We start from the raw sequence: 112833 nt of genomic DNA on the forward strand, positions 1-112833 counted from the left end.
CCGCACCACTTGCGTGCTGTTTGGCGACGGCGCCGGAGCCGTGGTGCTGGAGGCCAGCGACACACCTGGCATTCTCGCCACCGACATCCATGCCGATGGCAAACACGCCGGTATCCTCTGCGTGCCCGGGCATGTGTCGGGTGGCAACATCCTGGGCGACCCCCTGCTCAAAATGGATGGGCAGGCCGTCTTCAAGCTCGCCGTCGGCGTGCTGGAGGACACCGCACTGGCCTCGCTGGCCAAAGCGGGTCGCACAGCGGCCGATATCGATTGGTTGATCCCGCATCAGGCCAACATCCGCATCATGCAAAGCACCGCGAAGAAGCTCAAGCTGTCGATGGACAAGGTGGTGGTGACGGTGCATGAGCATGGCAACACCTCGGCGGCATCGATCCCGCTTGCGCTCGACCATGCGGTGCGCGCGGGACAGATCCAGCGCGGCCAGACGCTGCTGCTCGAAGGCGTGGGCGGCGGCTTCACCTGGGGCTCGGTGCTGCTCGACTTCTAAGTGTCCCGGCTGGCGCCATCTGGGGCCGAACCGCGCGCTAGCTCCACCTTTTCAAAGAACACATCCATGAGCCCATTTGCATTGGTTTTTCCCGGACAAGGCTCCCAGTCGGTCGGCATGCTGGACGCCTGGGGCGATCACCCGGCCGTCGCCAGCACTGTGAAGGAGGCGTCTGATGCGCTGGGTGAAGACATGGGGCGACTGATTCGCGAGGGTCCCAAGGAGGCGCTGGCGCTGACCACCAACACCCAGCCCGTGATGCTGGTGGCCGGTGTGGCCGCGTGGCGGGTCTGGCAGGCCGAGGGAGGCGCTGCGCCTGCTGTGATGGCAGGGCATTCGCTGGGCGAATACGCGGCGCTGGTGGCCGCGGGCGCGCTGACGCTCACCCAGGCGGCGCCGCTGGTGCGATTTCGGGCGGCGGCCATGCAGGCTGCGGTGCCGGTTGGCACCGGGGCGATGGCCGCCATCCTGGGCATGGACGCCGAGCGTGTCGTGGCCGGATGCGCCGAGGCCCAGGCGAGCTTTGGCGCGGGCAGCGCCGAGGTGGTCGAGGCGGTGAATTTCAATGACCCTGCGCAGACGGTGATCGCCGGCAGCAAGGCTGCGGTGGACAAAGCCTGCGAACTGCTCAAGGCCCAAGGGGCTAAAAGGGCGCTGCCGCTGCCGGTATCGGCGCCCTTTCACTCCAGCCTGATGAAGCCCGCCGCTGAGGCACTGAAAGAGAAGCTGGCGGACACTTCTTTTGCAGCGCCCCAGATCCCGGTGGTCAACAACATCGACGTGGCAGTCGAGACCGATGCCGACCGCATTCGCGATGCCCTCTACCGTCAGGCATTTGGACCGGTGCGCTGGGTGTCTTGCGTGCAGGCCATGCAGGCGCGCGGGGTGGCCACGCTGGTGGAGTGCGGCCCGGGCAAGGTGCTAGCCGGCATGGCCAAACGCATTGATGCGAGCCTGACCGGCGCCCCTCTGTTCGACCCGGCCAGCCTGGCCGAGGTCAAGAATCTGTTGGGCTGAGCCCAGGAGCACAAACATGTCTGAACCCACTTTCGCTGGCCAGGTGGCCCTGGTCACAGGCGCTTCACGCGGCATCGGCGCGGCAATCGCGCACGAACTGGTCGCACGAGGTCTGATCGTTGTCGGCACGGCCACGAGCGAGACTGGCGCGGCCAAGATTTCAACCGCCTTGAAGGCTGTGGCTGGGGCCGCCGAGGGTTGCCGCGGTGCGGTGCTGGATGTCAACCAGGGCGCTGCTTGCGAGGCCCTGATCGACGAAATCACCAAGGCACACGGTGGACTGCACGTGCTGGTCAACAACGCGGGCATCACGCGCGACATGCTGGCCATGCGCCTGAAGGACGAGGACTGGGACGCCGTGCTCGACACGAACCTGAAGGCGGTGTTTCGCATGAGCCGGGCCGTGATCCGCCCGATGATGAAACAGCGCTATGGCCGCATCATCAGTATCACCAGCGTGGTCGGTGCGTCCGGCAACGCAGGGCAGGCCAACTACGCGGCGGCCAAGGCCGGTGTGGCCGGCATGACGCGCGCTCTGGCCCGTGAGCTCGGCAGCCGCAACATCACGGTCAACTGTGTGGCGCCGGGTTTCATCGAAACCGACATGACGGCCGCGCTGCCCGAAGAGCAGCAGAGGGCGCTGCTGGGGCAGATTCCCCTCGGCCACCTCGGCAAACCGGCGGACATTGCTCACGCGGTGACTTACCTCGCGAGCCCGCAGGCAGCTTATGTCACGGGCCAGGAGCTGCATGTGAATGGCGGCATGTTCATGGCCTGAACCCGCGCCTTGGCACCGATCTGTACCAGCCGATAAAGCCGCCCGGCGGGCCGTCTAGGGTCAGCTCCCTAGCCCGGCTAAAATGGCGGCCTGTATTTCAACCACCCTCAGAGGGACTTATGAGCGATATCGAAGCACGTGTAAAGAAAATCATTGCCGAGCAACTTGGCGTGGAAGAGGGCCAGGTCACCCCGGAGAAGGCCTTTGTGGCTGATCTCGGCGCCGATTCGCTGGACACGGTCGAGCTGGTGATGGCTCTGGAAGACGAATTCGGTATCGAGATTCCTGACGAAGACGCCGAGAAAATCACCACGGTGAAAAACGCCATCGATTACGCGATGGCCCATCAGAAGGCCTGAACGGGTCGGTGAGCGGCCAGCGAGCCGGCGCTCCGCAGAGGGTCTGCTGGGGTGCCGCGCGCGGCCAAACCAAGACTAGCTTCGCCGAGATGTCATCGGCGGGGACCTGAGAGGATATTGATGAGTCGACGTCGTGTCGTGGTGACCGGCCTAGGGTGCGTGAGCCCCGTGGGCAATACCGTCAACGATGCCTGGGCCAACCTGTTGGCCGGGCGTTCCGGTATCGATCGCATCACCAAGTTTGATGCGTCTGCGTTCGCCTGCCAGATCGCTGGCGAGGTCAAGGGTTTCGACCTGGAGTCCTACATCAGCGCCAAGGAAGCGCGCTCGATGGACACCTTCATTCACTATGGCATTGCCGCGGCGCATCAGGCCGTGGTGGATGCGGGCTTGCCCATGGGCGATGCATTGGATGAGGAGGCTGCGCACCGCATCGGCTGCATCATCGGTTCGGGTATCGGCGGCCTGCCGCTGATCGAGGCCACGCACGCCGAGTACGTCAGTCGCGGCCCGCGCCGCATTTCGCCGTTTTTCGTGCCGGCCTCGATCATCAACATGATCGCCGGCCATGTGTCGATGCGCTTCGGCTTCAAAGGCCCCAACCTTGCCGTGGTGACGGCATGCACCACTGGTCTTCATTGCATCGGTGAGGCGGCTCGCAAGATTGAATACGGCGACGCCGACGTGGTGATCGCCGGTGGATCTGAGGCCACCGTGTCGCCTCTGGGTGTGGGCGGATTCGCCGCCATGCGCGCCCTGTCGACCCGCAACGATGACCCTGCGACCGCTTCGCGCCCCTGGGACAAAGATCGCGATGGCTTTGTGCTCGGCGAAGGCGCAGGAGTGATGGTGCTGGAGTCCTATGAACACGCCACGGCCCGAGGCGCTCGCATTTATGCCGAGGTGGCGGGTTATGGCATGAGCGCCGATGCTGGGCACATGACTGCGCCCAACATGGATGGCCCGCGACGCGCCATGCAAAACGCGCTGCGCAACGCCGGTGTGAATGCCGATGAGGTGCACTACCTCAACGCTCATGGCACCTCAACCCCGCTGGGCGACGTGAACGAATCCAACGCCATCAAGGCTGCGCTGGGCGACCACGCGAAGAAAACGGTGGTGAACTCCACCAAGTCCATGACGGGGCATCTGCTGGGTGGCGCAGGGGGTATCGAGAGCGTGTTCACCGTGCTGGCGGTACACCACCAGAAGAGCCCGCCCACCATCAATATCTTCAACCAGGATCCTGAGTGCGACCTGGACTACTGCGCCAACACCGCCCGCGACATGAAGATCGATGTGGCGCTGAAGAACAACTTCGGTTTTGGCGGGACCAACGGCTCGCTGGTTTTCCGACGCATTTGAATTCAGCGCGGGTGACTGGCTCCTGCTCACCCCTGACCCATGCAGCGCGCCCCATCGGTGATGTACCCGGTGGGGCGTTGCGCTTTGTGCGGACGCCTGCTGTTGGGGCTGGCGGGTGCGTTGACCCTGGTCTGGGCCGTCTGGTAGTGGCCCAGCGCGCCGTCGGGCTGGTTGCTGCCTTCGGTCGGCGGCGCGGCTTGCCTGATCTGGAGTGTGATGGCCTGGCGCAGTTGGCGCGAACCCGCGGTCGGCCGGCTGTACAGGGATGTCCAGGTGCCGGGGCCGGTCGACGGCGGGACCGGCCGTTGCTATTGGCACGCCGGACCAGCGACCGAGGGCACGCCGTTACGGGGTGTCGAAGCGGCTTTCGATGCTTAGACCATGGCCTGGTTGCGGCTGCATGGCCCGTAGGAGGTGCCGGCCTGGATCTGCGTGCAGCAGGTGAGCGATCCGGCGCGGTGGCACGACTTGCGGCGCGCGTGGGTGCAGGCCACGCGTTGATTGAGGCGGGGCTTGTGGAGCGCTCGACGGCACTGCCAGGGTCGTGCGGTATATTTTGCCGCGCATGACCCAAGAAGACCACACCGCCCCACCACCACCCGACAGCGACGTCATGCTAGTCCAGCGCACGCTGGCAGGGGAGCAGCGGGCCTTCGAGTTGCTGGTCATCAAATATCAGCGGCGGGTGGAGCGCCTGATCGGGCGCATGGTGCGCGATGTTGATCTCGTGCCCGACATCGCCCAGGAGACATTCATCCGCGCCTACCGCGCCCTGGGCCAGTTTCGCGGTGACGCACAGTTCTACACCTGGCTCTACCGCATCGCTGTCAACACAGCCAAGAAGCAACTGATGGAACTCAAGCGCGACCCGCTGATCTTCCAGTCGCAGATGAAATCTGCCGATGACGATGAAACTTCCGGCTCGGATCGCGAACTAAATCCCAATGTGGCGGATACCGAGACGCCTGAGGCGATCTTCGCCAGCAAGGAAATCGCCGAGGCGGTCAACGCAGCGATGGATGCGCTGCCTGAAGAATTGCGCATGGCGATCACCTTGCGCGAGATCGAAGGCTTGAGCTACGAAGAGATCGCGCAGGCACTGGAATGCCCCATCGGCACCGTGCGATCCCGGATATTCCGGGCTCGTGAGGCCATCTCCAGCCGCATCAAGCCGATGCTGGATCGCCAGACGGGCAAGCGCTGGTGAATGCGCAGGACATTGGGAATTCAGGGGCCAGCGAGCCGGAAACAGGAAATCAGGACATGAACGCCAAGCAGAACAAAAATTCGACCTCGGCCCCCGTATCGGGTGCTGGTGAAGACCTGGACCAGGGCAGCACACTATCGGCCATGCTGGATGGTGAATTGCCCGCGCACGAGCTCGACGGCTGGCTTGACGGTGCTGCCTCGCCGGCATCGACCGCCACCCGCTGGCACGCCTACCAGCTCATCGGCGAGTCGCTGCGGGGTCAAGCTCCGGTACTGCCTGCACAATCCCCGGCTCAGTTCCTTGCGGCGGTGCAGCTGCGACTGGCGCAGGAGCCGCTCGCAACCCCTGGCGCGCCTGAAGGGGCAGCGGCAATCCACCATGTCCGTGGGCAGGCCGCGAACGATGCGGTATTCCGCTGGAAACTGCTCGCGGGCGTGGCCTCGCTGGCCGCTGTGATGGCGGTGAGCTGGACCGTGCTGGGCACCACGACGGGCAGCCCGACCAACACCACTAGCCCCCAGCTGGCGCTGATCGGTCCAGCTGCGGCACCGGCGTCGCCTTTGTCCCAGGTTGGCGCTGAGCCGGTGGCGGTCAACACCCGTCAGGGTGTGCTCATCCGCGACGCGCAGCTCGAATCCCTGATGGCTGAGCACCGGCAGTTTGGCGGCGTGTCCGCACTGCAAATGCCTGCTGGCTTTCTGCGCAATGCCACCTACGACGCCAACGGGCGCTGAATCCCATGACCGTTGACTTGCAAGTGACGCAGCCACTGGCCGCTGAAGGGACTGGGCGGGGCGATGCAGGCCTGTTCTTGGCGTGGCGAAAAGCCTTGGTGATGCCATCTCTTCGGCGTTGGGGGGTGGCGGTGGCCGCGGCAATGTTGACGGGTCTGGGGATGCCGGTGGTGGCCCAGACCACGGTGCCTGCGGCGACCGAAACCCGCAGCATCAACGACTGGCTCACCCGCATGCACGAGGCCTCGCGGCAGCGCGCTTACCAGGGCACTCTGGTGGTCTCAGCTGGATCGGCCATGTCGGCTTCGCGCATCTGGCATGTGTGCGATGGCGTTCAGCAGATGGAGAGGGTGGAAACGCTCACCGGCGCGCCGCGCACCACGCTGCGGCGCAACAACGACGTCATCACCTTCGCTCCCGAAACCAAGACGGCCTGGGTGGAAAAGCGCGAGTCGCTGGGTCTCTTTCCCGAGTTGCTGCGCACCCCTCGCAATGGCATCCCGGCGTTCTACGACGTGCGGGAAACCGGCGTGGACCGCGTGGCTGGGCACAAGGCCGATCGCATCGAGATCGTGCCGCGCGACGAATTGCGTTTTGGCTACCGCATCTGGGCTGAGAAAAAGTCGGGCCTCGTGGTGAAGATGCAGACGCTGGATGAGCAGGGCGCCGTGCTGGAACAGGTGGCGTTTTCCGAGCTGCAGCTGGACGCACCGGTGCGCATGGACAAGCTCAGCCAGCAGATGAACGACACCAGGGGCTACGATGTGCAGCGCTCGGTGCAGAAGAAGACCACGCCTGACGCTGAGGGCTGGCGCCTGAAGGAGCCGGTGCCCGGTTTTGCCTCGATGAGCTGCTACACCCGCGGTGATGTGGCCGGGTCGACCGATATCCCCGGCATGCAGTGGGTGTTCTCCGATGGCCTGGCCTCGGTGTCCCTGTTTGTTGAGGCATTTGATGCCAAGCGCCACGGCGAGGAAAAGGTGGCTTCCGTGGGCGCCACCCATTCCGTAACGCGGCGACTGGACAACCACTGGCTCACCGTGCTGGGCGAAGTGCCGACAGCCACGCTGCGCCGGTTTGCCGACGCGCTGGAGCGAACGCGCTGAATTGCTTCGCGCCCGCGTGTGTCGCTGTGATGCCCGGGGTTTGCGCTTTCCGGATACACCATTGCTTTGTTGTTCGATCCGATCTTGTCTGAGTAGAGGTTTTTCATGATGCTTCGCCGTTGGCTCCGTCTCCCTCAAATGGCCCTGCTGGCCGGCGCCGCGCTCGCGGGTGCTGGTGGTGCAGCCCTTCTGGTTCATGCGCCGCTGGGCGCACAGACGCCTGCGGTCGTTGCGCCCAGTGTGCGGGGCCTGCCCGATTTCACCGACCTGGTCGACCTGGTCGGTCCTTCGGTAGTCAACATCCGCACGCTGGAGAAAGCCAAGGCGGAGTCCGGCTCGGGCCCGGACGAGCAGATGCTGGAGTTTTTCCGCCGCTTTGGCATCCCGATTCCTCCTGGCGCGATCCCTCGTGGCCCGCGGTCTGACCGGGGACCTTCCGAGGAGGCGCAGCCCCGCGGCGTGGGTTCGGGCTTTATCCTGAGTGCCGACGGCCTCATCATGACCAACGCCCATGTGGTCGACGGGGCCGACGAACTCATCGTGACCCTGACGGACAAGCGCGAATTCAAAGCCAAGATCGTCGGCACCGACAAGCGCTCAGACGTGGCCGTGGTCAAGATCGAGGCCAGCGGGCTGAGCGCGGTGAAGATCGGTGACATTGACCGCCTGCGGGTCGGCGAGTGGGTGATGGCCATCGGCTCGCCGTTTGGTCTGGAGAACACGGTGACCGCAGGCATCGTCAGTGCCAAGAAGCGCGACACCGGCGACTTCCTCCCTTTCATCCAGACCGACGTGGCGATCAACCCGGGCAATTCCGGCGGGCCCTTGATCAACATGCGCGGCGAGGTGGTGGGCATCAACAGCCAGATTTACTCTCGCTCGGGCGGTTTTCAAGGTATCTCGTTTGCCATCCCGATCGATGAAGCCGTTCGCGTGTCCGATCAACTCAGAACCACCGGCCGCGTGACCCGAGGGCGCATCGGCGTGCAGATTGATCAGGTCAGCAAGGATGTGGCCGAGTCGATTGGTCTGGGTGCACCCAAAGGTGCGCTGGTGCGCGGCGTGGAGCCGAATTCGCCGGCCGCCAAAGCCGGCGTGGAGCCGGGTGACATCATCGTGAAGTTCGATGGCAAGCCGATCGACAAGTCCGTCGACCTGCCTCGGCTGGTGGGCAACACCAAGCCGGGCAACAAGAGCAGCATGACGGTGTTCCGGCGTGGAGCCGAGCGCAACCTGAGCATCGTCGTGGCGGAGCTGGAGCCTGAGCGAACCGAGCAGCGCGCGGAGGCGCCCGAGGCACCCAAGACACCGGCCACGGGCGCGGCGAAGTCGCTGGGCCTCTCGCTCGCCGAGCTCACGGCCGCGCAGATGAAGGAGCTCAACCTCAAGGGCGGTGTGCTCGTGGTAGCTGCCGAAGGCATTGCTGCCCGTGCCGGTCTTCGGGAGGGCGATGTGATCGTGCAGCTGGCCAACACCGAGACCCCGGGCATCAAGGAATTCGACGCAGCGTTGGCCAAGCTGGACAAGAGCAAGCCCATCAACGTGCTGTTCCGCCGCGGTGAGTGGGCTCAGTACGCCGTGATCCGCCCGGCACGCTGATCCCTTGCGTGGCCTCACGTGCCCCCAGTCCCGTGTCGGGTGTGGGGGCATTTTTGCGATTTGGTCGTTTTGCGACACATGAGCAGGAGGCACTCAAGTCAATCCGCTGACCCGAAAAGTCAGTGGTTGCTTACAAACTTGCAGATGCCCATGAGCGAATTCGATAAAATCTGCGTATCTGGAGCCCGATTTGTGCGCTGGGCACGCTGGCTGAACCACGATGTGAAAATGCCAAGTGACTGTGCACGGGTCATCCACAGCGGTCGCGCTGAAAGTGTGGATCGCCTGTGATCAATCTGTGGATAAGTTGCTTGTTGCTGCGCTGCGACAACCTGGAAAAGCGGTGTGGGTGGTGTGTCTTTCGGGCTTTTTGCCTACAATGAAACCCCAACTATCGCAGTTGCCATTGATTGTTGGTTCTGGGCGCGTCAACACCTGACGCGCCCTTTTTTATGCTCGTGTGCTGCGCTAAGTCAGCCCACCTATGTCTTTGAGTTGAGCCGTTTTTTTCGATGAATCACATCCGCAATTTTTCCATCATCGCGCACATCGATCACGGCAAGTCCACGCTGGCCGATCGCATCATCTCGCGCTGTGGAGGCCTCGCCGATCGCGAGATGAGCGAGCAGGTGCTCGACTCCATGGACATCGAAAAAGAACGTGGCATCACCATCAAGGCGCAGACCGCGGCGCTGCACTACAAAGCGCGCGATGGGCAGGTTTACAACCTCAACCTGATCGACACGCCTGGCCATGTGGACTTCTCTTACGAGGTGAGCCGTTCGCTCTCGGCGTGTGAAGGTGCGCTGCTGGTGGTGGACGCCAGCCAGGGCGTGGAAGCGCAGACCGTGGCCAACTGCTACACCGCGCTGGACCTCGGCGTGGAAGTGGTGCCCGTGCTCAACAAGATGGATCTGCCCAACGCCGATCCGGACAACGCCAAGGCCGAGATCGAAGACGTGATCGGCATCGATGCCACCGATGCCATTCCGTGCTCGGCCAAGACTGGCATGGGCGTGGAAGACATCCTGGAAGCGGTTGTGGCTCGTATTCCGCCGCCGCGCGGTCAGCCCGAAGCACCGCTGCGCGCCATGATCGTCGACAGCTGGTATGACGCCTACGTGGGTGTGGTGATGCTGGTGCGCGTGGTCGATGGCCGCTTGCTCAAGGGCGAACGCTTCAAGATGATGGCGACCAACACCGTCTACAACGCCGACAACCTGGGTGTCTTCACGCCGGCCACAGAGCCGCGCGAGTCGCTGCAAGCCGGCGAGGTGGGCTACATCATCGCGGGCATCAAGGAGCTGCAGGCGGCCAAGGTGGGTGACACCATCACGCTGGAGAAGAAGCTGCCCAACAACGCAGGCCCTGCGGCCCAGGCCTTGCCCGGTTTTAAAGAGGTGCAGCCACAGGTCTTCGCCGGCCTTTACCCGACCGAGGCCAACCAATACGACGGCCTGCGCGATGCGCTGGAAAAACTCAAGCTCAACGACGCCGCGCTGATGTACGAGCCCGAGGTGTCCCAGGCGCTGGGTTTTGGCTTTCGCTGCGGCTTTCTCGGCCTGCTGCACATGGAGATCGTGCAGGAGCGGCTGGAGCGCGAGTTCGACCAGGACCTGATCACGACCGCTCCCAGCGTGGTCTACCAGGTGGTCAAGCCCGATGGCGAAGTGATCATGGTGGAGAACCCCTCCAAGATGCCCGACCAGGGGCGCCTGGAAGAGATCCGTGAACCGATCGTGACCGTGCATCTGTACATGCCGCAGGAGTATGTGGGCGCGGTCATGACGCTGGCCAACCAGAAGCGCGGGATGCAGCTCAACATGGCTTACCACGGCAAGCAGGTCATGCTGACCTACGACATGCCGCTGGGCGAGATCGTGCTGGACTTCTTCGACAAGCTCAAATCGGTGAGCCGCGGCTACGCTTCGATGGATTACGAATTCAAAGAGTACCGGGCGGCCGATGTGGTCAAGGTCGACATCCTGCTCAACGGGGAAAAGGTCGATGCGCTGTCCATCATCGTGCACCGCAGCCAGTCCCAGTACCGTGGTCGCGCGGTGGTGGCCAAGATGCGCGAGATCATCAGCCGGCAGATGTTTGACGTGGCGATCCAGGCCGCCATCGGAGGCAACGTCATCGCGCGCGAGACCATCAAGGCGCTTCGCAAGAACGTGCTGGCAAAATGCTATGGGGGTGACATTTCCCGCAAACGCAAACTCCTCGAAAAACAGAAGGCTGGCAAGAAGCGCATGAAACAGATCGGTTCGGTGGAAGTTCCCCAGGAAGCCTTCTTGGCCATATTGCAGGTGCAAGACTGATGCAGGCCGCAATGAGCATGATCACGGGCTTGATCCTGGCGGCCTTTGTGGGTTACGCCTTTGCCTGGTACACCGGCTCGGTCGAAGGCAACTTCGCCTTGCTGCTGATGCTGGCGGTGGCGGTCACCGGGGTCTACTGGGTGGCAGAAAAGCTGGTGTTTTTGCCGCAACGCCGGCGCGCTGCCGATCACCTGTTGCAAGAGCACCAGAGTCGCAAGGAGGCGCTGCGCAAGCAAGGCTTCAGCGACGTCGAGGGCGATGTGGAGCCGGCCCGCCAGCAGCTGCTGGCGCAACCCTGGTGGCTGGACTGGACAGCGGGCCTGTTCCCCGTGATCCTGGCGGTGTTTGTGTTGCGTTCATTTCTGTTCGAACCGTTCAAGATTCCGTCGGGCTCCATGATCCCGACGCTGCGGGTAGGTGACCTGATTCTGGTCAACAAATTTCACTACGGGCTGCGTATGCCGGTGTTCAACACCAAGCTGCTGGCCAACCACGAGCCCCAGCGGGGCGATGTGATGGTGTTTCGCTATCCGCCGCAGCCCAGCCTGGACTACATCAAGCGCGTGGTGGGCGTGCCCGGTGACGAGGTGGCCTATCTGAACAAGCGCCTGACCATCAACGGGCAGCCAGTGCCCCAGGAAGCCCTGCCAGACTTCTTCGATGGCGACAGCATGCGCTACGCCAAGCAGTTTCGCGAGACGGTAGGGGACAAGCAATACGGCACCCTCAACGACGAGGATCGCCCCGCCTTCATTCCAGGCGCCAGCGATTTTCCCAACAAGTCCAATTGCAGCTACACCGTCGAGGGCGTGGTGTGCAAAGTGCCACAGGGCCAATACTTCATGATGGGTGACAATCGGGACAATTCGCTTGACTCACGCTACTGGGGTTTTGTGCCCGAGGCCAACATCGTGGGCAAGGCGTTTTTTGTCTGGATGAATTTTGGCGATCTGGGACGCATCGGTTCGTTTGAATGACGGTGGTGCGAGGGCTTTGAGGCACAGCAGGAGTACAAACACATGACGCAGCGCAAATCACAACGCGGCCTGACCTTTCTAGGCCTTCTCTTTGTCGGCATCTTGCTGGCCTTCGCTGGCGTGGTGTTCGCGCAGGTCGTGCCCACCTACATCGAGTACATGGCGGTCCAGAAAGCCGTGGACAAGGCTTCGGCTGGCGAGACGGTGGGCGAGGTGCGGTCCATTTTTGATAAGGCAGCCACCATCGACGACATCACCACCATTTCGGGCAAGGACCTGGAAGTCGGCAAGGAGGGTAACAAGGTTGTGGTGTCTTTCGCCTACGAGCGCGATGTGCACCTGGCCGGCCCTGCCTTCCTGGTCATGAGGTACCAGGGCCGCTCCAAGTGAGCCTGGTGCGGGGTAACTGGGGCCTTGGCGGCCGACGTTTCGCTTGAGACCGGAACTGCAGGCGCTGCAGAAGCGACTTGAGCTGGCGTTCGCCAATCCGCGACTGCTGGAGCGCGCTCTCACCCACCGCAGTTTTTCGGCCGATCACAACGAGCGGCTGGAGTTCTTGGGCGACTCGGTGCTGAGTCTGGCGGTCTCGGGCCTGCTTTTTGAAAAACTGAGCGATCTGCCTGAAGGCGATCTCTCCCGCGTGCGTGCCAATCTGGTCAAGCAGGACACCTTGTTCCAGCTGGCCTCCAGGCTCGATCTGGCGGCAGCCTTGCGGCTGGGCGATGGCGAAAAGCGCTCGGGTGGCCACAAGCGGCCGTCCATCCTCGCCGATGCGCTGGAGGCTGTGATCGGCGCGGTGTACCTGGACGCTGGCTTCGAGGCCGCATCCAGCCTGGTGCGCCGTCTTTTCAGCGGTGTCGAACTCAACGCCCAGATGAGTGCCATGGGCAAGGACCCCAAAACCGAGTTGCAAGAGTGGCTGCAGGGGCGCAAGATGAAGTTGCCGGTCTACCGTGTGGTGGCTACGCTGGGCGAGGCCCACAAACAGACCTTTGACGTGGAGTGCACCGTGACCGACACGGGCCACAGCGAGCGCGGCATTGGCGCTTCTCGTCGCGCCGGCGAGCAGGCTGCTGCGGCAGCGATGCTGCAGCACCTGCACCGAGCCCGACCCGCAGCAGCGCCTGTGCCGCCCAACCCCGCCGCTTGAGTGCGGCGTGAACCGACCCGACATGCCACGATCCAAACCCGACCCCACCGCCGACCAAGCCCCAGTCCCCTCCAACCCCGAGCTCGATGCCATGCTGGCGCGAGCGCTAGGTCGTGACGCAGGGGCTGATACGGGCTTGCCTCCCACCGACGAAGAGCCCGCGGCTCCTGAGGTCATCGATCCGGATAGCCAACACTGCGGCCTGGTCGCGATTGTCGGCAAGCCCAACGTGGGCAAGTCCACCCTGCTCAATGCGCTGGTGGGTCAGAAAATCAGCATCACCTCGCGCAAGGCCCAGACCACGCGCCACCGCATCACGGGCTACCGCACGGTGGGCGCCAGCCAGTTTGTGTTCGTGGATACGCCGGGCTTTCAGACCCGGCACGGCAATGCGCTCAACCGCTCGCTCAACAAGACGGTGCTGGGTGCGGTGGCTGATGTGGATCTGATCCTGTTTGTGGTGGAGGCTGGCAGCTTCAACCAGGCCGATGCCAAGGTGCTGGATCTGCTGCCTGACGACATCCCTGTCGTCTTGCTGGCCAACAAATTTGACCTGGTGCATCGCCGGGGTGACCTGGCGCCCTGGTTGCAGTCCATGCAGGAGCGCCGTGCGTTTGCCGAGTTCGTGCCCATGTCGGCCAAGACGGCGCGCGACGTGCAGCGGCTGTTTGGCATCTGCGAAAAGTACCTGCCCCGCCAGCCTTGGATGCACGCGCCGGAAGAGCTCACCGACCGCAGCGAGCGTTTCATGGCGAGTGAAATGGTGCGCGAGAAGCTGTTCCGGCTGACGGGCGACGAATTGCCTTATACCTCCACCGTCATCATCGACAAGTTCGAGCAGGACGGTGCGCTCAAGCGCATCGCAGCGACCATCGTCGTGGAGAGGGAAGGGCACAAGGGCATGGTGATCGGCGACAAGGGCGAAAAACTCAAGCGCATCGGCACCGAGGCCCGCCAGGAACTGGAAAAGCTCTGGGACTGCAAAGTCTTTCTGGAGCTGTGGGTCAAGGTGCGGTCGGGCTGGGCCGATGATGCGGCGCGGGTCCGGTCTTTCGGGTATGAGTGAAGGTGGCCCCCACGCTGCGCCGCTGCGCGGGTCGCAGCCAGGGATCTTGGTGTTGAGCACATTCGACGATGGTCACGCGTCGCTCGGCTGAAGAGCCTGCTTTTGTCCTGCACCGCTATGACTGGAGCGAGTCCAGTCTGATCCTGGAGGTGTTCAGTCGGCGCGAGGGCCGCATTGCGCTGGTGGCCAAGGGGGTGAAGCGGCCGACCTCGCAGTTTCGCCCGGTGCTGCTTCCCCTGCAGCCGCTGTTGCTGAGCTGGGGAGGCGACGCCGAGGTGCGCTCGCTGAAGTCGGCGCAGTGGCAGGGCGGCCACGTCATGCCCACGGGCGAAGCACTGCTATCGGGCACTTACCTCAACGAACTGCTGATGCGGCTGCTCGCGCGCGACGATCCGCATCCGGGCCTGTTCGACCACTACGCGATGGCGGTTCAGTTGCTGGCCGAGCGGGGTGATGCGCAGCAGCTGATCTTGCGCGCCTTCGAGCTGCTGCTGCTGCGCGAGGTGGGCTTTCTTTCGGACTTGGGGCAGGAGGGCAGCTCGCTGGCGGCGCTCGACCCGCAGGCGAACTACTTGCTGGCGCCCGAGAGCGGTCTGCGACTTGCACAGCCCGACGAGGTGCACAGCCTGACCGGTGTGCAATGGCTGGCGCTGCAGCGAGCGATGCGGTCCGACGATGCGTTTATCGCCACCCTGCGCGCCTGCGCGCCCGCTCTGCCAGCCCTGCGCACGCAGCTTCGCACCCTCCTGCACTACCATTGCGGCGTGCGCGTGTTCAAGACCCGCCAGCTGATGCTCGATGTACAGGCCATGCGTCGCCTGCCCGAGCTCGATGCCTTGCCCAACCCACCTCTGTGACCATGAGTTCCGTTCCCAACCCGCAGCACACCGCCCTCTCGGTCAACCTCAACAAGGTGGCGCTGGTGCGCAACACGCGCCACCTGGGCATCCCGTCGGTGACCCGTGCGGCCACTCTGTGCTTGCAGGCGGGTGCGCGCGGCATCACCGTGCACCCTCGGCCCGACGAACGCCACATCCGTCGCCACGATGTGTTCGACCTCGCCGAGCTGATGCGGAACTGGCCCGATCGCGAATTCAATATCGAAGGCAACCCGTTTCACAACCTCATGTCCATTGCTGCCGATGTGCGCTCGCGCGGGCTACCCCTGCACCAGGTCACCTTCGTGCCCGACAGCGAAGGCCAATTCACAAGCGACCACGGCTGGCGCTTTCCCGAAGACGCGCAGCGGCTGGCACCGCTGGTGGCGCAGGCCCAGGCGCTGGGCGCTCGGGTCAGCCTGTTCATGGACGCGGATGTCGCAGCCATGCCGGCGGCCAAGGCGGTTGGCGCCGACCGCGTGGAGCTTTACACCGAGCCTTACGCCGCGGCCTGGGGTACACCCGATCAGGCGGTGCAACTGGCGCGTTTTCGCGCAGCGGCACAGGCCGCGCTGGACAATGGTCTGGGCGTGAACGCCGGCCACGATCTCAACCGCGACAACCTCATCGCGTTTCTGTGCATGGTGCCCGGTGTCAGCGAGGTCTCGATCGGTCACGCGCTGATCGCCGATGCGCTGGAGCAGGGCTACGCAGCCACCGTGGCCGCGTACAACCGCTGCATCGACGAAGCGTTCGCCTCAAGGCCGGCATGATCTACGGTATCGGCACCGACGTCTGCGACATCCGCCGGATCGAAACCACGGTTCAGCGGCAGGGTGAGCGATTTGTTCACAAGGTGCTGGGCGAGTCCGAGTGGCTGGTGTGGCAACAGCGCAGTGCGCGCTGGCCACAGCGCGGCCTGCGTTACCTGGCCACCCGCTTTTCGGCCAAGGAAGCCTTCTCCAAAGCCATTGGCCTGGGCATGCGCATGCCGATGAGCTGGCGGCGCTGCGAAATCCTGAATGAGCCCAGTGGCCGGCCGGTGATCGTGTTGCACGGCGAGCTCAAGCGCTGGTTCGACGCCCAGGGTCTCAGCGCGCAGGTGACTGTGACCGACGAAACCGATTACGCCGCCAGCTTTGTGGTGGTGGAGCGCCTGAGCGCCGAGCACAAAAAAAACCCTGCCGAATCGAAAAACCCATGACCGTGCACGCTCCCCTCATCATCGATGTCGCTGGTCTGAGCCTGACGCGAGCCGACTGCCAGCGCCTGGCGCATCCGCTGGTGGGTGGTGTGATCCTCTTCGGCCGCAACTGGCAAAACCGAGACCAGCTCACCACCCTGTGTCGTCAGATCAAATCGGTGAGGCCAGACCTCTTGATCGCAGTCGATCACGAAGGTGGTCGGGTGCAGCGCTTTCGTACCGACGGTTTCACCCATCTGCCTCCGATGGCTGCGCTGGGCGCTCTGTGGATGAGGCCGGAGAAGGCCGGTGAAATGACGGGAACCTCGGCTCTGCGCGCCTGCGCCGCGGCGACCGCTGCCGGCTACGTGCTCGGCGCCGAACTGCGCGCCTGTGGCGTAGATCTGAGCTTCAGCCCGGTGTTGGACCTTGACCACGGCGGCAGCTCGGTGATTGGTGACCGGGCGCTGGGTCGGGATGCGCGCGTGGTCACGCTGCTCGCGCAAGCGCTGATGCTGGGACTCAAGCAGAGCGGCATGGGCAACTGCGGCAAACACTTCCCGGGCCATGGTTTCGTCAAGGCCGACTCGCACCTGGAGATCCCGGTCGATAGCCGCAGCCTGAAGGCCATCCTGGCGGAGGATGCTGCCCCCTACGGCTGGTTGTCGAGCAGTCTGGAGGCAGTGATGCCGGCTCACGTGATCTACCCGAAGGTCGATCGCCGCCCGGCAGGCTTTTCTGCTCGCTGGCTGCAGGACATCCTGCGTCACCGGCTGGGCTTCACCGGCGCCATCTTCAGCGACGATCTGAGCATGGAAGCGGCGCGCTTTATCGATGGCCAGCGGGTGAGCTTCACCGAGGCGGCGCTGGCAGCGCTGGCTGCGGGCGCGGACATGGTGCTGCTGTGCAACCAGTCCATCGTGGAGGACGGCACGCCCATCGACGCGGCCATCGACGACCTGTCGCGCGCGGTGCTCCAGGGCGACTGGGCACTCAGCGCAGCGAGTGAGGCCAGACGTCAAGCTCTGTTGCCCGTAGGCGCTCCATTGGCATGGGACGAGCTGATGGTGAGTGAGCGATACATGCACGCCTTGTCAATGCTGCCCTGAGGCAAGGCTTGAGCAGCTGCGCAGCCGCGAGTGGCATCAGCAGGATGCGGCTCGCAAGGGGGCTCTATGCCTCCTACCGTTCCACACCCATCTTGTCGAGCAGGTCCGACACCAGCTCCAGCCTCAGCAATGGGTTGTCGAGCATCATCAGCCGCTGCTTGAGCTCAGGCGGCGCGGGCAGCAGCTCGACCCAACGGTTGGCCACCCAGCCGCTATCGTCCCAGCGGTATGGCGGTTGCAGGGGCAGTTCGCTCAGGCTGTCGGGCTCGCGCTCCCGCAGGTTATCCAGCAGGCGCAGCAAGGCGTCGCGGGTGGCAATCAGGTCTTCAGGCACGGGCACCACGGTTTCAGGGGGCTGCAGCGTGACATCTGCCACCCACAGACCGTGCGGCAACTGGTGGCTGGCGTCGATCTGGAAGCGTTGCAGACCGCGGCAGTGGATCATGAGCAGGCCTGGTTGCGGCTTTTCCAGCCGCTCGATCCGCGCCAGTGTGCCCACCGGAAAAAATACCTCACGCGCAAAGGCATCGCCGGTGGGGGGCGCTTTGGGATCGATGCGACGCACCTCGCTGCCCTCCGACAGGCAGACCACACCGAATGGTGCCCCCGCCTTTTGGCAGCGGTTGATCATGTCGAGGTAGCGCACCTCGAAGATGCGCAGTGGCATCCAGCCGTCGGGGAACAGCACGGTCTGCAGCGGAAACAGCGGCAGCTGTTGGAGGGTGAGCGGCGCCGCCGCGTCGGTATTGCTCAATCAGCGACCACCGCGTCAGCGCTCTGGCGTTGCAGCATCGCGAGCACATTGGCCACCGTGGCGCGCAGCTCGCGCCGGTCGCAGATGAAGTCCAGCGCACCCTTGGTCTGAAGAAACTCGGCGCGCTGGAAGCCTTCGGGCAGCTTCACGCGCACCGTGTTCTCGATCACGCGCGGACCAGCAAAACCGATCAAAGCCTTGGGCTCTGCAATGACCACATCGCCCACAAATGCAAAGCCGGCACTCACGCCACCCATGGTGGGGTCGGTCAATACGCTGATGTAGGGCAAGCCCTTCTTCGCCAGACGGGTCAGGGCCGCGTTGGTCTTGGCCATCTGCATCAGCGACAGCAGACCCTCCTGCATGCGGGCACCCCCGGTGGCGGTGAAGCACACAAACGGCACCTTCTGCGCAATCGCTTCTTCCACGCCACGCACAAAGCGCTCGCCCACCACCGAGCCCATCGAGCCACCCATGAAGTCAAATTCAAAGCACACGGCCACCAGGCTCATGCCTTGCACCGCACCGCCCATCACGACCAGAGCGTCGGTCTCACCGGTGGTCTCCAGCGCTTCCTTCAGGCGCTCAGGGTACTTGCGGCTGTCCTTGAACTTCAGCGCGTCGACCGGCAACACCTCCTGCGCGAGCTCGTAACGGCCTTCGGCATCCAGGAATGCATTGAGCCGGGCGCGGGCGCCGATTCGGTGGTGGTGACTGCAGTGTGGGCAGACGTTCTGGTTCTTTTCAAGGTCGGACTTGTACAGCACGGCTTCGCAGCTCGGGCACTTGATCCACAGCCCTTCGGGCACGCTGCGGCGCTCGGTCGGATTGGTGGGCGTGATCTTGGGGGGCAGCAGTTTTTCTAGCCAAGACATGCGGTTCTCCTAAAGCAAATCAAATTAGACCATGCAGGCAGGCGATGGGCCGTGAGCCAGCTGCCGGGTCGCCTCCTGAGCCGGCCCAGCCCCTCGGGGGGCAGCGACCCGCGCAACGGCGCAGCGTGGGTGTCCTCATCACTCAAGCGTCCAACGCTTTTCGGATGGTCCGCATGAAATGCGATGCCACTGCGATCACCTTCTCATGCGGCTCGTTCTCGATCAGCTGGATCAAGCGGCTGCCGATGACCACGGCGTCGGCAGACTTGCCGATGGCTTTGGCGGTCTCGGCATCGCGAATGCCGAACCCTACGCCCACCGGCACCGTCACATGCTGGCGGATGCGCGGCAGCATCGCCTCGACCTGACCGACATCCAGCGTGCCGGCACCGGTCACGCCTTTGAGCGACACGTAGTACACGTAGCCGCTGGCCACCCGGGCCACTTGCGCCATGCGCTCGTCGGTCGAGGTGGGCGCCAGCAGGAAGATCAGGTCCATTTGGTGGGCGCGCAGGGTGGCAGCGAAGTCTTCGCATTCTTCCGGCGGGTAATCGACCACCAGCACGCCGTCAACACCGGCAGCAGAAGCGTCGCGCACGAAGCTGCCCTCGCCGTGTTTCTGGTCGTAGCGCTCGATCGGATTCGCATAGCCCATCAGCACCACAGGGGTCTGGCTGTTGCGCTCGCGAAAGCTCTTGACCATGGCGATCACCTGCACCAGGCCAATGCCCAGCGCCAGTGCGCGGTCACCCGCCTTCTGGATCACCGGCCCGTCTGCCGATGGATCGGAGAACGGCACACCGAGCTCGATCACATCGGCGCCACCCGCGACCAGGCCGTGCATCAGCTCGGGCGTGATGTTGGCGAACGGAAAGCCAGCCGTGACAAAGGGAATGAGCGCCTTGCGGTTCTGGGCCTTCAGGGCACTGAAGGTCGTGTCGATGCGGCTCATGGTGCTTTCGCCTCCACGCTGGCGGTGCTTCGAGCAGCATTGGCCGTTATCTTCACCACTGCGGTGTCAGCGCTACCTTTGACCGACTGGCCTTTGCAGCTGGGGCGGCAGTAGAAATCGGCTTGCGACAAATCGGCCACGGTACCGATGTCTTTGTCGCCGCGGCCGGACAGGTTGACCAGGATGGACTGGTCCGGCTTCATGGTTTTGGCCAGTTTCATGGCGTAGGCAATGGCGTGACTGGATTCGAGCGCTGGAATGATGCCCTCGGTGCGGCAAAGGTAGTGAAAAGCCTGCAGCGCTTCGGTGTCGGTGATACCCACGTACTCGGCACGCCCGATGTCTTTGAGGAACGCGTGCTCGGGGCCTACGCCAGGGTAGTCCAGGCCAGCGCTCACGCTGTGTGTCTCGGTGACCTGGCCGTTGTCATCCTGCAGCACGTAGGTGCGGTTGCCATGCAGCACGCCGGGGCTGCCCTTTTGCAGCGAGGCCGAGTGCTTGCCGCTCTCCAGGCCTTCGCCAGCGGCCTCGACGCCGATCAGGCGCGTGGCGGCGTGGTTGATGTAGGGGTAAAAAATGCCCATGGCGTTGCTGCCACCGCCCACGCAGGCGAGCACCGCGTCGGGTTGCTCGCTGTGGCATCCCGCTTCTTTCAGCATCTCCGGCATCTGCTTCAGACACTCTTCGCCAATCACGCTCTGGAAGTCGCGCACCATCATGGGGTAGGGGTGAGGGCCGGCCACGGTGCCGATGATGTAGAAGGTGTTGTCCACGTTGGCGACCCAGTCGCGCATGGCTTCGTTGAGCGCGTCTTTCAGCGTTTTGCTGCCCGACTCCACCGGTACCACCGTGGCGCCCAGCAGCTTCATGCGGTAGACATTGGGGCTCTGGCGCTTGACGTCTTCGCTGCCCATGTAAACCACACACTCCAGCCCGTAGCGTGCGCAAATGGTGGCGGTGGCTACACCATGCTGGCCGGCGCCAGTCTCGGCGATGATGCGCGGCTTGCCCATGCGCTTGGCCAGCATGGCCTGGCCGATGGTGTTGTTGATTTTGTGAGCGCCAGTGTGGTTAAGGTCTTCGCGCTTGAGGAAAATCTGTGCGCCGCCCTGCTCGCGGCTCATGCGCGCAGCGTGGTAGACGGGACTCGGGCGGCCGACGAAGTGGGCCAGTTCGCTGTTGAACTCAGCGAGGAACTCGGGGTCGTGCTGGTACTTCGCGTACGCGGCCTTGAGCTCGTTGATCGCGTGGGTAAGCGTCTCGCTCACGAAGCTGCCGCCATAGATTCCGAAATGGCCTCGGGCGTCGGGTTGCTGGTAGGTCTGCATGGTGTGCTCTCGGTTTGGTGGCCCGAGCCAGCACTAAGGGGGCTTCAGCTCGGGCGGAATAACTGCGCATCGGCTGCGCGGACCGCAGCCACAAAGGCGCTCATTCGGGCGGCGTCTTTGCTGCCCTTGATCACCGCACCATCGGGTGCGCGGGCTTCGACGCCGGAACTCACATCAACGGCCCAGGGCCGCACTTGCGTGATGCCATCGATCACGTTTGCTGCGTCGAGTCCACCAGACAAAACGAGGCGAGAGCTGGCGTTTAGTTGAGGATGTGACCAAGGGAAAGCTGTCCAGTCAAAACATTGGCCGCTACCGCCATAACCTGTGACATGGGTGTCGAGCAGGATAGCCTGGGCAGAAGCAAAGTCCAGCGCGTATTTTAAGAGATCGAAGCCGGCACCCGTCGGGCCGGGGGCAATCCGAGCAGCCCGGATGTATGGGCGCCCGGCGGACAGGCAGTCGTCGGGCGTTTCGTCGCCATGAAATTGCAGCAAAGCCTGCGGAACGGCCTCGGTGCCTTGCGCTATGAATTCCGGGCTGGCGTTGACGAACAGCAGCACCGGCGTGACAAAGCAGGGCAGGCGGCGCGCCAACTCCCCCGCGCGCTCGGGCGAGACAGAGCGTGGGCTGTGTGGGTACAGCACAAAGCCGATCGCGTCGGCGCCGGCATGCACTGCGGCGTCGACGTCAGCTTCTTGTGTCAGTCCACAAATTTTGATGCGTGTTCGGTGCGGGCTCATCGAATGCGAGGGTGACATTTGTTCAGGGGCACGGTAGAGCTGGTTTTGCCAGGCCACTCGTGCCGTCCCCTTGAGGGGGCGAAGGGCTCACAGCGTGAGTCCGGGTCGGGGGTGGGCTAAGGCAGCCAGTCAAATGCGGGCGTGCGGTCCGGCAAACCCCACGACGCATCGTAAACCGGTCCAAGGAAGTACAAACCGTCGGGAGAAAAGGTGGGCGCGGCGGCGTCGCGGCTGCGGGCCGCCAGCACCTCCATCATCCACTGAACCGGCTGTTTGCCGGATCCGATGGCGATTAGGCAGCCCATGATGTTGCGGATCATGTGGTGCAGGAAGGCGGTGGCCTCGAACTCGAAACGCCAGTAGGCGCCCCGGCGCGTGATGGCGATGCGCAGCATGTGTTTGACCGGGCTGTGGGCTTGGCAGCTGGAGGCGCGGAACGAGCTGAAATCGTGCTCGCCGACCAGGACCTGCGCCGCACTTACCATGGCATCCATCTGCAACGGTCGAAAAACCCAGCCCACCTGGCCGTTGTCGACACTGGGCCGCACGGGTGACTCAAGCAACACATAGGCGTAGCGGCGTGCTCGGGCACTGGCGCGGGCATGAAAGCTGGAAGGGACGCGCTGCGCCCATTGCACCGCGATGGTGTCGGGCAGGAAGCGGTTGGTGCCGCGTACCCAGGCGTTGTCGATCCGGTCCAGTGGGGAGTCGAAGTGCACCACCTGCATCAGGCCGTGCACACCGGAGTCGGTACGACCGGCGCACAGGGTTTGCACGCGGGGCAGGGCACAGAAGGTCGCCAGCGCCTGCTCCAGGTGGTCCTGCACGGTGAGGCCGCTGGCCTGGCTTTGCCAGCCTTCAAACGCCCGACCGTTGTAGCTCACGCCGAGCGCCATGCGCTGTAGCGTGTGAACGTCGGGGGCCGTGGACTCGGGTACGGTAGCGCTCAAGGCACGGACGCGCGAGCCGGCCCCGGCCTCAGGCCAGATCGCTCAGGAAGGTGCTGGCCTTGGTCTTGAGCGTGCCCGAGGCTTCTGCCAAGACTTCTTCCGCCAGCGACCGCGCGCCTTCCAAGTCGCCAATGGCCCGGAACTCTTCGGCCAGCGAGAGTTTGGTTTCCAGCGGGTTTTCTTCGGACAGGTCTTTGTCCACCGCTGCGGCGGGCTCTGGCGTGTCCAGATCGAGGTTGATGTTGCTCAGGTCGAAGGACATCAGCTCGTTGTTCTCCACAGCCGTTGCAGCGGCCGCGGACTCGGGCAATCCGAGCTCGACTTCAGCCAAGGGGGCTGGCTCCGAAGGTGCGTCGAGCGCAAAGTCTGGCAGGACCTCACTGTCGTCGAACATAGGCACGTCGGGCGCTGGCGCAGGTGCGGCTTCATCAGACTTGGCCGCCTGCAGGGGCGCCGGCTCAGAAGGGAAGTCCAGATCGAAGTCCATGGGTCCTGATTCGGGTGCCAGGGCCTCGGGTGCTTTGGCTTCGGTGAGTGCCTCGGTGTTCTTCAAGTCGTCCAGCGCCGACATCACGTCGTCGGCGGCCACTGCGGGCTCGTCCGTCGAGAAGTCAAGGTCCAGATCCAGAGCGCCTTCGCCGACCCGGCCCGTGGTCTCTGACATCGTGCTGCTGCCAAACGGCACTGTCATGGCGCCACCGGCGGCCGTCATGGCCACGACCTTTTGAGCGGGCGCACCACCTGGCTGGTACAGCGGGTTGCTCGGATCCAGCTCCTTACCCAGCGCGCATGCTTGTTCCCATTCTGGGCCTTGGCCCTGTGTCAGGGCGTAGGCCTCGGTGGCCACAACCTCGAAGGCCTTGGCGTCGCGGCGCTTGGCGTAGATCTCCAGCAACTTGTTGTGGATGGCGACACGGGTGGGCGTGCTGCGCATGGCCTCTTTGAGGATTTCCTCGGCCTGCAGGTCGCGGCCATAGGCCAGGTAGACATCGGCTTCGGCGACCGGGTCCACGTCACCGGCTGCATCCAGCTGGCTGGGCGAATACACCATGGACGAACCCGAAGCGCTGGCTTCGGCGGTGTCGATGCGCTGGCCACCACTGGAGCCAAAAAACGAGTCAGGCTGCAGCCGGCTTTCGAGGAAGGAGCTGTCGACACCGGCGCCTTTCTTGCGCTGGCGCATCCGGTACAGGCCAAAGCCCGCCAGCAAGGCCAGCAGGCCACCCGCAGCGGGCAGCACCAAGGGGTTTTCCTGCAATTGCTCAAGCAGCGATGGCTCTTGAAGCATGGGTTCGGGCACAGGCAGCGGTGCAGGTGCCGCGGCGGGAGCTGGCTCGGCCACGGCCGGCGCGGCTTCGGTGGGGGCGGTCGCCGTGGCGGTATCGGCCTCTGGCGTGGAAGCCGTTGTTTCGGTTGTGGTGGGCACCGCGCCCGGCAGGGTCACCGCACTGGTTGGTGTGGCACCCGGCGAGGCGCTGGCGGCGGCGGTGGCGGCTGCCGTGGTGGTACCGAGCTTGGCCAGTTCGTCGATGTTGCGAGAGAGTTCGGCGACCCGGGTCGATGCATCTTGCGCTTGCCGATCCTGGGCGATCTTCTCTTCGGCCGCGGTCGCTGCGGGGGTGTCGCCTTTGGAAAGCGTGAGCTTGTCCTGCGCGGGGGCCGCGGGCGCTTGGTCTTGCACTTCGGCCTGCACGCGACCGGCTGCCTCGCGGCTACCAGCGTCGACGGCGGCTGCAGGAACACGGTTGGCCAGGCTGCGGCGGAATTCGTTGAAATCTCGGCTCTGGGCCGCGATGATCTGCCGGGCCTCACCGGCGGAGGTGCTGCCTGCATCGGCGGCGCCAGGGAGGTCGATGATGGACCCGGCCTTGACGCGGTTCACGTTGCCGTCGATGAAGGCGTCCGGGTTGGCGCGCAGCATGGCGACCAACATCTGGTCCAGCGACACGTTTGCCGGACGGTTGGCGTTGGCAATGCGCCCGGCAGTGTCGCCAGCGCGCACGCGGACTTGGCCGCCGGCGGCTTGGGGTGCTGCAGCGGGCTGAGCTGCGGCTGGCGCACGAACTGGCGCTTGGGCAGGCGCCCTTGCCGCTGGTGCCACCACGGGCGGAAGGGGCTGGGCAGCGACGGGCGCCGGCGCTGGGGCTGGCGTGGGCCTGGCGGGCGCAGCAGCGGCGGGAACCGGAGCCACGGGTGTCGCAGCGCGTATCTTGGGCGGATCGATCAGCAGCGTGTAGTCGCGCAGGATGCGACCAGAGGCCCAGTTGGCCTCGACGATGAGGTCGACAAAGGGCTCGTTGATTGGGCGCGGGCTGGTCAGGCGCAGAAACGCACGGCCATCCGGGCGGCGCTGCAGACTGATCTGAGCACTGCCCAACGCTGGGTTGAATTCCATGCCGGCGGCGCGAAACGCTTCGGGCGAGGCCAGACCCACGCGCAGGCTCGACGCCTCCTCCGCGCTGATGTCGGGCACGTCGATTTCGGCCCTCAGCGGCTCACCCAGGGCCGACTGCACCGCGATGCGACCCAGCGCCAGCGCGAGTGCGTCAGAGGTGTGCGCGAGCCCGGTGCAAAGCACCACCGCAGCGGCAACTGCGTGTAACCGGCTCAGACCGACTGAAGTGGGCTTTTTGAGGGACGACGAGGCCGTTTTGGATGGAATATTGCGGGTGGTGGATGGCACTTGGACCTCGACGTAAAGAACCGAGAATTGACCTTAACATCAACGCATTAGGGTGACAAGCTGAGAATCCGCTTGAGTTTCCAAGGAGCCCGTTGGTCGGGTTTGTGGTGCCTCTGCGTTGTGGAGTCACAACGCTGGCGCCGGGCTCGAAGGGAGCCAGGCGCGGTTTCCATTGCTGACATTCAGGCCGATAGCAGGATGCGCAACATGCGGCGCAGCGGCTCGGCAGCTCCCCAGAGCAGCTGGTCACCGATGGTGAAGGCGCCCACGTACTCAGGGCCCATGGCCAGCTTGCGGATGCGCCCGACCGGGATGTTCATGGTGCCGGTCACGGCCACGGGGGTCAGGTCCCGGATGGTGGCCTCGCGTGTGTTGGGCACCACCTTGGCCCAGGGATTGTCGGCCGCGATCATGGCTTCGATGTCGGCCACTGGCACCTCTTTCTTCAGCTTGAAGGTCAGCGCCTGGCTGTGGCAGCGCATGGCGCCCACGCGCACACAGAAACCGTCGACCGGAATGGGCGCCGAGCCGAAGCCTTCGCCCAGTCCTAGGATCTTGTTGGTTTCGGCCATGCCTTTCCACTCTTCCTTGGACACTCCGTTGCCCAGGTCCTTGTCGATCCACGGGATGAGCGAGCCGCCCAACGGCACGCCGAAGTTGGCGGTTTCCGCGTCCGAGAGCGCGCGCTGCTTGGCGATCACCTTGCGGTCGATTTCCAGGATGGCGCTCTTGGGGTCGTCCAGCAGCGCCTTGACTTCGGCGTTGAGCGTGCCGTACTGGGTGAGCAGCTCGCGCATGTGCTGCGCGCCGCCGCCAGAAGCCGCCTGGTAGGTCTGGGTGCTCATCCACTCCACCAGCCCAGCCTTGTACAGCGCGCCCACGCCCATGAGCATGCAGCTCACCGTGCAGTTACCGCCCACCCAGTTCTTGCCGCCCTTGGCCAACGCGTCCTTGATCACCGGCATGTTCACCGGGTCGAGGATGATGACGGCGTCTTTCTCCATGCGCAGCGTGGAGGCAGCGTCGATCCAGTGGCCTTTCCAGCCCGCGGCCCGTAACTTTGGGTACACCTCGGTCGTGTAGTCACCGCCCTGCGCAGTGATGACGATGTCGCAGCGCTTGAGCGCGTCGATGTTGTGTGCGTCTTGCAGCGTGGTTTCGTTTTTCGCCATGGCCGGGGCATTGCCGCCGGCGTTGGAGGTCGAAAAAAACAGGGGCTCGATCAGGTCGAAGTCCTGTTCCTCGACCATGCGATCCATCAACACCGAGCCGACCATGCCACGCCAGCCGACCAGACCAACCAATTTGCTCATTTTTTGCCCTCTTCAGTGAATCAACAGGTCCAGACCAGACCGGCTTACCCGGCTCGTCTGGCCGGGAGGGCGCACGACGAACCAGGCTGGATCAGCCCGTGATGGTCGTGGTTTTGGTGTTGATTGCGCGCGCAACCGCTGCTGCCCTGTCGGCACAAGCGGTGTTCAAGGTGAACGGGTAGGCGGCAATCATGGCTGGGATTGTAGCGGAGCAGGGCTTGTCGCCGGCTGACAACGTCGGGCTGTTGGGCCGAAAAACACAAAGGCAGCCGGAGCTGCCCTTGTGGTTGACCTGAGCCAAAGCTTCAGGCCAGCGCCTGCACCACCGCATCTCCCATCTGCACGGTGCTCACCTGCGTGCTGCCTTCGCTCCAGATGTCAGGCGTGCGCAGGCCCTGGGCCAGCACGGATTGCACGGCGGCTTCGACGCGCTGCGCAGCCGCTTCCTGGTTCAGGCTGAAGCGCAACATCATCGCCGCGCTCAGGATAGTCGCCAGCGGATTGGCGACCCCCTTGCCCGCGATATCCGGCGCGCTGCCATGGCTGGGTTCGTACAGGCCCTGGTTTTTCGCGTTCAGCGATGCCGAGGGAAGCATGCCGATGGAGCCGGTCAGCATCGATGCCTCGTCGGACAGGATGTCGCCAAACATGTTGCCAGTGACCACCACGTCAAAAGCCTTGGGCTTCTTGACCAGCTGCATGGCCGCGTTGTCGACATACATGTGCTCCAGCTCCACGTCGGGATACTGGGCGTGCACCTCGGTGACCACGTCTCTCCAGAACTGGAAGGTCTCGAGCACGTTGGCCTTATCGACGCTGGTCACCTTCTTGTTGCGCTTGCGCGCCGCCTGGAAGGCCACGTGGGCAATGCGTTCGATCTCGGGCCTGGAGTAGCGCATGGTGTCAAAGGCTTCCTCCGCACCGGGAAAGTGACCATCGACTGCGGTGCGACGCCCACGCGGCTGGCCAAAGTAGATGTCGCCGGTGAGCTCGCGGATGATGAGGATGTCCAGGCCCGAGATGAGCTCGGGCTTGAGGCTGGATGCGCCCACCAGCTGCTCGTAGCAAATGGCGGGGCGAAAGTTGGCGAACAGGCCGAGGTGCTTGCGCAAGCCCAGGATGGCCTGCTCAGGGCGCAGCGGGCGGTCGAGCTTGTCGTACTTCCAGTCGCCGACCGCACCGAACAGGATGGCGTCGGCCGATTGCGCCAGCTTGAGCGTGGACTCGGGCAGCGGGTGACCGTGGGCCTCATACGCAGCGCCGCCGACCAGGGCCGATTCCATTTCAAACGGAAGACCCAGCACGTCCAGCACCTTGACGGCTTCGGCCACGATTTCGGTGCCGATGCCGTCACCGGGGAGAACTGCGATTTTCATTGGGATGGATGAGAGAAAAAGTGTCTGTTCCAGGCTGCCGTGGAACCGGCTTTGCCGGGCCACTGGTAACGCCCCCCTGAGGGGGGGAGGCCGCAGGCGGCGCGGGGGTTGTTACATCGTTTGCGCCAGCCAGGGCTTGGTCGCCAGCCGCTCGGACTCAAAGGCGGCAATTTTGTCCTTATGGCGCAGCGTGAGACCGATGTCGTCCAGACCGTTGAGCAGACAGTATTTGCGAAACGCCTGCGTTTCGAACGGCAGCTCATCGCCCTGCGGCTTGATCACCACCTGGCGCTCCAGATCGATTGTCAGCTCGAAGCCTGGGAACGCCAGCACGTCGTTGAACAACTGGTCCACCTGTGCCTCGGGCAGCACGATGGGAAGGATGCCGTTCTTGAAACAGTTGTTGTAGAAGATGTCTGCGTAACTGGGCGCGATCAGGGCACGGAAACCGTACTGTTCAATCGCCCAAGGCGCATGTTCGCGGCTGGAGCCGCAACCGAAGTTCTTTCGCGCCAGCAGGACAGAGGCGCCCGCGTAGCGCGGCTGGTTGAGCACGAAATCGGGGTTGGGCTTGCGCGTCGCCGGATCCTGGCCTGGCTCACCCTTGTCGAGGTAGCGCCACTCATCAAACAGGTTGGGCCCGAAGCCAGTCTTGCGGATCGACTTCAGGAACTGCTTGGGAATGATGGCGTCCGTGTCGACGTTTTCCCGGTCGATGGGCGCCACCAACCCCTTGTGCAAGGTGAACGGCGTCATTATTTCTTCTTGGCCGCGTCTTCGAGCACCTGGCCGCCCTTCTGGATGTCCTGGCCCACGCCCTGGACGGTGTTGCAGGCGCTCAGAGCCAGCACGAAGGTGGCGGCGAGGATGGCAGCGATGGATTTCATAGCGTCTTCCTTTCAGACAAATTGACGGACGTCGACGAAGTGACCATGGATGGCCGCAGCGGCCGCCATAGCGGGGGAAACCAAGTGGGTGCGGCCGCCAGCACCCTGGCGACCTTCGAAGTTGCGGTTGCTGGTTGAGGCGCAGCGTTCGCCGGGCTCCAGCCGGTCGGCGTTCATGGCCAGGCACATGGAGCAGCCCGGCTCGCGCCACTCGAATCCGGCGGCCTTGAAGATCTCGTGAAGGCCTTCGCGCTCGGCCTGCGCTTTCACCAGGCCCGAGCCAGGCACGACCATAGCGAGCTTGACATTCTTGGCTACTTTTTGCCCCAGCTTTTTCACCAGGGCCGCCGCTTCGCGCATGTCTTCGATGCGGCTGTTGGTGCAGGAACCGATGAACACCTTGTCGACAAAAATATCGTTGAGCGGCTTGCCAGGCTGCAGTGCCATGTAGGTGAGCGCCCTCTCGATCGCGCCGCGCTTGTTCGGGTCTTTTTCTTTCTCGGGATCGGGCACGCTGCCGTCTACGCCGAGCACCATCTCGGGTGAGGTGCCCCAGGTGACCTGCGGCACGATGCGGCTCGCATCGAGTTCGACCACGGAATCGAAGTGGGCATCGGCGTCGGAGCGCAGCGTTTTCCAGTAGGCCACCGCCTGATCCCACACCACGCCAGTGGGCGCCAGCGGGCGACCCTTGACGTAGTCGATGGTCTTGTCGTCCACCGCCACCAGGCCGGCGCGCGCACCAGCTTCGATGGCCATGTTGCACACCGTCATGCGGCCTTCGATGGAGAGCGCCCGAATGGCGCTGCCGCCGAACTCGATGGTGTAACCGGTGCCGCCAGCGGTGCCGATCTTGCCGATGATGGCGAGCACGATGTCCTTCGCGGTCACGCCTTTGCCCAACTGGCCTTCGACCTTGACCAGCATGTTCTTGGCCTTCTTGGCCAGCAGCGTTTGCGTGGCCATGACATGCTCGACCTCACTGGTGCCAATGCCGTGTGCCAGCGCACCGAAGGCGCCGTGGGTCGAAGTGTGGCTGTCACCACAGACCACAGTCATACCTGGCAGGGTAGCCCCGTTTTCCGGGCCGATCACGTGCACGATGCCCTGGCGTTTGGACATGAACGGAAAAAACGCGGCCGCACCGAACTCGGCGATGTTCTTGTCGAGCGTGACGATCTGCTCTTTGCTGATCGGGTCGGTGATGCCATCGTAGCCGTGCTCCCAGCCGGTCGTGGGCGTGTTGTGGTCGGCGGTGGCAACGATGGAGCTCACCCGCCATACTTTGCGCCCAGCCTGGCGAAGGCCTTCGAAGGCCTGTGGGCTGGTGACTTCGTGCACCAGGTGCCGGTCGATGTAGAGCACCGAGGTGCCGTCGTCCTCGGTGTGAACAACGTGCTCGTCCCAGATCTTGTCGTAGAGGGTGCGTCCCATTTGGCGTGTGTGTGGTCTTGGTCAGGTCGGTGGATGTAACCGGTGATTTTAGGGCTTCACCCGAAAAAACGCCCGCCCGGCATTTCGCGGGGCGGGCGCGGGCGCTGCGGCCGGGCCGATGAAACGGCCCTGAGCGCGTCGCGCGATCAGCGGCCGACTGCTTGTGGCATGTCGCGGCGCGGCGAACCAGTGAACAGTTGGCGCGGCCGGCCGATCTTGTATTCCGGGTCACCAATCATTTCGTTGAGCTGGGCGATCCAGCCCACGGTGCGGGCCAGCGCAAACACGCCGGTGAACAGATTGACCGGGATACCGATGGCGCGCTGCACGATGCCAGAGTAGAAGTCCACGTTGGGGTAGAGCTTGCGGGATACGAAGTACTCGTCTTCCAGCGCGATCTTCTCCAGCTCCTTGGCGAGCTTGAACAGGGGGTCGTTTTCCAGGCCCAGTTCGGCCAGCACGTCGTTACAGGTCTCCTGCATCAGCTTGGCGCGTGGGTCATAGTTCTTGTAGACGCGGTGACCGAAGCCCATGAGCTTGACGCCCGAGTTCTTGTCCTTCACCTGCTCCATGAACTCGCCGACCTTGGCCACGCCACCCTGGCGCTGGATGTCTTCGAGCATGTTGAGGCAGGCCTCGTTGGCGCCACCGTGGGCTGGACCCCAGAGACAGGCCACACCAGCGGCGATGGCAGCAAACGGGTTGGTGCCCGAGGAGGCGCACAGGCGCACGGTGGAGGTAGACGCGTTCTGCTCGTGGTCGGCGTGCAGGATGAAGATGCGGTCGAGTGCCTTCTCTAGCACCGGATTGACAACGTACTCTTCACACGGAGTGCCAAACATCATGCGCATGAAGTTGCCCGCATAGGACAGACTGTTCTGCGGGTACATGTAAGGCTGGCCGAACTTGTACTTGTAGGCCAGCGCCACCAGCGTGGGCATCTTGGCGATCAGTCGGATGGCCGCGATTTCCCGGTGTTCCGGGTTATTGATGTCGGTGCTGTCGTGATAGAAGGCCGACATGCCACCCACCAGCCCGGTCAGGATGGCCATGGGATGGGCATCGCGACGGAACCCGCGCAGGAAAAACTGCATCTGCTCGTTGACCATGGTGTGGTTGGTCACGAGCTTATGGAAATCGGTGCGCTCCTTGTCGTCGGGCAGCTCGCCCTTGAGCAGAAGGTAGCAGGTGTCGAGGAAGTCGCAGTGTGTGGCCAGCTGCTCGATCGGGTAGCCGCGGTACAGCAACTCTCCCTTGTCACCGTCGATGTAGGTGATGGCCGACTGGCAGGAGGCGGTGGACAGAAAGCCCGGGTCGTAGGTGAACATGCCGGTCTGTGCATACAGCTTGCGGATGTCGACCACGTCGGGGCCAATGCTGCCGGCGTAGACCGGCAACTCAACGCTGGGGCTGCCATTAGAAAACGACAGGGTGGCTTTGTTGTCAACGAGTTTCATGCGGTTTCCTTCACGTGGCGCGGTATCGAATGGCGTTCTTAAACGGTGGTCCGGGCTGCGCGCAGCATGCCCAGCACCTGGCTGATGTCTGCGCGGGCCAATTCGCCCTCGGGGTGCTTTCGGCCCAGCAACAGATCCAGCAGATCGTTGTCGGACAGGTCCATTAAAACCCCCAGAGCTTCGGCCTGACTGACAGTCAGGTCAGATTCATGCCGGCTGAAGAAGCGCTCGATGAACAAATCGTTTTCGAGCAGTCCCCGCCGGCAGCGCCAACGCAACTTGCTCAGAGCCCGCTCATCGAGCAGCGCGTCGCTGGTGGCGTTCATGGTGATTGGAGGTGGGCGCTCAGACCGAGCGCATCACCATCATTTCCTTGATCTTGCCAATCGCCTTGGTCGGGTTCAGCCCCTTGGGGCAGACGTCGACGCAGTTCATGATGGTGTGGCAGCGGAACAGGCGGTACGGGTCTTCCAGGTTGTCCAGCCGCTCGGCCGTGCCCTGATCGCGGCTGTCGGCGATGAAGCGGTAGGCCTGCAGCAGACCGGCAGGGCCGACGAACTTGTCCGGGTTCCACCAGAAGCTCGGGCAGCTGGTGGAGCAGCTGGCGCACAGGATGCACTCGTAGAGTCCGTTGAGTTCTTCGCGCTCCTCCGGGCTTTGCAGGCGCTCTTTTTCGGGCGGCACGGTGTCGTTGATCAAGTAGGGTTTGATGCTGTTGTACTGCTTGAAAAACAGCGTCATGTCCACGATCAGGTCGCGCACCACGGGCAGGCCGGGCAGCGGCTTCAGGGTGATCACGCCGGGCAGCGTGTTCATGTTGGTCAGGCAGGCCAGACCGTTTTTGCCGTTGATGTTCATCGCGTCCGACCCGCACACGCCTTCGCGGCAGGAGCGACGGAACGAGATCGAAGGGTCGACCTTCTTGAGCTTGCCCAGTGCGTCCAGCAGCATGCGCTCGTGACCGTCGAGTTCCACTTCGATGGTCTGCATGTAGGGCTTGGCGTCCTTCTCGGGGTCGTAGCGGTAGATCTTGAATGTGCGAAGTGACATGGTGTGATCCTGAATTCGGTTAACGGCTGTGCGGTTGGCTCAGGGCGCCGCAGGTGCACTGGGTGATCAAAATGTTCTGACTTTTGGCGGAACGGATTCCACCGTCAGCGGCTTGAGGTTGACCGCCTTGTACGACAGGCTGTTGTCTGCGCTGTGCCACAACGTGTGCTTCATCCACTCGGCGTCGTTGCGGCCGAGCGGGAATTGCGCGTCGTCGGCTGGGCGCTCGTAGTCGTTGACCGTGTGCGCACCGCGGCATTCCTTGCGCGCAGCAGCCGACGTCATGGTGGCCTGGGCGCATTCGATCAGGTTTTCCACCTCCAGCGCTTCGATGCGCGCGGTGTTGAAGACCTTGGACTTGTCTTTGAGTGCGATGGCGTTGACCCGCGCACGCATGGCGTTGATCTTCTCCACGCCCTCGTCCATGCTGGCCTGGGTGCGGAACACGCCGGCGTGCTGCTGCATCGCGGCGCGCAGGTCGTTGGCCACGTCCTGTGCGTATTCGCCGTCAGTCGCATTGTCCAGGCGCGCCAGGCGCGCCAGGGTCTTGTCGGCCGCGTCGGCAGGCAACGGTTTGTGGGTCTTGGTCTTGTCGTGGTGCTGAACGATGTGGTTACCGGCCGCGCGGCCGAACACCAGCAGATCGAGCAGGGAGTTGGTGCCCAGACGGTTGGCGCCGTGCACGCTCACGCAGGAACATTCGCCGACCGCGTACAAGCCATTAACGACCTCCTGCTTGCCGCTGCCATCGGCTGCGGGCGTGACGACCTGGCCGTTGATGTTGGTCGGGATGCCGCCCATCTGGTAGTGGATGGTGGGCACGACCGGAATCGGTTCGCGGGTGATGTCGACGTTGGCAAAATTCACGCCGATCTCGTAGACCGAGGGCAGGCGTTTGTGGATGGTGTCGGCCCCCAGGTGATCGAGCTTGAGCAGCACGTAGTCCTTGTTGGGTCCGCAGCCACGGCCTTCCTTGATCTCCTGGTCCATGCAACGGCTGACGAAGTCGCGCGGTGCCAGGTCTTTCAGGGTGGGCGCGTAGCGCTCCATGAAGCGTTCGCCTTCGCTGTTGAGCAGGATCGCGCCTTCTCCACGGCAGCCTTCGGTCAGCAGCACGCCGGCACCGGCCACGCCGGTCGGGTGGAACTGCCAGAATTCCATGTCTTCCAGCGGGATGCCGGCGCGTGCCGCCATGCCCAGACCGTCACCGGTGTTGATGAAGGCATTGGTGGACGCCGCGAAGATGCGCCCGGCGCCGCCAGTTGCCAGCAGCGTGGTCTTGGCTTCTAGCACGTAGGTTTCGCCGGTTTCCATTTCCAGGGCGGTCACGCCCACGACGTCTCCGCTCTCGTCGCGGATCAGGTCCAGCGCCATCCACTCAACGAAGAAGGTGGTGCGGGCCTGCACGTTTTGCTGGTAGAGCGTGTGCAGCATGGCGTGACCGGTCCGGTCTGCCGCGGCACAGGCGCGCTGCACCGGCTTCTCACCGTAGTTGGCGGTGTGGCCACCAAATGGGCGCTGATAAATCGTGCCGTCGGGGTTGCGGTCAAACGGCATGCCGAAGTGTTCGAGCTCGTACACGACCTTGGGCGCTTCGCGGCACATGAACTCGATGGCGTCCTGGTCGCCCAACCAGTCCGAGCCTTTGATGGTGTCGTAGAAGTGGTAGTGCCAGTTGTCCTCGTTCATGTTGCCGAGGGAGGCGCCAATGCCGCCCTGGGCGGCCACGGTGTGCGAACGCGTCGGGAACACCTTGGACAGCACGGCGACCTTGAGACCAGCGCGGGCCAGTTGCAGTGAGGCGCGCATGCCAGAGCCGCCGGCACCGACGATGACCACGTCAAATTGACGCTTGGGAAGATTTGCGGTTGCGGACATGAAATCAGAGCCTCCAGAGAACTTGAACGGCCCAGCCCAGACAGGCGACCAGCCAGACCATCGTGAACACGTGCAGTAAGACGCGGACACCGGCGGGCTTCACATAGTCCATCCAGATATCGCGCATGCCGACCCACACATGGTAGGTGAGGGCCAGAAACACAACGAAGGTGAGGGCCTTCATCCATTGGGCGGCGAAGATGGCGGCCCAGGATTCGTAGCCGATCGGGCCCGAGGTGAACACCACCTGCAGCAGGACGATGAGCGTGAACACCGCCATCACGGCGGCGGTGAGGCGCTGGGCCAGCCAGTCGCGCAGACCGTAGTGGGCGCCGGTGACGACGCGTTTGGAACCGTAGTTGACAGACATGGTGGGTGATCCTTGTGGTGTTGCTCAGTACAGGCCGAAGAGCTTGGCGCCCAGCACCAGGGTGAGGCCGATGCTCAGCACCAGCGTGACAATGGCCGACGACTTGCCAAATTCCTTGGTCACTGCGTGGCGCGCATCCATGAACAGGTGGCGCAGCCCGGCGATGAGGTGGTGGAGGTAGGCCCAGATGAGGGCCAGCACCACGAGCTTGAAGAGCCAGCCGGGAATAAAGCCGATGCCGGCCGTAAATGCCGAGGTGAAGCGCGCGAACGAGATTTCGGAGGAAATCGAGGTGTCGAACAGCCAGACGATCAGGGGCAGCAGCACAAACATCAGGCCGCCGCTGGCGCGGTGCAAGATGGAGACCCAGCCTGCCGGGGGCAGGCGGTAGGTGGTGAGGTCCTTGAACGCATTGATGTTGCGGAACTCGGGCCGCTTGCGGCTCAATTCGGTCATGGTGAGGGGCTTTCTTGCGGAGGTGGGGGCGGGAGGTTGGCAGGCGATGTAACGGCTTGGTAACTCGGTCGCGCAGGACTCAAATTCTAGGGCAAGGCAACATACTGGAGGCTGACGCTGGGGCGATTGACCTGCAACGCGCTCGGTGTCGCACGTTCAGCTCAGTTCAACTCATTGCGGTAGTGCCTGCAGTCGGTGCGGTAGAGGCCGCGCCGCAGCTCCATGGGCACATCGTTGTAGGTATAGGCGATGCGCTCCACGCTCAGCAGAGGCTGGCCTTCGGCCACATTGAGCAGCGCGGCGGCCTCCGCATCGGCGCTAACCGCCTTGATTTTCTCGACTGCGCGCACCATGCGCACGCCAAACTGGGTCTCGAACAGGGCGTACATCGGGCCTTTGTCATCAGACAGGGTCTCCACCGTCAGGCCCTTAAACGGTCCGCCTGGCAACCAGATCTCTTCCAGGATCGCTGGCAACGCGTCAAAAGACAATACGCGGCGCACCTGCAGCACCGGGTCGCCGGTACGGGCACCCAGCTGGCGCGCCACTTCTGCGCTGGCGCGCTGGCGGCGGCAATCGATGATGTGGCGCTCGGCCGGCCCCTGGCTGTCGAGATCGCCGGTATCGGGCAACAGGCGCAGAAAACGGTACTGAATGTGTTGCTCGGCATGGGTCGCGACGAAGGTGCCCTTGCCTTGGCGGCGCACCAGCAGGTTGTCGGTGGCGAGTTCGTCGATCGCCTTGCGCACCGTACCCTGGCTGACTCGGTAGCGCGCGGCCAAATCGAACTCGCTGGGAATGGCGTCGCCCGGTTTCCATTCGCCAGCCTGCAGGCTACGCAGGATGAGCGTCTTGATCTGCTGGTACAGCGGGCTGAAGGCCGGCGCTGTCTGACCCGCGAACTCGCCCTCGGCGCGTGCCTCGGCTGGCAGTGCAGTTGCCGGGTTGGAGGGGGGCGTGACGGGCGAGGTGGGCATGCGAAATCTGGTAGTCGAAGGGTGTTCGGCTGGCGCAATCATATCTTATATAAGACATAAGACAAATTGACTTATCAGGGTTTGCGCGAGTACACTTGCTGGCTGACTTTGACCCCTGTTTTGCGGGTTTACCCGCAGGCTAGCGGCCCCTGTCTCCGGGAAGCATGGAATCGAATGCTTCCCCGACCGCTTGTTTCCAACCAACGTCCCTATCTGGAGTTTTTACATGAGCAAGAAGCCTGTACGTGTTGCCGTCACCGGTGCTGCCGGTCAGATCGGCTATGCCCTGTTGTTCCGCATCGCCTCGGGCGAAATGCTGGGCAAAGACCAGCCCGTCATCCTGCAGCTGCTGGAGATTCCCGACGAGAAGGCCCAGAAGGCGCTCAAGGGCGTGATGATGGAGTTGGACGACTGTGCTTTCCCGCTGCTGGTGGAAATGACCGCACACGGCGACCCGATGACCGCCTTCAAGGACGCCGACTACGCCTTGCTGGTCGGCTCGCGTCCGCGCGGCCCCGGCATGGAGCGCGCCGAACTGCTGGCCATTAACGGCGCCATCTTCACCGCCCAGGGCAAGGCGCTCAACGCCGTGGCCTCGCGCAATGTCAAGGTACTGGTAGTGGGCAACCCGGCCAACACCAACGCCTACATTGCCATGAAGAGCGCACCCGATCTGAAGCCCGGCAACTTCACCGCCATGCTGCGCCTGGACCACAACCGCGCTGCCAGCCAGCTCGCCGCCAAGACCGGCAAGGCCGTCTCCAGCATCAAGAAGCTGGCTGTGTGGGGCAACCACTCTCCTACCATGTACGCCGACTATCGCTTCGCCACCATCGACGGCGCCAGCGTGAAGGACATGATCAACGACCAGGTCTGGAACAAGGACGTGTTCCTGCCCACCGTGGGTAAGCGCGGCGCGGCCATTATCGAAGCGCGTGGCCTCTCCAGCGCGGCTTCGGCGGCCAACGCCGCCATCGACCACATGCGCGACTGGGCGCTGGGCACGAACGGCGAGTGGGTCACCATGGGTATCCCGTCACAAGGCTGGTACGGCATCCCGAAGGACGTGATGTTCGGCTTCCCGGTAACCTGCGAAAACGGCGAATACAAGGTGGTCGAAGGTCTGGATATCGATGCTTTCTCGCAAGAGTGCATCAACAAGACCCTGGCCGAGCTCGAAGGCGAGAAAGACGGCGTCAAGCATCTGCTGTGACCCCCCTGCGCCGCTTCGCGTCTTCCCCCCAGGGGAATCAAACCAGTGGCCCGGCGAAGCCGGTTCCACGGCTTGTGCTGGAAGCGCGCCACGGCGATCGCTGCTTGCTCATTGATTTGTGCACGTGAAACCGCATCCTCGCGACATCTTGCTCGGTGCCCAGGCTGGCGCGTTGGTGCTGCCGGTCTGTGACCATTACAGCGGCGTGCCGGCGCGCATGAAGAAGAGCCTGCAGCTGCAGGCCGAGATGACGGCCGAGTTCGGTACCTGCGTGTTTGACGTCACGCTGGACTGCGAAGACGGTGCGCCGGTGGGTGGCGAGGCCGAGCACGCGGCGCTGGTGGCCGAGCTGGTCACCCAGGCTGGCGCGTCTGCCCGGATCGCGGTGCGCGTTCACGCGGTCGACCACCCCGCTTTTGAAAGTGATGTGAACACCATCGTCGGCAATGTGGGGCGGCGCATGACGCACCTGATGGTGCCCAAGGTGGACACCCTGGCCGACTTGGCTGTTGCTGTGGCCGCGCTGGACCGCGCTGGCGCCCAGGCGCTGCCGATCCATGTCTTGATCGAGTCGCCGCTGGCGGTGCGAAACGCGTTTGACATCGCCGCTCATCCGCGGGTGCAGTCGCTGAGTTTCGGATTGATGGACTTTGTGTCAGCCCACGGTGGCGCCATCCCTGGCGAAGCCATGTCCTCGGCGGGCCAGTTCAACCACCCTCTGGTGGTTCGTGCGAAGCTGGAGATGGCCGAAGCTTGTCATGCAAATGGAAAAGTGCCTTCGCACTGCGTGGTCACCGAATTCGCTGACACGCAGGCGGTGCAGGCGGCGGCGCAGCGCGCGGCGCGCGAACTCGGTTACACCCGCATGTGGAGCATCCACCCCCAGCAGATTCGCCCAATACTGAGCGCCTTTGCACCCACCGAAACTGAGGTGGAGACGGCGACACGGATCGTGGGCGCGGCAGCCGATGCCGACTGGGGCCCCATCAGCTTCCAAGGCCAGCTTCACGACCGCGCCAGTGTTCGTTACCACTGGCAGGTGCTGGTGAGGGCGCACCAGACCGGTCGCGCCCTGCCGCCTGAGGCCGTGGCCTGGTTCGATCCGGGCTGTAAGCCAAGGCCGCTGGCTTCACCATTGCAGGAGACAAACCGATGAAATGGCTGCTACCCACCCTGATTCTGGCTTTCGCGACCAGCGCCGCGCAGGCGCAGGCGGCTGCCGCGCCCAAACAAAGCAGATCCCACAATGGCAAGGCCACCCAGGTCGCGCAACCGGCGCCGGAGAGGGATCTCACGCCGACGGAGCTGGCGGTGGCCGAGCGAGTTCACGTGGGCCGCTTGCCGTGTGAGCTGGGGCAGGTGGTCACGCTCACGCCCGATGCCCAGTCGCCGGGTTACTTTGACCTGCAGGTGAAAAAAGCCAAGTTCCGCATGTTCGCGGTGGAAAGCAAGTCCGGCGCTGTGCGCTTGGAGGCGCTCACCGGCGACGCCGTCTGGCTGCAGCTGTCCAATAAGTCGATGCTGGTCAACTCCAAGCTGGGACAGCGCATGGCGGATGTTTGCACCAGCCCCGAGCAGCTGCTTGTGGCCCAGGCGTTTGAAAAATCACCACCTCCCGGCCTGCTGGACGACCCCGTCGTCACCCGACCTTGACCCGCTCTGCCAGCCCGGGCGGGACCCGTTTTTTGCCAGTTGAATTTGTTTGAAACGTACGGAGAAAAAAATCATGTTGAAAGCCTACCGTGACCATGTGGCCGAACGCGCCGCCCTGGGTATTCCCCCCCTCCCATTGAGTGCGCAGCAAACCGCCGATCTGATCGAGTTGCTGAAGAACCCACCCAAGGGCGAAGAAGCCACGCTGCTTGAGCTGATCACGCACCGCGTGCCGGCCGGCGTGGACGATGCCGCCAAGGTGAAGGCCAGCTACCTCGCTGCCGTGGCCCACGGCACCGAGAAGTGCGCGCTGATCAGCCGCGAAAAAGCCACCGAGTTGCTGGGCACCATGCTGGGTGGCTTCAACCTCACGCCGCTGATCGATCTGCTGGACGACGCAGTCGTGGCGCCGGTGGCCGCCGAGGGCTTGAAGAAAACCCTGCTCATGTTCGACCAGTTCCACGATGTGAAGGACAAGGCCGACAAGGGCAACGCACTGGCCAAGGCCGTGGTTCAGAGCTGGGCCGACGCCGAGTGGTTCACCAGCCGCCCCGAAGTGCCCAAGAGCATCACGCTCACCGTGCTGAAGGTGACCGGCGAGACCAACACCGATGACCTGTCGCCCGCGCCCGATGCCTGGAGCCGCCCCGACATTCCGCTGCATGCACTGGCCATGCTGAAGAACAAGCGCGAGGGCATCACGCCCGAAGAAGACGGCAAGCGCGGCCCGATCAAGTTCATCGAAGACCTGCGCGCCAAGGGCCACCTGGTGGCCTATGTGGGCGACGTGGTCGGCACCGGATCCAGCCGCAAGTCGGCCACCAACAGCGTGCTTTGGTTCACCGGTGAAGACATTCCCTTTGTCCCCAACAAGCGCTTCGGTGGTGTTTGCCTCGGCTCCAAGATCGCGCCGATTTTCTACAACACCATGGAAGACGCTGGCGCGTTGCCGATCGAGCTGGACGTGAGCCAGATGAACATGGGCGACACCATCGAGCTGCGCCCCTACGAAGGCAAGGCGCTGAAGGACGGCAAGGTGATCGCTGAGTTCACGGTGAAAAGCGAGGTACTGTTTGATGAAGTGCGCGCCGGTGGCCGCATTCCGCTCATCATCGGCCGCGGCCTCACCGCCAAGGCGCGGGAAGCCTTGGGCCTTAAGCCTTCCACCCTGTTCCGTCTGCCGGTCGTGCCGTCTGGCAAGGTCAAGGGCTTCACCCTGGCGCAGAAGATGGTGGGGCGTGCCTGTGGCCTGCCTGAAGGCCAGGGCGTGCTGCCCGGCACCTACTGCGAACCCAAGATGACCAGCGTGGGCAGCCAGGACACCACCGGCCCGATGACACGCGACGAACTGAAAGACCTGGCCTGTTTGGGCTTCAGCTCTGACCTGGTCATGCAGTCTTTCTGCCACACCGCCGCCTATCCCAAGCCCGTGGACGTGACCATGCACCACGAGCTGCCCGATTTCATCAGCACGCGTGGCGGCATTTCGCTGCGCCCGGGCGACGGCATCATCCACAGCTGGCTCAACCGCATGCTGCTGCCCGACACCGTGGGCACTGGTGGTGACAGCCACACCCGTTTCCCCATCGGCATTAGCTTTCCGGCAGGTTCCGGCCTGGTGGCTTTTGCTGCAGCCACCGGCGTGATGCCGCTGGACATGCCCGAGTCGGTGCTGGTGCGATTCAAGGGCAAGATGCAACCCGGCGTGACGCTGCGCGACCTGGTGCACGCGATTCCGCTCTACGCCATCAAGGCCGGCTTGCTGACTGTGGAGAAGAAGGGCAAGAAAAACATCTTCTCTGGCCGCATTCTGGAGATCGAAGGTCTGCCCGACATGAAGGTGGAGCAGGCTTTTGAGCTGAGCGACGCGTCTGCTGAGCGCTCAGCCGCTGGTTGCACCGTACGCCTGAACAAGGAGCCGGTGATCGAGTACATCAACTCCAACATCGTGCTGCTCAAAAACATGATCGCCCAGGGCTACCACGACGAGCGCACCATCGCCCGCCGCATCAAGGCCATGGAAGCCTGGCTGGCCAAGCCCGAGCTGCTGGCGCCCGACGCGGGTGCAGAGTACGCCGCCGTGATCGAGATCGATCTGGCAGAGATCAGCGAGCCCATCGTCTGCTGCCCGAACGACCCGGACGACGCCAAGACCCTGTCTGACGTGGCCGGTGCCGCCATCGACGAGGTCTTCATCGGCTCGTGCATGACCAACATCGGTCACTTCCGTGCAGCGTCTAAGCTGCTGGAAGGCAAGCGCGACATCCCGGTGAAGCTGTGGATGGCACCGCCCACCAAGATGGACGCCAAGCAGCTCACCGACGAAGGCCACTACGGGGTGTTCGGTGCCGCTGGTGCCCGCATGGAAATGCCGGGCTGTTCGCTGTGCATGGGCAACCAGGCGCAGGTCAGAGAGGGCGCCACGGTGATGAGCACCAGCACGCGCAATTTCCCCAACCGCCTGGGCAAGAACTCCAACGTCTACCTCGGTTCGGCCGAACTGGCCGCGATTTGTTCCAAGCTGGGCAGGATCCCGACCAAGGCCGAGTACCTGACCGACATGGGCGTGCTCAGCACCAACGGCGACGCGGTCTACAAGTATTTGAATTTCGACCAGATCGACGAGTACGTGGACACCGCCAAGGGCGTGGCGGCCTGATCGCCGTTCCGATTGCATCACCAGCGGCCTTCGGGCCGCTTTTTTTTGGGTTGTGCGAGCGGAGCCAACGCAGCTCAGGCGGCCGAGGCGCCAATGCCAGTCAGGGCGCGCCAGCCTGGCCAGTCGCGCCTGCCAATCGCGAATTTGGCCGCTGCCGCGCTCCACGACGCGCCACTGGCCATGGCTTCGCGGAACGCTGAAGGGTCAATCACCCGCGTGCCGCCGAGCAGGGTGACGCCGCGTTCAAACAGGGCGTCGGGCCAGAGACCGGCCGAGGGTCCAATCACCGCGAAGTGCTCGGCGCGCGGTGCGGCTGTCAGCATGTCGTCCAGGGTGTCGTTGAGCAGCATGGTCGAGGTGCCGACCACGAGGTTGCAGTCTTCCAGGGTCGAGCGGTCCAGCGAAATCGACAAGCCGGGGAAGCGCTCGCGCTGGCGCGCCACCATGGCTCCGTTCATCTCCACCACACTCAGCCGCCCGCCAGCTTCGGTCACCCGCTGCACCAGCGGGGGAAAGAAGCCGATCATGCCGAGGTGGTCGTGCGGCCCCAGTTCGATGTCACCCAGCGAGTTGCCGGCGGGCGGTGGCTGGTAGCCCACCTGGCGCCAGACCGAATCGGTCAAGGCGTTGATCGCGGCCAGCGCCAGGGCACGCTCGACCGCGCTGCCATCCACCAGCCGGTGGGCCAGTACCAAAGGGTCGGCGCCAGCCAGCGGCGCGCTCGCCCTGCTGCCATGCTGGGCCACCAGCGCCTGCAGGGTGTCACCCAGCAGCACGTAAGAGAGACCAAAACCGCCATCTGCCAGTTCAATGGCGCAGAACTCGGCATCGTGCGGCTGGCCGGTGGGTGCGCGCGCCGGTACATGAAGCTGGACCACCGGTGAGGGCGTAAACACCTGCGCAATGCGCTTAATCTGCGCGAGCAGGCTGTGGGCAATCGGCGTAAGGTTGGGCATGGTCATGCACCATCGTATCGCCTGGCCACGTTCGAATCCGCCCGTTTCGGGCGACAGTAACCGCGCCGTGGTCACAGGTATGCGGGCGGTTCACAATGGGTAGGTGTCTGTTCCCCAAGAGGAGTGTTTCGTGACCCCTTTCCCGTCTTTTGCGCACCCGTTTGCATCCGTCGTCAAACCGTTCAAGACCGCCAGTGGCAAAGCCGGGCGGCTGTATTCGCTACCCGCGCTGACCAAACAATTTCCGAACATCAAGCGTCTGCCGGTGTCGCTGCGCATCGTGCTGGAGAGTGTGCTGCGCCACTGCGATGGCGAGCGGGTGACGGCCGAGCACGTGAAGCAGCTAGCGAACTGGGCGCCCAAGGCAGCACGCACCGACGAGATTCCGTTCACCGTGGCGCGGGTGGTGTTGCAGGACTTCACTGGCGTGCCGCTGCTGGCTGACCTGGCGGCCATGCGCAGCACTGCTGAGCGGCTGGGACATGACCCGAAAAAGATCGAGCCGCTGGTGCCGGTGGACCTGGTGGTCGACCACTCGGTGATGGTTGATTACTACGGCACCAAGAATGCGCTTGACCTGAACATGAAGCTGGAGTTCCAGCGCAACCACGAGCGCTATCAGTTCATGAAATGGGGCATGCAGGCGTTTGACACCTTCCGCGTGGTGCCGCCCGGCTTTGGCATCGTGCACCAGGTCAATCTGGAGTACTTGGCGCGCGGCGTGCACCTCAAGGGCGGGCTGTATTACCCCGACACCCTGGTCGGCACCGACAGCCACACCACCATGATCAACGGCATTGGCGTGGTGGGCTGGGGTGTGGGCGGCATCGAGGCCGAAGCGGCGATGCTGGGCCAGCCGGTGTACTTCCTCACGCCCGACGTGGTGGGGTTCGAGATGAGCGGCCAGCTGCGCGAGGGCGTGACCGCGACCGACCTGGTGCTCACCGTGACTGAGATCCTGCGCCAACACAAGGTGGTTGGCAAGTTCGTGGAGTTCTACGGCCCGGGCACCGCGTCGCTCACCCTGCCCGACCGCGCCACCATCGCCAACATGGCGCCCGAGTACGGCGCGACCATGGGCTTTTTCCCTGTCGACGACAAGACGCTGGACTACTTCCGCGGCACCGGCCGAAGCAAGGCCGAGATCGAAGCGTTTGAAGCCTACTTTCGCGCCCAGGGTATCTTCGGCGTGCCCGGAGCGCCGGGGGCGACGATCAAGGCTGGCGAGATCGACTATTCGCAGGTGGTCAAGCTCGACCTGGGCTCGGTCACGCCCAGCCTGGCCGGCCCCAAGCGGCCGCAGGACAGAATCGAGCTCGGGCAGGTCGCGACCCAGTTCGCATCGTTGTTCAGCAAGCCCAACGCTGAAAACGGCTTTAACCAACCGGTAGAGAGACTGGCCATGCGCGTGAAGGTGCACCCAGACGGCGGTCGGGCCGCCGGATCGGGTGTGACCGAAGCACCCGCCGGCGCGCCGCGCGATCTGGCGGAGATGGTGGGCAACCGGCCCGCGCTGGCCGCGCGGCCAGCCTCTGGTCAGAAAGACATCACGGTAGGCAACGGCGACGTGCTGATTGCCGCTATCACCAGCTGCACCAACACCAGCAACCCCAGCGTGTTGCTCGCCGCAGGCCTGCTGGCCAAGAAGGCAGTGGAGGCGGGACTGAGGGTGCAGCCGCACATCAAGACCTCGCTGGCACCCGGCTCACGAATCGTGACCGAGTACCTCACCCAGACCGGCCTGCTGCCCTACCTGGAAAAGCTTGGCTTCGCGCTGGCGGGCTACGGCTGCACCACATGTATCGGCAATGCCGGCGACCTCACACCCGAGCTGAACGAGGCGATCATCAAGAACGACCTGGTGTGCGCTGCGGTGCTGTCGGGCAACCGCAACTTTGAGGCGCGCATCCACCCCAACCTCAAGGCCAACTTCCTCGCCAGCCCACCGCTGGTGGTTGCCTATGCCATCGCCGGCAATGTCAAGACCGATTTGATGACCGAACCGGTGGGTATGGGCAAGGGCGGTAAGCCCGTCTACCTGGGCGACATCTGGCCGACCAGCGAAGAAATCCACCGCTTCATGAAGACCGCGATGAACGGCAAGGCCTACCGAGAAAACTACGAGCGCGTGAAAAGCGAGCCGGGCAAGCTGTGGGAGCGCATCCAAGGCGTGAGCGGCGAGGTCTACAACTGGCCAGAGAGCTCATATATCGCCGAGCCTCCGTTCTTTGAGGGTTTTTCGCCGGATCAACCGGAAGTCGTGGACGCAGCGGTGAAAGGCGCTCGCATCATGGCGCTGTTTGGCGACTCCATTACGACCGACCACATTTCACCCGCTGGCTCCATCAAGGAGAGCTCACCGGCTGGTCAGTGGCTGCGTGATCGAGGTGTTTTGAAGGCCGACTTCAACAGCTTTGGCGCGCGCCGTGGTCACCACGAGGTGATGATGCGCGGCACGTTTGGCAATGTGCGCATCAAAAACCTGATGCTGCCCGCCGACAAAAATGGTTCGCGCGAAGAGGGCGGTTTCACTTTGTACGAAGGCAAGGGCGCCAAGGTCTCGATTTACGATGCCGCCATGCGCTATCAGGCGGCCGGTGTGCCCACCGTGGTGCTGGCGGGTGAGGAATACGGCACCGGCTCCAGCCGCGACTGGGCGGCCAAGGGCACGCAGCTGCTGGGCATCAAGGCCGTGGTGGCGCGCAGCTTCGAGCGCATCCACCGCAGCAACCTGGTGGGCATGGGCGTGTTGCCGTTGCAGTTCAAGGCCGGTGACTCCTGGGAAACCCTGGGCCTCAAAGGGGATGAAACCATTGACGTGCTGCCCCACCCCGAGCTGCGACCCCAGAGCGAAGCCACGCTGGTGATCACCTCGCCGGGTGGCCAGCGGCGCGAGATCCAGCTGGTGCTGCGTATCGACACGCCAGTGGAGGTGGCCTACTACCGCGCTGGCGGAATCCTGCCCTACGTGCTCAGGCAATTGTTGAGCGCTTGAGCGGGGCGCCGCAACGCGGCATGATGTATCGAACCGCGTCCATCCTGGCGCGGTGACCCAGCCGCCGGACCCGGCCCTGCCGGACCCGTGGCGCCAAGGAGCTGCCATGCGAAAGCCCGCTCTCTACAGCCGGTCGGACCGAGGCTCGACTGCGCGGGTACCCCAGCCGCCGGCGACGGACACGGTGGTGCCTTCCGTACCCCGCGCTCGCTGGCGCACCGCACTGTCGGCTGCGGCGGTCAATCCACGGGTGATGTGGGCGGCCTTGGCCCTGCTGGCCACGCTTCTACTGGTCAGCGTGCTCCAGCGTGGTGCGCTGGGCCCCAAGGCGCTGACCCAGAAAGACATAGACGCCGCGGTGCTGCGCACGCTCACCACCCAGAACATGCCCTCGGCTGCGGCACGCGCGGCCGAAAAGATCCGCCCCGCAGTGGTGCGCGTCATGTCGTTCGCGAAGAACAAGCAGGGCGAAGAGGTGGAGCAAGGCGTGGGCACTGGCGTGGTCATCGTCGACAAGGGGGTCATCCTCACCAACCTGCATGTGGTGCAGTCGGCGCAGGTGATCAGGCTGGTGTTTGCCGACGGCAGCGAGTCGGAAGCGTCGGTGACGGGCGCGCAGCCGGAAAATGACCTGGCGGTGCTGCAGGCCAAGACCATTCCCGATGACCTCATCGCCGCCACGATGCGCAGCACGGCTGACCTAGTGCCAGGCGACCAGGTGGTGGCGATAGGCTTCCCGTTTGGCATCGGCCCCTCCACCTCGGCCGGCGTGATCTCCGGCCTTGGGCGCTCGTTCCGCTCGCCCGAGGGCGAGCAGGAAATTGGCAACCTGATCCAGTTCGACGCCGCGGCCAACCCGGGCAATTCGGGCGGGCCGCTGGTCACCATGAGTGGCGAAGTGGTCGGCATCGTCACCGGCATCCTCAACCCCACCAGCCACCGCACGTTTGTGGGCATTGGTTTTGCTGTGCCCATCGAGAGTGCTGCGTCTGCCGCTGGTTTGCCCCCTTTCTGAACGCCTGAAACGCTGAATCTGAACCTTACCCAGGAGACCCCATGGACCAGAATGCCACCCCCGACACCGCCCAGCTAATGGAGCAGATCCTGTACGAAGTGAAACGTGTGGTGGTCGGTCAGGACCGTTTTCTGGAGCGGGTCATGGTCGCGATGCTGGCACAGGGTCACCTGCTGGTGGAGGGTGTGCCAGGGCTGGCCAAGACCCTCACTGTGAAGACCCTGGCCAACGTGGTGCAGGGGCGTTTCAAGCGCATCCAGTTCACGCCCGATCTGGTGCCTGCCGATCTGGTGGGCACGCGCATCTACAACCAGAAAAACGGCGATTTCAGCACCGCGCTTGGCCCCGTGTTTGCCAACCTGCTGCTGGCCGACGAGATCAACCGAGCGCCGGCGAAAGTGCAGAGTGCGCTGCTGGAGGTGATGCAGGAGCGCCAGGTGACGATTGCCGGCGAGACACACAGGGTGCCCACGCCGTTTTTGGTGATGGCGACGCAAAACCCGATCGAGACCGAGGGCACCTATCCGCTGCCCGAGGCGCAGGTGGACCGTTTCATGATGAAGGTGCTGGTGGATTACCCGACCGATGAAGAAGAGTTCGTCATCGTCGAGCGGGTCACCGGGCCGGCAGTGCAGGTGCAGGCGGTAGCCACCACCGATCAGCTCGCCGCGCTGCAGGCCCAGTGCCGCGAGGTGTATGTGGACCCGGCGCTGGTGCAGTACGCGGTGAAGCTGGTCTCGGCCACGCGCACGCCCGACAAGCACGGCATCAAGGACCTCGCCCGCTTCATTACCTACGGTGCCAGTCCTCGCGCCACCATTGGCTTGGTGGAGGGCGCGCGCGCCCTGGCCATGCTGCGCGGGCGCAGCTACGCGCTGCCCGAAGACATGACCGACCTGGTGCCCGATGTGCTGCGCCACCGCGTGGTGCTGTCCTACGAAGGCCTGTCCGAAGGGCTGACCAGTGATGCGCTCATCGGCCGCATCATGGCCGGCGTCAAGCCGCCTGCGCGGCCCCTCGAACACGAAAAGAAAGCGGCTTGACGGCGCGTTGCCCCATGTTTGGCCTTTTCAAAAAAAGACGCCCTGAAGCCGAAGTGCCAGCGCCACCGGCGGCTGAGCCGTCGGAGCGCGCAGATGCCATGCTGCAGCGCCTGGAATGGACCGTGATCCGCCGGCTCGACGGCCTGCTGCAGGGCGATCACCGCACGCTCATGCGCGGCAGTGGTCTGGACCTGGCCGACTTGCGCGAGTACCAGCACCATGACGACGTGCGCCATATCGACTGGAATGTGACGGCGCGCCTGCAGCAGCCGCATGTGCGCGTGTTCACCGAAGATCGTGAAATGTCGGCCTGGTTTCTGCTGGACCTGAGTCCATCGGTCGACTTCGGTTCGGGCTCGCAACGCAAGAGCGAGCTCTTGCTGGGTTTTGTTGCGGTGCTGGCCCGCCTGATCAGCCGCCACGGCAACCGCGTGGGAGCGGTGCAATACGGCGCGCTGGGCCAGGCTCAGGTCGACGCGGTGCTGCCTGCGCGAGGAGGACGCGCCCAGGTGCTGCGCTTGATGCAGCTGGTGCGCAAAGGGGTGGCCGCATCGTCGACTCCGTCCAAGAACAATGGCGTGACGCGACTGGCCGATCTGTTGAGGAGCGCCACCCATGCAGTGCGCCAGCGCAGCACGGTGTTCGTGGTGTCGGATTTCATCAGCGAACCGGGCTGGGAAAAGCCGCTGGGGGAGCTGGCCCGGCGCCACGACGTGGTGGCGGTGCGGTTGCTCGATCCGCTGGAGCTCAACCTGCCCGACTTGGGCCTGGTGACGGTGCGCGATGCCGAGACCGGCGAGCAGATGCTGGTGGACACGCACGACAGCGGTTTTCGCCAGCGCTTCGCCCGAATCGCCGCGCAGCGCGAGGCTCTGCTGCGTGAGAGCTTGAACCGAGCTGGTGTGGACACGCTGGAGCTGGCCACCGACGACGACCTGGCCGATGCCATCCTGCGCTTCGTGGACCTGCGCCGTCGCCGCAGTGCCTTGCGCGCCGGGCAGCCACTGCCCGCCCACATGACCCGGTGATGCCTGCCATGCCGAATGATCTCTTGCTTGTTTTGCGTTCCGCCCGGCGCGGGGCACCGCACTTGGGAGCCCGACCATGAACACCAACCTCTCCAACTTGCCCGTCACCTTTCTCTGGCCGCAGTTCCTCTGGCTGTTGCTGGCGCTGCCCCTGCTGGTTCTGCTGTATTGGTGGTTGCTGCGCCGCCGGCGTCAGGCGTCGCTGCGGTTTGCCAGCCTGTCCATCGTGCGCGAAGCCATGGGCAAGAGCCCAGGCTGGCGCCGGCATGTGCCGCCGTTCCTGTTGCTGCTGGCGTTCGCCGCCATGCTGCTGGCCTCGGCTCGGCCCATGGCCACCATCGTGCTGCCCAGCACCGAGCAGACCATCATCCTGGCCATGGACGTCTCGGGCAGCATGCGCGCCGAGGATGTGGAGCCCAACCGCCTGGTGGCATCACAAAACGCAGCCAAGGCTTTTCTGGCCGACTTGCCTCGCCATGTGAAAGTGGGCATCGTCGCGTTCGCCGGCACGGCGCAGGTGGTGCAGCCGGTCACGCTCAGCCGCGAAGACCTGAATGCGGCGATCGACAAGTTCCAGCTGCAGCGCGCCACCGCCATCGGAAGCGCCCTGGTGGTCGCGCTCGGCGAGCTGTTTCCAGGCCAGGGCATCGACCTGGCCAGCCTGACCTACGGGCGCAACAACGATCCCTTCGCGCCACGAGGGCGCGCGATCGATCAGCCCAGGACCGAGCAAAAGGCTTTTCAACCGGTGCCGCCGGGCTCCTACGGATCGGCAGCCGTGATCCTGCTCACCGACGGTCAGCGCACCACCGGCGTCGAAACGGCCGAGGCGGCCAAGATGGCGGCGGACCGCGGTGTGCGGGTGTACACCGTGGGTGTGGGCACGGTGGATGGCGAAGTCATCGGCTTTGAAGGCTGGTCCATGCGGGTCCGGCTGGACGAAGATACGCTGAAAGAAGTCGCCAAGACCACGCTGGGCGAGTACTACTACGCCGGCACCGCTGAAAATCTCAAGCAGGTCTACCAGTCGCTCAGTTCCCGGCTCACGGTGCAGAAGAAGGAGACGGAGGTCTCCGGTCTGCTGGCCTTGTTCGCTGCGCTGCTGGTGATGGTGTCCGCTGGTCTGTCGCTGGCCTGGTTCAACCGCGTGCTCTGAGCCAACCCGCCTGGACGCCGGCGGCGGGCGGCGTTGCGTCGGGTCAAACCTTCCGCACGGATGGGCTGCACAATCGACAGCCATGACGCAAGACGTGATCGTGGTCGGTGGGGGTATCGGTGGCCTGGGTGCTGCCCTGGCAATGGGCCGCTCGCAGATTCGTGTGCAGCTGCTGGAGCAGGCCACCGCTTTTGGTGAGGTGGGAGCGGGCTTGCAGCTGGGGCCCAATGCGGTGCGCGTGCTGGCCGACTGGGGTCTCAGCGATGCATTGGTGGACTGCGCCGCTTTTCCCGAAGCCTTGATGGTGCGCGACGCCCACGCGGGCAGCGTGCTGGGTCGGCTGCGACTGGGTCAGGCGATGCAGAAGCGCTATGGCCATCCCTATGCCACGCTGCACCGCGCCGATCTGCACGCTCTGTTGCTGAACGCCGTGCAACAGCAGGCACCGGTGTCGCTTCAGCTCGGTGCGCGCGTGGCGGGATACGCCGAGAGCACCAACGGGATTCGGGTGACGCTGGAAGACGATACCGCGTTCAGCGCCCAGGCCTTGATTGGCAGCGACGGGCTCTGGAGCCGCGTGCGCAGCCAGATGCTGGGCGCGCAGCCGGTGCGAGCCAGCGGTCACCTGGCCTACCGTGGCATGGTGCGCAGTGCCGACCTGCCGCTGGCCTTGCGCGCGCCGGTGGTCACCGCCTGGCTCGGACCGCAGCTGCATGTGGTGCATTACCCGGTGAAGCGTGGAGATTGGTTCAACGTGGTGGCGGTGGTGCATGGCGTGCTGGGTCAGGGTCACGGCGGTGCGGTGGGCGCCGATCCCCGCAGCTGGTCGCACCAGGCCCAGGCGGCCGATTTGTTTCGCGCCCTGGGGCCGGCCCACAGCGAGCTGCTGGCCATGATCGACGCGGTGTCCGGCTGGACACTCTGGGCGCTCAACGACCGACCGCCGATGCGCGGACCCGGTGAGCATGCGCAGGGTCGCGTGGCGCTGCTGGGTGACGCCGCTCATCCGCTGCGCCCCTACCTCGCCCAGGGCGCCGCGATGGCGCTGGAAGATGCCTGGACACTGGACCGCCTGCTTGCTGAACAGGGGGCGGTGTCTGCAGACACCTGGCCTCGTTTGCTAGAACGTTTCGCGCAGGCGCGCTGGCAGCGCAACGCGCGCGTGCAGCAGCGCTCGGCGCGCAACGGCTCCATCTTCCACGCCAGCGGAGTGGTGCGCCTGGGGCGCAACGCCGCCATGGCCGCGCTGGGAGAAGCGCTGCTGGACAATCCCTGGCTCTATGCCGGCCCGCCCGAGCCTGTGTAGTCCCCCTTCGCCGCCGCGCGGCTTCCCCCGAGGGGTAGCACACCTGAGGCCCGGCGAAGCCGGTTCCTTGGGGCGTGCTGGACACGCGCCTGTGTGAGGGCTGTTAACCTGCTGTCTTTTTGACCCAACAGGATCGCAAGATGCACCGCACTCAACGCCGTTTTGTCATCGCCGCCGCTATCGCGCTGGCTTGCGCCACTTCGTCCGTGTTCGCTCAGGCCACCTGGCCCAGCCAGCCGATCAAGCTCGTGGTGGGATTCCCTGCGGGCTCCTCGCCCGACCTGATGGCCCGCACCCTGGCCGAACCGCTTGCGCAGGCGCTGGGTCAGCCGGTGGTGGTGGAGAATCGCGCCGGTGCCGGCGGCAACATCGCGGCGGCCTCGGTGGCTCGCGCAGACGATGACCACACCCTGGGTTTGATGATCAACGGCAACCTCACCATTGCCAAGATCCTCAACCCGGCCACCACCTACGACCCGCTGACCGATCTCACCCCGGTGTCGCTGATCGCGGTGGCGCCGCTTGTGCTGACTGCGCCAATGAGCGCACCGGCGGACGGCGCGGCGTTTCTGGCCGCGGCGCGCCAGGCGGGTGATCGCTGGAACTACGGCACGCCTGGTGTGGGCACCGTGGCCCATCTGGGCATGGAGCTCATCAAATCGCGCGCTGGTATCTCGCCGGTGCACGTGCCCTACACCGGCAACCCCCAGGTGATCACCGCCATGATCAGCGAGCAGGTGCAGCTGGCCTTACTGCCACCAGGTCTGGCGATGGCCCAGGTACGAGGCGGCAAATTGCGCGCCATCGGTGTGACGTCGGCCGGCCGCAGCAGCGTGGTGCCCGAGGTGCCCACGCTGACCGAAGCCGGTGTGCGCAACCTGCAGCTGGAAATCTGGAATGCGGTGGCAGCACCCAACAGCCTGCCCAAGGCCCACGTGAAGCGCTTGTCGGCGTTGCTGGTCGAGATTGTTCGCCGTCCCGACGTGCGCGAAAAAATCCTGGCACAAGGCTGGCAGGTCACCGGTACGTCACCCGAAGGCCTGGCCAACCGCATCCGCGTCGACACAGCTGCCATGTCGGACGTGATCCTGCGCAACGGCATTCAGGCCAAGTGAGCTGAGCTTCGCTCGGGACCAGGCTCAAGGAGTCACCATATGCCTTACCTGGCCCCGGGCGTCTACATCGAAGAGAACGGCTTTCTGCCGCGGAGCATTCAGCGGGCGCCGACCAGTGCGGCGGTCTTCATCGGTCCGACGCTCAAGGGACCCATCGGCGGCCACGCCGGGTCCGCTTCGCCGCTCACGTCTTACCCGGATTTTGAGCGCACCTACGGCCGGCCTGCCGACGCTGGCCTGAGCCCTGGCACGGTGTCCGCGCTGCAGGCCTTTGCCCTTTCTGTGCGGGCATTCTTCGGCGAAGGCGGATCGCGGCTGTATGTATCGCGAGTGCCAGGCCAAGACCCTTCTACCGCTGAATATGTGCAAGCGCTGGCCGCGACCGAAGCCATCGAAGACATCGCCATCGTGGCGGCGCCCGGCAGCACCGCCCTGGCTTCAGGCCCCGGCAGGGTCAACCGTCCGCTGGAGATCGCCAGGGTCTTGCTGGCGCATGTGGCGCGACCCGGTGCCCACCGCTTTGCGGTGCTGGATACACCGCCGGGGCTGACGGTGGCGCAAGCGTTGAGCTGGCGCCACCAGCTCAATGCCGTTCACGCCGCGCTCTACTACCCGTGGGTGTCATCGCCTGGCGGATCGGGCGACGTGTGGTTACCTCCATCGGGATCCGTCTGCGGCATCTATGCCCGTGTTGACGCGCGGCGCGGCGTGCACCGAGCACCTGCCAATGAAGTGGTGACGGGGGCGCTGCGTCTGGAGGTCAACCTGGATGCGACGCAGCTGGAGCAGCTCAACCCAGCCGGTGTGAATGGCTTGCGCCAGGTGCCCGCACGAGGCATTCGCGTGTGGGGTGCTCGCACGATTTCCAGCGACCCCGAGTGGCGGTACGTGTCCAGCCGGCGCCTGATGACCTGCATCGAGGCCTCGATCCAGCGGAGCCTGCGCTGGGTCGCGTTCGAGCCCAATAGCGAACGCCTGTGGACTGAGGTGCAGCTGAGTATCGAAACCTTCCTGACTCAAGAATGGCGCGCGGGAGCCTTGGTTGGCGAGCGACCTGAGCAAGCCCTTTTCGTGCGCTGCGGTCTCGGCAGCATGACACAGGACGATTTGGATCAAGGTCGCCTGGTGTGCGACATGGGCGTCGCTCTGACGCGCCCTTCAGAGTTCAGCATCCAGCGTTTCGTGATCAGGACGGCCAGCGCAACCGGGGGCCGAGTCTGATTTCAGAGGTCGGTCCGCAACGACCAGATCTCCGGAAACAACACGACGTCCAGCATCTTGCGCAGGTAGCTCACACCGCCGGTGCCACCGGTGCCGCGCTTGAAGCCGATCACACGCTCGACCGTGGTCACGTGACGAAAGCGCCAAAGGCGGAACGCGTCTTCCAGATCGGTGAGTTCTTCGCCGAGTTGGTACAGGTCCCAGTGTTGCTGCGGGTGACGATAAACCTGCAGCCAAGCCTGCTCGACCGCCGGGCTGGCGCTGTAGGCCTGGGTCCATTCGCGCTCCACATGGCTGGCTGGCACGGGCAGGCCTCGCCTAGCCAGCAGGCGCAGGGCCTCGTCGTACAAAGAAGGCGCTTCAAAGGCGGCTTGCACCATGGCCAGCCGAGTTGGATTGTGGGCGTGAGGCTGGAGCATGGCGGCATTCTTGTTACCCAGCGCGAACTCGATGCAGCGGTATTGAAAGCTCTGAAAGCCGCTGGACTTGCCGAGGTAGGGTCGCATGGCGCTGTACTCGGGCGGTGTCATGGTGGCCAGCACGTCCCACGCGTGCACCAGCTGCTCCATGATCTTGGACACCCGGGCGAGTTGCTTGAACGCCGTGGGCAGTTCGTCGCTGGCGACGTTGCGCACGGCCGCAGTGAGCTCGTGCAGCATGAGTTTCATCCAGAGTTCACTGGTCTGGTGTTGCACGATGAACAGCATCTCGTCGTGCGCGGGCGACAGCGGTTGTTGTGCGCTCAGGATGCTGTCGAGTTGCAGGTAGTCGCCGTAGCTCATGTCGTGGCTGAAGTCGAGCTGGGCTTTTTCTTCCTTCACGATGCGCTCGCCGGGTGCGCTGGCGCCTGGGTTGGCTTGGTGCGGGCACGTCATCAGGTCACCGCGTGTTTCTGGTTGAACTCGGGTTGTTTCCACTCGCTCGATTCGAGCACGTGGCGCAGCTGCTCCACTGCGTGCCACACATCTTCAAAGCCGAGGTAAAGCGGGGTGAATCCGAAGCGCAGGATGTCCGGGTGGCGGTCACCATCACCGGCACGGAAGTCGCCCACGACGCCGCGTTGGATCAAGGCCTGCACGATGGCGTAAGCGCCATCGCTTCTCGTGAGGCAAACCTGTGAGCCGCGTTGCTGGTGATCGTCAGGAGTCGCCAAGCCCAAACCGTGTCCAGCACAGCGGACTTCAACCAGTTGAATGAACAGGTCAGTGAGCGCCAGCGACTTCTTGCGCAATGCACTCATGCCGCCCAGTGACTCGGCCGCGAGCGTGGCATCCAGCCCGCAGTCCAACGCGGCCAGGCTGATGATGGGCTGGGTGCCGCACTGGTAGCGGGTGATGCCCGGCGCGGGCTGGTAGTCGGGCGTAAAAGCGAACGGGGCAGCGTGGCCCCACCAGCCAGCCAGCGGCTGCCAGCAGCGATCAGTGTGCATCGGGTTGACCCAGACAAAGGCCGGTGCGCCGGGTCCGCCGTTCAGGTACTTGTAGCCGCAGCCGACCGCGAAGTCGGCGCGCGCCGCGTGCAGGTCGACCGGCACCGCGCCAGCGCTGTGCGCCAGGTCCCACACCATCAGCGCGCCCTCGGCGTGGGCGGCGGCGGTCACGGCGGCCATGTCGTGCATGGCGCCGGTGCGGTAGTTCACGTGAGTGAGCATGAGCACGGCCACCTGAGCAGTGAGGGCTTGCCTGACGCCCTCGGGTTCCACCAGCACCAGCTCGAACCCGCGCTCTTTGCACAGTGCTTCGGCGATGTAGAGATCGGTCGGGAAGTTGCTGCGCTCGCTCACTATTTGCCGGCGCGTGGGAGCGTCCTGCGCTGCGATGTTCAGCGCCGCCGAGAGCACCTTGTAGAGGTTGATCGAGGTGGTGTCGGTCGCCACCACCTCTCCAGGTCCGGCGCCAATCAGCCGCGCGATCTTGTCGCCGACCCTTTGCGGCAGCTCGAACCAGTGATTCTTGTTCCAGCTCTGGATCAGGTCGGTGCCCCACTCGCGGGTGACCACATCGGCCACGCGCGCCGCGGCGGTTATGGGCAACACACCGAGCGAGTTGCCGTCGAGGTAGATCACGCCGGGGGGCAAGGCAAACAGATCGCGCAGCGAGCGCAAGGGGTCTTGCGCGTCGAGCGCGCGGCAGTCGTTCAAGGTGATGGTCATGGGAGCGATCGGAGTATGGCGCGCACCGGCGAGGCGTCGGCCGTGGTGAGTTTCAGGGGCAGGGCGATGAGCTCGTAATCGCCTTCGGGAACGTCGTCGAGCAGCAGGTTTTCCAGCACGCGCAGGCCGCGGCGGCGAATCACTTGGTGGCTGTCCAACGTCTTGCTTTCGGCCGGGTCGATGCTGGCGCTGTCTATGCCGATGAGCAACACACCGAGGTCTGCGAGGCGCTTCACGGTGTCCGCGGCGAAGGCGGGCAGGGCGGCGTCGAAACGGTCTTGCGGCATGCGCTCATAGGTGCGCACCAGCACGCGTGGCGGCAGGTCGGCCAGTGCGTGATCCAGGTCGCTGATCTGCACCAGCGGGGTCACGCCCATGGCGTGAATGACGCGGCAGGGGCCGAGAAAGGGCTCAAGGTCCAGCGTGCCCACGGGTGCACCGTCGGGGTCGTAGTGCAGCGGAGCGTCAGCGTGGGCGCCGGTGTGGGGCGACAGGGTGATGGCGCTCACATTCACCGGGCAGCCAGGCCCGAGCGTGGCCGACCAGTGCTGCTGGTAGGCCGTGTCGCCCGGAAACACCGGGCTGCTGGCGTGGAGGGGTGGTGAGATGTCCCAAAGGCGTTTCATGCCCGTGAAGGTAACGAAGCTGGCGCGCAGTGGTGTCGGTTAATTCCAACAGCCTGCGGGTGAATGTGCTCGGTCGGGCTTCGCGGGTTGATGCGCCTCAAGTGCCGCAAAAATATTTGCATCGGGCGATGGCAGCCACCTGCATTTCAGGCGAGAATAAGAATCGTTATCAATAATGAGATCATGAATGTGATCACCGATCTGCCCACTGCAGTGGGCTTGCACCAGTGGCCCAGCCAGACATGGGCCGAGGTGGTCTCGCTCGCTTCGCCGGCTGACGAGGAGCAGCAGGCGGTGCTCCTGCGGCTGCTGGAAATCGGTTTTCTCCCTGGGGAGCGTGTGCGTGTGATCGCCAAGGGTTTTCCGGGCAGCGACCCGATGGCGGTTCGCGTGGGCCATACCACCTTTGCCTTGCGCAGCCACGAGGCGGCCCTGATCCGCGTACGCGCCGCCAGCGTTGATGGCAGCGAAGCATGAACATGGTCCGCACGGCTGACACTGCGCTTCCGCTGCGCCTGGCCTTGCTGGGCAACCCCAACTGCGGCAAGACCGCGCTGTTCAACCTGCTCACCGGCAGCCGGCAGAAGGTGGCGAACTACGCCGGCGTGACGGTGGAGCGCAAGGAGGGGTCGCTGCGCACGCCGCAGGGGCGTGAGGTGCTGGTGATCGATCTGCCCGGTGCCTACAGCCTCAATGCACTGAGCGCCGACGAAGCCGTCACGCGCGACATCGTCACCGGCCAGCGCGCAGACGAGCCGCTACCCGATCTGGTGGTTTGTGTGGTGGACGCGACCAACCTCAAGCTCAACCTTCGGCTGGTGCTGGAGGCGCGTGCGCTTGGACTGCCCATGGTGCTGGCGCTCAACATGGTCGACTTGGCCCGGCAGTCGGGCGTCGAGGTGGACCGAGAGACGCTCGAACGCGAACTCGGCATGCCGGTGGTGGAAACCGTGGGCGTGCAGCACGACGGCGCGCGGGCGTTGCTTGAGCAGCTCGACCACCTGCCCACAAAGCCCCGCGAAGCGGTGACCAGCGCCGGGCGCTGGCACGCCGGCACGGTGGAGCAGGTGATGGCCACGCAGCAGGCGGTGCGACGCATCGTGGCTCAAGCGGTGAAACAGCCGCCCAACACGCTGGCGCGAGACGACGCGGTGGACCGCGTCGTGCTGCACCCGCTGTGGGGTATGGTGCTGCTGGGGTTTACGCTGTTCCTGATGTTCCAGGCCGTATTCAGCTGGGCAGCGCTGCCGATGGAACTGATCAAGTCTGGCGTGCAGTCGCTGTCGGACGGCATCCAGACCGTGCTGCCGGCGGGCCCGCTCACCAGCCTGCTGACCGATGGCGTGATCGCCGGCGCCGGCGGCGTGCTGGTGTTCTTGCCACAGATTCTGGTGCTGTTCTTCTTCATCCTGGTGCTGGAGGACTCGGGCTATCTGCCGCGCGCGGCCTTTCTGCTCGACCGCGTGATGGGCACGGTAGGGCTGTCGGGCCGCTCCTTCATTCCGCTGCTCTCCAGCTTCGCCTGCGCCGTGCCCGGTGTGATGGCCACCCGCACCATTACCCACTGGCGAGATCGACTGGTGACCATCATGATCGCCCCGCTCATGACCTGCTCGGCGCGCTTGCCGGTGTACGCGCTGCTCATCAGCGCCTTCATCCCGTCGCGTACGGTGGGGGGCCTGTTCAACCTGCAGGGGCTGGTGATGTTCGGCCTGTACCTCGGCGGCATCGTCTCGGCGATGGCGGTGGCCGGTGTGTTCATGCTGTGGCGCGGCCACGCACGGCCCACGCCGCTCATCATGGAGTTGCCTACCTACCGCTGGCCCAGCCCACGCAACCTGGCGCGCGGGCTTTATGAGCGTGCCCTAATTTTTGTGCGCCGTGTGGGTGGCATCCTGCTGGCGCTGATGATCTTGCTATGGTTCCTGTCTTCCTACCCCGGTGCGCCCGAGGGCGCCACAGGCCCGGCTATTCAGTACAGCTTCGCCGGCACCATAGGCCACTGGCTTGAGCCGCTGGTCGCGCCCATCGGCTTCAACTGGCAGATCGCCATCGCACTCGTGCCCGGCATGGCAGCACGCGAAGTGGCGGTGGGTGCCCTGGGCACGGTGTATGCGCTCTCGGCGACTGGAGGCGACACGGAAGCCCAGCTCGGTGGTCTGATCGCGCAAAGCTGGTCACTGGCCACAGCGCTTTCGCTGCTGGTCTGGTACGTGTTTGCGCCGCAATGCATCTCGACCCTGGTGGCGGTGAAGCGCGAGACCAATGGCTGGCGCTATCCGTTGCTCATGACCAGCTACCTGTTTGGTCTGGCCTACCTCGCCAGTTTCGTCACCTACCGGTTGGCGCTGTGGTTGGGCGGAGGCAGCTGATGCAACAGGTGTTGGTGCTCCTGATCGGGCTGGGCGCAGCAGGCTATGCAGTCTGGTACTGGCTGCCAGAGGCGTGGCGCAAGCCCTTGGGCCGGGTGCACGAATCGCTGGCAGCGGCGCCGAGCTGCAGCGCCTGCGAAGCCGGCTGCAGTGGCTGCTCGAAGGCGGGTGACGCACCGACTCCCGTGCCCAGCAAAAACCGGACCATTCCGATCACGCTGCAGCCTCCTCCCGATCGCTGAGCCAGGGTCTGTCGAACGTTTTTGCTGCCAGCCACAAATCCGCGCCAAAGCGCAGGTGAGGTGTCAGCATCACGGCGTGTTGCAGATCGGACTGCAAACTTGCGCGGCCGCAATCAGCGAAGTGGGCAACTCAAGGTGGCTGGTAATCGGTCTTTGATGAAGCGCTTCATGGCATACCCACCAGCGTGACTGTCGCGTGAACCTGCGCGCCTCCCTCGGCGTTCAGTCTCTTGCAGACAGTAGGGCCTCGATCGCGCCGCAAAACTCATCCACTGAGCTTGCTTTGAAAATGAGGTTGTTTATCCCGGCACTCTGGGCCTGCGCGCTCAGCTTTTCATCAATAAAACCTGACGCGATGGCAACGGGCAGGTCCGACTTGATCGCGTGAGCCAAGCGGGCAACATCGAGCCCGGACATGCCTGGCATGTTGTAGTCGGTCAGGACCAAATCGATGCCGGCCGGATCAGCGCTGATCGCATCAAGCGCAGATTGCTGATCGTGGTGGGCGCTGACGCGGTAACCACGACGTTCCAGCAGTCGTTTCACCAGCGAAACCAGCGCCTCATCGTCGTCGAGATACAGGATGTGAGGAGCAGAAACTGAGAGGCCTTTTGAAACGCCGGATTGAGGCGCCAGCGGGGAGGCTGGCGAGGTGGCCGGCTTCACGTCCTGCGGTGGTTGGTCCGATGCAGTGCCCAACGGGGTGGGGCAGGCGGGCAGATACAGCGTGAACTGAGTCCCGGCGCCTGGTTCGCTGTTGACCACGATCACGCCTTTGTGACCTTGCACGATGCCGTGTACCACGGACAACCCCAGTCCGGTGCCTTCGCCCACAGGCTTGGTCGTGAAAAAGGGTTCAAAGATCCGAGCAAGAATGGCTTGGCTCATTCCAGGCCCGTCATCGCTGAAGGTGAGGCGCACCGCGGCATCCTGGTTCTGTTTGTGAAACTCGCGCAGCGACGGATGTTGTGTCAGCAAGTCATCATCAAGAACGACAGCATCGAGCCTTATGTCAATCTGACCCGGTTGGCCATCCATTGCCTGCACGGCATTGGTGGCCAGATTGATCAGGATCTGCTGCATTTGCGAGGTATCGGCTGAAACATCTGGTGTGTTGGGGGCGCATTGCACGAAAATGGCTGCCCGCGCTGGCAGCGTGGCGCGCAGCATGCTTGCCGTCTCTTCGATCACTGGACCAAGAGCCGTCTGTTGGTAGTGAGTGTGCTGTCGCCGGCTGAAGGCCAGAATTTGCTTCACCAGGTCCCGGGCGCGGCTGGCGGCCTTATGAATTTCCTCCAGGCTCTCTTGCGCCTTCGATGCTGGACTCGCATCCTCGCGTGCCAGAGCGACGTTGCCCAGAATCGCCGCAATGATGTTGTTGAAATCGTGTGCAATACCGCCTGCCAGTGTTCCTATTGCTTGCATCTTTTGCGATTCGCGCAGTTGAGTTTCGAGTTCAGCGCGCGATGCTTCTGCCAGCTTGCGAGGCGTGATGTCGAACGAGGTACCTCGGTAGCCAGTCACAGCACCTTGACGGTCGCGAAGTGGAATTCGGGAGGTTTGCATCCAGCTGATCGAGCCGGATTTGGTGACGACACGGTATTCGAGACCGTAGAGCGAACCGTCCGGTTTTTTGTAGTCTTCAAAGCAGGCGTTGACTCTTTCGATCTCTCCCGGTGGCATGAAGGCCGCCGGCGTGCGGCCAAGCATTTCCTCTGGGGTGTATCCCAGCATTCTTTCAGCCGCTTCCGATACATAGGTGTAGCGGAAGTCAGCGCCCAGGTCACAGATGTATCCTCCGGCCGCCTCGGCCGCATCTCGATAACGCGCCTCGCTCTCGCGTTGTGCGGCGTCAGCCTGCTTGCGCGGTGTGATGTCAAAAGCAGTTCCGCGATATCCGGTGAGGGTACCTTTGCTGTCGTGAAGGGGGATTCGGGAGACTTGTAGCCAAAGCACAGCACCGGCCTTCGTGACGATCCGGTGCTCCAGCCCGTGAACCGAGCCATCCTTTTCCAAGTGCTGTTCAAGCCAGGCATTGACCCTGTCGATCTCACCTGGCGGCATGAATTCGGCCGGCGTGCGTCCCAATAGTTCATTCGAAGGGTAGCCGAGCAGCTTTTCTGCGCGTTCTGACACAAACGTGTACCGGAAATTGGTGTCAATATCCAGGATGTATCCACCCATGACCTCGGCGGCATCCCGGTAGCGGGTTTCGCTTTCGCGTAGAGCTGCCTCAGCACGTTTGCGTTCGCTGATATCGCGCATGATGCCAATGAAGTGCGTCACACTCCCATCGGCATCGCGCACCGGAGAAATGGACAGGTCGTTCCAGAAAATGCGGCCGTCTTTGCAATAGTTGAGGACTTCGCCTGAGAACGCGCTGTGCTCCTGCAAAGCGTTGCGGATGCCGTCGACGGTTCCGGTGTCGGTTAGCGGGCCTTGCAGGAACGCACAGGTGCGCCCGGCCACTTCCTGCTGGCTGTATCCGGTGATGGACTCGAATGCAGGATTGACCAGAATGATGCGACGAGCATTGTCCGCAATGACAACGCCTTCTGAGGTCGCCCCGAAAGCCAGTGCACTGACGCGCCTGGCTTCTTCAGCGAGTTGGCTTGGATGCTGTGCTTGCCCAGATTCCTCGTCACTTGGATCCACTGGGGTGCTGACGCCCCCGGCTGTGCCGAGGCCTGTCAACGACGATGAATTGTCAGGTTTGGCACTCATCGACATATGCTCTTTTCCATGAATGGACGCAGTCTAAATTTTTCGCTTTGGCTGGATGAATCGATGGGGCCAGAAAGCTGGTGAAGGCCTGTTCATCGACACATGACCCTTTTAATTAAGCGTAGTTCACGGCATCAGCGGTAGCAAGCCATGGCGCACTCGGGCGCGCTGACAAGCCTCGCTGCCTGCTTCGAACTCTCGGCAAGGCGACGGGCGCCAATCGTAGATGCCGCAGGCCGCGCGCTCGCCAAGCCTGCCGGTGAGCGCGGCGCATCGCGGCGGGCTGTGGTCGGAGCCGCGCATGCGGGCGGTGTGTTGGGTGACCTCGACGGTCAGGCCGTCTGGCACCGTGCCGCCTCCAGTCTGGGTCTCCATGACGGAGAAGTCAACGCGGAAACTGGCGCAGCACACGCCGCAGCTGAGGCAGGGATTTGAGATGGCTCAGGCCTCGGTGCGTGGCGGCACCTCGGGGGCGCGGTAAATCAACACCTTGAGCGAGCGCTCGGCGTCCACGTCGGCAAAAGCGGCCGGGTTGGGCAGGCGCTGCTCGAACGCCAGTTCGGGAGCGACTTCGGCCATCTGGGTTTGCAGGAAGTCCACGCTCAATTCTGGCGCATTGAGGCAGAGCATGGCGCGCCCGCCAGGGCGCAGCAATTCGGGCAGGCGGCGCATCAGTCTGGCGTAGTCCTTGGTGGCCACGAAGCTGCCTTTCTGGAAGCTCGGCGGGTCCACGATGACGAGGTGGTAGGGGCCGCTGCGTGTGATCTTTCCCCAGGTTTTGAAGATGTCGTGAGACAGGAAGCCGGCGCCGGACTGCAGGCCGTTGAGTGCGTGGTTGTGTTGACCCTGGGCGATGGCGCCCGCGCTCATGTCCAGGTTCACTACCTGCTTGGCGCCACCCTGCAGCGCCACCACCGAAAACGCGCATGTGTAGGCGAACAGGTTGAGCACCTTCTGCCCAGCTGCCTGCTGGCGCACCCAGCGCCGGCCTTCAGCCATGTCGAGAAACAGACCATGGTTCTGACCCTGGAGCAGGTGCACCGCAAAGCTCGCGCCGTCTTCGCTCACCACATGTGGCTCGGGCACGCTGCCGACCATCAACCGGGTCTCGGTTCGATGGCCGTCGCGGCGCTGAAACACCCAGTTCAGTGGCTCATCGGGCGCAAGCTGGGCCCAGCGCGCGGTGAGCGCGTCGTGCACCTGCGCCAGTTCGGCGTCGCTCATCGGCGCGAATGCCGTCAGCAGCCAGGCGGGCGGGTAAGCGTCCAGTGCCAGGTGTTCACAGCCCGGGAATAGCCCGCCGCGCCCGTGAAACACGCGCTGAGCATCAACGGGTCGGACCATCTGCGCAATGGCATCGAGCAGGGGCTGCATGGCCCCGTCAGTGCGGCCGGTCATCGCACTGGTGCGTGCATCACAGGCGACCGAGCAGCAGGTACTCCATCAAGGCCTTTTGCGCGTGCATGCGATTTTCGGCCTCATCCCAGACCACGCTTTGCGGCCCATCGATCACCTCGGCCATCACCTCTTCGCCGCGGTGGGCGGGCAGGCAGTGCATGAAGAGCGCATCGGGTTTGGCCGCGGCCATCATGGATTCGTCCACGCACCACTGCGCAAACGCGGTGCGTCTCACCTCGTTTTCGGCTTCAAAGCCCATGCTGGTCCAGACGTCGGTGGTGACCAGGTCGGCACCGGCGCAGGCCTCGCGAGGGTTCTTGAAGACCTTGTAGCAGTTGCGGTTGGCGATACCGGCCAGCACCGGGTCAACCTCGTAGCCGCTGGGCGTGCTCACGTGCACGGTGAAGCCCAGCAGCTCGGCAGCCTGCAGCCAAGTGTTGGCCATGTTGTTGCCGTCGCCCACCCAGGCCACGACCTTGCCGCGGATCGCGTCCAGCGGCAGACCGCTGGCGGCCGGCCGGTGCTCGGCCAGGGTGAACAGGTCGGTGAGGATCTGGCAAGGATGGAATTCGTTGGTCAGGCCATTGATCACCGGCACGCGCGAGTGCGCCGCGAAGCTCTCCAGCTTGGCTTGTTCGTAGGTGCGGATCATCACCAGATCGACCATGCGGCTGATCACCTTGGCGCTGTCTTCTATGGGTTCGGATCGGCCGAGCTGGCTGTCGCCGGTGGTCAGGTGTACCACCGAGCCGCCCAGTTGGTACATGCCTGCTTCGAAGCTCACGCGGGTTCGCGTGCTGGCCTTTTCGAAGATCAACGCCAGCGTGCGGTCGGGGTCGGCGAACGGCTGGTGTTTCTCGAACGCCTTGAACTTTTGCTTGATGAAGGCGGCGCGCTGGAACAGGTAGCCGTATTCGTCGGCATTGAGGTCCTTGAATTGCAGATAGTGTTGGATGTGCATGGCTTCAGAGGGTCGGTGTGTATATCGCAACAGGCGTGGCCAGTGCGGAACTGGCTTCGCGAGTCCGCTGCTGGCGCTCCCTTGGCGTCGTATCGCGAAGCGGCTCGGGGGTGGGCCTCACTCGGCCAGGAAGGTGGTGATGAGCGGCAGCAGGATGTCTGCCACCTGATCGGCTTCGGCCTCCGTCATGATGAGCGGCGGCACGATGCGGATCACGCTGTCGGCCGTGACCGAGATCAGCAGGCCGGCGTCGGCTGCACGCTGCGTCAGTGCGCCGCAGGGCTTTGCCAGCTCGATGCCCAGCATCAGGCCATGGCCACGCACATCGCGCACGCCAGGGTGCTCCATCAGGGCGGTGGCGAACCGGGTTTTCAGTCGCGTGCCCACCCGCTCGGCATTGGCCAGCAGGTCATCTTCTTCCATGATACGAATGGTCTCCACGCCGGCCCGCATGGCCAGCGGGTTGCCGCCGAAGGTGGTGCCGTGGTTGCCGGGCGCAAAAATGTTCGCGGCCTTGGGGCCGGCCACCACCGCGCCGACCGGCACGCCAGAGCCCAGGCCTTTGGCCAGCGGCATCACGTCGGGCAGGATGCCAGCCCACTGGTGAGCAAACCACTTGCCGGTGCGGCCCATGCCGCACTGCACCTCGTCGATCATCATCAGCCAGTCGTTGGCGTCGCACAGCGCGCGCAGGCCTTGCATGTAATCCACCGTCATCGGGTTCACGCCGCCTTCGCCCTGGATGGCCTCGAAGAACACGGCCACCACGTTCGGGTTGCCGGCCGTGGCTTTTTTCAGCGCAGCCAGGTCATTGACCGGCACGCGGATAAAGCCTTCGACCAGCGGGCCGAACCCGGCCTGGATCTTTGGATTGCCGGTGGCCGACAGGGTGGCGATGCTGCGGCCGTGGAAGGCTTTTTCATAGACCACGATTTCCGGGCGCTCGATGCCTTTGTCGTGTCCAAACTTGCGCGCCAGCTTGAGCGCGGCCTCGTTGGCTTCCAGGCCGGTGCTGCAGAAGAACACATTGGTCAGCCCCGAGCGCTCCACCAGCATCTGCGCCAACCGCTCCTGGTCGGGTATGTGATAGTAGTTGCAGCAGTGGATCATCTTGGCCACCTGGTCCTGCAAGGCGGGTACCAGCTTGGGGTGCGCATGGCCCAGGGTGTTGACCGCGATGCCGGCCAGCGCGTCCAGGTAGGACTTGCCATTCACGTCCCAGACGCGGCAACCTTGGCCGTGCGTCAGTGCGATCGGCAGGCGTCCGTAGGTGTTCATGACGTGCGGCGAGGCCACGGGATTCAGGGCAGCGTTCATGGGGGACTCCGGTGCAGGCGTGAGAAAACGAATCGGCCCAACGTGGCCAAAGGCCGGTTGAGCCGTCAAAAAGCGATTCTAGAGGCAGGTACCGACCCGATCCTTGCTGTCTGCACATCACAGTGATGCAACAGCCCAGCGACTCGCGCGGACAACACACGAATCTGACCGAACCCGTCTGGTGCGTCGTGGGGCATGGGTGCGGGTTTTCCCTGATCTCAAGTCTTATATAAGATAGAATACCCACAGCGGTCTGGTCCAGCGATCCTTGGCCAGCACCCCACTCAGCGCCCCATCCCGAGGCTCTCCATCGATGGCCCCAACCGAAGCCAAACAAGTGTTCATCCAGGGCGTTACCGCCAGTGGCCGTACCTTTCGCCCGAGCGACTGGGCGGAGCGTTTGGCGGGCGTGATGAGCCCGTTTCGCCCTGGCGGAGCGAGCCCGGGCAGTCACCTGAGCTACTCACCCTGGTGCGTGCCCAACACGATCAACGGCGTCAAGTGCGTGGTGGTTCACACCGATCTGCGCGAGGCCGATCCCATGGCCTGGGACTTCGTCATGCACTTTGCCCGCGACAACGAGTTGCAGGTGGCTGAAGGCTGCCTGTTGCCGGACGCACCCGCCTGAATCCGCCGGCTTGGCCTCATGCGACGAGATCGTCGTAAGAAGAACCCATTCATTTATAAGGGTTTGCAACATGGCCGTCGCCAAAATCATCGAAATCATCTCAGGCAGCCAGAAAAGCTTTGACGACGCGGTCAAGCAGGGCATGACCGGGTGAACGACAGCGTGACCGAAGTCAGCGGCGCGTGGATCAAGGACCAGCGCGTGGTGATGAAGGCTACCTTCACGGGCAAGGTCAAAGCGCCGGCCCGCAAGAGGTGAGGCTTGGCCCGGAAACAGAAAAGCCGTCTTGCGACGGCTTTTTTGCTTTTGCTGGCAGCGCACCCGTTTCAAACGGCAGACCCTGACGGGTCCGGGCTGTGGGTCGGGCGCTGGGGCCAGACCCGTGGGTCGTCAGGCGGTGGCGGTTGCCAATGCCTTGACTTTGGAGGACAGGCGACTCTTGTCGCGCGCTGCCTTGTTCTTGTGGAAGATGCCCTTGTCGGCCACGATGTCCACGACCTGCTGCATCTTGGCAAACAGTTCGGTGGCCTTGACCTTGTCGCCGGCCAGCACGGCCTTTTCGACGTTCTTCACCACGGTGCGGTATTTCGAGCGCAGCGAGGTGTTGGCTGCGTTGAGCTTGACGTCCTGGCGGGCGCGTTTGCGGCCCGAGGCAAGTCGGGGGTTCTTTTTCTTCGGCTTGGTGGCCATGATGTGTTTCCTTCGATGTTTGGAGATGTTGCCAGCAAAGCCCGCGATTCTACCATTCATGTGCCTGCCGAGCAGAAGCGCCCAGGGCAACCGTGCAGCCGGCTTAGCCGGGCCGTGGTTGCGTTCCATCACCTGCAAGCGCGGGGGCACAGGCCAGAGGCGGCGCAGGGGGTGCCTTAAACTTCCTCGGTGTCGCTGTTCAAATCTGCCTCCCTGGTCTCGCTGCTGACGCTGGCTTCGCGCATTACCGGGCTGGTGCGCGAGCTGCTCATGGCTGCCACGTTTGGTGCCAGCGCGCTCACGGACGCGTTCAACGTTGCCTTCCGCATCCCCAATCTGCTGCGCCGGCTGTTCGCCGAAGGCGCGTTCAGCCAGGCTTTTGTGCCGGTGCTGGCCGCCGCGCGAGAGAAAGACGGCGACGCCTCTACCCGGGAACTGATCGACCAGATCGCCACCGTGCTCGCCTGGGCCTTGACGGCCACCTGCGTGATCGGCGTGGCCGCGGCGCCGGTGCTGGTCTGGGCCATGGCCAGCGGTCTGAAACAGAGCCCCGAGGGGTTCGAGGCAGCGGTTTTTATGACGCGCTGGATGTTCCCCTACATCGGCTTCATGTCGCTGGTGGCGCTGTCAGCCGGCATCCTGAACACCTGGAAGCGCTTTGCCGTACCGGCGGCAACGCCGGTGCTGCTCAACCTGGCCATGATCGCAGCCGCTTACTGGGGCGCACCCTGGTTGGGCGGCATGGGCATCGAGCCGATTTACGCCATGGCCGGCGGCGTGCTGCTCGGTGGCATGTTGCAGCTCGGAGTGCAGATACCGGCCTTGTACCGGCTGGGGCTGCTGCCCCGTATCCGCCTGCGCTGGTCGTCTCTGCGCAGCGCCTGGAATCATCCGGGCACCCGGCGGGTGACCACGCTCATGCTGCCGGCGCTGCTGGGCGTGAGCGTGGCGCAGATTTCGCTGCTGATTAACACCCAGATCGCGTCCCACCTAGTCACCGGCAGCGTGAGCTGGCTGACCTATGCCGACCGGCTCATGGAATTCCCCACCGCCATGCTCGGTGTGGCGCTTGGTGTGGTGTTGTTGCCGCAGCTGGCAGCGGCTCAAGGCGCCAATGACGCCGCCCGGTACAGCGGTTTGCTTGACTGGGGCTTGCGGCTGGTGGTGCTGCTGGCCGTGCCGTGTGCGGTGGCGCTGCTGACCTTTGCCAAACCGCTGGTGGCGGTGCTCTACCACTACGGCCGATTCACCGATCACGACGTGCAGCAGACGTCGGTGGCACTCATGGGCTATGGCGCCGGCCTGGTGGGCCTGATCGCGATCAAGGTGCTGGCACCAGGCTTTTACGCCCGCCAGGACATCCGCACCCCGGTGAAGATCGCTATTGTGGTGCTGGTACTCACCCAGTGTCTCAACCTGGTGCTGGTGCCGTTGCTGGCCCACGCTGGCCTGGCGCTGGCGATCGGCCTCGGGGCGATGGTCAACGCAACCTGGCTGCTGATTGGTCTGATACGCCGAGGGGCTTACACACCGTCGCCGGGCTGGGCGCGCTTCGGCCTACAGGTGGTGGCGGCCAGTGCCCTGCTGGCGGTGTACCTGATGTGGGTGGCCTCGGCCCAGAACTGGCTGGCCTTTGACGGGCATGGCCTGCAGCGTGTAGGCTTAACTACCTTGTGCATCATCGGTGCGGTGGTGGTTTACTTCTTGGCCCTGATGCTCTCGGGCGTGAAGTTGCGCCAGTTCGTCCGGAAATGAGGACCATTTCGGTCTGGACCCATGTCTTTTGCGTTCGATCTTTCAGCGGCCACGCCGCTGGGTTATTTCGCTGCCCTGGTCGGAGAGGACGACAGCCTCCCGCTGCTGGAGGCCGCCGCGGCCATCGCGCAGGACGAATACCCCGAGCTCGACGTGCAGCAGGTTCTTGGCGACGTCGACCAGCTGCTCGCCCGCGTGAAGCGGCGCAGCGCTGAAGCCACCGGGCCGATGCAGCGCCTGCGGGTGCTCAATCAGTTTTTCTTCCGCGATATGGGCTTTGGCGGCAACGTCAACAACTACTACGATCCGGACAACAGCTACGTCAACGTGTTGCTCAAAACGCGGCGCGCGATCCCCATCACGCTGGCCGTGCTATGGCTGGAGCTGGCCCAGGGCCTGGGCCTGAAGGCCCGCGGCGTCAACTTTCCCGGGCATTTCATGGTCAAGGTCAACCTGCCCAATGGCCAGGTCGTGATCGACCCGTTCACTGGTCAGTCGCTGAGCCGCGAAGACCTGTCCGAGCGGCTAGAGCCATACAAGCGGCGTAACGGCCTGGTGGACGACTTCGATGTGCCGGTGGGCCTGTACCTGCAGGCGGCAGGGCCGCGCGAAATCCTGGCGCGCATGCTGCGCAACCTCAAGGAAGTGCACCGCACCCAGGAAGACTGGCTGCGCCTGATCGCGGTGCAGGACCGCCTGCTCATCCTGCTGCCCGACGCCTGGGTCGAGTACCGCGACCGCGGACTGGCCTGGGCCGAAATGGGCGACAACCGGCTGGCGGTGAGCGATCTCGAGATCTATGTGGCCCAGACCGACGACGCGCTTGACCGCGATGCCATCGAGCAGCGCTTGCTGGAACTGCGGCGCGAGTTGAACTGAGCGTGCTCGTCAGGGTTTCCGGTTGTAAGCCCTATTGACGCGGACCAGCTGACTGCTGATGATGAGTTGCGCCCTGATTGTTTCGGGCGCTTTTTCTCAACGCCTTAAAGATTGCACGCCATGCTCACCTTCCTCAAACGCCTCGTCGCCACCGTTCTCATCCCTTGCGTCGCACTGGCTGGCCTGCCCCTGATGGCCCAGGCGGGTATCGTCAGCACTGAGCAGGCCATGAGCGCCGAGGCGGCCGACGCCAACCGCGACCGCGTGACCAGCTTTCTGACGCGCGACGATGTGCGCGCCGAACTGCAGGCCCAGGGCGTGAGCGCTGATGACGCGGTTGCCCGCGTCCAGGCGATGTCGGATGCTGAAGTCGCCCAACTGGCCCAGCGGGTCGATCAGGCGCCGGCTGGCGCGGGCATTGTCGGGGTGCTGTTCACCATCTTCGTGATCCTGCTGATCACCGACATCCTGGGCTTCACCAAGGTGTTCCCTTTCACCCGTGCCATTCGCTGATCCCGCGGTGCGACCTGTCCGGTCGCCACGCACCACCCCCGCTCTGGCGGGGGTTTTGCTTTCTGCGCTGATGCTGCTGTCGGGTTGCGCCATTGCGCCGTCGGTGGCAGTGTTTGAGGAGGGCTGGTCGGCGAGCTGGCCCGAACACGTGCTGCTGGCACAGGTGCCCTTTTTTCCCCAGGACGACACACTGTGCGGCCCGGCTTCGCTGGCCATGGTGGCCCAGGCAGCAGGTAGCCGCGTCACGCCCGATGTGCTCACGCCCCAGGTCTACCTACCGGGTCGCCAGGGCAGCTTGCAAGTCGAGATGCTGGCCGCCACGCGGCGGCAAGGACTGGTGCCGTATTTGCTGGCGCCTCGGCTGTCGGCGCTGCTCGACGAGGTGGCCGCAGGCGCGCCGGTGCTGGTGTTGCAGAACCTGTCGCTGCCGATCGCGCCGCAGTGGCACTACGCGGTGGTGATCGGTTACAACCGAGCCGCACAAACCGTCACCTTGCACTCGGGGACCACGCCGCGGCTGGTGCTGCCTCTGTCGACCTTCGAACTCACCTGGGCACGCTCGGATCGCTGGGCGGCGCGCGTGATCGCGCCCGACCGGCTACCGGCAACGGCCGAGGCCGACCGCTGGGCGGCGGCGGTCGCGCCCCTGGAGCGGGTCGACCCGGCTGCTGCCGAGCTCGCTTGGCGCACCGCGCTGATGCGGTGGCCTGACCACCGCATCAGCCTGCTTGGCCTGGGCAACATTGCGTATGCGCAAGGCCAGCGGGCTGCCGCCGCGACCGCTTACCTCGCGGCGGTGCAGGCCCACCCCGACTTTGCCGATGCCTGGAACAACCTCGCCCAGGTGCGGCTGGAGCAGGGTGACCGTGCGGCAGCGGTACAGGCCATCGATCGCGCGCTGGCCCTGGGCGGTCCGCGCTTGCCCGCGTACCAGGCTCTGCAGCGCCGCATCATCGGGCCGTGATCGGTAAGCCGTCGACAATCGGCGTTTGGTTTAGGGACGCGACATGACACGAGTGATGCTGGTGGGGGCTACCGGCCTGGTGGGCGGCGAGGTGCTGAAGCTGGCCCTGATCGACCCGAAGGTGCAGCAGGTGGTGGCACCCACACGCCGGGCCCTGCCTGCGCACGCCAAGTTGCTCAACCCGGTGGTGGACTTTGACGTTTTGCCGGTTGATGCCGACTGGTGGGCGGTGGATGCGGTGATCTGCGCCCTGGGCACCACCATCAAGAAAGCGGGTTCGCGGGCGGCGTTCACCCGGGTCGATCACGACCACCCCTTGCGGGTGGCCGAGCTGGCACGCAGTCACGGCGCCCAGGCCTATGCGCTCAATTCGGCGCTTGGCGCCGACCCCGATTCCCGCGTGTTCTATTCGCGTACCAAAGGCGAGCTGGAGCGCGATCTGCAGGCCTTGGGCTATCCCTCGCTCACATTCGTGCGGCCCGGTCTGATCGGCGGCGAGCGCGAGGAGGCGCGCCCAGCCGAGCAACTGGGTGTGATGGTGTCGCAATGGCTGCGGCCGCTGCTGCCGGCGCGCTACCGCGTGGTGCCGGCCGAGCGCATCGCGTTCCACCTGCTGCACGCTGCGCTGTCCGCGCGGCCCGGCTCACGAGTGCTGATGTCCGAGCAGATCATCTGATCGACCGGGGTTGCAGTCCACTCAAGTGGTACGGCCAGTGATCCGGCTGCGCCACGCAATCGCCAGTAGCGCCAGCACGGCAAAGCCCATGCCTGCCAAGAAAGTGCTCGACGCACCCAGCCGGTCCCAGAGCCAACCAGCCAAGCCGCTGGCGATCAGCAGGGACACGCCACAGGCCAGGTTGAACACGCCAAACGCGGTGCCGCGCAGGTCAGCTGGCGCGGCGTTGGCCACCAGGGTGGCGAGCAGTCCCTGGGTGAGCGCCATGTGCAGGCCCCATAAGGCCACGCCCGCCCAGAACACCGCGCCTTGGTTGCTCCAGGCCAGCAGGCCGTCGGCGGCGATCAGCGCCAGCAGGCCTGCGATCAACAGCCTGGTGTGGCTCATTGAGTCGGACAGTTTGCCCAGCGGGTAGGCGCCGGCAGAAAACACCAGATTGAGCGCAATCAGCACCAGCGGCGTGGCGGCCAGCGGTAGCCCGCCTTGCTGGGCGCGCAGCACCAGAAAGGCCTCGCTGAACCGGGCCAGCGTGAATACCGCGCCGATGCCCACCACCCACCAGTAGGCGCCCGTCAGGCGCTTGAGGTTCTTGCGGCGGATCGGGTTGCTGCGCACCGCGCCCGGCGCGCGCTCGGGCTCCCGCACGCCCCACACCAGCAGCGCCACGCATAGCAGCGCAGGCACGGTGGCGGCCCAGAACACGGCGCGAAAGTCGTTGGCCCAGAGCAGCATGCCGCCCATGGCGAGCAGCGGGCCCAGGAAGGCGCCGGCAGTGTCCAGCGACTGACGCAGGCCAAAGGCCGCGCCGCGCTTGTCAGGCGGCGCCAGGTCGGCCACCAGCGCGTCGCGCGGCGCGCCGCGGATACCCTTGCCCACCCGGTCTAGCAGGCGCGCGGTCACGATCAGGCCCAGACCACCGGCCAGCGCAAACAGGGGTTTGGACAGCGCGCCCAGGCCGTAACCGAGCACAGCCAGCGGTTTGCGGCGGCCCCACCAATCGCTTAGCACGCCAGAAAACACCTTGACCATGAGCGCGGTGGCTTCGGCCGCGCCTTCGAGCAAGCCGATGGTGAGCATGCTCGCGCCGAGCACGGTGGCCATGAAGACGGGCAGCAGGCTGTGGATTGCTTCGGACGACACGTCCATCAGCAGGCTGACGAAACCCAGCGCCCAGATGCTCCTGGGCAGGCGGCGACGCGGCGTGGCGTCGCTCATGCGTTCCTTAGGCGACGGTGACCGCCGCGCCAGTGCCGCGTTCGGCGATACGACCGATCTCGTAGACCGTCTCACCCAGTTCGCGCAAGGTCGCGGCGCAGGCGGCCGCTTCGAGGGCACCAATTACCACCACCATGCCAATGCCGTTGTTGAAGGTGCGGTTCATCTCGGTGTCGTCGATGCCGGCGGTCTGCTGCAGCCAGGCGAACAGCTCGGTCTGCGGCCAGCTGCCGTGCTGGAGGTGTGCGGCGGTGCCCTCGGGCAAGACGCGCGGGATGTTTTCCAGCAAGCCGCCACCGGTGATGTGGGCCAGGGCCTTCACCGGGTGTTTGGCGAGCGTGGCCAGCACGTTTTTTACATACAGTCGCGTCGGCTTCATGATGGCGTGCTTGAAAGGCAGTCCGTCCAGCGTGGCGGGCAAATTGGCCCCGGCGCGCTCGATGCATTTGCGCACCAGCGAAAAGCCGTTGGAATGCACACCGTGTGAGGCCAGGCCCAGCACCACGTCGCCGGACTTCACGCCCTGGCCGGTGAGGATCTTGCTTTTTTCGACCGCGCCCACGCAAAAACCCGCTAGGTCGTATTCACCGGCCGGGTACATGCCGGGCATTTCGGCGGTTTCGCCGCCGATCAGCGCGCAGCCGCTCAGCTCACAGCCGGTCGCGATGCCTCCGACCACGGCTGCAGCCGTGTCCACATCGAGCTTGCCGCAGGCGAAATAGTCGAGGAAAAATAGCGGTTCGGCGCCTTGCACCAGCACGTCGTTCACGCTCATGCCCACCAGGTCGATGCCCACGGTGTCGTGCATGTTCCATTCGAAAGCCAGCTTGAGCTTGGTGCCCACGCCGTCGGTGCCGCTCACCAGCACCGGCTCTCGGTAGCGCTTGGGCACTTCAAACAGCGCGCCAAAGCCACCAATGCCGGCCATCACGCCCTCGCGCATGGTCTTTTTGGCCAGCGGTTTGATGCGCTCGACCAGTGCGTCGCCGGCGTCGATGTCAACGCCAGCGTCTTTGTAGGAGAGGGGGGTGGGGCGGCTGGAGGTCATGGTAGGCGGTCTTGGCGAGTGGGGCCAGGCGCGGGGTTGCGGCTGCGGGCAGCCTGTTTCAGGGCGGAGCGGGTGCGAGGAATAGAATTTGCTCCTGATTTTAAAGGCCGCGCCCCTGCGGCCATCGAACCTTCATGACCTTCACCCCCACCCAGATCCGCGCCGCTTCCTGGGCCGCCATTGCGGTGGTGTCCTGGTTGTTGCTCGCGCTGCTGGCGCCGGTGCTCATGCCGTTCCTTCTGGCTGCGGTGCTGGCCTATGCGTTGCACCCGCTGGTAGAGCGGCTGCACGCGCGCCACGTGCCGCGCTGGCTGGGTGCGGGCATGGCGATCACGTTGCTGTCGCTGGTGGGTCTGGCGGTGGTGTTGCTGATCGTGCCGGTGATCACCAAGCAGGTGCCGCTGCTCAAGGAGCAGGTGCCACTGCTGCTGGACCGCGTGAACGACGTGTTGCTGCCTCTGGCCGCGCGTTTTGGTATCGACCTGCAGATCGACGTGGTGCAGGTGCGCGAGTGGTTGCGCCAGCTGATCGCCGGCCATGAGAGCGATCTGGTGGGCGGTCTGCTGTCGTCCCTGCGCATCGGCGGCAGTGCGCTGGCCGCGGTGTTTGGTAACCTGGTTCTCGCGCCCATCGTGGCCTATTACCTGCTGCTGGACTGGGCCAACCTGGTGGGCCGGCTCAAGGGACTGATTCCGCCGCGCTGGCGCGCTGGCGTGCAGAGCTTTCTGGACGAGACCGACGAGGTGCTGGGCCAGTACCTGCGGGGTCAGTTGCTGGTCATGGGCGTGCTGTCGGTTTGCTACACCATCGGCCTGGCCCTGGTGGGCCTGAAGCTCGCCCTGCCCATCGGGGTCTTCACGGGCGTGGCGGTGTTCGTGCCCTACTTGGGTTTTGGCCTCGGGCTGGTGATGGGCCTGCTGGCCGCTGTGTTGCAATTTCAGAGCCTGCTGGGCGTGGCGCTGGTGGGTCTGGTATTTGTCCTCGGCCAAGTGTTTGAGAGCATGTACGTAACGCCGCGCCTGCTGGGCGAGCGCATCGGTCTGCACCCGATCGCCGTTATCTTCGCCCTGATGGCCTTTGGCCAGCTGTTTGGTTTTGTCGGCGTGTTGATTGCCTTGCCGGCCAGCGCGGTGCTGCTGGTGGCGATCCGGCGCGCCAAAGCGGGCTACCTCGCCAGCGAGATGTACCTTGAGGATGCGCCCCCAGCTCCGGTCGCGGCGAAAGATCCGGACGGCGCCGCATGACCAATGGCTCTCCGCCCATGAAGCAGCTTGCGCTGGACATTGGCCTGGCGCCCACGCCCACGTTGGAGAGCTTTGTGCCGGTGGGCAACGAGGCGGTGCTGGAACACCTCAAACTCTGGGCCGGCAACCCATTGCGCTCGCCCGTGCCCACCTTCCTCTGGGGTGAGAGCGGCAGTGGCAAGACGCATTTGCTGCGCGCGGTGCGAGAGTCGCTGCGCGAGCAGGGCGTGCGCGTCGGCTGGATCGACGCAAGCACCCTGCACCCCACTGATTACGACGAGCACTGGGACGCGGTGCTGCTCGACGACTGCCAGCTCTACACCGCCGACCAGCAGGCGGCTGCGTTCAACTGGTTCGTCAACGCGCAGAGCCCGGCCCACGGCCCGGCGCGCTGGGTGCTGGCCGCCGCCGACCGCCCGCCGGCCGACCTGAAGCTGCGCGAAGACCTGCGCACCCGCCTGGGCTGGGGCCATGTGTTCCAGCTGCTGGCCCTGGGCGAGACCGAGCGGCGCGCTGTGCTGCGCCGCGCCGCCGACGAGCGCGGCCTGTTCCTGAGTGACGAGGTCATGGACTTCATGCTCAACCGGTTTGCCCGCGATCTTTCCAGCCTGATGGCGCTGCTGCTGCAGCTCGACGCCTACGGCCTGCGCACCAAACGCGCCGTGACCATTCCGCTCATCAAGTCCATGCTGGACAACGACTGACCCCACCCGCGAGCCCGGTTGCCCGGCGCTTCGCTGAATCAACTTTCATGTCTGCCTCTTCCGTGCGCCTCGCCCTGTTTGATCTCGACCACACCCTGCTGCCGCTCGACTCCGATCACGCTTGGGGTGCCTTCACCGTGGAGCTGGGCTGGCGCGATGCAGAGACCCACAGCCGCGCCAACGACGCCTTTTACGAGCAATACCAGGCGGGCACGCTGGATATCGCCGAGTACGTGCGCTTCGCCACCAGCGCAGTCCGCGAACACGGACAGCAGCGAGCGGCCGAGGCCCACGCGCGCTTCATGGAGCAGGTGATCCGCCCAGCCATGAAGCCACAGGCGCTGGAACTGGTGCGTGCGCACGAGGCCGCAGGCGACGTGGTGATCATCGTCACCGCCACCAACGAATTTGTCACCCGCCCCATCGCCCAGGCCTTTGGCGTGGACGAGCTGATCGCAATCGAGCTCGAGCGCGATGTCCAGGGTGAGCCCACCGGCGAAATCCGGGGCACGCCCTCGTTTCGCGACGGCAAGGTCGCGCGTGTGGAACAATGGCTGGTTGAGCGCGGCCTGTCCTGGGACCGTGTCGCGCACAGCAGCTTCTACAGCGACTCGATCAACGATCTGCCGCTGCTGGAAAAAGTGCACCAGCCCGTGGCCACCAACCCGGACCAGCGCCTCAGCGCCATCGCCACCGAGCGCGGCTGGCGCATCCTGAACCTATTCGAATGATCAAGAAATTTTTTGACAAGCTGCTGGGCAAAGCCGGTGGCACTAAATCAGCCCCGATCCCGAAGTTTGGCAAACGCGAAGACGTGCCGGTGGAGATGCACGGCATCGACCGCAGCCTGGTCGACCAGCGCGCGCTTGACGTGGTGCACACCTTGAAGCAAGGCGGCTTTGAGGCCTACATCGTCGGTGGCGCGGTACGCGACCTGCTGCTCGGCCTGCGTCCCAAAGACTTTGACGTGGCCACCAGCGCCACGCCCGAACAGGTCAAGAGCCTGTTTCGCCGCGCCTTCATCATCGGTCGGCGCTTTCGCATCGTGCATGTGGTCTATGGCCGCGGGCGTGAGCACGAGATGATCGAGGTCTCCACCTTCCGAGCCTACCTTGACAGCGCCGACGCCGATCAGGTCCAGGGCAATGAGCGCACCAGCAAAGGCCAGCTCGCAGGCATGACTCACGCCGTGGACGCCAGCGGCCGCGTGCTGCGAGACAACGTCTGGGGTCCGATCGAGCAAGACGCGGCCCGCCGCGACTTCTCCATCAACGCGATGTACTACGACCCCGAGTCGCAGATCGTGGTCGACTTCCACCACGGCATCCGCGACGCGAAGAAAAAAACACTGCGCATGATTGGCGATGCCGCCACCCGCTACCGCGAAGACCCGGTGCGCATTATTCGCGCCGTGCGTTTCGGCGCCAAGCTCAGCCACCTCGGTTTCAGTTTTGACGCCAAGACGCTCGCTCCCCTGGCCTCGTCTCGCGGTTTGCTGGCCGACGTCCCGCAAAGCCGCTTGTTCGACGAAATGCTCAAGCTGCTGCAGACCGGCCATGCGCTCGACAGTGTGGCCCAGCTGCGCCAGGTAGGGCTGGACACCGGCATCTACCCGCTGCTTGACGTGGTGGTGCAGCGCGCCGACGACCCGTTCGTGAAACTCGCCCTGCAAGATACCGACCGCCGCGTCGGCGAGGGCAAGCCGGTGGCGCCCAGCTTCCTGCTGGCCTGCGTGTTGTGGTCCGATGTTCGTACCGGCTGGCAGCAACGTTTGCAGCCGCGCGGCAACCAGCGCCCGCCCGCGCCCATGGCGGCGCTGCTTGACGCGGTGGATGACGTGTTTGAAAACCGTATCGGTGACGTGTCTGGCCGCGGCAAGCTCGGCGCCGACATGCGCGAAATCTGGCTCATGCAGCCGCGCTTTGACAAGCGCGTGGGCAACGGCCCGTTCAGCCTGGTGGACCAGGTGCGTTTTCGCGCCGGATTTGATTTCCTGCGCCTGCGCGCCCAAGTCGGCGAGGTGGAGGAGGAGCTGGCCCACTGGTGGGAAACCTTCCAGAACGTGAGCGACGTCATGCGCGAAGACATGGTCGACGCGCAGCGCAGCAACCAGCCTGGCCGCAGCGCCGGCGGCTCGCGCAGCCGCCGCGTCAAACCGACCGATGCCGATCACCCCGCGAGCGCGGCCGGTGCACCGCAAGACGATCCGCGCTTTCGTCGCGATGACACTGCCGGTGACGACGCGGGCGAACACGATAGCGCTCCCGACCAGCCTGGCTCTGCCGAAGCTGGGGATGCGCCTTCACCGGCCAAGAAGCGCCGCCGCCGCCGTCGCAAGCCCGGTGGCGCTGCCGCCGCGCCCGACGCGGGCGGCCCGGTCGCTGGCGACTGATCCAGGACCCAGCGCGGTGTGAGCGAGCAGCGCGACGAAGTCATCGCCTACGTGGGGCTTGGCGCCAACCTGGGCGATTCGCCCCAAGCGGTGCGCGATGCGATCGCCGCCCTGGCGGCCACACCTGGCGTATCGCTCGTCCAGGCCTCCAGCCTTTACCGCAGCGCCCCGGTGGACGCCACCGGCCCCGACTACATCAACGCCGTGGCCTGCATCTCCACCCGCCTCACCGCGCCCGCCCTGCTGCACGCCCTGCAGGCTATCGAAAACACCGCTGGCCGCGAGCGCCCTTACCGCAACGCCCCGCGTACGCTGGACCTGGACCTGCTGCTGTATGGCGATGCGGGCATCGCGTCGCCCGATCTCACGGTGCCTCACCCGCGCATGGGCGAGCGGGCGTTTGTGCTGCTGCCTTTGCGGGAGATATCACCTGGGTTGATTGGGGATGAGGATCTGCAGGCGGTATCGTTACAGGTGGTTGAGCAGCTTGGCTCTTTCGAGTGAGCGAAGCGTGAATCCTGGTGCGAAGCCGATCATCCGGGGTTGATGCCGATTGTCCGTAAGCGGGAAGACGCGTGACATGGCCCCGTCGGCATACGCGCCATTGCCAGATCGACAACCGCGTTATCACGCAGGAGACCAGTGAATGTTCAGAGCCACGTGATGATTGGATCCAACGACATTGAGCGTTCCAAGCGTTTCTATGGCGCCGTTGGCTCCATGACGCACCACCCGCATCTTGATTTTTTCGTCTCAGATGCGTGACCCATCACACCAAGGATCCCACTCGATGCCCACCATCTACGAAAAACGCACCTACTCTGTGGTTGTCGGCCAAATGGCGGAGGTCGTCCGCCTCTATTCGACACTGGGTTGGCCCGCACTGGAAGCGGGTGGCTTCTCCAAGAATCTGATCGGCTACTTCATCTCAGACACCGGTGAACTGCATCAGCTGGTTCACCTCTGGCGTTTCGAAAGCGACGAGGATCGTAGAGAATTCTGGAGGAAGCTTTTTGCAGATTCCGACTTCATGGCGTTCGCCAAGCAGTTGCGCCCGCTGGTCAAAACGCAGGGCAATCAGCTTCTTCTGGCCGCACCCTGGGGTCCGCAGCCCTAGACCGCCTGGTTGCAGGCGCGTGCATGCAGCACACGGTCCCCGACTTGAGCGCTCAGCCTGCTCGCTACGGGGCCAGCCGTTCCCGCAACCACCCGCCTTCAGCCTGCTCCGTGTAGCGCAGCCGATCGTGCAGCCGGCTCTTGCGGCCTTGCCAGAACTCCCAGCGTTCGGGTTTCAGGCGGTAGCCGCCCCAGTGGGGCGGGCGGGGTGGTTGCAGCAGGAATTGCGCACCGTACTTGGCCGCGTTGGCCACCAGCACCGCGCGGCTGTCGATGACTTCGCTTTGTGGGCTGGCCCAGGCCCCGATGCGGCTGTCCAGCGGTCGGCTTTTGAAATAGGCGTCGCTTTCTTCATCGCTCACTTTTTCGACCACGCCCTCGATGCGCACCACCCGCTCCAGCTCGACCCAGTGAAACTGCAGGGCGGCAAACGGATTGCCTGCGAGTTCGCGGCCCTTGCGGCTGCCGTAGTTGGTGTACCAGACGATGCCTTGCGCGTCGAAGCCCTTGATCAGCACCACGCGGGTGCTGGGCCGCAGGTCCGATCCCACGGTGGCCACGGTCATGGCGTTGGGCTCAGGTACCTCGCTGCTGATGGCTTCCTGCAGCCAGCGGTCGAATTGCCGCAGCGGGTCGGGGTCGGAAGCGGACTCGCTGAGTTCGGCTTTTTCGTAGCTTTTGCGCAGATCGGCGATGTTCATGCGTTCAGTATAGGCAGCGTGTTGTTCGGAACTCATTCGGCTAGACGCAGCAGGCGCGCCAGCGCCCGGTCTTCGATACCGTGCTCGCGCAGGCCTTGCAGGGTCTGGCGGGCGTAGTCCAGCGTACTGCCGTAGCGGCCCACCGAATGGGTGAAGATCTCGCGGTAGTGATCGTCGCCCAGCGGGCCGGTGTAGTTGGGGCTGCGGCGCGAGAGTGTGAAGGTGAGCGCGGGCACCAGGCCCTGGGCTGTCTGGCAGGGCAGCCATTTCGGGTCGTACACCGGGTTGGGCATTTCGCGCGCCCAGAGCGCGGGCATAAGCGCTTCGACCCGTTCATGCGGAATACGCAGCGCTAAGCCTTGCACGCTGCCGCCGCGCATAAGGGCAAACACCAGGCCGGGCCGCTCGGGCGTGCCGCGGTTGACGCGGCTCCACATCTGCAGGCAGCGGTGGTGACCGTGCACGCGGGCCAGCCGGGTCTCCACCGCCTCAAACTCCGGGCGCCAGACCAGCGAGGCGTAGCCAAACACCCAGAGATCTGGCCGTGGCCCCTGGGCGCGCCAGGCGGCCAGGGTGTCGGCCATCATCTGCTCGCCGTTGCGTTCGGCCGGCACCCAGGTGCGCGGCCGAGGGAGGCGGGGTAGGGTGATGGGGGCAGGCCGTTCGGTGTGGGTGGGCATTTACAATCGTGGGTTGTTCAGGCTGGCTGTGTTCACGCCTCGCCATCCGCCAGCGAGGCTTGTCCCGGCGCTGGCGCATCGATTTCTTTTTTTCACGGAGTCTGTTTCATGTCTTCCCAAGATACCGACGAGGATAGCCGCGTCGTCGCAGTGGTTGTGATTTTTGCGATTTTGCTGGCCGTGGGCGTAGCCCTGGGCTTCGGCATCCACAAGGCCCGTGGTGGTGGCGCTGCGGCCTCCGCTTCGATGTCCGCACCGGCCGCGGACGGGGCGCAAGCCGCTGCCATGCCGGCGGTGGGCGATGACGCCAGCGTGGTGGTGGAAAACGGCGTGGTCAAGTTCTACTTCGCTTCCGGCAAGGCCGATCTGGCCACCGGTGCGCTGGACGCGCTGGGCGACGCGATTGCCGCCGCCCAGGCCGGCAAGCAGCTGGTGATTTCGGGCTTCCACGACGCCACTGGCGATGCAGCCTTCAACGCCGAGCTGGCCAAGCAGCGCGCCATGGGCGTGCGCAATGCGCTCATGGGCGCCGGCGTGGCCGAAACCAGCATCGAGCTCAAAAAGCCGGAGGAGACCACCGGCAGCGGCAACAACGCCGAGGCGCGTCGCGTAGAGGTGATGATTGCGCAGTAAGCCTCGCTCATCTGGCGAAAAAATGCCCGGCTTGTCCGGGCTTTTTGCTGGGCGAAACCTGTCTGCCCGGTGGGGATTCAACCCAGACCAACGCCGGTGGCGTGTTCGGGGCGCTGGATGAGCTCGATCTTGTAGCCGTCGGGGTCGGTCACGAACGCGATCACCGTCTTGCCACCCTTGACCGGGCCGGCTTCGCGCGTCACGTTGCCGCCGGCCGCCTTGATCTTGTCGCAGGCGGCGTAGGCGTCGACCACGCCGAGCGCGATGTGGCCGTAGGCCGTGCCCATCTCGTAGCTTTCGGTGCCCCAGTTGTGGGTGAGCTCGATCTCGGCCTGCGCCGGGTTGCCCTCGTAACCCACAAAGGCCAGAGAGTACTTGTACTCGGGATTCTCCGAGGTGCGCAGCAATTGCATCCCCAGCACCTGGGTGTAGAAGTCGATGGATCGCTGCAGGTTGCCCACGCGCAGCATGGTGTGAAGAAGTCGCATGCCAGAAGTCCTTGCCTGATGGTTCAAAAGTGAATTATGTCGTCGCCCCGCCGGCTGGCTTGTGTTTCAGGTCGAACACCAGACAGGTCGTGGTGGCATGGGCGTAGAGCGTGCCGTCGGGACCGACCAGCTGCGCATCGGCCGTAGCGAGCTGGCGACCGCAGTGGATGACGCGGCCAATCGCGCGCACCCGCGGCACCTTGAGGGTAAGGGCACGCACGATGTTCACGCTCAGCTCGGCGGTGGTGTAACCGCGGCCCGGCAGCATTTTGGTGTGCACGGCACAGCCCAGCGCAGAGTCCAGGATGGTGGCGAACCAGCCGCCGTGAACCGTGCCCATGGGGTTGAGGTGCTGCGGCCCCGGTGTGCCCTGAAAGGTGGCGGTGCCGTCGCCGATGTCGATCGCCATGAAGTCGAGCGTGCGCGCGATGGCTGCAAAAGGCAGCTCGCCGCGCAGCATGGCCTGCATCTGCTCCAGGCCCGACTTGCCCATGATCTGCTCGGGCTGCGCCGCGCCTGGCCCCGGGCCAGTGCTCAGGAGCTGCTGGACGGCGGCCTCTTCAGTCAGCCAATTCTCAAGTTGATTGGGTGCGGTCATGGATTGGTGGGCTGAGGACATGAGGAAAAGTGTAGCCACTAGCGGGTGAGGGACCTAGCAGCGTTTGGGCCGACAGGCGTGGTGCTCGTGAAATGCCCTGCAAGACCCCAGGCCGGCGCTGGCGCGGCGGCTTGCACGACAGTCTGCTTTGCATCCGCATTCCTTGTGCGCTAATCCCATCCACTTCACGGAGCCTGTCGACCCATGAGCTTGAGCGAATACCTGCGCAGCCACACCGAGCTGATTGAGATGCTGATCGAAGGCGACAACCCGCATGCGTTGGCAAAGCTTTCACACGACGACGTGGAGCGGCTGCGCAACCAGCTGGACCGTGAAGAGCGCATCCGCGCCTATGTAAGTGGTCGAGTGGTCGGCGCCGGGCGTGGGTTGTGGGTGTTGACCGAGCACTCGCTGATCGTGCTAGCCAGCGGCGGCCCGGTGCGGGTGCGCAAGCTGTCGCTGGCTGCGCTGACCCGCGTGGAGGCCGAGCGCGGGCGCTACGGGCAGACGCTGCGCGTGCGCATCGACGGCCAGACCCACGGGCTCTATGGCTGCGACACCACATACGCGGCGCTGGCTGCGCGCGTCCTGTGTGCCACCCATCCGGTGGCGTTGGCGCAGACGGCGCTGGATGACGAGGCACTGGCCGATGCCTTGCACGCGTTCGCTGAGCTGAGTCTGCGCTTGCAGCCACTGGCCCAGGCCGGTGACAGCGCCCGCCGACTCATGGAGCAGGCGATCGTCCGCGCCCGCGCCGATGGTCTGGTTCAAGCCGCTGAACTGACGTCCTGATCTTTCGGTCAGGCTCCATCGGGCGGGTCACCGGCCTGACGTATCAGCCTGTTTCAGCTCGGCCGCCAGGCGCTCGCCTTGCTGGGCGCGCGGCTTGACCAGTCGGGCGATGCCCAGGTAGAGCACGGGCGTGAGAAACAGCGTGAACAGTGCGGCGAGCGACAGTCCGCCGAAGATCACCCAGCCGATGGCGGCGCGCGATTCGGCGCCAGGCCCTGAGCCAAGCACCAGAGGCAGGGCACCCAGCACGGTGGAGGCCATGGTCATCATGATGGGGCGCAGCCGGGTGGTGGCCGACTCCAGCGCTGCCTCGGCGACGCTGCGACCGGCGTCGCGCAGCTGGTCGGCGAACTCCACCATGAGGATGCTGTTCTTCGCCATCACTCCCACCAGCAACAGCAGCCCGATCTGGCTGTAGAGGTTGACCGACGTGCCACTGGCCAGCATCGCAAACACCGCCGCTGCCAGACCGAACGGCACGCTGATCAGCACCACGCTGGCGCTGGTGACACTCTCGAACTGTGCCACCAGCACCAGAAACACCACCAGCAGCGCCAGCGCAAAGGTGATGACCATGTCGCGCCCGGTCTGCTCCAGCGTGGCGGCGTCGCCGCGAAACAGCAGGCCCATGCCGTCGGGCAACTCGCTGGCGGCCAGCGCGCGCAGGTCGTTGACCACCGTCTGCAGCGGCACGCCTTCGCGGTTCACCGCGCTCATCTCGACCGCGCGGCGTTGGCCGAAGCGCTCCAGCTCGGGTGCGATGGCGGTTTCGGTGATGCGCACAAACTGAGACAGCGGCACCAGCCGGTCGCCATCGGCCGTGCGGGCGCGTACGCTGTAGCTCAGCAGGTCGGACGGATCGGTGGCGCCGCGCGCACTGGACTGCAGGAACAGCGGCACCGTGCGGTCGTTGACCGTGACGTCGGTGACCTCGGTGCCGTCCACCAGCGCCCGCAGCACCGTGTCCAGGCCATCGATCGGCACGCCCAGCGCGCTGGCGCGTTCGCGGTCGATTTGCAGCGTGAGCTGGGGCTGGGTGGCGTTGTAGTCCACGCGCACATCGCGCAGCGCGGGTAACCGCTCTTCAATGGCGCGTGAAAACGCGTCGGCGGCCTCGGCGATGCGCGAGTAGTCGTCGCCGGTGATGGCCATCTGCACACTGCCGTCGCCGCCACCCACGCCCAGGGAGTTGCCGCCACGAATGCGCACACGCGCGCCGGGCAAATCGTTCAGCGCCTTTTGCAGCTGGGCCGCCAGCTCGCTCTGGCTCACGCTGCGCTCGCCCCAGTCGCTCAGCGGGGCCACGATCTGGGCGCGGTTCAGGTCGAAGCGCCCGGTGATGGTGAAAATGTTGGTGACCAGGCCCTGATCTTTCAGCGGTTGCACAACCGCCAACGCGGCTTCGAGCTGCCGGTCGGTGAATGTCAGGCCCACGCCATCGGGGGCATCAAGGCGGATCGACAGCACACCGCGGTCTTCGGTGGGGGTGAGTTCCTGGTCGAGCTGGGTGTAGGCGAACGCCGCCGCCGCCGCCAACGCCACACACACGCCCAGCACCCAAAGGGCATGTGCCAGCGCGGCGGTGATCAGCCGCTGGTACAGACGCACGCCGCGCTCCCCCACAGCGGACAGGCGCCGCCAGACGGGGCCAGGCGTGTGGTTCTGGGGCAGCCGCGATGCAATCAGCGGACCCAGCGTGAGCGCTACGAACGAGGATATCGCCACCGCCACCGCCATCACAAAGCCGAACTCAGCGAACAGTCGCCCGGTTGCCGACGGCAGAAACGAGATCGGTACGAACACCGCCACCAGCGTGGCGGTGGTGGCCACGATGGCAAAGAACACCTCGCGCGTACCCAGCACGGCAGCCGCACGCGGCAGTGCGCCCAGGGCGCGGCGCCGCTGGATGTTTTCCAGCACCACGATCGCATCGTCCACCACCAGGCCGGTGGCCAGCAGCAGCGCAAGCAGTGTGATGAGGTTGATGGAGAAGCCGAGCAGCCAGATCGCCGCCAGAGTACCGATCAAGGCGATGGGAATGGCCACCAGGGGCACCAGTGTGGCGCGCCACTGGCCGAGGAAGATGCCCACTACCCCCACCACGATCAGCACCGCCAGCACCAGGCTGGTGCTGACCTCGGCGATGGCACCTCGGATAAAGACCGCGTCGTCCGCGACCACGCTCACCCTCAGGTCGTCGCCCTCGCGGTTGATCCGATCCACCACCGCGCGAACGCCGTCGGAGATGGCCACACTGTTGGACTGCGCCTGGCGCACTACGCCTAGGCTGATCACGGTCTCGCCATTGAGCCGCACATAGGCCGTGGCATCGGCCGGGCTGTAGTAAATGTCGGCCACGTCGCCCAGCGTGAGCTGTGACCCCAGGCGCAGGGCGCGCAGGCTCTGGGGCGAGCTGGCAGTGGCGTTGGCACGCACCAGCACCTCCTGGTCGGCCGAGGACAGGCTGCCGGCGGGCACATCGACCCGCGCGGTGCGCAGCAAGGTGGCCACATCGTCCACCGAGACGTTGTAGGCCGCCAGGCGCAATGGGTCGATGCGCACTCGCATCACGCGCTGCCGGTCACCAAACAGGGTGATGTCGGCAACGCCCTCGACCGAGATCAGATCAGGCTCGATGCGGTCTTCCACCAGGCGTGAGAGCTCGTCGATTTCCAGCGATTTGCTCGACACCGCCAGCTGCATCACCGGCTCGGCGTCGGCGTCGGCTCGGACGATGGTGAGGTTCTCCACGCCATCAGGCAGCGAGCCTTCGACGCGAGCCACGGCATCGCGCACATCGTTGGCTGCCTCCACCAGGTTCACGCCGGGGTTGAATTCGATGATGACGCGCAGGTTGCCTTCTTCGCTGGCCGAGCGCACCAGGAATACCCCTGGTACGCGGGCCGCAGCGCCCTCGACCACGCGGGTCACTTCCGCATCGATGGTCTCGGGCGCAGCGCCGGGGTAGTCGGCGCGCACCGCCACGACCGGGCGGTCGATGTTGGGCAGCTCGCGCACCTCCACGCCCAGCCAAGCCCCCACGCCCGCGATCACGATCAGTAGGTTGATCACGATCACCAGCCAGGGCCGACGAATCGACAGCGCCGGCAGGTCGCTTGCGCGGTCTTCCATCAGGGCGCCCCGGTGTCGCTGCGTTCGCCCACCACGCGCACCGCGCGGCCTTGTCGCACCCGCTGCACGCCTTCCACCACCACGGGCTCACCCGCGCGCAGCTCGCTGTCAATCAACACCCGCCCAGCGGAGCGGCGCAACACGCGGGCCGGCACCGCCTCGGTCTTGCCGTCGCGCACCGCCCAGACAAAGGGGCCTTCGCGGTTGAACTGCAAGGCCAGCTCGGGCACGCTGATGCGCCGCTGGCCTGCCAGCACCAGGCGGATCTGGAACGACATGCCGGGGCGAAGCTGGTCGTCAGTATTGGGCAGAGTGGCGCGCACGCGCACGGTGCGCAGGGTAGTGTCGATGCGGCTGTCGACCTCGCGCACGGTACCGGCGATGGGCGCATCGGGGTATGCCGGGCTGGTCGCCTGCACCGGCTGGCCCAGCTTCAAGCGGGCGAGGTAGGCTTCGGGTACCGAAAACTCGACCACCAGATTGCGCCGGTCATCCAGCGTGGTGATGGCGCTGCTCGGCGACACCCGGTCGCCTAGTTCCACCGCCGCGATGCCCACCACGCCCGCGAAGGGCGCGTTCACCTTCAGCTCGTCCAGCGCCTGTCGGGCCTGGGCCAGCTCGATTTGCGCATTGCGCTGCGCGGCCACCGCCGCTTCCACCTCGATTTCCGGCACCGCGCCCGTGCCGCGTGCCGACTCAAAGCGCCGCGCCAGCAGGCTCGCGGTCTCCAGCTGGGCCGTGGCCAGATCTACCGCCAACCGCTGCGCGCGATCATCCAGCTGCACCAGCAACTGGCCAGCCCGAACCGACTGGCCAGTTCGAAAAAGGACCCGACCCACTTCGCCCTCGACCTGGGGAAAAAGCGTGACCGAGCGCTGCGCTAGCCCGCTGCCCAGCACATCCAACGTCACGCTATCGGACATCTCTGTGCTAGCCGACACGATCACGGGTACGGTGTCTGGCGCGCGGGCGGCCTGGGCAGCAGAGAGAGGTGCGGTCAGCAGGCCGGTCCAGGCCAGCAAAGCGACGCTTGCCCAGTGGGTCCAGCGCGCAGGATGCAGGGTGGGTGGTTCAAAACACATGGCCAGATGGTAGTGTGCAGCCCGAACCGGGCGCTGGCACTGGCTGCAATATCCCCGGCGCGGGGGGTCTGCCATCAGACCGGTACGGTGTAGTTCAGCGCCATGCGTCCGCCGTCTACCGTGACGATTTCGCCGGTGACGTAGCTGGCGGCGTCGCTGGCCAGCCAGGCCACCACGTCGGCGATTTCATCCGGCTCGCCCAGGCGGCCCATGGGCGTTCGGCTCAGCACCTTGGTCCGGGCGGCGTCGCTGGTGAGCACCGCTTTGGCGGCGAGCTCGGTGGCGATGGTGCCCGGCGCCACCGCGTTGACGCGAATGCCGTGGGGCGCCAGCGCGAGCGACATCACGCGGGTGAGCTGATTGATGCCGCCCTTGCTCACGTTGTAGCTGGCGATGTTGGGGATGGCGAGCACGCTGTTGACCGAGCTCATGTTGACGATGGAGCCGCTGCGTTCGGCCGCCATTTCGCGCGCCACCGCTTGACCCATGAGAAACGCGCCCTTAAGGTTGATGCGCAGCACCTCGTCAAAGTCGGCTTCGCTTACGTCCAGAAAATCGGCCGCCTTGAAGATACCGGCGTTGTTCACCAGCACGTCGATGCGGCCATGGGTGGTCATGACCTTGGCCACCAGGTCGTCCACGTCAAGCTTGTCGCCGACATCGCAGTGGCGGTACATCGCGCCGAGCTCGGTGGCCAGCGCCTTGCCCGGCACATCGGCCACATCGGCAATCACCACCAACGCGCCTTCCTGCGCAAAGCGGCGAGCGCAGGCTTCGCCAATGCCTTGTGCGCCACCAGTGACGATGACGACGCGACCCTGGTGGCCAAAATGGATGCGTTGCGGTTCGGGCGGGGTGTGTGCTGTGCTCATGCCGTGATGGTACTCACCGCGGGCGCAGGCGCTGGGCGATCGCATCGTGGCCTGTGCGCTGCGCCAGTTCGGCTGCGCTGGCGCCGGTGCGGTCGGTGCGGCGGGTGTCGGCGCCGGCTTTGAGCAACAGATCAACGAGTGCCGCGTCACCTCCCAGGGCGGCGAGCATGAGCACCGTCTGGCCGCTGCGGTTCACCGCGTTGACATCAGCACCTTGCTCAAGCGCAGCGCGGCTGGCCTCGACATCGCCCCGCGCCACTGCGTCCAGCAGTGCGGCGCTGGTGGCACTTGGCTGGATCAGGATGTCAACGAGTTGCGAGGCATCGGCAGCCGATTCGGCGGCCATGGGAGAGGCGGCGGGAGGCGCAATGCCGCGCATCGCTGCGGCCGCAGGCGCCTGTGCGCGAGTGGGAGGGGCGCTGGCACCAGCGTTGTCTGCGCGTGGCTCGGCGAGCGGTGGCGTTGCCGATGGCGCTGTCTCGACGAGTGCTCCGGGTATCTGCCCCAGGGAAGGTGCAGGCCTGGCCGGCGATGCGGCAGTGGCTGGTGAGCTGGCCGAAGAATTGGCGGGGAAGGGGTCCGGGCTTGCTGCGCTCAGCACTGGTTTTCGCTGAACGGTTGGCGGTGGTGGTGCGTCAGGCACCGGGCGGCTGGCAGACGCGGCAGGGTGCTTGGGTCGCGCTGGCGTGGCGGAGGTGTTCTCGGTCGTGTTGCCGGAGAGAGTCCCTGGTGCCTTGTTGTTGTCAGGCAGTCCTTCGGCGCGTGGTCCGGGGGGTGGCACTCTTGAGGCGGGCGCCGCCGGCGGCAGAGCGGTGGGTGCGCTGGGGCTGGGCAGGCCCAGTGCGGTGTCCTGTTCTGCTTCGCTGCCGCGATCGAATTGCAGCGCCAGCAGGCCGACCAGACCGAGCACGGCCAGGCTGCCCAGTGCGCGAAGCGTCCAGTTTGCATCGTTGGCGGCCGGGCGGTGGTTGGCGGTGGGCGTACGCGTCGCTGCGGCTGCGCGGGCCTGTGCCAGCACGCTCTCACGCAGGGTGGGCGTCGGGCGCGCGCTGTCCAGCGAGTTGGCCTCGTGGTAACGCTGCAGCAGCGGGTCGTGGTCGCGAGAGGCTGGGTTCTGGGTGTCGTCGGGGCGGTTCATGCGAAAGCCTCCAGGGCTTCGCGCAGGCGGGCGCGGGCATAGCGCAGCCGGCTTTTGGTGGTCTCGGAGCTCACGCCGGTGGTGGCCGCGATCTCGGCCACGCTCAGGCCGCCTTCGGCCTGCAGCAGAAAAGCCTCGCGTTGCGCGGGAGGCAGAGCTGCGAGCGCGTCCAGCAGGGCCTGCGCCTGCTCGCGCGAATCGAGCCGCCGCTCCGGGCCAAACCCCGATTCAGTGGCCAGGGTGTCGGCGAGGGAGGCGCCGTCTTCGGTGCTGGCATCCAGGCTGGTATGGGGCCGGTGGCGGCGCCAGTAGTCGACCATGCGGTGGTGCGCCAGGGTGAACAGCCAGGTGCGAAAGCGTGCTCGCGCCTCGTAGCGCATCGCTTCTCGCACCACGGTCAGCCACACCTCCTGCACCAGCTCGTCGGCCAGCTCGGGCTGTTGTACGCTGCGAAGGACGAAGCGCCACACCGGCAGGGCATGACGGTCGTACAGAGTCTCAAACGCACGCGTGTCGCCATGGGCATAGGCCTGCATCAGGTGCCCGTCGCTGGGCTCGGCGCTGTCGTGCATGCGCTGGATTATGGGCGGCGACCCCCAGGCGCTACCTCGGCCCAGCCATACGGCAGTGTCCACCCGCTGACTCAGGAAGGATCGGGCGCGTAGCGCGACACGGCGGGCTCGGGAAACGGATTCGGCCGGGGCGGTACTGGGCTTTGTGGAATGACGCCCATGGCCACCAGGTTGTCAAAGCTGTCATATCGAATTCGGATGATCTCGTCGGGTCTCGAGCTGCGGCGCTCGAAGGTGGTGTGACCGACCCGGTCGCTTTCACGTGCGCCGTGTCCCGTGCCCAGGCGCGGCGCGGGTGCCGCCGGCACCATGCGGCGCGATGCCATCGGCGAGTTGGACAGGCTTTCGGCGGCGGCGGTGCCGTTGGCCTCGGCCCGCTGCTGAACCATGGGTGCGGCGCTCTCGGCGCTGGCCTCGCCCGCCGCTGCGCCCAGGCGCTCATGGTCACGCGAACGGCTGTGGGGATAAGGGGCGGGCAACAGCACCGGCGGTGGCGCCACCTTTTCGCGAAACAGCGCCACACCGATCACGCCCATGTGGGCCGGGCGACCGGTTCGCTCGGCGTAGGAGGTGGGTGAGGCGGTGAAGTGAAACGCCGCGATCTGGCTGTCGCTCTTGCGCCAGCCCGTGACCTGGTAGCTCTGCCATGCGCCGAGCACATAGCCGGTCTGGTGTAAGGCCGCGGTTTCGCCGGAAATGACGTTCACGCCGTCGACCGAGACCACGTTCAGCGTGCGGCCCGCGCTGGTGTTGCGCAGGGCCACGGCGTAACGCGCCCCGCTGCGACCGGCCACCCAATGGTCACCCTGGTGGCGGTAAACCGGCAGCACCTCGCCGGTATCGCGGTCGATCAGCTGAACATCGGCCAGTCTACCGAGGGCATGTGCGGGCAGGGTGGCCAGCAAGGCCAGCGCGCCGCAGGCGTTCAGCAACAGGCAGCGGGGCAGGGTAAAGGAAGCAGGAGGGCGCATCAGAGAGCTCCAAAAAAGTGGAAGGAGCTCACTGAAACGCTGGGCGCGGCAAAACGGGGCTAAACGGCACCACCTTCTTTGCAAGCGTTTGTAATGCAGACACGATCCGGCTTGCCCTGCCCAGTTCTCAAGGTGACTCGGTTGGCGGCTCGATGCCCCGAAACTGTACGCGTACCGTGAGACCACCGCCGGGCGTTTCGTCCAGCGTGAGGCGCCCCTGGTGTTGCTGAACAATGCGCGAGACGATGGCCAGCCCCAGGCCGCTGCCGTGACCTTGTTGAGGGTTCAGGCGGACAAAGCGCTGCAAAGCGGCTTCGCGCTGGTCTGGATCAATGCCCGGACCGTCGTCGCTTACCGCCAGGCTGACTTCGTCACCGCTTCGAGATACGCGCACGTCCACTCGGCTGCCCTCGGTCGTGTGGCGCAGCGCGTTGGACACCAGGTTGTTGAGCAACACGCGCAGCTCCGAGGGGTCGCCGACCACGGTGGCGCTGTCGTTGCCGACGCGGCCCAGGTCGATGTGGTGAGCCTCGGCCTGGGCAGAAAACGCCGCCACCACCTGGTTGGCGAGCAGGTCCAGGCGCACCACCTCGTTCTGCCGCTGGGCCAGTTCGGGCTCCAGTCGTGCCATCTGCAGCAGCTGCGCCACCAGATGGGCCGCCCGGGCGATACCTTGGTCCAGCTCGTCGAGCGCTGCCGAGCGCTCACCCTCGCTCACCCGCCGAGCCAGCTGCGCTTGCAGCTTCACCGCGGCCAGTGGCGTGTTGAGTTCGTGGGCCACGTCGGCGATGAACTGCCGCTGACCCGAGAGCAGCTGGTCGACCCGCTCCAGAAGCTGGTTGAGTGCACTGGCCAGTGGCTGCAATTCGTCAGGCAGCTCGTCGGCTGGCACGGGGTGCAGGTCGTTGACTTCGCGCCGGCCGATCTCCCGGCCAAGCTGATCCAGCGGCAACAAGGCCTGGGTGACCGCGGTGTGGATCAGCAGGCTGAGCAGCAACACCAGCAGGCCCAGCGGCACCAGCAACCAAGGCACCAGGTCGGCAAAACCTTGGGTCCGGTTGGCCGAGGTCACCGCCACCTGCACCACCTGCCGGCGGTCGGCCACGGTGTAGACCCGCCAGTCTTCGTCCTCCCAGCGCACCACGTGAAAGCCGTGCGGCTGCAGCGGCGGGCCCACGTTGTCGAGCGAGGAGTAGACCAGCTGGCCGGCATCGTCCCAGATCTGGCTCACGAACTGACCCAGGTCCTCTGTCGCCTCGCCGTCGTTTTCGGCTTCCGTAGCGGTGGACTGGGCCAGTGGTGCGCTTCCGGGAGCGGGCGTCATCAGCGGGCGCACGAGCGCCGGCTTGACGCCGTGGCGCACCACCGAATAGGCGATTTGCTCCAGACCGTAGTCGCGGATGCGGTTGAAGCCGTTCCAGGCCAGCAGGTAGGTCAGCACGCTGACCAGCACGCCCGTGACGATGAGGGCGCCAATCTGCCACAGCAGCAAGCGCTGGCGAATGGAGTTCAATCGGCCTCGACCAGTTTGTAGCCCACGCCGCGTACGTTCTTGATCCAGGCTGTGCCCAGCTTCTTGCGCAGGTGGTGAAGGTGCACTTCGACCGCGTTGCTCGCGACCTCGTCCTGCCAGCCGTATAGGCGGTTTTCGAGTTGCTCGCGCGAGAGCACGGTGCCCGGGCGCTCGATCAACACTGCGAGCAGGTCGAACTCGCGGGCAGCGAGCGCCACCGGGTTGCCGTCGAGCAGCACCTGGCGCTTGAGCGGCTGCACCACCAAGCGGCCCAGGCGCATTTCGGGCTCACCCCGACCGCTGCGGCGGCGCCCCAGGGCGTGTATGCGGGCGATCAGCTCGTCCAGATCAAAGGGTTTGGTGAGGTAGTCATCGGCGCCCAGGTTCAATCCGGCCACGCGGTCGCTCACCGCGTCACGCGCCGAGACTACCAGCACCGCCACTTCCTGCTGCTGGCTGCGCAGCCACCGCAGCACCTGCAGGCCGTCTTTGCCTGGCAGGCCGATGTCGAGCAACAGCAGGTCGTAGGCCACGGTGCGCAGGGCTGCTTCCGTGGCCTTGCCGTCGCGCACCCAGTCGACGTTGAAGCCTGCCAGGCGCAGGCCACGCTCGATACCGCTGCCCAGCATCGAGTCATCTTCAGCCACCAGTATCTTCATGACTGTCAAGTGTGCGCGAAAAAAAAGCGGGGAGAACCCCGCTTGGACTGGTCGAGACGGTTCTGATGAATCAGGACTTCTTGTCTTCCTTCTTCATTTCCTTTTTCTCTTCCTTCTTCATCTCTTTCTTCATCTCTTCCTTCTTGGCCGGTGCGGCGGTGTCGCTGCCAGCAGCAGGTGCCGTGGCAGCAGCGGCGACAGGTGCAGCAGCAGGTGCAGCAGCAGGCTTGGCAGTGGCAGGGGCCGCTGGCGTGGTGGCGTGAGCCACACCGATGGACAGCAGGGCGGAAGCAGCCAGGGCGATCAGGGTTTTGTTCATGAGAAATCCGTTGGAGGGTTGAATATGTCGTCGGTCGAAGACCGGGACGGAGAGCATTCTGTGCTGGCAACACTTAGGAAAGATTTAAACAAACGGGTCGTTACCTTCTGTTAAAACCGAAACGTTCAATCCGGGCAGATGACTTGCCCGACAGGAGCCCACATGACGTCTTTTCACAAGGTCGTGCTGTTCACCGACGGCGATGGTTACGCCCGCTTTCGCGACGAGGTGGTGTCGCTCTCCGAAGGAACGCCGGCCGCGCTCCTCTCGCCGCTGATGACCTGTGACGGCTACCAGTTGCGCCAGAGTCCGGTTGGTTTTCGAAGCGAATTCCATTGCACCGGCGCGCCGCAGTGGCTATTTGTATTGCAGGGCCGCATGGAGATTGGTCTGCAAGATGGCAGCACCCGCGATTTCGGGCCCGGTGAGCACTTCTATTCGGCCGATACCTTGCCCGAAGGCGCTGCGTTTGACCCCCAGCTGCATGGCCACCGTAGCCGGCAGATAGGCGATCAGCCTCTGGTGACGTTGTTCGTTCGCGGTTGATGGTGGCGCAGGTGCGCGCCGGTAGCTTCAGTCGTCGGGCATCCGCAGGCGCAGCAACGCGCGCACAAATCCGTGGTCGCTGCGGGTGCGATCGCGGCCTTCAAACAGGTGGTCGTTGAACACCTCGACCCGCCGTACATCGCCGATGGCGTGGCGGCTGGTGGCCACGAACTCTTCGCTTACCAGCATCTGGTCGAGCACTTCGGGGTAGCCTTGGTGGATATGGGAATACGCTACATCGCGCCGCAGCGCGGCTTCACCTTGCACATCCCACGCGCTGTAGAGCGCGCTGTCCCGCGCACCTTTGTCGTAAGCGGTTTGTGAGGTGGCGGCGATCAGCTGGGTGGTCACGCTGTGCGGGCTGTCGTTGAGGTCGCCCATGACGACGAGTGGCAGTCTCGTGCGGTGCAGCAGCTCCACCACCTTCAGCCGAAGGGCCAGTGCCTCGCCGGCGCGCATGATGAGCGAGCGCAAGGTGCCGAGCGCTTGGACGGCTGGGTCGTCGGTGTCTTCGCTGGTGCGACCGTCCGAGTCCTGCAGGAACTTGGGTCGCTTGGACTTGAGGTGGGCGGTGATGACCGCCACCGGCTGGCCGTGCTTGAGCTTGAGCGTGACCAGCAGCGGCGGGCGCTCGAAGTGCTCGTGCGCGCCCAGACCTGGCACCTGCACTACCGCCTGCGGCGGGAAGTTGACCAGCGACTCCACGGATTCCACCGCCAGGCGCGTGACGATGCCGACCCGCGGCGTGCCTTGTGCGCCGCTGTGGCCAGGTCCGTTTTCTGCACCGGGCACCGACACAAAATCATAGTTCAGGCCACTGGCCGCCACCGCGGCGCGTAGCGCCACCTCGTCCCATATTTCCTGCACCGCCAGCACGTCGGCATTCAGCGCATGGATCCGCTCACCCAGCCAGTCAACCTTGCGACGGAAATCCGTCTCGCTGTAGGGGTCCTGGCCGCTGTAGAAATGCCGGCCGGCCTGTGCCAGGTTGAGCACATTGGCGGTAGCCAGCATCAAAGTGGCGTAGCGCGGCTGGGTCGAAGGCTGGTCGGACGTAGAGGGCGAAGTCATGCATGCACTGTAGTCAATCCACATCCTTCTTACAGCGCCACCAGAAAGGCCAGCAGCGGGCACCTGCCCGCTGTTGGCCGTTGCTGCTAAGTCATCAGGCCTTGGGGGCGACCTCTTTCACGGCCTTGTGCTTGGCGTCTTCTTTGGTGAGCTTGTGTTTCATGTCCTTTTTCTTTTCCGCATGCTGAGCCATTTTCAGGTGATCCGCTTTGGGCGCGTTGGCAGCTTTGGTGGCCGGCGTGACCATGTCAGCAGGCTGGGTGGCCGTGGTGGCCATTTCAGTGTGCTTGACCAAGGGCGCAGCAGGCGCGGCGGTGGCTGTTGGTGCAGCGGCGCTGGCGGCACCAGCGGCGACCAGGGTGAGCGCGGACATCAGGGTGATCAGGGTCTTGTTCATGTGAACTCCTAGGGAACGTTGTGTGCCCAGGAACAACCTTGTTCCTGCGACGAAGTGAATTCTTGAGTGGCCAACTTAGCCTGTTCTTAGGCGAAAAAAAGCGGACCGAAGTCCGCTTTTTTCCTGGCGTGTTCGCGTTTCAGCGAATGCGACCGAAACTGGTGCGCAGTGGATCGGCGGCACCGCCACCACCACCGCCGCCACCCTTGCCGCGACCACCGCCGCCGCCACCACCGCCCTTGCCGCGGTTGCCACCGCCGCGCATCGAGTCGATGCTGGTACGCAGGGGGTCGGGCTGGCCGCCCGGTGCAGCGCTGCGAGGACGTGGTTCGCGGATGCGCAGGCTGCCCAGGTGGGCATTGGGTCCAGGCTGGCGCTCTTCGCGTGGCTCACGGTCTTCGCGCGGACCACGGTCTTCACGCGGCGCACGCTCGGCGCGCGGCTCGGTGTGGCGAGGCTGGCCGTGATTGGGACGGTTGCCGCCACCGCTATTGCGGCCACCGGCGCGCCGGCCTTCGCCGCGAGGCGCCTGGCGCTCGCCATCGGCACGGGGCTGACCATCACCACCGCTGGCAGGCCGCTGGCGCTGACGCTGACCACCACCCCCGTTGCCACCACCCTCGGTGGCTTTCTTTTCGCGCACCCGCTGCAACATCTCGGTACGAGCTGACTTGGCCGCCGCCGCCATGACTTCGCGGCTGGGCGGCTTGCCCGCGCCACCCCAGATGGTCTGGCGACCCATGGCGATGGGCTCGGGCTTCTCGCCCGGCTCGGGCATGAACTCCGGGAAGATCTGCACCGGAATCTGCTGTTTGGTGAAGCGCTCGATATCCATCATGAAGCCTTCTTCGTCCAGGCTCACCAAGTTGACCGCTTCGCCGCTCTTGCCGGCTCGACCGGTGCGCCCGATGCGGTGCACATAGTCTTCAGAGACGTTGGGGATTTCGTAGTTCACCACGTGTGGCAACTCATCGATGTCGATGCCGCGCGCCGCGATGTCTGTGGCCACCAGGGCGCGAATGTCTCCGCTCTTGAAGCCGGCCAGCGCCTGGGTGCGGGCACCCTGGCTCTTGTTCCCGTGCAGCGCCATAGCCTGAATGCCGTTCTTGGTCAGGAACTCGGCCACGTTGTTGGCGCCGAACTTGGTGCGGGTGAATACCAGCACCTGGCTCCAGTTGTGCTGGTTGATGATGTGCGCCAGCAGTGCTTTTTTCTTGCCGCGACCCACCGGGTGGATCACTTGGGTGATGCGCTGCACGGTGGTGTTGCGCGGTGTCACCTGGATGCTCAGCGGATCCTTGAGCAGGTTGTTAGCCAAGTCGCGGATCTCGTCGCTGAAGGTGGCTGAAAACAGCAGGCTTTGCTTGTCCTTGGGTACCAGGGCCAGGATCTTCTTCACGTCATGGATGAAACCCATGTCGAGCATGCGGTCGGCTTCGTCGAGCACCAGCATCTGCACGGCGGAGAGGTCGAGAAAACCTTGCTGCTGCAGGTCGAGCAGGCGACCGGGCGTGGCCACCAGGATATCGACACCGCGCTTCATGGCGTTGATTTGCGGGTTCATGCCGACGCCACCAAACACCACGGTGGAGCTGAGATCCACGTGCTTGCCGTAGGTGCGCACGGATTCCTCGACCTGGGCCGCGAGCTCGCGCGTTGGGGTGAGCACCAAAGCCCGTATGCCGATGCCGCCAAATTTGCTCTTGCTGCGCTCGCTCTCGCTCAGGCGCTGCAGCATGGGCAGGGTGAAGGCGGCAGTCTTGCCGGTGCCCGTCTGGGCGCCACCGAGCAGGTCGCGCCCGGCCAGCACGGCCGGGATGGCCTCGATCTGGATGGGGGTGGGGGTCTCATAGCCGTGCTCGCGCACTGCCTGGACAATGGCCGGGGCCAGATTCAAATCGTCAAAAGTCATTTAGTTGTGGCGCCCTTCCTGGGCGCTGGGGGCATCTGCCCGTTCGAATGCCAAGGCATCCGCTCAGTAGAAGGCAGACAGGGGTCAGACAGTGGATCGGTGCGCCCCAGTCGGTGTGGCGCTGATCCTCCAGCAGGCTGCTGGTGTTGCGAGTCACTGAAGCAGCGCAACGGCCATATTGTCGCACGTCTGCGCCAACGACCGGTCAGACGGTCAGGCAGGGAAAAACCCCTCACCACTTCCATAATGGTGTAGGGCTGCTTCGCGACACTTTGCTTAACGCCCTGACTTCCCCCTTCTGATGCCGACCGACTGGCCCCTTCCATTGCCCTGATGAAGACCCCGATGATGCTGCGCCTGGGCGTGGCCAACGACATGAGCCGTCTGCGACCTTCGTTGCAGGACTGCCTGGAATCGGTGCTGTCCGTCTCGGATTCGATGGTCGAGGACCTGCTCGAAGGCCTGAACGCGTCGATCAATCCCGATCACGCGGGCCAGATGAGCCGCACCCACGGCCGGTTGGACCCCGCGCTGGTGAGGCGGCTCGTGGCTCAGGAGGACGCCCTCAAGCGCACCTGGCACGAAGAGCTGCGCCGTGCGCTCTACCACGGCGGCGAGATGGATGCGGTGGGCCGTTCGCCGGTGCGCTTTGACGATTTACGCCTGCTTGATGAGCAGCAGATCGACGCCACCATTGGCTTCGCGCTGGCCGAACAAGAGCTCACGCGGGTCAGCGCCGACCTGTTGCCCCGCCTCAATGCCCTCGTCAGCAGCTTGCTGGGCTGGCTCACCGTACAGGGCGACCTCAACCCCCTCAAACCCGCAGCTTTCGCTCGCGCCCTGCGCGCCGTGCTGGTGCAGCATGTGCCTGATGTCGCGCAGCGTACCGCGCTCTTTCCTCCGGCCGCCGGCGCCTTGGGCGAGAGCTTGCGTCAGGTCTACCGCGAGCTGACCCAGTGGTTGCTGGTGCACGGGGTGGAGCCACTGGAGAGCCCGGCCACGCGGCTGCGCCGTGAGCACGTGCCTCGCGGCGCCGTCGGGCTCACCCTGCTGACGCTGGGTCGTTTGCGCCAACTGCTGGCCGGCGATCTGGAGCGGCCGGCGCTGGATGGCGGCAGCCACGAGTTCCTGCACACCGTGCCCTTGTCCATGACGGCCCTGGAAGACATGGACATGGTCGAGCCTTTGATCCAGCGCCTGCGCCAGCGGGCCAGCCCGTCACCGGATTCCGCGCCGCCCGAGCTGCCCATCGTCGAAGAACAGCACCTCGGGCGCCTGCTGGGCCAGGAGGTGGTGCGCCTGATGCTCGACAACCTGACGCAGGACGAGCGCCTGCTGCCCGCGATCCGCCAGCAGATTGGTCTGCTGGAGCCGGTGCTGGTGAAGCTGTCACACGCCGATCCGCGGTTCTTCAGCGAGCGCCAGCACCCGGCGCGCCAGCTGCTCGAAGCCATCACCCAGCGCAGCCTGGGGTACCTGAGCCAGAGCGATGAAGGCTTTGCCGAGCTCAGGCGCTCTGTGGTTGGCGCGGTCAAGGCGATCAACAGCGCACCGGCCACCGAGGAGGTGTTTGCCCGCCTGCTGCGCCGGCTGCGCCGCCGGTGGGACGAGGACGACACGCGAAAGAACCAGATGCGCACTGAGGCGGCGCGCGCCTTGCTGCACGCCGAGCAGCGCCACCTGCTGGCCGAGCGGCTGGCCAAGGAATTCCAGCATCGGCTGGCTGAAAAAGACGTGCCCGACTTTGTGGTGGATTTCCTGTGCCGACCCTGGGCGCAAGCGGTCGCCGAGTCGCAGCTCTGCGGCGAGCTCAGCGGGACCGATGGCCCGCCGATTGCCTCCGTGGCCGATGAGCTGATCTGGAGCGCCCAGGCTTCGCTGATCCGCCGCGACCGCAGCCGCCTGGTCAAGCTGGTGCCGCGCCTGCTGAGCCAGTTGCGACAGGGACTGCAGCTCATCGACTACCCAGCCGACCGCACCGCGCAGTTTTTTGACGCGCTGGTGGCCCTGCAGGAGCAGGCCTTCGACACGCCCACTCCCGTGGCGGCGCCGGCTCCCCCCACGCTCATGGCCGTGGTCCCGACGCTGGTGGAGCGAGTGGACGCGGCGCCAGCGCCAGTGCCGCAGGACGAAGCGGGCAAAGGTTTCTGGATGGCAGGCCAGGAAGCCATGGACGCGGGCTACGTGTCGGACGAATCGGGTCCGATGCCACTGGAGCCGTTGCAGTCTGCCTCCACCGATCTGCTGCCCGGTGCATGGGTCGACCTGCTGATCGAAGGCGGCTGGGTTCGCGCCCAGCTCACCTGGGCCAGCCCGCACGGCACGCTGTTCATGTTCATATCCACCCGCGGCCTGGCGCATTCCATGACCCGGCGCACCCTCAAGCGGCTGCTGAACAACGAGGTGCTGCGCGTGATCTCGCGCGGTGATGTGGTCGAAGGTGCGCTCGACGCGGTGGCACAGGCCGCCTTGCGCAATGTCGGCGAACCAGACAGCCTGAGCTGACGCTGGGCCGCCCACTTCTGCGCGCCTGATAGGGAAACGTAGAGGCAGGGGATAATGGGGGTTTTGGCTGCCATAGCCACCGGTCGATCAGACTAGGCCCCGCAGGCGGACATCTCCGCCAGACGCCGTTTCCTTGACCACCCCAGTACCGAATCAGCAATGGCTCAATACGTTTTGGTGGCATGGCGCTGTGTCTGCTGACGCATTCGCCTCCGTTCCCTTCGCTCACTAAGATTTTTTTCACAAATGGCTCAATACGTTTTCTCCATGAACCGGGTCGGCAAGATCGTGCCGCCCAAGCGACAAATCCTGAAGGATATTTCCTTGTCCTTCTTCCCTGGCGCCAAGATCGGCGTGCTGGGAACCAACGGCTCGGGCAAGTCCACGTTGCTCAAGATCATGGCCGGTATTGACACCGAGATCGAGGGCGAAGCGATTCCGATGCCGGGTATCCGCATCGGCTACTTGCCGCAGGAGCCTCAGCTCAACCCCGAGCAAAATGTGCGCGAGGCGGTGGAAGAAAGCCTGGGCGAGGTGCGCGCAGCGCAAAAGCGGCTGGATGAGGTGTACGCTGCCTACGCCGAAGAAGATGCCGATTTTGATGCGCTCGCCGCTGAGCAAGCGCAGCTTGAAGCCATCATTTCGACCGCCGGAACCGACAGCGAACACCAGATCGAAATCGCCGCCGATGCGCTGCGCCTGCCGCCTTGGGACGCCAAGGTGGGTGTGCTGTCCGGTGGCGAGAAGCGCCGTGTGGCGCTTTGCTGCCTTCTGCTCTCCAAGCCCGACATGCTGCTGCTCGATGAGCCAACCAACCACTTGGACGCCGAGTCGGTGGACTGGCTGGAACAGTTCCTGGCGCGCTTCCCTGGCACTGTCGTCGCCATCACCCACGACCGCTACTTCCTCGACAACGCCGCTGAGTGGATTTTGGAACTCGACCGTGGCAGCGGCCACCCCTACAAAGGCAACTACTCCAGCTGGCTGGAGCAAAAGGAAGCCCGTCTGGAGCAGGAAAACCGCACCGAGGATGCTCGCTCCAAGGCGATGAAAAAAGAGCTGGAGTGGGTGCGCCAGAACCCCAAGGGTCGCCAGGCCAAGAGCAAGGCGCGTCTGGCGCGCTTTGAAGAGCTGAGCGATGTCGACTACCAGAAGCGCAACGAAACCAACGAAATCTTCATCCCGGTGGCTGAGCGCCTGGGCAACGAGGTGATTGAATTCAAGAACGTCACCAAGAGCTTCGGCGACCGCGTGCTGATCGACAACCTGAGCTTCCAGATTCCGGCCGGTGCCATCGTCGGCATCATTGGCCCCAACGGTGCGGGCAAGTCCACGCTGTTCAAGCTGATCAGCGGCAAAGAGCAGCCCGACAGCGGCGAGGTCAAGATTGGCCAGACGGTCAAGATGGCAGTGGTCGATCAGAGCCGCGAAGACCTGGCGAATGAAAAAACCGTGTGGCAAGACATCTCCGGTGGGCTCGACATGATCACGGTCGGCAAGTTCCAGATGCCCAGTCGCGCTTACTGCGGCCGCTTCAACTTCTCCGGCGGCGACCAGCAGAAACGAGTGGGTAGCCTGTCGGGCGGTGAGCGCGGTCGCCTGCACCTGGCCAAGACCCTGGCCGAGGGTGGCAACGTGTTGCTGCTGGACGAGCCGTCGAACGACCTCGACGTGGAAACCCTTCGCGCGCTGGAAGAGGCGCTGCTCGAGTTCGCGGGTTGTGCTCTGGTGATCAGCCACGACCGCTGGTTCCTTGACCGCATCGCCACCCACATCCTGGCCGCCGAAGGCGACAGTCAGTGGACCTTCTTCAACGGCAACTACCAGGAGTACGAGGCCGACAAGAAGAAGCGCCTGGGCGAAGAGGGCGCGAAGCCGAAGCGCGCGCGATTCAAGAGCCTGGCTTGAGATTGACTCACCCCCGCGCCGCGCCTGCGGCGAGGCACCTCCTCAAGGTGGCGATGCTTGTGGCCCGGCAAAGCCGGTTCCACGGCATCCTGGGTTGAACCTACTATTGCTTCGGAAAGATTCTTTTGGAACTGACTGACGAACAGGTTCTGGCCGATATGCGCCGATGGATCGAGCGGGCAGTGATCGGGCTCAATCTGTGCCCGTTTGCACGCGCGGTGTATGTGAAGAACCAGGTGCGCATCGTGGTCAGCCGCGCGCGGCATCTGGATGCGTTTCTGGACGAGCTCGATGCCGAGCTGGGGCTGCTGAAGACCACCCCGGCCGAACAGATCGATACCACCCTGCTGGTGCACCCTTCGCTGTTTCCCGACTTTGCCGTCTTCAACGATTTCCTCGGCGTGGTCGATGACGTGGTCACCGAGCACGAACTCGATGGGGTAATCCAGGTGGCGAGCTTCCACCCGGCCTACCAGTTTGACGGCACCGATCCTGACGACATCACCAACGCGACCAACCGCGCACCTTATCCCGCGCTGCATCTGCTGCGTGAAGACAGCGTAGAACGCGCCGTGGCCAGCGAGGGCGGGGATGCCGACGCGATCGTGGAGCGTAACCTGGCTACCTTGCGCGCCCTGGGGCCAGACGGCTGGCGCGAGTTGCTCTCGAAGCCCTGAACTGGCCGGTTTTTGGCCCCATTTCGGCGCTTTGCGCCGGGACGGGCTGCTCACAATGGGAAGCAGGTTCCACCTTGCCCCTCGTGGGTTCACCCGCCAGCCATGACCGCCCGCATCGACACCCCCTTGCAAGCCTGCCTGGCCGAGGCATTGGTGCTGGCGCGCGGCTGGATTCCAAGCTGGCTGGACCAGACGCAGACCGCGCTGGCTCAACGCGAGGCAACCGCCCGCCACGGACATGAAAAACACAGTCTTGGGCAGGCGCGCAGTGCATTGATGACGCACCGCGCCCTCCTCAGCCAACGCCTTTTGGATGCGCTGCGCGATGGCCTGGAGCAGGCCGAGCCCCCTGTACTGAGCGCTGCGCCAGCCGCTCGCCAGCTCAACTCGCTGAGCTTCGACGAACTGGAGCTGATGGGTGATGACCAGATGCAGCAGTCGGTGAACCTGACGCGTGTGCAGCAAATCATCAAGCTTGAAGCGGCCGACGAGCTGGCAGCCTTCAGCGCCCGGTTGAGCCGCGCGCAAGGCTTTGAGGTGCTGCGCGCCGACGCTAACCCCCTGCGACCTGAGGCGGTGGTGACCGCGCTGGTGGCTGCGCTGGACACCTTGCATGTGTCTGATGTCATCCGGTCGCATTGGCTCGCAGCGAGTGCAGCTCCGCTGGGACAACGGCTCTCGGACTTCTACCAACAGCTCGAACAGTGGCTGGACCGTCAAGGCGTTGCCCCCGCAGGCTACGTGGTGATCCAGTCGCCCGCGCCGCGCAAGGCCCAGCGCGTCAGCGCCGCCGGCTCCACGGTGGATGCCATGCCTGTCGAAGCCCTGTCAGATTTGCACGCGCTGCTGCCTCTTGATCGGCTGCACCATTTACTGGCGGGCAACCTGGCCCAGGCTGGCGCTGCCGTGTCCGATCAGGGCCGATCGGGTTCGGGCAACGCCATGGTCCGCACCCTGGCCGGCGAGTTGGTCAACCGCCTGCTGAGCGAGGCCGTCGACGAGCCGCGCCTGCTGCCCTCGGTACGCGACATGGTGCAGCAGCTCAAGGCGCCGCTGCAACAGCTCGCACGCACCGACCCCCGTTTTTTCGCTGATCGGCAGAACCCGGCGCGCCGGCTGCTGGACAGCATCACGACCCGAGGCTTGGCGTTTGCCACCGAGCAAGACGCTGGCTTCCAAGCCTTTGCAAGCTCGCTGTTGGCTGTGGTGCGCTCCCTTCAAGCGCCAGGGCACCGCTTGCCAGCTCTGTTGTCCGCCGCCATCGGGCACTTGCCGCTCGCTGTCGAGCCCGAAGCGCTGATGCCCCCAGTCCCGGCTCAGCCACGCCAGGTGCAAGTGACCCAGCGCAACGGGCTCGCCGAGCAACTCGCGGCTGAGTTTCAGGCGCGCGACGACTTTGCGCGCGCACCAGGCGTGGTGCGGCGCTTTGTCACCGGTCCCTGGGCTCAGGTGGTGGCCCATGCGCGGCTGAGCCTGGACGTCACCGACAGCCCGCTGACCTCGGATGCACCGGTGCTGCGCTACATCGACGTGCTGACCGATCTGCTGTGGTCCAGCCAGCTGGTGCTGGCCAGCCGCAACCGGCCGCGCCTGATCAAGGTGGTGCCCAACGTGTTGCGCACCTTGCGCGAAGGGCTGGACACCATCGACTACCCGCGTCCAAGGGCCGAGGCGTTTTTCCACACCTTGCTGGGACTGCAGGATGCGGCCTACCGCACGCAGCACAGCGTGGACCTGGTTCATGAATCAGCGTGGGCCGATGCCGGCCGAAGTGCCCAGTCGGGTGGCGTTAGCCACAGCATTCAGGTGCGCCCGAGCGAGTCTCAGGACAGTGGTCAGTTTGTCGACAGTGCGTTCCACACGCCGCCCGATTTTGTCGACACCGAACCGGTGACCAGCGACTGGCTTGCCCTCAACGGGCGAGAGCCACTGCCGGTGGCCGACGGGTTGTCCGTGGGAGCCTGGGTGGATCTACATGAGTCTGGCCGCACCATGCGTTGCCAGCTGAACTGGGCTAGCCCGCACGGTCGCCTGTTTCAGTTCGCTGCGCCACAAGGCCGCTCGATCTCGCTCAGCAGGACCGGGCTGCAGCGTTTGCACACCGCAGGCCGGCTGCGGCTGGTGACCGGCGCGCCCGATCCGATGGCACTGCGGCACTGAGCGGCGCTGCCGCGGTCAGACTTTTCGCAGCAACTTCTTGCGCACCAGACCGATGTTGCTGCGCAGCGCGTAGAGCTCGTCGGTGTACGAAAGCGGCACCACCACTTTCTCCACCTTGCTCTCCATCGCGTCGAGCTGATCCAGCAGCGGCTGGATAGGCTGCTCGCTGCCATTCTCATGGCTTTGCTCGATGTCGCGCAGCTCCGCATACCAGCGGAACACGCGTGAGCGGATGCGAAAACTGTAGAGCGGTGGCACGATGCGCGAGAGAGGCAGCGCCAACGCAATGATCAGGCCCATGGCCAGCCACATGCGCTCGACCAGATTGGCCAGCCAGAACGGCAGGTAGCGTTGCAGAAAGGGGGGGCCGTTGCGGATGGCGCGCACCGCCTCGGGCGACAGGGGCACCTCGCTGTGCTCCAGACTGGGGTATTCGCCGGCCCGGCTGAACCAGCTCGAGCCGCCATGCAGGTTGACGGCGGTCTGGGCAAACAGCTGCAGGATGGCCGGGTGCGTCTTGGCGCTGGCCAGCAGGCTGGTGGTCGAGGCCACCAGCCGCATGTCACGCTCAGGGATGTTGTTGGCCAGGTCCACCACGCCCTGTGGCATCACCACCGGGGTGAGGTAGCCAAAGCGCCGCGAGTACGCCTCGCTCTGGGCAAAGTCGAGCAGATTCACACCCGGCGACTGCAGCAGCATCTGCACCATGAGCGACTCGGGTGCAGAGGCGAACACCACGGCGTCGAGCTGGCCATTCAGAAAGTCGACGGTCGCGGGCGTTTGCGCCAGTTCGCTCAGCTGGACCTCGTCCTTGTTGATGCGGTTGACGTCCAGCAAGGTGGAGAACAGGCGCGGCACGCCGCTGCCAGTCGTGCCCACGTTGACGCGCCAGGACTTGAGGTCGGCCAGGTTGTCGATGGTGCTCGTCTGATCCAGCTTCTTCGCGGCGTCCTCGCGGTAGAACAGCCACAGCGGTTCCACAAACAGGCTGCCCAGCGAGACGATGGTATCTTCCTCGTCGTAGCCGATGTCAGCTGTACCGCCTTGCACAAAGCCCAGGTCGGCCTTGCCGCTGCGGATCAGCTCCAGGTTGTCCGACGATCCCTCAGAGGGGAGGAGCTGTACTGTGATGCCGTAGCGGGCCAACGCCTCGGCGTAGCGTTTGCCGAACTCGTCGTAAGCGCTCTGGTCAGGGCCGGTGGCCAGCACCACCCGCTTGGGCGGATTCGGGTCGAGCCACCAGTAAGCCAGCGCCAGCAGCAGCACCGTGAGCAACGCAAACGGTCCAAACGAAACGGCCAGGTCGCGGATGGACAGCAAGGTGTATCGGATACCGGTGGTCATGGACGCTACGTTAGCACGCGCTTGGTGCCCTCAGCCGACTGGAAACTGCAGGCAAAAGCGGGTCTTGTCCGACTGCGACTCCACGCTCACCGAGCCCCCATGGGCCTCCATGATGGCGTGGGTGATGGCCAGACCCAGACCGGTGCCCTCGGCGCCGAGATGGACGCGCGATTTGTCCACCCGGTAGAAGCGGTCGAACAGGCGCGGCAGGTGTTCGGCCGCGATCGAGGGGCCGGTATTTTCCACACAAAGGCAGGGCTGGCCGCGTGTCTGGCTCAGGCGCACGGCTACGCGCGAACTCGGCGGCGCGTGGCGGATGGCATTCGAGAGCAGGTTGCTGATGGCGCGACGCAGCATCAGCTTGTCGCCCGTCACCGTCGCGTCCCCCTCCAGCACCAGACTGATGCCTTTGTCGTCGGCCACCACATCGTAAAAATCAAACAGCCCCTGCACCTCCTCGCGCAGGCGGATCGATTCGCGGTGTGGCAGCGCCAGACCGTGCTCGGTCTTGGCCAGCAGCAGCATGTCGGACACCATACGGCCCAGGCGCTGGAACTCCTCGGCGTTCGACGCCAGCGTGTCGCGGTAGGCAGGCGCATCGCGCTGCTGCGCCAGCGTGACCTGGGTCTGGGTCAGCAGGTTGCTGATGGGGGTGCGAAGCTCGTGCGCCAGATCACTGGAAAATTCCGACAGGCGCTGGAAGTCGCGCTGCAGCCGCTCCAGCATGGTGTTGAGCTCGGCGGCGAGCTCGGCCATCTCCACCGGCACGCTGGACACCTGCATGCGCTCGTCGAGCTGGTGGGCCGTTACCCGCCGGGCGCGCTCGCGCATGTCGCGCAGCGGCGCCAGGCCGCGCCGCGCGGCCCACCAAGCCAGCAGACCGCTGACCAGCGCTGCGACCACCAGGTAGACCATGAGGCTGCGCTGCAGCTCCTCCATGAAGTGGGTGTGGTGGTGCGTGTCCATGGCCAGCAGCAGGCGCAGCCCCGGCGCGCTGTCGCCGCCCATGAACGGCGGCGCTGGCAAGGCCACTGCCGCGCCGCGCAGCATGGCGCCGTCCCAGGTCCAGTCGGTCGGCTGCAGGCTGCCCGGGGCGGACATCAGCTCGGCCGGGAAGGTCTCGGCGGCTTGTCCGTACAGGGTCTGCTGTGTTTGCTCCAGCCGCACATACAGACCAGTGTGGCTTTGCAGCAGTTCCTCCAGCCGCTGCGACAGCTCGCCAAGGTCGGTGCTGCTGGCCACCACCTGGCGCACCAAGGCGGCCTTGTCAGCCAGGTAGTCGCGATCCAGATCGACAAAGTGGGCCTGGTTGGCCAGTGTCACCAGCGCGCCCAGCCCGCACAGTACGGCCAGCGAAACGGCGCTGTAGAGGAGAGTGAGCCGAGCGGTGAGCGTCAGGCGCAGACCCCGCCGTGCGCTCATGCGCCAGCCTCCGGGATCTCCATCACGTAGCCCATGCCGCGCACAGTGTGAATGAGGCGTGGCTCAAACCCCTCGTCCACCTTGGTGCGCAGTCGGCGCACCGCCACATCGATCACGTTGGTGTCGCTGTCAAAGTTCAGGTCCCAGACCTGGGAGGCGATCAGTGAGCGCGGCAGCACCTCGCCCTGGCGCCGCATCAACAATTCCAGCAGGCCAAACTCCTTGGCGGTGAGGTCGATGCGCCGCCCGGCTCTCGTGATGCGCCGGCGCAGCAGGTCGAGCTCCAGGTCTGCCAGGTGCAGGCTGGTCAGCTCCTGCCCAGGGCGGCCACGGCGCAAGATCACCCGCACCCGCGCCAGCAGCTCGGCAAAGGAAAATGGCTTGACCAGGTAGTCGTCGGCCCCCAGCTCAAGGCCGTGTACCCGGTCCTCTACCTGGTCGCGCGCGGTGAGGAACAGCACCGGCATCTGGCGACCCATGCTGCGCAGGCCTTTGAGCACCTGCCAGCCGTCGAGCTCTGGCAGCATCACATCGAGGATCACCAGGTCGTGCTGGCCTTCGAGCGCCATGTGCAGGCCGTCGTTGCCACGGGTGGCGAGGTCCACCACAAAGCCGGCCTCGCGCAGCCCCTGGCGCAGGTACTCGCCGGTTTTGGGTTCGTCTTCGACGATCAGGATGTTCACGGCCCGTAGTGTGCCCGCTCACGCACCACCCCAACCCAACATGACAGATTTGTCATGTTGCCGACAGGCACCTGTGGGGCTGCAGCCATGACACTGGCCCCATGTCCAAAAAACGCCTCTTGCCTGTCCATACGAGCCGCCCACCCCGGGGGGGGCTCGGTCACATTGCGCTCGCGTTGCTGCTGCCTTTGAGCGCCTGGTCTCAGACGGCCACTGCGCCGCCCCAGGCCGGCATGGCCCCACCGCTGGTGGACTGGCGTGGCGCCAACGACGCCGTAGCCCAGTTCAAGCGCGGCCACATTGACCTGCTTAAGTGGGAAAGCGCCAACCTGCCCTCCGACTCGGCCACGCCAACCGCCGCACCCAACCTGATGCTCATGACGTCGGCCGACGCGGTGCGCCAGGCTTGGCGCGTGCACATCGACCTCAGGCGCACCCAGAGCCGCCTGGGCGTACTGGCGACTCAGCAGGTGGCCGACGGTCGCTTGGACACGATCGATCCCAGCCTGCAGCGGCGGGTCGAGGGTATGGAAGAACTGCTGGAAGTGGCGGCCGACGCCCGCAGGGGCTGGCTGAGCGCGGTCGCCGCACGCAAGGTGCTGCGCTTTCGAGAAGCGGCGCTCACCAGTGCCGAGGCAGGCGAAGAACTCGGCCGGCGCATGGTCAGCGTGGGCAACTGGAGCCCCCTGCAGGCCACGCCCTTCCAGCTGGCGCGCGCCTCGGCCCGCATGGCGCTGCAAAGCGCGCAGCTTGCGTCCATGAAAGCCGATGGCGCGCTGCTGCAACTGCTGCGCCTGAGCGGCACCGACACGCGCCTGGGACTGCCCGCCGATTTGCCCGAACTGCCCACTGAGACGCTGACCCGCGACACCTGGCAGCAGCGGCTGGCCGCGGTGCAGGCACATGTGCCCGGCATGGATGCGGTGCGCAACCGGGTCGCTTCCGAGACGGCCTTCGCGGTGCTCCAGACCAGCCATGCGATGGCGCGCGCCAGTCGAGGCGAGGTGCTCCAGTTGCGCAGCTTCATCACCGAGGAAACGGTGCTGCACTACAACGGCATGCTCAAGAGCGTGTGGGACCTGCTGGGCGAGGTCGGCAACCAGGCCAGTGCCGAGGTCGATGCCATCGAAGCGCAGCGCGATTTCTGGCTGGCCGAAACCGATCTGCAATGGACGCTGCAAGGTGGCGCCCCCACCAGCTTTGTGTCGCCCGGCGGCGGTGGCACTGAAGCAGCCGCTCCCGCCCACTGATTCAGGACCACCCGACATGACTTCTCCCAACACCCGACGACAGTTTTTCACCGGTGCGGCCGTCTCGCTGGCCAGCGTGGCTGTAGCCCGCTCGGCCCTCGCGGCCCTGCCCGAGCCGGTGATCCAGACCTCGGTCAACACCGCGCCGCCCTTGGTGCCTCAGACCGGTCGCCCCTACAACCCGGTGGTCACACTCAACGGTTGGACCTTGCCCTGGCGCATGAACAACAACGTCAAGGAATTCCACCTGGTGGCCGAGCCCGTGGTGCGCGAGGTCTCGCCCGGCTTCAAGGTCAACATGTGGGGCTACAACGGCCAGAGCCCGGGCCCAACCATTGAGGTGGTCGAAGGCGACCGCGTGCGCATTTACGTCACCAACAAGCTGCCCGAACACACTTCCATCCACTGGCACGGACAGCGCCTGCCCAACGGCATGGACGGCGTGACCGGGCTGAACCAGAAGGCGATTCCGGTCGGCAAGACCTATGTCTACGAATTCGTGGCGCGCCGACCCGGCACCTTCATGTACCACCCGCACGCCGACGAGATGGTACAGATGGCCATGGGCATGATGGGTTTCTGGGTTACGCACCCCAAGACCAAGAGCACGCAAATCAGCGAAGTGGACCGCGACTTCTGCTTTCTGCTCAACGCCTTTGACGTCGAGCCCGGTGCGCGCACACCGCAGATCAACACTATGCTGGACTTCAACATCTGGTGCTGGAACAGCCGGGTGTTCCCGGCCATCGACACGCTCAATGTGCGGTTGAACGACCGGGTGCGCATCCGCGTCGGCAACCTCACCATGACCAACCACCCGATCCACCTGCACGGCCACGAGTTTGAAGTGACCGGGACCGACGGAGGACCCACGCCGGCCGGCTCGCGCTGGCCCGAGGTGACCACCGATGTGGCGGTGGGCCAGATGCGCCAGATCGAGTTGCTTGCCGACGAGGAGGGCGACTGGGCGATGCACTGCCACAAGAGCCACCACACCATGAACGCCATGGGCCACGATGTGCCGACCATGATCGGTATCGACCACCGCGGCCTGGTGAACAAGATCAACAAGGTGGCGCCCGACTACATGGTGATGGGTGAGCGCGGCATGGCCGACATGGGCGAGATGGAGATGCAGATTCCCGACAACACCGCGCCCATGATGACTGGCTCCGGCCAGTACGGCTCGCTGGAGATGGGCGGTATGTTCACCGTGTTCAAGGTGCGCAAAGACCAAAAACCCGGCGACTACAGCGACCCGGGGTGGTATGCCCATCCACCCGGCACCTCGGCCTTTGAGTACACCGGCGCACTGGCCGAGCCGGCGCGCTTCCAGTCCGAGGTGAAGGCCGGCGGTCAACCTGTGACAGGGCTCAACAACCCGCCCGCCAAACCCATGGAAATGCCGTCGCCGGCGAATGCCCAGGCCGTCAAGCCCAAGGGCCACTCACATTGAGCCCCAGCCGATGGCGGTTGGGTCCGCCACGAACTTTTCCTTTGTCCCATCACTCTGAAAGCCTGTGCCCATGAACGCGCTTGTCACCCCCCTGCTGATGTCGCTGGCCCTTCTGGGCGCCTCTCCCGTGTGGGCCCATGGCGAAGAAACCCATGCCAAGAAGATCGGCCCCGTGGTTAAAGAACAAAAGGCCTGGGGCATTGCCGGCGATGCCAAGACTGTGAAACGCACCATCGCCATCCAGATGGGCGACAACATGCGCTTCACGCCGGCGAGCATCGAAGTCAACCAGGGCGACACAGTGCGCCTGACCCTCACCAACACCGGCCAGATGATGCACGAGCTCGTCATAGGCACGCAGAAGGAGCTGGCCGAACACGCGGCGCTCATGAAGCGCTTCCCCAACATGGAACACGAGGAGCCCTACATGGCCCACGTGGCACCGGGCAAGACCGGTGAGATCATCTGGACATTCAACCGACCCGGCGATTTTGACTTCGCCTGCCTTTTGCCTGGCCACTTCGAAGCTGGCATGGCGGGCAAAATTCTGGTCAAAGCCTCAACTGGAGCCAAGCAATGATGGACATAGTCACCACCCACACGGAACCCCGCGGCCTTCAACGCCGACAGCTCGCGGCGCTCGCGGCCGCTGCGTGGCTGCCCGGCTTGGCACTCGCGCAATCGGCCACGGCCCCCGCCGGTCCGCTGGTGCAGGTCTGGAAAGACCCGAACTGCGGCTGCTGCAAGGACTGGATGGCCTACCTGGAAACCAACGGCTTTCGCACCCAGGCTTTTGACACCGGCAACGGCGCGATTCGAGGCCGGCTTGGCATGCCGCAGAAATACGGCTCTTGCCACACCGCGTTGGTGGGTGGTTATGTGATCGAGGGGCACGTGCCGGCCCGCGAGATCCAGCGCCTTCTCAAGGAGAAGCCACAGGCACTGGGCCTGTCGGTGCCGCGCATGCCGGTCGGTTCGCCGGGCATGGACGGCCCCGAGTACGGCGGGCGCAAAGACCCCTACGACGTGTTGCTGGTCGCCAAAGACGGCAGCTCCACGGTTTTTCAAAGCTACACCTGAAGGAATCTCACATGAAATCGATCTCTACCCTGGCCCTGGCCACTGCGTTGTCCCTGCCGTTGGCCTTCACCCTGCCGGCTGCCGCCCAGACCACCGCGCCGGCCGCAGCAGTGTCCATGAGTGGCATGAACCACGCTGGCGGCATGAGCCACTCGGCCGAAATGGCCGAAGGCGAAATCCGCAAGGTCAGCAAAGACACCGGCAAGCTCACCATCAAGCACGGCCCGATCAAGAGCATGGACATGCCGCCGATGACCATGGTGTTCACCGCCAAGGATCCGGCCATGCTCGACAAGGTGGCGGTGGGCGACAAGGTGCGCTTTGCCGTCGCCGACGAAGGCGGCAAGATGCTGGTCACCGACATCCAGCTGGCCAAGTGATCCGTCGCCGTTGAGCCTGCGGACAGCGCTCAACGATGGACATCCTGGCGCACGGACTTTGGGCAGGCGCAGC

General features: G+C 64.9%; 107 protein-coding genes. 57 read left to right on the forward strand and 50 right to left on the reverse strand.

The genetic code is table 11. The features are described 5' to 3' along the window. From GPT34_RS09245 to nagZ, 18 genes are all read left to right on the forward strand, one after another. Positions 1 to 508, forward strand: a 508-nt coding sequence (locus tag GPT34_RS09245; protein ID WP_291011382.1) for a 3-oxoacyl-[acyl-carrier-protein] synthase III C-terminal domain-containing protein, incomplete at its 5' end; no start/stop codon positions are given. Positions 509 to 574: 66 nt separating this feature from the next. Next, positions 575 to 1525: an ACP S-malonyltransferase gene (gene fabD, locus GPT34_RS09250; protein WP_291011384.1), complete on the forward strand. Its 951-nt coding sequence runs from the start codon at positions 575 to 577 to the stop codon at positions 1523 to 1525. A gap of 16 nt (positions 1526 to 1541) precedes the next feature. Then, on the forward strand, positions 1542 to 2303 hold the full coding sequence (gene fabG, locus GPT34_RS09255) for a 3-oxoacyl-ACP reductase FabG (protein WP_291011386.1): 762 nt from the start codon (positions 1542 to 1544) through the stop codon (positions 2301 to 2303). 119 nt (positions 2304 to 2422) lie between these two features. After that, the gene (gene acpP, locus GPT34_RS09260; RefSeq protein ID WP_291011388.1) at positions 2423 to 2662 is read left to right on the forward strand and encodes an acyl carrier protein; all 240 of its coding nucleotides are present in this window, start codon (positions 2423 to 2425) and stop codon (positions 2660 to 2662) included. 120 nt (positions 2663 to 2782) lie between these two features. After that, positions 2783 to 4027, forward strand: a complete 1245-nt coding sequence (fabF, locus tag GPT34_RS09265; RefSeq protein WP_291011390.1) for a beta-ketoacyl-ACP synthase II — start codon at positions 2783 to 2785, stop codon at positions 4025 to 4027. A gap of 565 nt (positions 4028 to 4592) precedes the next feature. After that, positions 4593 to 5234: an RNA polymerase sigma factor RpoE gene (rpoE, locus tag GPT34_RS09270; RefSeq protein ID WP_291011392.1), complete on the forward strand. Its 642-nt coding sequence runs from the start codon at positions 4593 to 4595 to the stop codon at positions 5232 to 5234. A 56-nt stretch (positions 5235 to 5290) separates the two neighbouring features. After that, on the forward strand, positions 5291 to 5971 hold the full coding sequence (locus GPT34_RS09275) for a sigma-E factor negative regulatory protein (protein WP_291011395.1): 681 nt from the start codon (positions 5291 to 5293) through the stop codon (positions 5969 to 5971). Positions 5972 to 6072: 101 nt separating this feature from the next. Beyond that, on the forward strand, positions 6073 to 7077 hold the full coding sequence (locus GPT34_RS09280) for a MucB/RseB C-terminal domain-containing protein (protein WP_291011397.1): 1005 nt from the start codon (positions 6073 to 6075) through the stop codon (positions 7075 to 7077). A 138-nt stretch (positions 7078 to 7215) separates the two neighbouring features. Then, entirely contained in the window at positions 7216 to 8676 is a 1461-nt protein-coding gene (locus GPT34_RS09285) for a DegQ family serine endoprotease (RefSeq protein WP_291011604.1), read from the forward strand. Positions 8677 to 9188: 512 nt separating this feature from the next. Continuing rightward, entirely contained in the window at positions 9189 to 10997 is a 1809-nt protein-coding gene (lepA, locus tag GPT34_RS09290; RefSeq protein ID WP_291011399.1) for a translation elongation factor 4, read from the forward strand. A gap of 11 nt (positions 10998 to 11008) precedes the next feature. Beyond that, positions 11009 to 11974 carry a signal peptidase I gene (gene lepB, locus GPT34_RS09295; RefSeq protein WP_291011401.1) on the forward strand — a complete coding sequence of 322 codons (966 nt, stop codon included), beginning with the start codon at positions 11009 to 11011 and terminating at the stop codon, positions 11972 to 11974. 42 nt (positions 11975 to 12016) lie between these two features. Beyond that, entirely contained in the window at positions 12017 to 12364 is a 348-nt protein-coding gene (locus tag GPT34_RS09300; RefSeq protein ID WP_291011403.1) for a DUF4845 domain-containing protein, read from the forward strand. 43 nt (positions 12365 to 12407) lie between these two features. Continuing rightward, positions 12408 to 13124: a ribonuclease III gene (gene rnc / locus GPT34_RS09305; protein ID WP_291011405.1), complete on the forward strand. Its 717-nt coding sequence runs from the start codon at positions 12408 to 12410 to the stop codon at positions 13122 to 13124. A gap of 22 nt (positions 13125 to 13146) precedes the next feature. Then, on the forward strand, positions 13147 to 14190 hold the full coding sequence (era, locus tag GPT34_RS09310) for a GTPase Era (protein WP_291011407.1): 1044 nt from the start codon (positions 13147 to 13149) through the stop codon (positions 14188 to 14190). 68 nt (positions 14191 to 14258) lie between these two features. Then, a complete protein-coding gene (gene recO, locus GPT34_RS09315; protein WP_291011410.1) occupies positions 14259 to 15047 on the forward strand; it encodes a DNA repair protein RecO in 789 nt (262 codons plus the stop codon). A gap of 2 nt (positions 15048 to 15049) precedes the next feature. Then, positions 15050 to 15841, forward strand: a complete 792-nt coding sequence (locus GPT34_RS09320; RefSeq protein ID WP_291011413.1) for a pyridoxine 5'-phosphate synthase — start codon at positions 15050 to 15052, stop codon at positions 15839 to 15841. Continuing rightward, a complete protein-coding gene (gene acpS / locus GPT34_RS09325) occupies positions 15838 to 16272 on the forward strand; it encodes a holo-ACP synthase (RefSeq protein WP_291011416.1) in 435 nt (144 codons plus the stop codon). Before GPT34_RS09320 ends, acpS begins: the two co-directional genes overlap by 4 nt. Beyond that, a complete protein-coding gene (gene nagZ, locus GPT34_RS09330; protein WP_291011419.1) occupies positions 16269 to 17360 on the forward strand; it encodes a beta-N-acetylhexosaminidase in 1092 nt (363 codons plus the stop codon). Before acpS ends, nagZ begins: the two co-directional genes overlap by 4 nt. 73 nt (positions 17361 to 17433) lie before the next feature. On the opposite strand, the gene GPT34_RS09335 is transcribed toward nagZ, so the two are convergent. The 19 genes from GPT34_RS09335 to GPT34_RS09425 all read right to left on the reverse strand — a co-directional run bounded on the left by GPT34_RS09335 (position 17434) and on the right by GPT34_RS09425 (position 36843). Beyond that, the gene (locus GPT34_RS09335) at positions 17434 to 18114 is read right to left on the reverse strand and encodes an LON peptidase substrate-binding domain-containing protein (protein WP_291011422.1); all 681 of its coding nucleotides are present in this window, start codon (positions 18112 to 18114) and stop codon (positions 17434 to 17436) included. Next, positions 18111 to 18989, reverse strand: coding sequence for an acetyl-CoA carboxylase, carboxyltransferase subunit beta (gene accD, locus GPT34_RS09340; RefSeq protein WP_291011425.1), 879 nt, complete (start codon positions 18987 to 18989; stop codon positions 18111 to 18113). The genes GPT34_RS09335 and accD overlap by 4 nt, the downstream gene beginning before the upstream one ends. Positions 18990 to 19131: 142 nt before the next feature. Further along, positions 19132 to 19941 (reverse strand): tryptophan synthase subunit alpha, encoded by an 810-nt coding sequence (gene trpA, locus GPT34_RS09345; RefSeq protein ID WP_291011427.1) that lies wholly within the window; start codon positions 19939 to 19941, stop codon positions 19132 to 19134. Next, a complete protein-coding gene (gene trpB / locus GPT34_RS09350) occupies positions 19938 to 21269 on the reverse strand; it encodes a tryptophan synthase subunit beta (protein WP_291011429.1) in 1332 nt (443 codons plus the stop codon). The genes trpA and trpB overlap by 4 nt, the downstream gene beginning before the upstream one ends. A gap of 44 nt (positions 21270 to 21313) precedes the next feature. Continuing rightward, positions 21314 to 22030, reverse strand: coding sequence for a phosphoribosylanthranilate isomerase (locus tag GPT34_RS09355; protein WP_291011431.1), 717 nt, complete (start codon positions 22028 to 22030; stop codon positions 21314 to 21316). A gap of 98 nt (positions 22031 to 22128) precedes the next feature. Beyond that, the gene (gene truA / locus GPT34_RS09360) at positions 22129 to 22908 is read right to left on the reverse strand and encodes a tRNA pseudouridine(38-40) synthase TruA (protein WP_291011606.1); all 780 of its coding nucleotides are present in this window, start codon (positions 22906 to 22908) and stop codon (positions 22129 to 22131) included. An 82-nt stretch (positions 22909 to 22990) separates the two neighbouring features. Then, positions 22991 to 25645, reverse strand: coding sequence for a FimV/HubP family polar landmark protein (locus GPT34_RS09365; RefSeq protein WP_291011433.1), 2655 nt, complete (start codon positions 25643 to 25645; stop codon positions 22991 to 22993). 182 nt (positions 25646 to 25827) lie between these two features. After that, on the reverse strand, positions 25828 to 26958 hold the full coding sequence (gene asd, locus GPT34_RS09370) for an aspartate-semialdehyde dehydrogenase (RefSeq protein WP_291011435.1): 1131 nt from the start codon (positions 26956 to 26958) through the stop codon (positions 25828 to 25830). Between the two features lie 305 nt (positions 26959 to 27263). Further along, a complete protein-coding gene (gene leuB / locus GPT34_RS09375) occupies positions 27264 to 28334 on the reverse strand; it encodes a 3-isopropylmalate dehydrogenase (RefSeq protein WP_291011438.1) in 1071 nt (356 codons plus the stop codon). 111 nt (positions 28335 to 28445) lie between these two features. After that, entirely contained in the window at positions 28446 to 29090 is a 645-nt protein-coding gene (gene leuD, locus GPT34_RS09380; RefSeq protein WP_291011441.1) for a 3-isopropylmalate dehydratase small subunit, read from the reverse strand. Beyond that, positions 29090 to 29221 (reverse strand): entericidin A/B family lipoprotein, encoded by a 132-nt coding sequence (locus tag GPT34_RS09385; RefSeq protein WP_291011443.1) that lies wholly within the window; start codon positions 29219 to 29221, stop codon positions 29090 to 29092. Before GPT34_RS09385 ends, leuD begins: the two co-directional genes overlap by 1 nt. Positions 29222 to 29233: 12 nt before the next feature. Further along, entirely contained in the window at positions 29234 to 30655 is a 1422-nt protein-coding gene (gene leuC, locus GPT34_RS09390) for a 3-isopropylmalate dehydratase large subunit (RefSeq protein WP_291011446.1), read from the reverse strand. A gap of 146 nt (positions 30656 to 30801) precedes the next feature. Then, positions 30802 to 32112, reverse strand: a complete 1311-nt coding sequence (locus tag GPT34_RS09395) for a citrate synthase (protein WP_291011449.1) — start codon at positions 32110 to 32112, stop codon at positions 30802 to 30804. Between the two features lie 38 nt (positions 32113 to 32150). Then, the gene (locus tag GPT34_RS09400; RefSeq protein WP_291011452.1) at positions 32151 to 32438 is read right to left on the reverse strand and encodes a succinate dehydrogenase assembly factor 2; all 288 of its coding nucleotides are present in this window, start codon (positions 32436 to 32438) and stop codon (positions 32151 to 32153) included. Between the two features lie 19 nt (positions 32439 to 32457). Beyond that, positions 32458 to 33162 (reverse strand): succinate dehydrogenase iron-sulfur subunit, encoded by a 705-nt coding sequence (locus tag GPT34_RS09405; RefSeq protein ID WP_291011455.1) that lies wholly within the window; start codon positions 33160 to 33162, stop codon positions 32458 to 32460. Between the two features lie 66 nt (positions 33163 to 33228). After that, entirely contained in the window at positions 33229 to 35040 is a 1812-nt protein-coding gene (sdhA, locus tag GPT34_RS09410) for a succinate dehydrogenase flavoprotein subunit (protein ID WP_291011457.1), read from the reverse strand. A 4-nt stretch (positions 35041 to 35044) separates the two neighbouring features. After that, the gene (sdhD, locus tag GPT34_RS09415) at positions 35045 to 35410 is read right to left on the reverse strand and encodes a succinate dehydrogenase, hydrophobic membrane anchor protein (protein WP_291011459.1); all 366 of its coding nucleotides are present in this window, start codon (positions 35408 to 35410) and stop codon (positions 35045 to 35047) included. A gap of 24 nt (positions 35411 to 35434) precedes the next feature. After that, complete coding sequence (sdhC, locus tag GPT34_RS09420) at positions 35435 to 35866, reverse strand: succinate dehydrogenase, cytochrome b556 subunit (protein WP_291011461.1); 432 nt, start codon at positions 35864 to 35866, stop codon at positions 35435 to 35437. A 161-nt stretch (positions 35867 to 36027) separates the two neighbouring features. After that, complete coding sequence (locus tag GPT34_RS09425) at positions 36028 to 36843, reverse strand: GntR family transcriptional regulator (RefSeq protein ID WP_291011463.1); 816 nt, start codon at positions 36841 to 36843, stop codon at positions 36028 to 36030. A 226-nt stretch (positions 36844 to 37069) separates the two neighbouring features. On the opposite strand from GPT34_RS09425, the gene GPT34_RS09430 reads away from it, so the two are divergent. The 4 genes from GPT34_RS09430 to acnB all read left to right on the forward strand — a co-directional run bounded on the left by GPT34_RS09430 (position 37070) and on the right by acnB (position 42368). Further along, on the forward strand, positions 37070 to 38056 hold the full coding sequence (locus tag GPT34_RS09430; RefSeq protein WP_291011465.1) for a malate dehydrogenase: 987 nt from the start codon (positions 37070 to 37072) through the stop codon (positions 38054 to 38056). A 124-nt stretch (positions 38057 to 38180) separates the two neighbouring features. Then, on the forward strand, positions 38181 to 39212 hold the full coding sequence (locus tag GPT34_RS09435) for an aldolase/citrate lyase family protein (protein WP_291011467.1): 1032 nt from the start codon (positions 38181 to 38183) through the stop codon (positions 39210 to 39212). Continuing rightward, positions 39209 to 39709 carry a hypothetical protein gene (locus GPT34_RS09440; protein ID WP_291011469.1) on the forward strand — a complete coding sequence of 167 codons (501 nt, stop codon included), beginning with the start codon at positions 39209 to 39211 and terminating at the stop codon, positions 39707 to 39709. Before GPT34_RS09435 ends, GPT34_RS09440 begins: the two co-directional genes overlap by 4 nt. Positions 39710 to 39782: 73 nt before the next feature. Continuing rightward, on the forward strand, positions 39783 to 42368 hold the full coding sequence (acnB, locus tag GPT34_RS09445) for a bifunctional aconitate hydratase 2/2-methylisocitrate dehydratase (protein ID WP_291011470.1): 2586 nt from the start codon (positions 39783 to 39785) through the stop codon (positions 42366 to 42368). Positions 42369 to 42442: 74 nt separating this feature from the next. On the opposite strand, the gene GPT34_RS09450 is transcribed toward acnB, so the two are convergent. Beyond that, entirely contained in the window at positions 42443 to 43330 is an 888-nt protein-coding gene (locus GPT34_RS09450) for a DUF364 domain-containing protein (RefSeq protein WP_291011472.1), read from the reverse strand. A 97-nt stretch (positions 43331 to 43427) separates the two neighbouring features. On the opposite strand from GPT34_RS09450, the gene GPT34_RS09455 reads away from it, so the two are divergent. The 8 genes from GPT34_RS09455 (at position 43428) to GPT34_RS09490 (ending at position 54203) form a co-directional block, all read left to right on the forward strand. Continuing rightward, positions 43428 to 46319 (forward strand): aconitate hydratase, encoded by a 2892-nt coding sequence (locus GPT34_RS09455; RefSeq protein ID WP_291011475.1) that lies wholly within the window; start codon positions 43428 to 43430, stop codon positions 46317 to 46319. A 106-nt stretch (positions 46320 to 46425) separates the two neighbouring features. After that, positions 46426 to 47334 (forward strand): trypsin-like peptidase domain-containing protein, encoded by a 909-nt coding sequence (locus tag GPT34_RS09460; protein WP_291011477.1) that lies wholly within the window; start codon positions 46426 to 46428, stop codon positions 47332 to 47334. Positions 47335 to 47375: 41 nt separating this feature from the next. Next, positions 47376 to 48377 carry a MoxR family ATPase gene (locus GPT34_RS09465; protein ID WP_291011479.1) on the forward strand — a complete coding sequence of 334 codons (1002 nt, stop codon included), beginning with the start codon at positions 47376 to 47378 and terminating at the stop codon, positions 48375 to 48377. Between the two features lie 98 nt (positions 48378 to 48475). After that, positions 48476 to 49405 (forward strand): DUF58 domain-containing protein, encoded by a 930-nt coding sequence (locus GPT34_RS09470; protein WP_291011480.1) that lies wholly within the window; start codon positions 48476 to 48478, stop codon positions 49403 to 49405. 76 nt (positions 49406 to 49481) lie between these two features. Further along, positions 49482 to 50561 carry a VWA domain-containing protein gene (locus tag GPT34_RS09475; RefSeq protein WP_291011481.1) on the forward strand — a complete coding sequence of 360 codons (1080 nt, stop codon included), beginning with the start codon at positions 49482 to 49484 and terminating at the stop codon, positions 50559 to 50561. Positions 50562 to 50643: 82 nt separating this feature from the next. Then, the gene (locus tag GPT34_RS09480) at positions 50644 to 51867 is read left to right on the forward strand and encodes an FAD-dependent monooxygenase (protein WP_291011482.1); all 1224 of its coding nucleotides are present in this window, start codon (positions 50644 to 50646) and stop codon (positions 51865 to 51867) included. Between the two features lie 140 nt (positions 51868 to 52007). Continuing rightward, positions 52008 to 52982, forward strand: a complete 975-nt coding sequence (locus GPT34_RS09485; RefSeq protein WP_291011483.1) for a tripartite tricarboxylate transporter substrate binding protein — start codon at positions 52008 to 52010, stop codon at positions 52980 to 52982. 39 nt (positions 52983 to 53021) lie between these two features. Further along, positions 53022 to 54203, forward strand: coding sequence for a phage tail sheath subtilisin-like domain-containing protein (locus GPT34_RS09490; protein ID WP_291011484.1), 1182 nt, complete (start codon positions 53022 to 53024; stop codon positions 54201 to 54203). Positions 54204 to 54205: 2 nt separating this feature from the next. On the opposite strand, the gene kynA is transcribed toward GPT34_RS09490, so the two are convergent. Genes kynA through kynB form a run of 3 tightly spaced genes read right to left on the reverse strand, consistent with a single transcriptional unit; the run spans position 54206 to position 56981 of the window. Beyond that, positions 54206 to 55078, reverse strand: a complete 873-nt coding sequence (gene kynA, locus GPT34_RS09495) for a tryptophan 2,3-dioxygenase (RefSeq protein WP_291011485.1) — start codon at positions 55076 to 55078, stop codon at positions 54206 to 54208. Then, positions 55078 to 56355 carry a kynureninase gene (kynU, locus tag GPT34_RS09500; RefSeq protein ID WP_291011486.1) on the reverse strand — a complete coding sequence of 426 codons (1278 nt, stop codon included), beginning with the start codon at positions 56353 to 56355 and terminating at the stop codon, positions 55078 to 55080. The genes kynA and kynU overlap by 1 nt, the downstream gene beginning before the upstream one ends. Then, the gene (gene kynB / locus GPT34_RS09505; protein ID WP_291011487.1) at positions 56352 to 56981 is read right to left on the reverse strand and encodes an arylformamidase; all 630 of its coding nucleotides are present in this window, start codon (positions 56979 to 56981) and stop codon (positions 56352 to 56354) included. Before kynB ends, kynU begins: the two co-directional genes overlap by 4 nt. Before the next feature lie 183 nt (positions 56982 to 57164). Here kynB and GPT34_RS09510 point away from each other — a divergent pair, with 183 nt between their 5' ends. From GPT34_RS09510 to GPT34_RS09520, 3 genes are read left to right on the forward strand one after another with little or no spacing between them, the layout of a single operon-like run. Further along, positions 57165 to 57458 carry a FeoA family protein gene (locus GPT34_RS09510; protein WP_291011488.1) on the forward strand — a complete coding sequence of 98 codons (294 nt, stop codon included), beginning with the start codon at positions 57165 to 57167 and terminating at the stop codon, positions 57456 to 57458. Continuing rightward, positions 57455 to 59353, forward strand: coding sequence for a ferrous iron transporter B (locus GPT34_RS09515; RefSeq protein ID WP_291011490.1), 1899 nt, complete (start codon positions 57455 to 57457; stop codon positions 59351 to 59353). The genes GPT34_RS09510 and GPT34_RS09515 overlap by 4 nt, the downstream gene beginning before the upstream one ends. Continuing rightward, complete coding sequence (locus GPT34_RS09520; RefSeq protein WP_291011491.1) at positions 59353 to 59595, forward strand: hypothetical protein; 243 nt, start codon at positions 59353 to 59355, stop codon at positions 59593 to 59595. Before GPT34_RS09515 ends, GPT34_RS09520 begins: the two co-directional genes overlap by 1 nt. Before the next feature lie 222 nt (positions 59596 to 59817). On the opposite strand, the gene GPT34_RS09525 is transcribed toward GPT34_RS09520, so the two are convergent. From GPT34_RS09525 to GPT34_RS09545, 5 genes are all read right to left on the reverse strand, one after another. Next, the gene (locus tag GPT34_RS09525) at positions 59818 to 62319 is read right to left on the reverse strand and encodes a PAS domain S-box protein (RefSeq protein ID WP_291011492.1); all 2502 of its coding nucleotides are present in this window, start codon (positions 62317 to 62319) and stop codon (positions 59818 to 59820) included. Between the two features lie 126 nt (positions 62320 to 62445). After that, on the reverse strand, positions 62446 to 62757 hold the full coding sequence (locus tag GPT34_RS09530) for a YkgJ family cysteine cluster protein (protein ID WP_291011608.1): 312 nt from the start codon (positions 62755 to 62757) through the stop codon (positions 62446 to 62448). A gap of 3 nt (positions 62758 to 62760) precedes the next feature. Continuing rightward, positions 62761 to 63693: a class I SAM-dependent methyltransferase gene (locus GPT34_RS09535; protein ID WP_291011610.1), complete on the reverse strand. Its 933-nt coding sequence runs from the start codon at positions 63691 to 63693 to the stop codon at positions 62761 to 62763. 40 nt (positions 63694 to 63733) lie between these two features. Further along, positions 63734 to 64678 carry an ornithine carbamoyltransferase gene (gene argF, locus GPT34_RS09540; RefSeq protein WP_291011493.1) on the reverse strand — a complete coding sequence of 315 codons (945 nt, stop codon included), beginning with the start codon at positions 64676 to 64678 and terminating at the stop codon, positions 63734 to 63736. Positions 64679 to 64795: 117 nt separating this feature from the next. Beyond that, positions 64796 to 65995 carry an aspartate aminotransferase family protein gene (locus tag GPT34_RS09545; protein ID WP_291011494.1) on the reverse strand — a complete coding sequence of 400 codons (1200 nt, stop codon included), beginning with the start codon at positions 65993 to 65995 and terminating at the stop codon, positions 64796 to 64798. 313 nt (positions 65996 to 66308) lie between these two features. Here GPT34_RS09545 and GPT34_RS09550 point away from each other — a divergent pair, with 313 nt between their 5' ends. Further along, complete coding sequence (locus GPT34_RS09550) at positions 66309 to 66623, forward strand: DUF3579 domain-containing protein (RefSeq protein ID WP_291011496.1); 315 nt, start codon at positions 66309 to 66311, stop codon at positions 66621 to 66623. Positions 66624 to 67013: 390 nt separating this feature from the next. Here the strand turns inward: GPT34_RS09550 and rpsT are convergent, their stop codons facing one another. Further along, positions 67014 to 67313, reverse strand: coding sequence for a 30S ribosomal protein S20 (rpsT, locus tag GPT34_RS09555; protein WP_291011497.1), 300 nt, complete (start codon positions 67311 to 67313; stop codon positions 67014 to 67016). Positions 67314 to 67502: 189 nt separating this feature from the next. On the opposite strand from rpsT, the gene murJ reads away from it, so the two are divergent. From murJ to GPT34_RS09580, 5 genes are all read left to right on the forward strand, one after another. Then, positions 67503 to 69068: a murein biosynthesis integral membrane protein MurJ gene (gene murJ / locus GPT34_RS09560; protein WP_291011499.1), complete on the forward strand. Its 1566-nt coding sequence runs from the start codon at positions 67503 to 67505 to the stop codon at positions 69066 to 69068. A 21-nt stretch (positions 69069 to 69089) separates the two neighbouring features. Further along, complete coding sequence (locus GPT34_RS09565) at positions 69090 to 69947, forward strand: tetratricopeptide repeat protein (protein ID WP_291011502.1); 858 nt, start codon at positions 69090 to 69092, stop codon at positions 69945 to 69947. A gap of 120 nt (positions 69948 to 70067) precedes the next feature. Beyond that, positions 70068 to 70460, forward strand: a complete 393-nt coding sequence (locus GPT34_RS09570) for a PA2779 family protein (RefSeq protein ID WP_291011503.1) — start codon at positions 70068 to 70070, stop codon at positions 70458 to 70460. A gap of 55 nt (positions 70461 to 70515) precedes the next feature. Beyond that, positions 70516 to 71424, forward strand: coding sequence for a PA2778 family cysteine peptidase (locus GPT34_RS09575; protein ID WP_291011506.1), 909 nt, complete (start codon positions 70516 to 70518; stop codon positions 71422 to 71424). A 43-nt stretch (positions 71425 to 71467) separates the two neighbouring features. Then, on the forward strand, positions 71468 to 72100 hold the full coding sequence (locus tag GPT34_RS09580) for an NAD-dependent dehydratase (RefSeq protein ID WP_291011509.1): 633 nt from the start codon (positions 71468 to 71470) through the stop codon (positions 72098 to 72100). 21 nt (positions 72101 to 72121) lie between these two features. Here GPT34_RS09580 and GPT34_RS09585 read toward each other — a convergent pair whose 3' ends face one another. Further along, on the reverse strand, positions 72122 to 73315 hold the full coding sequence (locus GPT34_RS09585) for an MFS transporter (protein WP_291011512.1): 1194 nt from the start codon (positions 73313 to 73315) through the stop codon (positions 72122 to 72124). A gap of 7 nt (positions 73316 to 73322) precedes the next feature. After that, positions 73323 to 74363 carry a phosphoribosylformylglycinamidine cyclo-ligase gene (gene purM / locus GPT34_RS09590; RefSeq protein ID WP_291011515.1) on the reverse strand — a complete coding sequence of 347 codons (1041 nt, stop codon included), beginning with the start codon at positions 74361 to 74363 and terminating at the stop codon, positions 73323 to 73325. Positions 74364 to 74497: 134 nt separating this feature from the next. Here purM and GPT34_RS09595 point away from each other — a divergent pair, with 134 nt between their 5' ends. The 6 genes from GPT34_RS09595 (at position 74498) to GPT34_RS09620 (ending at position 79820) form a co-directional block, all read left to right on the forward strand. Next, a complete protein-coding gene (locus tag GPT34_RS09595) occupies positions 74498 to 75607 on the forward strand; it encodes an AI-2E family transporter (RefSeq protein WP_291011518.1) in 1110 nt (369 codons plus the stop codon). A gap of 17 nt (positions 75608 to 75624) precedes the next feature. Then, complete coding sequence (hda, locus tag GPT34_RS09600) at positions 75625 to 76311, forward strand: DnaA regulatory inactivator Hda (RefSeq protein WP_291011612.1); 687 nt, start codon at positions 75625 to 75627, stop codon at positions 76309 to 76311. Positions 76312 to 76358: 47 nt separating this feature from the next. Continuing rightward, a complete protein-coding gene (locus GPT34_RS09605; protein WP_291011521.1) occupies positions 76359 to 77042 on the forward strand; it encodes an HAD family hydrolase in 684 nt (227 codons plus the stop codon). After that, entirely contained in the window at positions 77039 to 78703 is a 1665-nt protein-coding gene (gene pcnB, locus GPT34_RS09610) for a polynucleotide adenylyltransferase PcnB (protein ID WP_291011524.1), read from the forward strand. The genes GPT34_RS09605 and pcnB overlap by 4 nt, the downstream gene beginning before the upstream one ends. An 18-nt stretch (positions 78704 to 78721) precedes the next feature. Then, positions 78722 to 79207 carry a 2-amino-4-hydroxy-6-hydroxymethyldihydropteridine diphosphokinase gene (gene folK, locus GPT34_RS09615; protein ID WP_291011527.1) on the forward strand — a complete coding sequence of 162 codons (486 nt, stop codon included), beginning with the start codon at positions 78722 to 78724 and terminating at the stop codon, positions 79205 to 79207. Positions 79208 to 79493: 286 nt separating this feature from the next. Then, positions 79494 to 79820 carry an NIPSNAP family protein gene (locus tag GPT34_RS09620; protein WP_291011530.1) on the forward strand — a complete coding sequence of 109 codons (327 nt, stop codon included), beginning with the start codon at positions 79494 to 79496 and terminating at the stop codon, positions 79818 to 79820. Between the two features lie 64 nt (positions 79821 to 79884). Here the strand turns inward: GPT34_RS09620 and pdxH are convergent, their stop codons facing one another. Next, positions 79885 to 80556: a pyridoxamine 5'-phosphate oxidase gene (pdxH, locus tag GPT34_RS09625; protein ID WP_291011531.1), complete on the reverse strand. Its 672-nt coding sequence runs from the start codon at positions 80554 to 80556 to the stop codon at positions 79885 to 79887. Further along, positions 80553 to 81200 (reverse strand): gamma-glutamylcyclotransferase, encoded by a 648-nt coding sequence (locus GPT34_RS09630; RefSeq protein ID WP_291011532.1) that lies wholly within the window; start codon positions 81198 to 81200, stop codon positions 80553 to 80555. The genes pdxH and GPT34_RS09630 overlap by 4 nt, the downstream gene beginning before the upstream one ends. Before the next feature lie 108 nt (positions 81201 to 81308). Between GPT34_RS09630 and GPT34_RS09635 the strand changes: the two genes are divergently transcribed. Further along, positions 81309 to 81833, forward strand: a complete 525-nt coding sequence (locus GPT34_RS09635; RefSeq protein WP_291011533.1) for an OmpA family protein — start codon at positions 81309 to 81311, stop codon at positions 81831 to 81833. A 77-nt stretch (positions 81834 to 81910) separates the two neighbouring features. Here GPT34_RS09635 and gloA read toward each other — a convergent pair whose 3' ends face one another. Both gloA and GPT34_RS09645 read right to left on the reverse strand, forming a co-directional pair. Further along, positions 81911 to 82321 carry a lactoylglutathione lyase gene (gloA, locus tag GPT34_RS09640; RefSeq protein WP_291011534.1) on the reverse strand — a complete coding sequence of 137 codons (411 nt, stop codon included), beginning with the start codon at positions 82319 to 82321 and terminating at the stop codon, positions 81911 to 81913. Positions 82322 to 82355: 34 nt separating this feature from the next. Then, a complete protein-coding gene (locus tag GPT34_RS09645; protein WP_291011536.1) occupies positions 82356 to 82919 on the reverse strand; it encodes a PaaI family thioesterase in 564 nt (187 codons plus the stop codon). A 204-nt stretch (positions 82920 to 83123) separates the two neighbouring features. Here GPT34_RS09645 and GPT34_RS09650 point away from each other — a divergent pair, with 204 nt between their 5' ends. Further along, positions 83124 to 83711 carry a hypothetical protein gene (locus GPT34_RS09650; RefSeq protein WP_291011539.1) on the forward strand — a complete coding sequence of 196 codons (588 nt, stop codon included), beginning with the start codon at positions 83124 to 83126 and terminating at the stop codon, positions 83709 to 83711. 27 nt (positions 83712 to 83738) lie between these two features. On the opposite strand, the gene GPT34_RS09655 is transcribed toward GPT34_RS09650, so the two are convergent. From GPT34_RS09655 to GPT34_RS09695, 9 genes are all read right to left on the reverse strand, one after another. Further along, positions 83739 to 86843: an efflux RND transporter permease subunit gene (locus GPT34_RS09655; protein WP_291011542.1), complete on the reverse strand. Its 3105-nt coding sequence runs from the start codon at positions 86841 to 86843 to the stop codon at positions 83739 to 83741. Further along, positions 86843 to 87925 carry an efflux RND transporter periplasmic adaptor subunit gene (locus GPT34_RS09660; protein WP_291011545.1) on the reverse strand — a complete coding sequence of 361 codons (1083 nt, stop codon included), beginning with the start codon at positions 87923 to 87925 and terminating at the stop codon, positions 86843 to 86845. The genes GPT34_RS09655 and GPT34_RS09660 overlap by 1 nt, the downstream gene beginning before the upstream one ends. Before the next feature lie 74 nt (positions 87926 to 87999). Then, positions 88000 to 88797 (reverse strand): SDR family oxidoreductase, encoded by a 798-nt coding sequence (locus GPT34_RS09665; protein WP_291011548.1) that lies wholly within the window; start codon positions 88795 to 88797, stop codon positions 88000 to 88002. Positions 88798 to 88810: 13 nt separating this feature from the next. Next, positions 88811 to 89935: an ankyrin repeat domain-containing protein gene (locus GPT34_RS09670; protein WP_291011551.1), complete on the reverse strand. Its 1125-nt coding sequence runs from the start codon at positions 89933 to 89935 to the stop codon at positions 88811 to 88813. Next, entirely contained in the window at positions 89932 to 90507 is a 576-nt protein-coding gene (locus GPT34_RS09675) for an RNA polymerase sigma factor (RefSeq protein WP_291011554.1), read from the reverse strand. The genes GPT34_RS09670 and GPT34_RS09675 overlap by 4 nt, the downstream gene beginning before the upstream one ends. A gap of 71 nt (positions 90508 to 90578) precedes the next feature. Next, positions 90579 to 91478 (reverse strand): hypothetical protein, encoded by a 900-nt coding sequence (locus tag GPT34_RS09680; protein ID WP_291011557.1) that lies wholly within the window; start codon positions 91476 to 91478, stop codon positions 90579 to 90581. A 127-nt stretch (positions 91479 to 91605) separates the two neighbouring features. Then, positions 91606 to 92991 (reverse strand): HAMP domain-containing sensor histidine kinase, encoded by a 1386-nt coding sequence (locus tag GPT34_RS09685; protein ID WP_291011560.1) that lies wholly within the window; start codon positions 92989 to 92991, stop codon positions 91606 to 91608. Then, complete coding sequence (locus tag GPT34_RS09690; RefSeq protein ID WP_291011562.1) at positions 92988 to 93650, reverse strand: response regulator transcription factor; 663 nt, start codon at positions 93648 to 93650, stop codon at positions 92988 to 92990. The genes GPT34_RS09685 and GPT34_RS09690 overlap by 4 nt, the downstream gene beginning before the upstream one ends. 70 nt (positions 93651 to 93720) lie before the next feature. Continuing rightward, a complete protein-coding gene (locus GPT34_RS09695) occupies positions 93721 to 93969 on the reverse strand; it encodes a hypothetical protein (protein ID WP_291011564.1) in 249 nt (82 codons plus the stop codon). A gap of 162 nt (positions 93970 to 94131) precedes the next feature. Here GPT34_RS09695 and GPT34_RS09700 point away from each other — a divergent pair, with 162 nt between their 5' ends. Continuing rightward, positions 94132 to 94515, forward strand: coding sequence for a hypothetical protein (locus tag GPT34_RS09700; RefSeq protein WP_291011567.1), 384 nt, complete (start codon positions 94132 to 94134; stop codon positions 94513 to 94515). 27 nt (positions 94516 to 94542) lie between these two features. On the opposite strand, the gene GPT34_RS09705 is transcribed toward GPT34_RS09700, so the two are convergent. The 3 genes from GPT34_RS09705 to GPT34_RS09715 form a co-directional block, all read right to left on the reverse strand. After that, a complete protein-coding gene (locus GPT34_RS09705) occupies positions 94543 to 95586 on the reverse strand; it encodes an endonuclease/exonuclease/phosphatase family protein (protein WP_291011570.1) in 1044 nt (347 codons plus the stop codon). 94 nt (positions 95587 to 95680) lie between these two features. Continuing rightward, positions 95681 to 95983 (reverse strand): hypothetical protein, encoded by a 303-nt coding sequence (locus GPT34_RS09710; protein WP_291011573.1) that lies wholly within the window; start codon positions 95981 to 95983, stop codon positions 95681 to 95683. 139 nt (positions 95984 to 96122) lie between these two features. Beyond that, on the reverse strand, positions 96123 to 97895 hold the full coding sequence (locus GPT34_RS09715; protein WP_291011576.1) for a DEAD/DEAH box helicase: 1773 nt from the start codon (positions 97893 to 97895) through the stop codon (positions 96123 to 96125). A 333-nt stretch (positions 97896 to 98228) separates the two neighbouring features. Here GPT34_RS09715 and GPT34_RS09720 point away from each other — a divergent pair, with 333 nt between their 5' ends. The 4 genes from GPT34_RS09720 to GPT34_RS09735 all read left to right on the forward strand — a co-directional run bounded on the left by GPT34_RS09720 (position 98229) and on the right by GPT34_RS09735 (position 105145). Continuing rightward, entirely contained in the window at positions 98229 to 100400 is a 2172-nt protein-coding gene (locus GPT34_RS09720; protein WP_291011579.1) for a DUF1631 family protein, read from the forward strand. Positions 100401 to 100646: 246 nt separating this feature from the next. Continuing rightward, positions 100647 to 102308: an energy-dependent translational throttle protein EttA gene (ettA, locus tag GPT34_RS09725; RefSeq protein ID WP_291011582.1), complete on the forward strand. Its 1662-nt coding sequence runs from the start codon at positions 100647 to 100649 to the stop codon at positions 102306 to 102308. A 158-nt stretch (positions 102309 to 102466) separates the two neighbouring features. Next, entirely contained in the window at positions 102467 to 102985 is a 519-nt protein-coding gene (locus GPT34_RS09730) for a DUF1415 domain-containing protein (RefSeq protein WP_291011614.1), read from the forward strand. 102 nt (positions 102986 to 103087) lie between these two features. Then, positions 103088 to 105145 carry a DUF1631 family protein gene (locus tag GPT34_RS09735; protein WP_291011584.1) on the forward strand — a complete coding sequence of 686 codons (2058 nt, stop codon included), beginning with the start codon at positions 103088 to 103090 and terminating at the stop codon, positions 105143 to 105145. A 15-nt stretch (positions 105146 to 105160) separates the two neighbouring features. Here GPT34_RS09735 and GPT34_RS09740 read toward each other — a convergent pair whose 3' ends face one another. From GPT34_RS09740 to GPT34_RS09750, 3 genes are read right to left on the reverse strand one after another with little or no spacing between them, the layout of a single operon-like run. Continuing rightward, complete coding sequence (locus GPT34_RS09740) at positions 105161 to 106489, reverse strand: TAXI family TRAP transporter solute-binding subunit (RefSeq protein WP_291011586.1); 1329 nt, start codon at positions 106487 to 106489, stop codon at positions 105161 to 105163. Positions 106490 to 106519: 30 nt separating this feature from the next. Beyond that, entirely contained in the window at positions 106520 to 107911 is a 1392-nt protein-coding gene (locus GPT34_RS09745) for a heavy metal sensor histidine kinase (RefSeq protein ID WP_291011589.1), read from the reverse strand. Then, entirely contained in the window at positions 107908 to 108594 is a 687-nt protein-coding gene (locus tag GPT34_RS09750) for a heavy metal response regulator transcription factor (protein ID WP_291011591.1), read from the reverse strand. Before GPT34_RS09750 ends, GPT34_RS09745 begins: the two co-directional genes overlap by 4 nt. Positions 108595 to 108695: 101 nt before the next feature. Here GPT34_RS09750 and GPT34_RS09755 point away from each other — a divergent pair, with 101 nt between their 5' ends. The 5 genes from GPT34_RS09755 to GPT34_RS09775 all read left to right on the forward strand — a co-directional run bounded on the left by GPT34_RS09755 (position 108696) and on the right by GPT34_RS09775 (position 112760). Continuing rightward, positions 108696 to 109844 carry a hypothetical protein gene (locus GPT34_RS09755; protein ID WP_291011594.1) on the forward strand — a complete coding sequence of 383 codons (1149 nt, stop codon included), beginning with the start codon at positions 108696 to 108698 and terminating at the stop codon, positions 109842 to 109844. 16 nt (positions 109845 to 109860) lie between these two features. Further along, the gene (locus tag GPT34_RS09760; protein ID WP_291011597.1) at positions 109861 to 111300 is read left to right on the forward strand and encodes a copper oxidase; all 1440 of its coding nucleotides are present in this window, start codon (positions 109861 to 109863) and stop codon (positions 111298 to 111300) included. A 70-nt stretch (positions 111301 to 111370) separates the two neighbouring features. Beyond that, a complete protein-coding gene (locus tag GPT34_RS09765) occupies positions 111371 to 111880 on the forward strand; it encodes a cupredoxin family protein (RefSeq protein ID WP_291011600.1) in 510 nt (169 codons plus the stop codon). After that, positions 111880 to 112380, forward strand: coding sequence for a DUF411 domain-containing protein (locus GPT34_RS09770; RefSeq protein ID WP_291011617.1), 501 nt, complete (start codon positions 111880 to 111882; stop codon positions 112378 to 112380). The genes GPT34_RS09765 and GPT34_RS09770 overlap by 1 nt, the downstream gene beginning before the upstream one ends. 11 nt (positions 112381 to 112391) lie before the next feature. Next, positions 112392 to 112760: a copper-binding protein gene (locus tag GPT34_RS09775; protein ID WP_291011602.1), complete on the forward strand. Its 369-nt coding sequence runs from the start codon at positions 112392 to 112394 to the stop codon at positions 112758 to 112760. Positions 112761 to 112833 lie beyond the last annotated feature (73 nt).

It is taken from the genome of Hydrogenophaga sp., assembly GCF_011390835.1.
GTDB lineage: Bacteria > Pseudomonadota > Gammaproteobacteria > Burkholderiales > Burkholderiaceae_C > Hydrogenophaga.

Coding starts and splice junctions, on each gene's coding strand:
- fabD (WP_291011384.1), top strand. CDS start 575: ATGAGCCCATTTGCATTGGTTTTTCCCGGACAAGGCTCCCAGTCGGTC.
- fabG (WP_291011386.1), top strand. CDS start 1,542: ATGTCTGAACCCACTTTCGCTGGCCAGGTGGCCCTGGTCACAGGCGCT.
- acpP (WP_291011388.1), top strand. CDS start 2,423: ATGAGCGATATCGAAGCACGTGTAAAGAAAATCATTGCCGAGCAACTT.
- fabF (WP_291011390.1), top strand. CDS start 2,783: ATGAGTCGACGTCGTGTCGTGGTGACCGGCCTAGGGTGCGTGAGCCCC.
- rpoE (WP_291011392.1), top strand. CDS start 4,593: ATGACCCAAGAAGACCACACCGCCCCACCACCACCCGACAGCGACGTC.
- GPT34_RS09275 (WP_291011395.1), top strand. CDS start 5,291: ATGAACGCCAAGCAGAACAAAAATTCGACCTCGGCCCCCGTATCGGGT.
- GPT34_RS09280 (WP_291011397.1), top strand. CDS start 6,073: ATGCCATCTCTTCGGCGTTGGGGGGTGGCGGTGGCCGCGGCAATGTTG.
- GPT34_RS09285 (WP_291011604.1), top strand. CDS start 7,216: ATGGCCCTGCTGGCCGGCGCCGCGCTCGCGGGTGCTGGTGGTGCAGCC.
- lepA (WP_291011399.1), top strand. CDS start 9,189: ATGAATCACATCCGCAATTTTTCCATCATCGCGCACATCGATCACGGC.
- lepB (WP_291011401.1), top strand. CDS start 11,009: ATGAGCATGATCACGGGCTTGATCCTGGCGGCCTTTGTGGGTTACGCC.
- GPT34_RS09300 (WP_291011403.1), top strand. CDS start 12,017: ATGACGCAGCGCAAATCACAACGCGGCCTGACCTTTCTAGGCCTTCTC.
- era (WP_291011407.1), top strand. CDS start 13,147: ATGCCACGATCCAAACCCGACCCCACCGCCGACCAAGCCCCAGTCCCC.
- recO (WP_291011410.1), top strand. CDS start 14,259: ATGGTCACGCGTCGCTCGGCTGAAGAGCCTGCTTTTGTCCTGCACCGC.
- GPT34_RS09320 (WP_291011413.1), top strand. CDS start 15,050: ATGAGTTCCGTTCCCAACCCGCAGCACACCGCCCTCTCGGTCAACCTC.
- acpS (WP_291011416.1), top strand. CDS start 15,838: ATGATCTACGGTATCGGCACCGACGTCTGCGACATCCGCCGGATCGAA.
- nagZ (WP_291011419.1), top strand. CDS start 16,269: ATGACCGTGCACGCTCCCCTCATCATCGATGTCGCTGGTCTGAGCCTG.
- accD (WP_291011425.1), bottom strand. CDS start 18,989: ATGTCTTGGCTAGAAAAACTGCTGCCCCCCAAGATCACGCCCACCAAT.
- trpA (WP_291011427.1), bottom strand. CDS start 19,941: ATGAGCCGCATCGACACGACCTTCAGTGCCCTGAAGGCCCAGAACCGC.
- trpB (WP_291011429.1), bottom strand. CDS start 21,269: ATGCAGACCTACCAGCAACCCGACGCCCGAGGCCATTTCGGAATCTAT.
- GPT34_RS09355 (WP_291011431.1), bottom strand. CDS start 22,030: ATGTCACCCTCGCATTCGATGAGCCCGCACCGAACACGCATCAAAATT.
- truA (WP_291011606.1), bottom strand. CDS start 22,908: ATGGCGCTCGGCGTGAGCTACAACGGTCGGGCGTTTGAAGGCTGGCAA.
- asd (WP_291011435.1), bottom strand. CDS start 26,958: ATGAGCAAATTGGTTGGTCTGGTCGGCTGGCGTGGCATGGTCGGCTCG.
- leuB (WP_291011438.1), bottom strand. CDS start 28,334: ATGAAAATCGCAGTTCTCCCCGGTGACGGCATCGGCACCGAAATCGTG.
- leuD (WP_291011441.1), bottom strand. CDS start 29,090: ATGACGCCGTTCACCTTGCACAAGGGGTTGGTGGCGCCCATCGACCGG.
- GPT34_RS09385 (WP_291011443.1), bottom strand. CDS start 29,221: ATGAAATCCATCGCTGCCATCCTCGCCGCCACCTTCGTGCTGGCTCTG.
- leuC (WP_291011446.1), bottom strand. CDS start 30,655: ATGGGACGCACCCTCTACGACAAGATCTGGGACGAGCACGTTGTTCAC.
- GPT34_RS09395 (WP_291011449.1), bottom strand. CDS start 32,112: ATGAAACTCGTTGACAACAAAGCCACCCTGTCGTTTTCTAATGGCAGC.
- GPT34_RS09400 (WP_291011452.1), bottom strand. CDS start 32,438: ATGAACGCCACCAGCGACGCGCTGCTCGATGAGCGGGCTCTGAGCAAG.
- GPT34_RS09405 (WP_291011455.1), bottom strand. CDS start 33,162: ATGTCACTTCGCACATTCAAGATCTACCGCTACGACCCCGAGAAGGAC.
- sdhA (WP_291011457.1), bottom strand. CDS start 35,040: ATGTCCGCAACCGCAAATCTTCCCAAGCGTCAATTTGACGTGGTCATC.
- sdhD (WP_291011459.1), bottom strand. CDS start 35,410: ATGTCTGTCAACTACGGTTCCAAACGCGTCGTCACCGGCGCCCACTAC.
- sdhC (WP_291011461.1), bottom strand. CDS start 35,866: ATGACCGAATTGAGCCGCAAGCGGCCCGAGTTCCGCAACATCAATGCG.
- GPT34_RS09425 (WP_291011463.1), bottom strand. CDS start 36,843: ATGCCCACCTCGCCCGTCACGCCCCCCTCCAACCCGGCAACTGCACTG.
- GPT34_RS09430 (WP_291011465.1), top strand. CDS start 37,070: ATGAGCAAGAAGCCTGTACGTGTTGCCGTCACCGGTGCTGCCGGTCAG.
- GPT34_RS09440 (WP_291011469.1), top strand. CDS start 39,209: ATGAAATGGCTGCTACCCACCCTGATTCTGGCTTTCGCGACCAGCGCC.
- acnB (WP_291011470.1), top strand. CDS start 39,783: ATGTTGAAAGCCTACCGTGACCATGTGGCCGAACGCGCCGCCCTGGGT.
- GPT34_RS09450 (WP_291011472.1), bottom strand. CDS start 43,330: ATGACCATGCCCAACCTTACGCCGATTGCCCACAGCCTGCTCGCGCAG.
- GPT34_RS09460 (WP_291011477.1), top strand. CDS start 46,426: ATGCGAAAGCCCGCTCTCTACAGCCGGTCGGACCGAGGCTCGACTGCG.
- GPT34_RS09465 (WP_291011479.1), top strand. CDS start 47,376: ATGGACCAGAATGCCACCCCCGACACCGCCCAGCTAATGGAGCAGATC.
- GPT34_RS09470 (WP_291011480.1), top strand. CDS start 48,476: ATGCTGCAGCGCCTGGAATGGACCGTGATCCGCCGGCTCGACGGCCTG.
- GPT34_RS09475 (WP_291011481.1), top strand. CDS start 49,482: ATGAACACCAACCTCTCCAACTTGCCCGTCACCTTTCTCTGGCCGCAG.
- GPT34_RS09480 (WP_291011482.1), top strand. CDS start 50,644: ATGACGCAAGACGTGATCGTGGTCGGTGGGGGTATCGGTGGCCTGGGT.
- GPT34_RS09485 (WP_291011483.1), top strand. CDS start 52,008: ATGCACCGCACTCAACGCCGTTTTGTCATCGCCGCCGCTATCGCGCTG.
- GPT34_RS09490 (WP_291011484.1), top strand. CDS start 53,022: ATGCCTTACCTGGCCCCGGGCGTCTACATCGAAGAGAACGGCTTTCTG.
- kynA (WP_291011485.1), bottom strand. CDS start 55,078: ATGACGTGCCCGCACCAAGCCAACCCAGGCGCCAGCGCACCCGGCGAG.
- kynU (WP_291011486.1), bottom strand. CDS start 56,355: ATGACCATCACCTTGAACGACTGCCGCGCGCTCGACGCGCAAGACCCC.
- kynB (WP_291011487.1), bottom strand. CDS start 56,981: ATGAAACGCCTTTGGGACATCTCACCACCCCTCCACGCCAGCAGCCCG.
- GPT34_RS09510 (WP_291011488.1), top strand. CDS start 57,165: ATGAATGTGATCACCGATCTGCCCACTGCAGTGGGCTTGCACCAGTGG.
- GPT34_RS09515 (WP_291011490.1), top strand. CDS start 57,455: ATGAACATGGTCCGCACGGCTGACACTGCGCTTCCGCTGCGCCTGGCC.
- GPT34_RS09520 (WP_291011491.1), top strand. CDS start 59,353: ATGCAACAGGTGTTGGTGCTCCTGATCGGGCTGGGCGCAGCAGGCTAT.
- GPT34_RS09525 (WP_291011492.1), bottom strand. CDS start 62,319: ATGAGTGCCAAACCTGACAATTCATCGTCGTTGACAGGCCTCGGCACA.
- GPT34_RS09535 (WP_291011610.1), bottom strand. CDS start 63,693: ATGCAGCCCCTGCTCGATGCCATTGCGCAGATGGTCCGACCCGTTGAT.
- argF (WP_291011493.1), bottom strand. CDS start 64,678: ATGCACATCCAACACTATCTGCAATTCAAGGACCTCAATGCCGACGAA.
- GPT34_RS09545 (WP_291011494.1), bottom strand. CDS start 65,995: ATGAACGCTGCCCTGAATCCCGTGGCCTCGCCGCACGTCATGAACACC.
- GPT34_RS09550 (WP_291011496.1), top strand. CDS start 66,309: ATGGCCCCAACCGAAGCCAAACAAGTGTTCATCCAGGGCGTTACCGCC.
- rpsT (WP_291011497.1), bottom strand. CDS start 67,313: ATGGCCACCAAGCCGAAGAAAAAGAACCCCCGACTTGCCTCGGGCCGC.
- GPT34_RS09565 (WP_291011502.1), top strand. CDS start 69,090: ATGTCTTTTGCGTTCGATCTTTCAGCGGCCACGCCGCTGGGTTATTTC.
- GPT34_RS09570 (WP_291011503.1), top strand. CDS start 70,068: ATGCTCACCTTCCTCAAACGCCTCGTCGCCACCGTTCTCATCCCTTGC.
- GPT34_RS09580 (WP_291011509.1), top strand. CDS start 71,468: ATGACACGAGTGATGCTGGTGGGGGCTACCGGCCTGGTGGGCGGCGAG.
- GPT34_RS09585 (WP_291011512.1), bottom strand. CDS start 73,315: ATGAGCGACGCCACGCCGCGTCGCCGCCTGCCCAGGAGCATCTGGGCG.
- purM (WP_291011515.1), bottom strand. CDS start 74,363: ATGACCTCCAGCCGCCCCACCCCCCTCTCCTACAAAGACGCTGGCGTT.
- GPT34_RS09595 (WP_291011518.1), top strand. CDS start 74,498: ATGACCTTCACCCCCACCCAGATCCGCGCCGCTTCCTGGGCCGCCATT.
- hda (WP_291011612.1), top strand. CDS start 75,625: ATGAAGCAGCTTGCGCTGGACATTGGCCTGGCGCCCACGCCCACGTTG.
- GPT34_RS09605 (WP_291011521.1), top strand. CDS start 76,359: ATGTCTGCCTCTTCCGTGCGCCTCGCCCTGTTTGATCTCGACCACACC.
- pcnB (WP_291011524.1), top strand. CDS start 77,039: ATGATCAAGAAATTTTTTGACAAGCTGCTGGGCAAAGCCGGTGGCACT.
- GPT34_RS09620 (WP_291011530.1), top strand. CDS start 79,494: ATGCCCACCATCTACGAAAAACGCACCTACTCTGTGGTTGTCGGCCAA.
- pdxH (WP_291011531.1), bottom strand. CDS start 80,556: ATGAGTTCCGAACAACACGCTGCCTATACTGAACGCATGAACATCGCC.
- GPT34_RS09630 (WP_291011532.1), bottom strand. CDS start 81,200: ATGCCCACCCACACCGAACGGCCTGCCCCCATCACCCTACCCCGCCTC.
- GPT34_RS09635 (WP_291011533.1), top strand. CDS start 81,309: ATGTCTTCCCAAGATACCGACGAGGATAGCCGCGTCGTCGCAGTGGTT.
- gloA (WP_291011534.1), bottom strand. CDS start 82,321: ATGCGACTTCTTCACACCATGCTGCGCGTGGGCAACCTGCAGCGATCC.
- GPT34_RS09645 (WP_291011536.1), bottom strand. CDS start 82,919: ATGACCGCACCCAATCAACTTGAGAATTGGCTGACTGAAGAGGCCGCC.
- GPT34_RS09650 (WP_291011539.1), top strand. CDS start 83,124: ATGAGCTTGAGCGAATACCTGCGCAGCCACACCGAGCTGATTGAGATG.
- GPT34_RS09655 (WP_291011542.1), bottom strand. CDS start 86,843: ATGGAAGACCGCGCAAGCGACCTGCCGGCGCTGTCGATTCGTCGGCCC.
- GPT34_RS09660 (WP_291011545.1), bottom strand. CDS start 87,925: ATGTGTTTTGAACCACCCACCCTGCATCCTGCGCGCTGGACCCACTGG.
- GPT34_RS09665 (WP_291011548.1), bottom strand. CDS start 88,797: ATGAGCACAGCACACACCCCGCCCGAACCGCAACGCATCCATTTTGGC.
- GPT34_RS09670 (WP_291011551.1), bottom strand. CDS start 89,935: ATGAACCGCCCCGACGACACCCAGAACCCAGCCTCTCGCGACCACGAC.
- GPT34_RS09675 (WP_291011554.1), bottom strand. CDS start 90,507: ATGCACGACAGCGCCGAGCCCAGCGACGGGCACCTGATGCAGGCCTAT.
- GPT34_RS09680 (WP_291011557.1), bottom strand. CDS start 91,478: ATGCGCCCTCCTGCTTCCTTTACCCTGCCCCGCTGCCTGTTGCTGAAC.
- GPT34_RS09690 (WP_291011562.1), bottom strand. CDS start 93,650: ATGAAGATACTGGTGGCTGAAGATGACTCGATGCTGGGCAGCGGTATC.
- GPT34_RS09695 (WP_291011564.1), bottom strand. CDS start 93,969: ATGAACAAAACCCTGATCGCCCTGGCTGCTTCCGCCCTGCTGTCCATC.
- GPT34_RS09700 (WP_291011567.1), top strand. CDS start 94,132: ATGACGTCTTTTCACAAGGTCGTGCTGTTCACCGACGGCGATGGTTAC.
- GPT34_RS09705 (WP_291011570.1), bottom strand. CDS start 95,586: ATGACTTCGCCCTCTACGTCCGACCAGCCTTCGACCCAGCCGCGCTAC.
- GPT34_RS09710 (WP_291011573.1), bottom strand. CDS start 95,983: ATGAACAAGACCCTGATCACCCTGATGTCCGCGCTCACCCTGGTCGCC.
- GPT34_RS09715 (WP_291011576.1), bottom strand. CDS start 97,895: ATGACTTTTGACGATTTGAATCTGGCCCCGGCCATTGTCCAGGCAGTG.
- GPT34_RS09720 (WP_291011579.1), top strand. CDS start 98,229: ATGAAGACCCCGATGATGCTGCGCCTGGGCGTGGCCAACGACATGAGC.
- ettA (WP_291011582.1), top strand. CDS start 100,647: ATGGCTCAATACGTTTTCTCCATGAACCGGGTCGGCAAGATCGTGCCG.
- GPT34_RS09730 (WP_291011614.1), top strand. CDS start 102,467: ATGCGCCGATGGATCGAGCGGGCAGTGATCGGGCTCAATCTGTGCCCG.
- GPT34_RS09735 (WP_291011584.1), top strand. CDS start 103,088: ATGACCGCCCGCATCGACACCCCCTTGCAAGCCTGCCTGGCCGAGGCA.
- GPT34_RS09740 (WP_291011586.1), bottom strand. CDS start 106,489: ATGACCACCGGTATCCGATACACCTTGCTGTCCATCCGCGACCTGGCC.
- GPT34_RS09745 (WP_291011589.1), bottom strand. CDS start 107,911: ATGAGCGCACGGCGGGGTCTGCGCCTGACGCTCACCGCTCGGCTCACT.
- GPT34_RS09755 (WP_291011594.1), top strand. CDS start 108,696: ATGTCCAAAAAACGCCTCTTGCCTGTCCATACGAGCCGCCCACCCCGG.
- GPT34_RS09760 (WP_291011597.1), top strand. CDS start 109,861: ATGACTTCTCCCAACACCCGACGACAGTTTTTCACCGGTGCGGCCGTC.
- GPT34_RS09765 (WP_291011600.1), top strand. CDS start 111,371: ATGAACGCGCTTGTCACCCCCCTGCTGATGTCGCTGGCCCTTCTGGGC.
- GPT34_RS09770 (WP_291011617.1), top strand. CDS start 111,880: ATGGACATAGTCACCACCCACACGGAACCCCGCGGCCTTCAACGCCGA.
- GPT34_RS09775 (WP_291011602.1), top strand. CDS start 112,392: ATGAAATCGATCTCTACCCTGGCCCTGGCCACTGCGTTGTCCCTGCCG.